Raw genomic sequence first — 111,869 nt, forward strand, 5'->3', positions numbered from 1 at the left:
CCTCGCGGACCGTCGCCTCCTCCTTGTCCTCGACAACTGCGAACACGTCCTCGGCCCCGTCGCCGAACTGACCGCCGAACTCCTTCGCCACGCGCCGCACCTGTGCGTCCTCGCCACCAGCCAGGAGCCGCTCGCCCTGACCGGCGAGACGCTGGAGGCCGTGGCCCCGCTCGGCGAGGAGGACGCGCTACGGCTCTTCGCCGCCCGTGCCGCCGCCGCCGCGCCCGGCTTCGCCCTGGACGAGGGCAACCGCGAGGCCGCCACCCTCATCTGCCGCCGCCTCGACGGCATCCCGCTCGCCGTGGAACTCGCCGCCACCCGCGTACGCGCCCTCGGCGTGCACGCCCTCGCCGACCGCCTGCACGACCGCTTCCGCCTCCTGAACCAGGTACGCCGCGACGCCCCGGCCCGCCAGCGCACCCTGCGCGCGATGATCGACTGGAGCTGGGAGCTCCTGACCGCATCGGAACAGCGTGCCCTGCGCCGACTCGCGGTCTTCGGCGGCGGTTTCACACTGGACGGCGCGGAAGCGGTACTGACCACGCCGGAAGCCGGATCCAGCGAAGACGACGACGTCCTCGACCTGGTGACGCGCCTCGTGGACCGCTCCCTCCTCGTACCGAACACGACCGGCGCGACCGGCGCGACCGGCGCGACCGGTACATCCGGGGCGACCGGCTCGACCGGTACGTCCGGCTCGATTGACACGACCGACACGACCGACACCTCTGAGCCGCGCTACCGCATGCTCGAATCCGTCACCGCGTACGGCCTCGAACGCCTCGACGACGCGGCCGAGACCACCGCGATACGCCGCCGCCACGCCCACCACTTCGCCACCCTCGCCGAAAGCGCGTCCGGGGCCCTGCGCGGCCCCGGACAACGGACCTGGCTGCGCCGCCTCGACCGCGACACGGCGAACCTCCGCGCCGCCCTCGACTGGTCGCTCACCGACTCCGACGCCCCCACCGCCCTACGCCTGGTCAACGCCCTGACCTGGTACTGGTTCCTCCGTGGCCGCCTCCGCGAAGCCATGCGCTCCCTGGACCGTGCCCTGAGCCTGCCCTCGTCGGACCCCGCCCGCACCGCCGCCGCCACGGCCCACGCCGCCTTCGCCCTGCTGACCGGCGAGCCCGCCTGCGCCCACGGCAGTACGTGCGAACGCGAGACCACGACCCCGGCCGACGCCAACTCCCGCTGGCTGCTCGCCTTCGCCCGCTGCGGGTTCGACCACACGCCGGGCGAGACCGCCCGGGTCGACGCGCTGCTCGCCGAGTTCCGCGCCGCGGGCGACCGCTGGGGCGAGGCCGCCACCCTCTCCACCCGGGCCACCCGCGCCCTCTACCGCGGCGACCTCGTGGCCTTGCGCGACAACGCCACCCGCAGCGCCGCCCTCTTCACCGAACTCGGCGACCGATGGGGCCAGTTGCAGTCATCCGAACAACTCGGCGTGCTCGCCGAGATCGCCGCCGACTACGACGAAGCGGCCCGCCTCCAACGCGACGGCATGCGCGGCGCCGAAGAACTCGAACTCTGGACCGACCTCTCCTTCCGTCTCTCCCGCCTCGGCAGGCTCGCCCTCCTCACCGGCGACGACCTCGCCGCCACCGACTACCACCAGCGCGCCGCCCGCTTGGCCGCCCAGCAGTCACACCGCCCCGCCCAGCAGTTCGCCGAGACGGGCCTCGCCATCGGCGCCCGCCACCGCGGCGAACTGGACGTGGCGGAGGAACTCCTGCTGCCCTGGCTGGAGTTCAACCGCCGCTTCGGCGTCGACTCCGGGATGGCCCTGATCCTCGCCCAGCTCGGCTACGTCGCCGAACAACGCGGTGACGCCCCACGAGCGGAGGAACTCCACCGCGAAAGCCTCGCCGTGGCCCGCGCCACGGGCGACGAACGCGCCGTGGCCCTTGCCCTGGAAGGCCTCGCGGGCGCCCGCTCCCTGGCCCACGACCACAGCCACGCCGCCGGACTCCTCGGCACCGCCACCGCCATCCGCGAAGCTGAGGGCGCACCGCTGCCACCCGCCGAACGTAAGGACGTCGACCGCGCCCTCCACCGCATCCGCGCGGCCCTCGGCCCCGAGGCCTTCGACGCCGCGTTCAGCTCTGCTGACGTGACTGAGGCTGAGTCCGAGGCCAGCCCCGACCCCCGTCAGCTGTCGTAGTACCCGGGCTTCATGATGATCCCGAACTCACGGCTGGGGTCCCCCTTGCCCTCACCCTTGTGCTTGAGGTCGATCGACAGGGGCTCGGACTCCCCCTTGAACCGGAGCTCGGCCGTCCAGGTGCTGATCGTGTCGTCGTCGAAGTCCACGACGACCGGCTGCTGTGCCGCGTCCCCCCACTCCTTCACCCAGGCCCGAGCGGTCTGCTTCGCCCCGTTGTCGTCCTCCGCCAGCTCGGCCAGCCCGTCGGCGTCCCGCTTCTTCAACCGCACCAGGGCCTTCTCGACGACGGCCAGTGTCTCGGGCATCGGCCGCCCGGTGACGCTCAGTTCAAGGTCGGAGGTGCCGTCCTTGACGTACCGGGGAGCCTTGTCCTCCTCGTCGAGTGCGAACTGGCAGGCCGCGAACAGCAGCAGCGCCGCCGCCACCAGTGCTCCCCAATGCCACGCCCGTACCCCCACAGAACCCACCCCGCACAGCTTCACCAATCCGGACAAAAGAGAAGCAAAGCTATGCGGAAACGGGAGCGACTTGCCAGGGGCTAACGTCCCGAAAGGGGCGATGGTGACTTAATGCCGGAAGTCGGCCTAGCTCAGCACCTCCCGCAGCTGATTGAGCCCCCAGTCCAGGTCCTCCTTACTGATCACCAGCGGGGGAGCGATCCGGATCGTCGAACCGTGGGTGTCCTTCACCAGCACCCCGCGCTCCATCAACTTCTCCGAGACCTCCCGCCCCGTGCCGTACGACGGGGCGATGTCGACGCCCGCCCACAGCCCGCGCCCGCGCACCTCCGTCACCTTGCCCGTGCCGGTGAGCAGCCCCAGTTCCGTGTGCAGATGTTCACCGAGCTCCGTCGCCCGCTGCTGGAACTCACCCGTCGACAGCAGGTCGATGACCTCCAGCGCCACCGCGCAGGCGAGCGGATTGCCGCCGAACGTCGACCCGTGCTCGCCCGGCTTGAACACCCCGAGCACATCGACGTCGGCGACCACCGCGGAGACCGGCACGACCCCGCCCCCGAGCGCCTTGCCGAGCACGTACACGTCCGGCACCACGCCCTCGTGCTCGCACGCGAACGTTCGCCCCGTCCTGCCGAGCCCCGACTGGATCTCGTCCGCCATGAACAGGACCTCGCGCTCCCGGGTCAACTCCCGTACGCCCGCCAGATATCCCGGCGGCGGCACGAGCACCCCGGCCTCGCCCTGGATCGGTTCGAGGAGCACCGCCACGGTGTTGTCGGTGACCGCGGCCCGCAACGCCTCCAGGTCGCCGTACGGCACGATCTCGAACCCCGGCGTGTAGGGACCGAAGTCCGCCCGCGCCTCCTCGTCGGTGGAGAAGCTGACGATCGTCGTGGTCCTGCCGTGGAAGTTGTCGGCCGCGACGACGATCTTCGCCTGGCCGTCCGGCACGCCCTTGACGCGGTACCCCCACTTCCGCGCGGTCTTCACGGCGGTCTCCACCGCCTCCGCGCCGGTGTTCATCGGCAGCACCATCTCCTTGCCGCAGAGCTCGGCGAGGCGCGTACAGAACTCCGCGAACCGGTCGTGGTGGAAGGCGCGCGAGGTGAGCGTCACCCGGTCCAGTTGGGCCTTGGCGGCATCGATCAGACGGCGGTTGCCGTGCCCGAAGTTGAGCGCCGAGTATCCGGCGAGCATGTCGAGGTAGCGGCGCCCCTCGACGTCGGTCATCCAGGCGCCCTCGGCCGAGGCGACCACGATGGGCAGCGGGTGGTAGTTGTGCGCGCTGTGCGATTCGGCCGAGGCGATCATCGCTTCGGTGGCCGATGACGACGGTGATGACGCAAAGGCAGCTGGCGTGGTCGACACGGGGTCTCCGTTCGTCGTGCGGCTGAGGCGGGTGTGGCGCCCCAATTTCTATCGTCGCTCGCATCGCGGACGAAGAAACATGCCGTATCGGCGCGCCAGCTAAGGTGGCCCCTACAGCACGGCGACTGGCGCGCGGGGAACGGACCCCGAGGAAGCCGTGCGAGGCAGAACCTTCGAGGTGCCGCCCGCCTGGGCACCCCGGGACCACGACCGGACACTCACCGCTCGCCCCGGAGGACGCCATGACTCTCCCTTCTTCTTCCTCTCGGCCCAGTTCTGGGCCCAGCTCTCGGTCGATCCATCCCGCACTGGCGGCCACCGACCCCGAACTCGCCGCCCTGGTCGGCGCCGAGGAGCAGCTCCAGGCCGACACCCTGCGGCTGATCCCCAGCGAGAACTACGTCTCCAGCGCGGTCCTGGAGGCCTCGGGCACCGTCCTGCAGAACAAGTACAGCGAGGGCTACCCGGGCCGCCGCTACTACGAGGGCCAGCAGAACATCGACCCCGTCGAGCGCCTGGCCATCGCCCGCGCCAAGGCCGTTTTCGGCGTCGAGCACGCCAACGTCCAGCCCTACTCCGGCTCCCCGGCCAACCTCGCCGTCTACCTCGCCTTCGCCGAGCCCGGCGACACCGTGATGGGCATGGCCCTGCCGATGGGCGGCCACCTCACCCACGGCTGGGGCGTCTCCGCCACCGGCAAGTGGTTCCGCGGTGTGCAGTACGGCGTGCGCCAGGACACCGGTCTCGTCGATCTCGACGAGGTCCGTGACCTCGCCCTCAAGGAACGCCCCAAGCTGATCTTCTGCGGTGGCACCGCCCTTCCTCGCACCATCGACTTCGCCGCCTTCGCCGAGATCGCCCGCGAGGCCGGCTCCGTCCTGGTCGCCGACATCGCGCACATCGCCGGACTCATCGCCGGCGGCGCGCACCCCTCACCCGTACCGCACGCCGACGTCATCTCCACGACCACCCACAAGACCCTGCGCGGCCCGCGCGGCGCGATGCTCATGTCCCGCGAGGAGCACGCCAAGGCCATCGACAAGGCGGTCTTCCCCGGTCTGCAGGGCGGCCCGCACAACCAGACCACCGCGGCCATCGCGGTCGCCCTGCACGAGGCGTCCCAGTCCTCCTTCCGTGACTACGCCCACGCGGTCGTCGCCAACGCCAAGGCCCTAGCCGAAGCCCTGCTCGCCCGCGGCTTCGACCTGGTCTCCGGCGGCACCGACAACCACCTGATCCTGATGGACCTCACCCCCAAGGACGTCCCCGGCAAGATCGCGGCCAAGGCCCTGGACCGGGCCGGGATCGTCGTGAACTACAACACCGTGCCCTTCGACCCGAGGAAGCCGTTCGACCCCTCGGGCGTCCGCATCGGCACGCCCTCCCTCACCTCGCGCGGACTGGGCCCCGAGCACATGGCGACCGTCGCCGACTGGATCGACCGCGGAGTCGCCGCCGCGGGCGCCGGTGACGAGGGCGCCCTGACGAAGATCAGGTCCGAGGTCGCCGACCTGATGGCCGCCCACCCGGCCCCGGGCCTGCCGACCGACTGACCCGCCGCAGGACCGTCCGCCGCCCCCGCCGCCTGCCCGGCCGGGGCGGCGGACGGCGGCTCACTGGTCCCGCAGCTCCTGGCGGGGGCCCGGCTCATGAGGCCGGCGCCGCCATGCCGTCGCCGCCGCCAAGCCCTCGGTCACCGGTCCGCGCAGCAGCAGCGCGGCGACCGCGCCGGCCCCGGCGCCCGGTATCGCCCACCACCACTCGGTGCCGGAATTGCCTCCGCCGCCGCCCGTCGTGGCAGCCGCCTGCTGGTCCGTCTCGGAGGCGGTCGGTGCCGGTGTCTCCTCCGAGTCCGGCGCGATCCCGGAATAGCCCTCGGCGGACGCCTTGCCCATCAGGCCCAGCTCCTTGAACAGGGACCTCAGGCGCTTGGGGTCCTTGGCCTTGTACCAGGTGCCGTTGAGCGATACGACGTCCGTCGAGCGGTGCACCCACACGTTCGCGTTCTTCTGGCCGGGCAGTGGTGGATAGACCCGGTCCACGCGCCACGTCTGCACGTCGTGGAGCATCCAGGTGATGTTGATCTGGCGGGTGCTCTTGCCGATCTCCAGGCCCGGCGGATTCTCGCCCGGCTTGTTCATCGCACTGGCCGGTTCGAGCGAGCGCTCCAACTGGCTGTACCTCGCGTCGTTGTTGTACAACGCCGCCGCCTTCGCGCTCTCCGGTGCGGCCAGCAGCACGCTCGTCGGTCCGCCGGCCACCGCCTGCGGCGCGTTCAGCACCACCAGCGCCGTCGCCGCCGCGAGGCCTACCGCTGATCCGCACACACCCCTTGTCGTCCCCATGTCCGATCCCCCAGCCGCCCGACGGCGCGGCCCCTCCGCGCCGGTTCACTTCTGGTACACCGGCCGAGCCGTTCAGGTTCCCGATTCCGGCGACCCGGATCGAACCGATTCGGCGATCTTCAGCGCCCGCTTCTTCGACTCCACCCCTTCGAGCCGCAGCGTCAGCCGCTCCCGGTCGCGCGTCCACAGCAGCGTCGGGCCCGCCGTGCGCTCGGTCCGCCGCCACTGGTCGCCGTCCTCGTCCGTCAGTCGCAGGGTGAGCCGATGCGGTCCGGCGAACCAGAGCGCCTCCGCCCCGCCCACGTCGAGCCACTCGGGCATGACCGGCACGGTCTTGCCGAAGCCCGGGTCCAGGCTTGCCGGGTACTCGTCTAGCCGTATCGTCCCGCCGTCCTGCCGCCAGCACAGGCTGAGCAGGGTCCGGCCGTCCGACCCCCGCGTCACCGACACCGCGTCCGGTGTGCCGAGCGTGTCCGGGACCGCGGGCGCGAACCCGGCCAGGCGCCGGGCCTCGCGCAGCGGCACCGGATCGGCGCAGGCGGGCACGCCGGCCTTGCCGGTCGGGGTGGGTGGGGCAGCCGATGGGTCGTACCGCACCTCGACACCGCCGAAGTCGAACCACTCGAAGACCGCGGCCCGCACCGGAGGCGTGAGCGCGAGCACCGTGAGTAGCCCGCACAGCGCAGCCGTCACCGCCCGCCAGCGTCTCCGCAGGGCGCGCCGCAGCCTGCGGAGCAGCCCGCGCAGCCGCTCCGCGGGGCCGGTCGGCTCGGCCACGGGAGGCGGGATCTTCTCCGCGAGTATCTGCGCGATGACCCGCTCGGCCATCGATTCGCCGCTCGCCCCGTGCGCGTCCAGCGACCGGCCGAGCGCCCGCAGCTCCTGGCGCAGCCGCTCCGGATCGGCCGCCTCGCCCCGGTGGTCCCCGCCGTGGTGCCGCTCACTCATGTCCCTCACCCCCCTCCTCGGGAAGCAGCCGTCCCAGCTTGTGCAGCGCGCGGTTCAGCCGGGACTTCACCGTGCCCCGCGGCCAGCCCAGCGCCTCGGCCGTCTCCGCCTCGTCCATCTCCAGGAGATAGCGGTAGGTGACGACCAGACGGTGATCATCACTGAGCCGGTCCAGGGCGGCGAGCAGCGCCGTCCTGCGCTCGTCCTCCAGGGCCGCCACGGCCGGGTCCGCCGATTCCGGTATCAGCGGCTCCGCCTCCGCGAGCGCCGCCTCGCGGCCGACGACCGACCGCTGCCGGACCGCCGAACGCACTGTGTTCCTCGTCTCATTGGCGACGATCGCGAGCAGCCACGGCTTGAACGCCGAGCCGTCCCTGAACCGCCCCAGTGAGCAGTACGCCTTGAAGAAGGCCTGCTGCACCACGTCTTCCGCGTCCGATCCCGCTCCGAGTGCCGTCGCCGCCCTGAGGGCGATGCCGGTGAACGCACGCACCAACTCCGCGTACGCCTCCGGCTCTCCGGCGCGCACACGGGCGATCACCGCACCCTCGTCGACGACGCGGCCCCCCTCCAGGACCTCCCCCTGTGTCCTCACACTCTTGATACACCGGCCGGACACGATCGGTTCCCACCCGTCACAGACCTGTTTCCGAGCTATGAGAGTCACCTGAGAGAATGGGGACCATGGCCTCTGAACGTCCCCGTGTGCTCTCCGGAATCCAGCCCACCGCCGGCTCGTTCCACCTCGGCAACTACCTCGGTGCCGTACGTCAGTGGGTGGCACTGCAGGAGTCCCACGACGCCTTCTACATGGTGGTGGACCTGCACGCGATCACGGTTCCGCAGGACCCCGCGGAGCTGCGCGCCAACACCCGGCTCGCCGCGGCTCAGCTGCTCGCCGCAGGTCTCGACCCGGAGCGCTGCACGCTCTTCGTCCAGAGCCACGTGCCCGAGCACGCGCAGCTCGCCTGGGTGATGAACTGCCTCACCGGCTTCGGCGAGGCCTCCCGCATGACGCAGTTCAAGGACAAGTCCGCCAAGCAGGGTGCCGACCGCGCCTCCGTCGGTCTCTTCACGTACCCGGTGCTCCAGGTCGCGGACATCCTGCTGTACCAGGCCAACGAGGTCCCGGTCGGCGAGGACCAGCGCCAGCACATCGAGCTCACGCGTGACCTCGCGGAGCGGTTCAACGGCCGCTTCGGCGAGACGTTCACCGTGCCGTCGCCGTACATCCTCAAGGAGACGGCGAAGATCTACGACCTTCAGGACCCGTCGATCAAGATGAGCAAGTCGGCGTCCACGCCGAAGGGCCTGATCAACCTCCTCGACGAGCCCAAGGCCACGGCCAAGAAGGTCAAGAGCGCCGTCACCGACACCGACACGGTGATCCGCTTCGACACGGCGGAGAAGCCGGGCGTCAGCAACCTGCTCTCCATCTACTCCACGCTCACCGGTACGGGTATCGCGGAACTGGAGCAGAAGTACGTCGGCAAGGGCTACGGTGCGCTGAAGACCGACCTCGCCGAGGTCATGGTCGAGTTCGTGACCCCGTTCCGGGACCGCACCCAGGCCTACCTGGACGACCCGGAGACGCTCGACTCGATCCTGGCCAAGGGCGCGGAGAAGGCACGTGCCGTCGCCGCGGAGACGCTCGCGCAGGCGTACGACAAGGTGGGCTTCCTGCCCGCCAAGCACTGAGTCCCGCAGGACCGAGCACCACAGCCGAACCCGCGCTGCCCGGCAGCGCCCCCTGCCCACCAACACGACGACAGGAGCACGACGTGGGGACCGTAACGATCGGTGTGTCGATCGCGGTCCCGGAGCCACACGGCAGCCTGCTCCAGGAGCGGCGCGCGGGCTTCGGGGACCCCGCGGCGCACGGCATCCCCACGCATGTGACGCTCCTCCCGCCCACTGAGGTGGACGCGTCCGGGCTGCCCGCGGTTGAGGCGCATCTCCTGTCGGTCGCGGCGGCCGGCCGGCCCTTCCCCATGCGGCTCTCGGGGACGGGCACCTTCCGGCCGCTCTCGCCCGTCGTCTTCGTGCAGGTCGTCTCGGGCGGCGCGGCCTGTTCCTGGCTCCAGGAGCGGGTGCGGGACGCGTCGGGACCGATGGCGCGCGAGCTCCAGTTCCCGTACCACCCGCACGTCACGGTGGCGCACGGCATCTCCGAAGAGGCGATGGACCGGGCGTACCACGAGCTCTCGGAGTACGAGGCCGAGTGGCCCTGCACCGGCTTCGCCCTCTACGAGCAGGGCTCGGACGGCGTCTGGCGCAAGCTACGCGAGTTCGTTTTCGGCGGCCCCGTAGTGCCCCCTCAGGCCCCGGCCCCGGCGGCCCGGGGTACGCTGCCCGCTCGCTGACGGGGGTCGCCCTCGGCGGACCGTGTCCGGGGGGATCCATGCGCACCATCGCGGCAGCCCGTGCCGTACCGAACGCCACGCGTGCGTGGCGTACCGCCGCGGTGCTCGCCGCGCTGGCCCTGGCCGCCGCGGGCTGCGGCTCCGCCCACGACGGCCCCAAGGACGGCTCCGGCGGCTCCTCGACCGGTGCCGCCGCGCCCGCCAAGGGCGAATCGTGGTCCCTGAAGTACGTGGACAAGGTGGCCGACGGCGAGCTGACCGCCGTCACCGCGACGTCCGCCGACGACATCTGGGCGGCGGGCTACGAGCGGCGCGACGGTGCCATGGACGACCCGGACGATCAGTATCTGTTGCACTACGAAGGCGGCGAATGGCAGCGGCAGCAGGCGCCCGCCGTACTCGACGGGAACATCTTCCAGCCGCGGCTCGACTCCTCGGGTCCGGACGACGTGTGGCTCTTCGCATCAGGCCACGACGCCGCCTCGGTGAGCGTGGCCCGCTGGGACGGCAGCGGCTGGCAGCGGGTGCCGAGCCCGCCCGGCGCGGTCGTCGACACCAAGGTCTTCGCCCCCGACGACGTATGGGCGCTGAGCGGTCAGCAGCAGGCTTACCACTGGGACGGCGGCCGCTGGAGCGTCCATGAGCTGCCCGCCGATGCCACGGCGCTGGGCGGTGCGGCGGGCGACGATCTGTGGGCGGTCGGCTTCCGCTCCAGCGGGCCCGGGGTGGGAGGCGAGGGCGGCGAGCTCAATCAGCCCGCCGCGATGCACTGGGACGGCTCCTCCTGGAAGATCACGCCGACGCCGACCTACCGCTTCCCCGACCCCGTTCCGCCCGAGGCGGGGGCCTCCCTGGACGGCGTGGAGGTGGTTTCTCCCAAGGAGGCGTGGGCGTACGGCTCGCACGACTTCAACCACGGAGAGGTCGAGCAGGAGCCCAAGATCGAGCACATCCTGCTGCGCTGGGACGGTTCCCGCTGGCACCAGGAGAAGCGCGCCGAACAGGATCCGTGCCTCTCCAGGGACATCTACACGCACGGTGCCGATGGAGGGCTCCTCTTCGGAGTGGGCCGTTACCGCTCGCCGCAGGGCCGCTGTACCAAGCTTTCCTGGCCGCGTCTGCCCGTGCAGGGCGAGATCACGGCCCAGAGCAGGCAACGGCTCTGGCTCGACCCGATCGTGCAGGTGCCGGGGACGCGGAAGTTCGTCGGCGCGGGCAAGGTCTATGTGACGCAGAGCGGCAACCCGCTGACCTTGCCCGCCGTCGCCACGTACGAACCCCGTCGGGGCGACTGACCGGCGACGCTCGCCTAGACCGGCAGCCGCCGGAACACCGGCCTCGGCACGTGCCGCAGCGCCGACATGACGACCCGCAGCGCCCCGGGCACCCACACCGTCTCCGAGCGCCGCCGCAGGCCCGTCTCGATGGCCTCGGCCACCGCCTCCGGAGTGGTCGCCATGGGCGCCTCCTCCAGGCCCGCCGTCATCTTCGACCGTACGAAGCCGGGGCGGACGACCATGACGTGCACGCCGGTGCCGTGCAGCGCGTCGCCGAGGCCCTGGGCGAAGGCGTCGAGGCCGGCCTTGCTGGAGCCGTAGATGAAGTTCGAACGGCGGGCCCGCTCGCCCGCCACCGAGGAGAGCACCACCAGGGAGCCGTGCCCCTGGGCCTGGAGCGACCGCGCGCAGACGAGCCCCGCAGAGACCGCCCCGGTGTAGTTGGTCTGCGCGACGCGCACCGCGGCGAGCGGCTCGTCCTCGTCGCGCGCCTGGTCGCCGAGGATGCCGAAGGCGAGCAGCACCATGTCCACGTCGCCCTCGGTGAAGATCTTGCCGAGGGACTCCTCGTGGGACTCGGAGTCGAGGGCGTCGAAGGCGACGGTGTGCACCTCCGCGCCCATGTCGCGCAGCCCGGCGGCGGCCTTCTCCAGGGCCGCCGACGGCCGTCCGGCCAGCCACACGGTGCGGGTGCGGCGCGCCACCAGGCGGCGCGCGGTGGCCAGGCCGATCTCGGAGGTGCCGCCGAGGACGAGCAGGGACTGGGGGGTGCCGAATGCGTCTTTCATGAGTACCGGTCTCCTAGAGGGCGAGGCGGCGGGAGAGGTCCGAGCGGAACACGCCGCGCGGGTCGAGATCGGCCCGCAGGGCGCGGAAGTCGTCGAGCCGCGGATACATCGCGGTGAGCATCTCGGGCCGCAGCCGCGAGTCCTTGGCGAGGTAGACGCGCCCGTCGGCGGCGGCCACCTCCTCGTCGAGTTCGTCGAGGAAGGAGCCGAGTCCCGGCAGGTTCGCCGGGATGTCGAGGGCGAGGGTCCAGCCGGGCATCGGGAAGGAGAGCCAGCCGGGATCGCCCTCTCCGAAGCGCTTGAGTACGGCCAGGAAGGAGGGGCAGCCGCGCTCCGAGATGCGGGCCACGATGCGGCGCAGGGCCTCCTCCTTGCCGTATCCGACGACGAATTGGTACTGCACGAAACCGCTGCGTCCGTAGATGCGGTTCCAGTGCGGGACGCCGTCCAGAGGGTGGAAGAAGGTGGAGATCTTCTGTAGCTCGCCGGTGCGGGAGCGGGGCGCCTTGCGGTACCAGAGCTCGTTGAACAGGCCCACCGACGCCTTGCCGAGGAGGCCCTCCGGTACGAACGGGGGGGCGGCGGGCAGCTGGCCGGGGCGGAACGCCAGGGGGGCTCTACGCGTGCGTGCCCGCGCCGGGAGCGCGTCCAGAGGGGCGTGGTCGCCGCGGGTCAGGACCGAGCGCCCCATGGCCGCGCCGCGCGCCAGGAGGTCGATCCAGGCCACCGAGTAGCGGTAGTGGTGATCGGTGGTGGTCAGACGGGTCATCAAGTCGTCGAGGTCCGTCGCACGTTCCGTGTCGACGCTCATCAAGGACGTCTCGACGGGCTGGAGTTGGATCGTCGCCGAAAGGATCATGCCGGTCAGGCCCATGCCGCCCGCCGTGGCGTCGAACAGGGGAGCGCCGGGCGTGACCCGGTGGACCGTGCCGTCGGCGGTGAGCAGGTCCATCGCGCGTACGTGCCGGGCGAAGGAGCCCGAGACGTGGTGGTTCTTGCCGTGGATGTCGGCGCCGATGGCCCCGCCGACCGTCACATAGCGGGTCCCCGGAGTCACCGGTACGAACCAGCCGAGGGGCAGCAGCACTTCCATCAGGCGGTGCAGCGAGACCCCCGCGTCGCACACGACCGTGCCGGCGTCGGCGTCGATGGCGTGCACCCGGTCGAGGCCCGTCATGTCGAAGACGGCGCCGCCCGCGTTCTGTGCCGCGTCTCCGTAGGCACGGCCCAGGCCTCGGGGGATGCCGCCGCGCTCCCCGCAGTCGCGCACCGCGGCGACGGCCTCCTCCTGTGTGCGCGGTCTGACGAGCCGGGCGGTGGTCGGGGCGGTGCGGCCCCAGCCGGAGACGGACACGACGTCGGACGTGGCCACGGGCGCCGCGGCGGGGGAGCTGGTCGAAGGGGCGGTGAGGGAGTCGGTGGGGGAGTCGGCAGCCATGCGGAAGACCGTATCGTCCGTACTAGGGTGCTTTGCTCCTAATCATCCATCTCCTCACCGAAATGGGTGATTGATGGTGTGTCAGCCAACATTGCCGTAAATATTGGCGCGTTGCCTAGAAGAGTCGAGACGCCCAGCTCTCGACATGTCTTCGAAAAAGAGGCCACATGCACGACATGGACCACCGGTTGCTGGCGGCCCTGCGCGACTGCGGCGCGAATCCGCGCGTGGCGGCCGCCGCGCGCGCCCTGTCCTGGAGCGGTGAGCATGGCGCGCTCTGGATCGCCGCCGGACTCACCGGCGCCTACGTCGACCGCGAGCGACGCGGCGTCTGGCTGCGCGGCACGGCGCTGACCGTCGCCGCCCACCTGGTCAGCATGGGCGTCAAGCAGGTCGTGCGCCGCCCGCGCCCCGGCAGCCGCGGTGTCGTGCCCCTCGTACGCACCTCGGGGCGGCACTCCTTCCCCAGCTCGCACGCCACGTCGGCGGCGGCCGCCGCGGTCGCGTACGGCGCCCTGGGGCCCGTCGGCGCCCATCTCGTGCCGCCGCTCGCCGCCGCCATGTGCGTCTCCCGGATGGTCGTCGGCGTGCACTACCCGACGGACGTGGCCGCGGGCGCGGCGCTCGGGGCACTGACCGCGCGGGCCGGAGCCGCCTGGATGAACGGAGGCCGTACCCATGCCTGAACGTTCCGCCACTCTGGAACGCGCCCGTCCGCCCCTGCCCTCCAAACCGGGGCCCGTCAGCCTGCCGCTCGGCCTCCTGAAGACCGCGCGGCCCCGCCAGTGGGTGAAGAACGTGCTGGTCGTCGCGGCTCCCGCGGCCGCCGGCGAGCTCTTCTCGCGCCATGCGCTCAGCCAACTCGCGATCGTCTTCGTCCTGTTCACGGCGGCCGCGTCCGCCGTCTACCTGATCAACGACGCGCGCGACGCCGAGGCCGACCGCGCCCACCCCACCAAGTGCCGCAGACCGGTCGCGGCAGGCCAGGTGCCGGTGTCCGTCGCGTACGCCGTCGGGGGCGTGCTCGCGGTCCTCGCGCCGGTGACCGCGGCGATCCTGTGCACCCCGCTGACGGCCGCGCTGCTCGCCGCGTACGTCGGCATGCAACTGGCCTACTGCGTCAGCCTCAAGCACGTCCTGGTCGTCGACCTGACGATCGTGACGACCGGCTTCCTGATGCGCGCCATGATCGGCGGACTCGCGCTCGGCATCCCGCTGTCGCGCTGGTTCCTGATCACCACCGGCTTCGGTGCGCTCTTCATGGTCTCCGCCAAGCGCTACTCCGAAGCCGTACAGATGGCGGGGAGCTCCGAGAAACTGGGCGCCACGCGCGCGTTGCTCACCGAGTACACCACCGGCTATCTGCGCTTCGTGTGGCAGCTGGCCGCCGGGGTCGCCGTCCTCGCGTACTGCCTGTGGGCCATGGAGAGCGGCGGCACCTCCAACGGCCTGCTGCCCTGGCGCCAGCTGTCCATGGCGGCGTTCATCCTCGCGATCCTGCGCTACGCCGTCTTCGCCGACCGGGGTACGGCGGGCGAGCCCGAGGACGTCGTGCTGCGCGACCGGGCGCTCGCCGTGATCGGTCTGGTGTGGCTCGCCATGTACGGCCTCGCCGTCGCGGACTGGTGAGGTTGAGAACCCGAGAGGAGTGCCTCCCGGCCGGTCCGGAGGCCCGGGAGGAGCGGCCCGGGGCAGGCCCCAGGCCCGTACGCGAACGGCTGCGGGCCCTCGGGCCCGAACTGCTCGGCTTCGCCGCCGCGGGGATCTGCGCGTACGCCGCCGATCTCGGCCTCTTCATCTGGCTGCGCGGACCCGTCGGCATGGACCCGCTGACCGCCAAGGCCCTGTCCTTCGTGGCGGGCTGCTCGGTGGCGTACGCGGGCAATGCGCTCGGCACCTACCGGCAGCAGGCGGCCGGCGTCTCGCGGCTGCGCCAGTACGCGGTCTTCTTCGCCGTCAACATCGCGGGAGCCCTGGTGCAACTCCTGTGCATCGCCGTGTCCCACTACGGCCTCGGCTTCACGTCGCGGCGCGCGGACACCGTCTCCGGAGCGGGGATCGGTATGGCATTCGCCACTGTTCTGCGGTTCTGGGGTACTCGGACGTTGGTCTTCCGGACATCGGGCAGGACTGCGAACAGGGAGGCTTCATGGACTGGCTGAAAAAACTGCCCGTGATCGGGCCGTTCGTCGAGCGCGCCATGCGCACGCACGCGTGGCACGCCTATGAGCGGCTCGACCGCGTGCACTGGGCCCGCCTCGCGGCGGCCATGACGTTCATCAGTTTCCTCGCGCTCTTCCCGCTGCTGACCGTCGCCGCCGCGATCGCCGCCGCGACGCTCTCCAAGAGCCAGCAGAACCGCCTCGAGGACAAGATCTCCGAGCAGGTCCCCGGCATCTCCGACCAGCTGGACCTGAACGCGCTCGTCGCCAACGCGGGCACCGTCGGGCTCGTCGCGGGCGCCCTGCTGCTCGTCACCGGCATCGGCTGGGTCGGCTCGATAAGGGAGTGCCTGCGGGCCGTGTGGGAGCTGGAGGACACCGAGGAGAACCCGATCCTGCGCAAGGTCAAGGACGGCGGGGTGCTCATCGGGCTCGGCGGCGCGGGCCTCGCGTCCGTCGTGGCGTCCGCCCTCGCGTCGACCGCCGTCGGCTGGACCGCCGACCGTCTCGGCATCGACGAACAGGGCTGGGGCGCCGTACTGCTCCAGGTCATCGCCTTCGCGATCGCCGTACTCGCGGACTTCCTGCTGCTGCTCTACGTCCTGACCCTGCTGCCCGGCGTACAGCCGCACCGGCGTGACCTGCTCGTCGCCGGGCTGATCGGCGCGGCCGGATTCGAGCTGCTCAAGCTGCTGCTCGGCGGCTATATGAAGGGCGTCGCGGCGAAGAGCATGTACGGCGCCTTCGGAGTGCCCGTCGCACTGCTCCTGTGGATCAACTTCACCGCGAAGCTGCTGCTGTTCTGCGCGGCCTGGACGGCGACGCACAGGGCGTCCCGCAAGGAGGCCGAAGAGACGGCCGAGGGAGCCGAGGGAACCGAAGAGGCCGCCTCCGTAGAGACGGCCTCTTCAGACGGAGCAGTGGATGTCAGTCGCGCGAAGCGCGGCGGCCGGCCTGGCCCGGCAGCGGCAGCCGACGCCTGATCACGAAGACACCGGCGGCGAGCACCGCGAGCACGCCGCCCGTGACGCCGAGCGCGATGCCCATGCCGCCCGACCCGTTGTCGGAGGCGTGCGCCACCTTCTCGGCCGCGTCGCCGCTGCCGGGAGCGCCCTTGCCGGAGCCGCCGGTGGCGGCGCCCTTCGGAGCGACGAGTTCACCCACCGGGTCGACCTTGCCCGCGGCCTTGAAGCCCCAGTCGAAGAGCCGCGTCGTCTCCTTGTAGACCGCGTGGGTCTCCGTGGAGGAGGGGTTCATGACGGTGACGAGGAGAACCTTGCCGTCGCGTTCGGCAACACCGGTGAACGTGTTTCCCGCGTTCGTGGTGTAGCCGTTCTTGACGCCGGCGATGCCCTTGTAGGGGCTGATGCCGGGGGCTCCGGTGAGCAGACGGTTGGTGTTCTGGATCTCGAAGGTGCCGCGCTTCGTCTTGCCCTTGTCCTTGCCCTTGGTGATCTTCTTGGTCGCGCCGGGGAACTTGGCGGTGGCGGTCGCGCAGTACTCGCGGAAGTCCTTCTTCTGCAGCCCGGAGCGGGCGAACAACGTCAGGTCGTACGCGGAGGAGACCTGGCCCTTGGCGTCGTAGCCGTCAGGGGAGACCACGTGCGTGTCGAGCGCCTGGAGGTCCTCGGCGTGCTTCTGCATGTCCTTGACGGTCTCCGGGACGCCGTCGTTCATCGCGGACAGGACGTGCACCGCGTCGTTGCCGGACTTCAGGAAGACGCCGAGCCACAGGTCGTGGACGGAGTACGTCTCGTTCTCCTTGATGCCCACCATGCTGCTGCCCGCGCCGATGCCGGCCATGTCGGAGAGCGCGACCTTGTGCTTCTGCGTCTTGGGGAACTTCGGCAGAACCGTATCTGCGAAGAGCATCTTGAGGGTGCTCGCCGGGGGGAGTCGCCAGTGCGCGTTGTGCGAGGCGAGCACCTCGCCGGACTCCGCGTCCGAGACCATCCAGGAGCGGCCCGTCAGGTCCTTGGGCAGCACCGGGGCGCCGGACTTGAGCCGCACCTGCGTACCCGGCTTGCCGAGCTGGGCACCGCCGACGGTGGACATCTTGCCGGGCGGCTTCGGCTGGTCCGCGTCCCCTCCGGGCTTACCGTCCGCGAGTGCGGGCGCCGCGGCCGACATGGACAACAATGCGGCGGAAGCGACCAAGAAGGTGGTCTTTTTCAAGGCAGGCACGGACGAGAACGTACATGGCGCCGCTGTGGAGGATGTCGCCGAGGTGCGCTGTGTCCCGTCCTCCCCACCCCGGCGGCGGTGCGGAGAGAGGCCTCGCGATACTGAACGTATGAAGCTCAGCCGCCCGGTCTCCTGGTTCCTGCTCGCCTTCGGGGTGTGGAGCTGGTTCATCTGGATCACTTTCGTCAAGAACCTGTGGAAGGACGGCAGTGGGCTGGCCTTCGATGACGCAGACAACCCGACCGGGTACTTCTGGGTGCACCTGACGCTCGCTGTTGTCTCCTTTGTCTTGGGGACGGTGGTTGGGGTCATCGGGTTCCGTGGAGTGCGTGCCTTGCGCAGAACGTCATAGTCGTGGTCGCCCTCCTGGTCCTCGCGGGCCTCGCCGTCCTCGCCGCCTTCGGCGGACTTCACTGGTACGTGTGGCGTCGCCTCGTGCGTGACACCACCACCCCCGCGTCCGTCGCGCGGCGCGTCGGGACGGTCGTCGTCGTGGCCGCCCCCGTCGTGATGTTCGCGGCGCTCGTGACCGAGCGCGCCGGTGCGCCCTTCTGGCTCCAGCGGGTCCTGGCCTGGCCGGGCTTCCTCTGGATGGCGCTCTTCCTGTACCTGGTGCTCGCACTGGTGGTGGGCGAGGCGGTACGGCCGCTGCTGCGGCGGTGGCTGGAGCGAGGCGGCGAGCCCGGCGTGGACGCGTCCACCGTCGCCGAGAGGGTGCCCTCGGAACAGGTGCCCTCCGGAACAGCCCGCTCCGTAGAGGTCGCTTCCGGAGAAGTCCCGTCTGGAGACGCGCCTTCCGGAGTAGCTCCTCCCGCGGACGCCCCTCCTGGAGATGCCCCTTCCGAAGGGCCCGTCTCCGTAGAAGCGCCCTCCGTAGAAGCCCCCTCCGGTAAGCCGCTCTCCGAAGGCGCGCCCGCCGAGAAGCCCGGCGCGCGTCCCGCGCCCTCGCGGCGGCTGTTCGTCTCCCGTGTCGTCGGCGGGACCGCCGCGGCCGTCGCGGCGGGGACCGTCGGCTACGGGGCGTACGGCGTGCTGCGCGGCCCCAAGGTGAAGCGGGTCACCGTGCCGCTGGCCAAACTGCCGCGCGCGGCGCACGGATTCCGGATCGCCGTGGTCAGCGACATCCACCTCGGGCCGATCCTCGGCAGGAACTTCACGCGGCGGGTGGTCGACACGATCAACGCCACGCAGCCTGATCTGATCGCCGTCGTGGGCGACCTGGTGGACGGCAGCGTCGAGGACCTCAGGCCGGCCGCCGCGCCGCTCGCCGGGCTGCGGGCACGGCACGGCGCGTTCTTCGTCACCGGCAACCACGAGTACTTCTCCGGGGCCGACCAGTGGGTCGAGCACGTGCGTGAGCTGGGGCTGCGGCCGCTGCGGAACGCCCGTACCGAACTGCCGGGATTCGACCTGGCGGGGGTCGACGACGTGGCGGGCGAGAGCGAGGGGGAGGGGCCCGACTTCGCCAAGGCGCTCGGCGACCGGGACCGTTCGCGGGCGTCCGTGCTCCTCGCCCACCAGCCCGTGGTCATCCACGACGCCGTCGAACACGGTGTCGACCTGCAGCTCTCGGGGCACACCCACGGCGGCCAGCTGTGGCCCGGCAATCTCGTCGCGGACCTGGCCAATCCGACGCTCGCGGGCCTGGAGCGGTACGGCGACACCCAGCTGTACGTGAGCCGGGGCGCGGGGGCGTGGGGGCCGCCGGTGCGGGTCGGGGCGCCGTCGGACATCACGGTCGTCGAACTGGCGGCACGCCGGGCCTGAACCCCTTCTGGGAGCGGGCCGCCCCCGCTCCCACCAGGCCGGATCCACGAAGTTCCGTCCCTGTAGGGGTGGTTGATTCGAACCTGGCCGGATCTGGCCGGATACCGGTGGGTCCGGGGGTGACGCAGTGACATCGCGCCGTCTCTCTGCGCAGCATGAGTGTCGGATGTGTGTGCGGTTCTTGGCGCATGCCGAGCCGGAGGGGGATCGGGGATTGTTGAGACGCGATGTCTTCCGGCTGCCACCGCACCCGGCGTCCGTGCCGCTGGCCCGGACCCGGGTGCGTGATCATTTGTCGGCCTGGGGGCACGCGTCGGGGCGGGCGACGCTCGACGACACCGTGCTCCTCGTGTCGGAGCTCGCGACGAACGCGATCCTGCACGGTCCCGTCGTCGAGCGGGACTTCGAGGTCGCGGTGACGGTGCTCGCCGACGGTTCGTGCTTCATCGAGGTGTCCGACGAGGGCCCGGCGGAGCCCGAGCCGCGGGTCACGGACGCCTGGGAGGACGAGGGCGGCCGCGGCCTGCGCCTGCTCGACACGCTCGCGGACGCGTGGGGCGTGTGGCGGCGCGGCAGCCACGGCAAGACGGTCTGGGCGCTGGTGCGGGGCTGAGGGCCCGTGGAGCGCCCGCCACCGACCGGGCCGACGGGCGGACGCGGTGAACTGACGGGTGTGCCGGGGGCGTTGTCAGTGGCGGGCTCTACCGTCGAGGCATGGGAATGGTGACGTTCGTCGACGAGACGACTGTGGGGGAGCGCCGGGGCGTCCGCGAGCTGGAGTTCGCGGAGGAGCGGCTCGCGCTGCGCGAGGTGATCAGGCGCCGGGTGGTCCGGGAGGCCGAGGAGTACAACGCCGGTGCCGGTGCCGGCGCCCGTGGCGGTGACGAGTTCCGCGGATGGCTCCTGCGGCCCGTGGAACTCGCCGCCGGGCGCGCCGGAGCGGTGCACGAACCCATAGATCCCGAGCGGCAGTTCCAGCGGGCGGTCGAGGCGTTCGGGCGCAACGGCTTCCTGGTGCTCGTCGGCGAGCGGCAGGTCGAGGACCTGGACGCGGAGGTCGAGCTGCCGCCCGGCACCGAGATCACCTTCCTCGAACTCGTGCCGCTGGTGGGTGGCTGATGGCCGGGCGCTACCCGCAGCGGGTCGAGGACGTCGCGTGCCTGGCGGCCGCCGGTGACATGGCTGGGCTCGCGGAGGAACTCCTCAAGACGGCGATCGCCAACGGAAACCGGTGGGACGGCGACGGCGAGCTGGTCCTGGCCACCGTCCGCGGCCTGCCCGCATCCGAGCGGACGGTGCTCGCCGAGGCCCTGTTGAAGCTGGGCAACCCGGAGTCCGGGCACCAGACGGTCGTCAACCACCTCACGCTCATCGGCGTCGTCGCCGAAGGGCTGCCGGGCGACCTGCTCTCCGTGGCGCGCGTCAGACGGCTTGAGGTGCTCGGCACGGCGTACTGCGTATGGGCGGGCCGCGAGGCGATGACCCTGGTCGACGCCGAGCTCGCGGCGGGCCACGCGGTGCCGCCCGCGACGGTCGCCGCGCTGCGCAGGACCGCGCTGGTCGACCACTACGCGCAGGAAGGCATGGCTGGCTTCGTCAAGAAGCTGACCGAGCCGGTGCTCAACCCCGGGGAGGCCTGGTCCGACCGAGCGCTCGCGGACCTCACCGACCTCACCGACCGCGCGAACCTCACCGACCGCGCGGACCTCGCCGACGGACCGGAGGGATCGGACGGACCGGGCGGGATCTGGCAGGAGCTGGTCCGGCACGCCGTCGGTGCCACCTCCGCCAAGCCCAGCGCCGCCTGGGAGAAGAAGGCCCGCGCGCTGCTCGACCGCCTCGCCACCGCCATCGCCGCCGCTACCACCGACGTCGAATCCACCCCCACCACCGACGTCGAATCCACCCCCGCCACCGCCGTCGAAACCGCCACGACTACGGTCACGGCCACCCCCACCGCCCCCATCCGCGACACCCTGACCGGATGGCTCGCCCTGGTGGGCCGCCCCCGCACCCAGCCCTTCGAAGGCTCCGCGTACGCCGTCGCGCCCAACGACGAGTACGACCCCTACAACGCCGATGCCCTGCGCGGACTCACCTGGCTCCTCGCGCTCCTGCCGCCGCACCCGGACACCGCCCGCGCGCTCGGCGCCCTGGTCGAGGTCTCCCTGCGCAAGATCCCGGGACTCGGACCGCGCAGCCCCAAGGTGGCCAACGCGGGCGTCACCGCGCTCGTCAGGACCGAGGGCGACGCGGCCCTCGCGGAACTGGCGCGCCTGGCCTCGCGGGTCACCTTCAAGACCACGCTCAAGATGATCAACGCCGGTCTTGAGGCGCGGGCCGATGCGCTCGGTCTGAGCCGCGAGGAGGTCGAGGAGCTGGCCGTTCCCGCGTACGGCCTCACGGACGTCGGCCGCGCGGTGCGCCGACTCGGCGACTGCGAGGCCGAGCTGACGGTCCATGGGCCCAAGGCCGCGCTCCGGTGGCGCAACGCCGCGGGCAAGCAGGTCAAGGCGCCGCCCGCCGAGGTCAAGCGCGACCATCCCGACGAGCTCAAGGAGCTCAAGGCCGCGGTCAAGGACATCGACAAGATGCTCTCGGCGCAGGCCGAGCGGCTCGACCGGCAGTTCCTCGCCCGCAGGGAGTGGCCGTACGCCGCGTGGCGCGAGCGCTGCCTCGACCACCCGTTGCTCGGCACGCTCGCCCGCCGCCTCCTGTGGACCGTCGACGGCACGCCCTGCGGGTTCGCGGACGGCGAGCTGCGCACGCTCACGGGCGCGCCGGTGACGGACGGCGCGACGGTCGGGCTCTGGCACCCGGTCGGCCGCGACACCGCCGAGATCACCGCCTGGCGCGACTGGCTGGAGCGGCACGGCGTCACCCAGCCGTTCAAGCAGGCCCACCGCGAGGTGTACGTGCTCACCGACGCCGAGCGGGCCACGGGGACGTACTCGAACCGGTTCGCCGCGCACATCCTGCGCCAGCACCAGTTCAACTCGCTGGCCGCGGTGCGTGGCTGGCGCAACGTGCTGCGGCTGAGCGTCGACGACGAGTACCCGCCCGCCGTCCGCGAGCTGCCCCGGTGGGGGCTGCGCGCCGAGTACTGGGTGGAGGGCGTCGGCGGCGAGCGCTGGGCCGAGGAGCTGACCGACGCGGGCAGCTATCTGCGGGTCCGCACCGACCAGGTCCGCTTCTACCCGATCGACGCCCCGCACAACACGGCGCACGCGGGCGGCGGCGACTACCGGATGCGGCTCGTCGACGGCAGTGCCCCGGTCGACGCGCTGCCGCTGACGGAGATACCCCCGCTCGTCCTGAGCGAGGTCCTGCGCGACGTGGACCTGTTCGTGGGCGTCGCCAGCGTGGGCAACGACCCCACCTGGCAAGACGGCGGCCCCGAGGGGCGCTTCAGGGAGTACTGGACGGCGTACGGCTTCGGCGAGCTCGGCCCGAGTGCCGCGACGCGGCGGGACCTGCTCGCCCGGCTCGTGCCCCGCCTCGCGATCGCGGACCGGTGCGCGATCGAGGGACGCTTCCTGCGGGTGCGCGGCGACCTGCACACGTACAAGATCCATCTGGGCTCGGGGAACATCCTGCGGACCCCATCGGATCACTACGTCTGCATCGTCCCTTCGAGTACGCGGGCGAGTGCCGCGGACGGTTCGGGGACGCCGGGGCACCTGCCCTTCGAGGGCGACAGGACGCTGACGGTCATCCTCAGCAAGGCGATGCTGCTGGCCAAGGACAAGGAGATCACCGACCCCACGATCCTCAGCCAGCTCTGAGGCTGGCCAGCTCCGTCGCCGGCCAGTTCCGTCACCGGCCAGCTCCGGCGCCCGCCAGCCCCGGCGCCGGCCAGGTGCGTCGCCGGTCACGCTCGGGCTCCCGCTACGCCCGAGCCAGCTCCGGCCGCTTGCGGTAGTCCGTGAAGCCCACGACGTTCCCCCACGGGTCGGCGATCTCCACGGTCCACCCCGTGGCGACGGAGAAGGGCCCGGTGATCGGCTCGATGCCCGCGGCCGTGAGGGCCCGGCCCTTCTCGCGGGCGTCCGGGACCTCCAGCCACACCCGCGGCGTGGGCCACGGCGGGGGCCGCTGCCCGATGCCGTCCTCGACGCGCAGCAGCACGCCGGGCGTCTCCTTGCCGACCTTCAGGATCGCGAGCCCGATCTCGTCGAGCCGGAACGCCACGGGAAACCCGGCGCGTTCGTAGAACCCGACGGCCTCGCCGAGCTCGCCGACGGGGAAGAGGACGTTGTCGAAGCCGAGGACCGCGGTCGCCTGCTCGGCGGACTGCTCGACGGGCTGCTCAACGGACAGGCCGACCGACTGGTTGTCTGACATTCCGTCAGCGTAGGGCGAAGGGCCCGGGGCGGGCGCAGGCGCGCATGCGAGAACCCCCGGACGGCCAGTTCTTCGGCCGTCCGGGGGTTCTCGGTGTCCTGCGGGAGGAGACCCGCGATCAGAAGCGACCCGCGATGCGGAAGCGACGCGTGGTCAGAAGCGACGCGTGATCAGCGCGCGCTTCACTTCCTGGATCGCCTTGGTGACCTCGATGCCACGCGGGCAGGCGTCCGTGCAGTTGAACGTCGTGCGGCAACGCCACACGCCGTCCTTGTCGTTGAGGATCTCCAGGCGCTGCTCGCCCGCCTCGTCACGCGAGTCGAAGATGAAGCGGTGCGCGTTGACGATCGCGGCCGGGCCGAAGTACTGGCCGTCGTTCCAGAACACCGGGCACGAGGACGTGCACGCGGCGCACAGGATGCACTTGGTCGTGTCGTCGAAGCGCTCGCGGTCCTCGGCGGACTGCAGACGCTCGCGCGTCGGCTCGTTGCCCTTGGTGACCAGGAACGGCATGACGTCGCGGTAGGCCTGGAAGAACGGGTCCATGTCGACGACCAGGTCCTTCAGGACCGTCAGACCCTTGATGGGCTCGACCGTGATCGGCTTGGCCGGGTTGACGTCCTTGATCAGGGTCTTGCAGGCAAGGCGGTTCTTGCCGTTGATGCGCATGGCGTCCGAGCCGCAGATGCCGTGCGCGCAGGAGCGGCGGAACGTCAGCGTGCCGTCCAGGTCCCACTTGATCTTGTGGAGACCGTCGAGGACGCGCTCCTTGGGGTCGATCTCCAGCTGGAAGTCTTCCCAGGTGGCGTCCGCCGAGACCTCAGGGTTGAAGCGGCGGATGCGGAACGTCACCGTGATCAGGTGCGTGCCGTTGTCCGCTTCGAGGGCCTCGAGCTTGTCCATGGTCGGGGTAGCCATCAGTACTTACGCTCCATCGGCTGGTAGCGGGTCTGGACGACCGGCTTGTAGTCGAGCCGGATCGAGTCCGTGCCGTCGTCGGCGACCTCGCGGTACGCCATGGTGTGGCGCATGAAGTTGACGTCGTCGCGGTTCGGGTAGTCCTCGCGGTAGTGACCGCCGCGGGACTCCTTGCGGGCCAGGGCCGACTGCGCCATGACCTCGGCCAGGTCGAGCAGGTTGCCCAGCTCGATGGCCTCCAGGAGGTCGGTGTTGAACCGCTTGCCCTTGTCCTGGATGGAGACGTTCTTGTAGCGGGCGCGGAGTTCCGCGATCTTCTCCACCGCGGTCTTGATCGTCTGCTCCGTGCGGAACACCATGACGTTGGCGTCCATGGTCTCCTGCAGCTCCTTGCGGAGCTCGGCGACCCGCTCGGTGCCCGTGGCGTCGCGCAGCTGCTCGACGAGTCCGACGACCAGGTCCTCGGGGTTCTCCGGAAGCTCGACGAAGTCGTTCTTGGCGGAGTACTCGGCGGCGGCGATGCCCGCGCGACGGCCGAAGACGTTGATGTCCAGGAGCGAGTTCGTGCCCAGGCGGTTGGCGCCGTGCACCGAGACGCAGGCGACCTCACCGGCGGCGTACAGACCGGGAACGACGGTCGAGTTGTCCGCGAGGACCTCGCCCTCGACGTTCGTCGGGATGCCGCCCATGGCGTAGTGCGCGGTCGGCTGGATCGGGATCGGGTCCGTGTAGGGCTCGATGCCGAGGTAGGTCCGCGCGAACTCCGTGATGTCGGGGAGCTTGGCGTCCAGCTGCTCCGGCGGGAGGTGCGTGAGGTCGAGGTAGACGTGGTCGCCCTCGGGACCGCAGCCGCGGCCCTCACGGATCTCCGTGTAGATGGAGCGGGACACGACGTCACGGGACGCGAGGTCCTTCATGACCGGCGCGTACTTCTCCATGAAGCGCTCGCCGTCCTTGTTGCGGAGGATGCCGCCCTCACCGCGGGCGCCCTCCGTGAGAAGGATGCCCATGCGCCAGATGCCGGTCGGGTGGAACTGGAAGAACTCCATGTCCTCCAGCGGCAGACCGCGCCGGTAACAGGCCGCCTGGCCGTCACCGGTGAGGGTGTGCGCGTTCGAGGTCACCTTGAAGAACTTGCCGGTGCCGCCGGACGCGTAGACCACGGCCTTCGCCTGGAAGATGTGGATCTCGCCGGTGGCCAGCTCGTAGGCGACGACGCCCGCGCTCTTCTTGACCCCGTCCTCCTCCACGATGATCTGGTCGAGGACGTAGAACTCGTTGAAGAACTCCACACCCTCCTTGACGCAGTTCTGGTAGAGGGTCTGGAGGATCATGTGGCCCGTGCGGTCCGCGGCGTAGCAGGACCGGCGGACCGGCGCCTCGCCGTGGTTGCGGGAGTGCCCGCCGAAGCGGCGCTGGTCGATGGTGCCGTCCGGCGTGCGGTTGAACGGCAGGCCCATCTTCTCCAGGTCGAGGACGGCGTCGATGGCCTCCTTCGCCAGGATCTCGGCGGCGTCCTGGTCGACCAGGTAGTCACCGCCCTTGATCGTGTCGAAGGTGTGCCACTCCCAGTTGTCCTCCTCCACGTTGGCGAGCGCGGCGGCCATGCCGCCCTGCGCGGCGCCCGTGTGGGAGCGGGTGGGGTACAGCTTCGTGAGCACGGCGGTGCGGCTGCGCTTCGTCGACTCGATGGCCGCGCGCATGCCGGCGCCGCCCGCGCCGACGATGACGGTGTCGTACTTGTGAATCTTCACGTGGGTCGCCTCGGCTTTAGCGGATGTTCGGGTCGAAGGTGAAGATCACCAGCGTGCCCAGAAGGATGGTGAACACCGTGGCGGTGTACAGCAGGCCCTTGAGCCACAGACGCGTGTTCGGGCGCTCGGCGTAGTCGTTGATGACCGTGCGCAGGCCGTTGGCGCCGTGCAGCATCGCGAGCCACAGCATCAGCAGGTCCCAGACCTGCCAGAACGGCGAGGCCCAGCGACCCGCGACGAACGCGAAGCCGATCTTCGAGACACCGCCGTCGAGCACCAGCTGGATCAGCAGGTGGCCGAGGACGAGGACGACCAGGACGACGCCGGAGAGACGCATGAAGAGCCATGCGGCCATCTCGAAGTTGCCGCGGGTCGAGCGCGGGGTCTTGGAGGTCCGCTTGCGCGGGGCCTCGATGACCGGGGCCGGGTTGTCGGCGTCGTAGAGCGACACGCCCTCGACGGGGCCGACGCCGGACGTACCGGACTTCTCAAGCGTGGTGTCGGACATGTCTGGCCTCAGCTCCCGAAGAGTTCACGGACGGCGTGGCCAAGGACGGGGTAGAGCGCCCCGACCATCAGGACGAGCCAGACACCGACGACGGACCAGAGCATCTGCTTCTGGTAGCGGGGACCCTTCGACCAGAAGTCCACGGCGATGACGCGAAGGCCGTTGAGCGCGTGGAAGAGGATGGCGGCGACCAGGCCGTACTCGAGGAGCGCGACGATCGGCGTCTTGTAGGTAGCCACGACATCGTCGTACGCCTCCGGAGAGACGCGGACGAGAGCGGTGTCGAGGACATGCACGAACAGGAAGAAGAAAATGAGGACACCGGTGACTCGGTGAGCCACCCATGACCACATGCCTTCCCGGCCGCGGTACAGCGTTCCAGCCGGCACGGAAGAACCCTCCGGGAGCGGGGATTGGGGCCGGCCGGCTTCTCTGTCGGACGAGCCCGGCCGGGTACGGTCCACCGGCCGCTCGTCATCGTATCGACGAGTTGTCGGTGGACCTGCCCCGGGTCCGCCGGTGTGATCAAACAGGCAATCAAACAGGCACGTACGGGCTATCGGGACGCGATTGCGGACGGGTTTCGCGGGCGGCGTGTCCGGGGCCGCGATCATGCGCGGGATCCGTGTCGTGGCTGGCCGGGGCCATCGTGAGGCGGGCCAGCCGGCCGCGGGCGAGGCGGCGCAGCTCGTCGGCCGCGATGGCGCGTTCCTCCTCCGGATCGTTGCCGAGGCGTGACCGGATGCCGGAGAGCAGCAGGTCGAGGGCCTCGTCCGGCGCGGCCTCGTCGAGGCAGATCACGAAGGAGTGCCCGAAGCGGCTCTCGTACGCGGCGTGGGCGGCGCTCAGCGCGGTGTGCACGGCCGTGTAGGTGCCCAGCGACCCGCTGACCTGGGAGGCGGCCGGGTGGGATCCCTGGTGGGGGACCGTGGGGTCGAGGGGCTCGCTGGCCAGGGCCTCGGCGAGGTCCGAGGGCGCCAGGTCGTACGACGCCTCGTCGCTCGCGGCGAGGAGCGCTTCCAGGTCGGGGTAGGGCCGGTGGAAGGCGACCTGGCGAGCCCAGTGGCCGCTGCCGCAGCAGGTGAGCAGGGCGGCCTCGGCCGCCTCCGGCGTCGCGGAATTCAGGTGGTGCGGGGCGGCGCGGCCGGTGGGACTAGGGGAACGGTGCGGGGGCAGCGTGCGCTCCTGGGCAGGGGACGGCAGAAGGGGGCGGTGCGGTGTGGGGGTGGTCGTAACGCTAGCGAGACGTGATGACGGGTGTCCGATGGCTGAGCGAATTTCACCCGTACGGGAGAGTTTGGCTTCGTGGTGTGGACGGGTGGCTCACGGGGGCGCGTCGTAGCGTGGATCTATGGGTCTGACATGTGGCTTGGTGTCGTACGGGGTGTTTTGTGCCGCTGCTTCGCGGCGGAATTCCCCCACCCGCCCGCTCTTTCTCCGTGGTGCGCGAGGTGTGCTGTGAAGCGCGGGGCCGTTGTGGCTGCGGGGGGTGCCGTTGTTGCCGGGGCCGTTGTGTTGGCCCTCGGTGTCTGGCCCGGCGGGGACGGGGCGGACCCCGCGGATCCGCCGCCCTCGGACGGGAAGTCCGCCTCGTCCCCTTCTCCCAGTCCCGCCAGGAGCTACGCCCTCTCCAAGGCCCCGGCCACCATCCCCGCGGTGCGCGAGCACGAGGCGGCGCGCGGTCCCGGCTGGCGCCCGGCGGACTCGGGCAGGGTCGTCGTACGCGACGAGGACCTGGCCGACGAGGGCAGGCTGCTCGCCGGTGAGCTGAAACTGACGTACGCGGGTGAGGGCGATGCCCGGCAGGGGGACGTGGAGCTGGCGCTCACGTCCGGGGCCGGCGGGGACGAGGGCGCGGGCCCGGAGTCGTACACGCTCTCCGTGAAGAACCGCCGGGTGCGGATCGAGGCCCCCACGGACACGGGCGTCTTCTACGGGACGCGGACCCTGAAGCAGGAGGTGCACGGGGACAAGACGGCTCCCGAGGGCGTCGTGCGGGACCGGCCCGCCAAGGAGCGGCGCGGTTTCATGCTGGACATCGCGCGCAAGCACTTCGACGTGGGGTGGATCGAGGACCGCATCCGCGAGCTGGGCGACCTCAAGTACAACCAGCTGGGGCTGCACTTCTCCGACGACCAGGCGTTCCGCATCGAGTCCGACTCGCACCCCGAGATCGTCTCCTCCGACCACCTGACGAAGAAGCAGGTCAGGGGCATCCTGAAGCTGGCGGAGAGCCGGCACATCGCCGTCGTGCCGGAGATCGACTCGCCCGGCCACCTCGGCGCGGTCATCCGCCAGCACCCCTCCCTCCAGCTCCGCGACGCCCGGGGCATCGCCACGCGCGGCGCGGTCGACATCTCGAAGCCGGGCGCGGCCGAGATCGTCGACGATCTGCTGGAGGAGTACGCGGAGCTGTTCCCCGGCGCGTACTGGCACCTGGGCGCCGACGAATACCGCGCCCTCACGGTCAAGAACCCCGAGTCCTCCTACCCGCAGCTGGCGGCCGCCGCCCGCGAGCGGTACGGCCCCGACGGGCGGGTGCAGGACCTGGCGACGGGCTGGCTCAACGACCGGGCCGACACCGTGCGCCCGTTCGACAAGAAGCTCAAGGCCTGGAACGACGGGTTCTTCCAGGGCGGCACCGAGCAGGCCGCCGACGACCTCGAAGTGGCGTACTGGACGGGCAAGGAGATCGGCGCGCGCGAGCCCGTGGAGTATCTGCGCGCGGGGCGGAAAGTCGTCAACTACAACGACGAGTACCTCTACTACGTGCTCGGCCAGCCCAACACCTTCCGCTATCCGACCGGGCAGCGGATCTACGAGAACTGGACCCCGCGGGTGCTCCGCGGCACGGCACCGGTGGGCAAGGAGTACGACGCCCAGATCCTCGGCGGCACCTTCGCCGTCTGGTGCGACCTGGCGGGTTCGCAGACCCAGGAGCAGGTGGCGCGGGGCATCCGGATGCCGCTGCGGGCCACGGTGCAGAAGCTGTGGGATCCGCGCGATCCGGGGCGCTCCTGGGCCGACTTCGTGAAGCTGGCCGATGAGACGGGCTGACGGGACGGGCTGACGAGACGGGCTGACCTGCGGGGAGAGCCGGGAGGCAGGGCGTCCGAGCTGGGGCGTTCTGTCCTGATGGGGTATGGTCTGTCGGCCGTCGTACGCGCCCTGGGGAGGGACGCGGGCGGTCTTCGAACACCGGACCGAGTCCGTGAATCCGTGGGGGGTGGCGCAGCCATGCTGTGCAAGGAATGTCAGCTGAACACGGCGACGACGTCGGAGGGGCTCTGCGACGTCTGCGTCACGGTGGCGGCCCACGCCGCGCCGCCGCCCGCGGCCGTGCCCGTGCCCGGCGGCGGTCCCGCCGTCTGGCTGCGCTCGCCGGTCGGGCTCGGCCGGGCGGTCATGGCGCTGCTCGCCGTCGTCATCGTCGTCGATCTGTACGCGCTGTGGGCGGACGCCGCGGTGCGCGGTGTGATGGACGACCTGATCTCGGGGGAGTACGACGAGGACATCGCACGGGACGCCGAGTTCGCCGACAACCTCTACACCGCCGCCGCCGGAGCGCAGCTGGTGGCGCTCGTCGCGACCTGCGTCGTCTTCCTCGTCTGGTTCCACCGCGTGCGCGTGAACGCGGAGGCGTTCGACCCGCACATCCACAGCAAGTCGCGCGGCTGGACGGTGGGCGGCTGGTTCGTGCCGGTGGTGAACCTGTGGTTCCCGCGCCGGATCGCCATCGACATCTGGGACGCGAGCGGTGACCGCTCCAGGAGCCTGGAGGCACCGGCCGACCGGGAGACTCCTGGGCTGATCAACGCCTGGTGGACGCTGTGGCTGCTGAGCATCATGGCGGGCCGCTACGCCGGGCGGCGCTACTCGGCGGCGGAGGAGCCCGAGGAGATCAACTCCGCGCTCACCGCGATCATGGTGTCGGACGCGCTCGACCTCGTGGCCGCGGTCCTCGCGATCGTCTTCGTGCACCGCCTCACGCGCATGCAGGACCAGAAGGCGCGCTCGGGCCCCGGGGCCGTGCCGGGAGGCGTTCCGGCGGGCGGCCGGTAACCGCTGACGAACGGTTCTGTTCGTTCTCTTCCTCTTTGGTCTCCCCTTCGTTTTCTCCTTTGGTTTCTCCTTTCCGGTGGCGAACTCGCCCACGCCTGTGGTGTATTCGCCCGAAGAAGGCGGAACGGGGCAGCGCGGAGCACAGCGGGGGTACGGCGATGGGCTACTGGGGGTACTACGTCGTGGGCAGGAGCGAGCGGCCGCTCGCGGAGCTCTCGGCGGTGGCGGGGGTCCGCGAGGACCTCAGCCTCCTGGTGCGGCGGGACGACGGCTGGCAGGTGTGGGAGGTCGCGGGCGGCGACGGCACGCGCGACGTCGGGAACATGAACACGCTGGCCCTGGAGACGGGTGCGCCCGCGCTCTTCGGATACGTCATGGACAGCGACTGCGTCGTCATCGAGGCGTCGGCGCCGGAGAGCGGGGCCTGGACCACCTGCCTGGCGCGCCGCGCGATGGCCGGCTACCTCGGCGACGGCGGACTCACCGTCGAGGACTACTTCCTGGAACCGCGCGACGCGGCCGAACGCGCGGTCGCCTGGGCGGCCGAGTCGGGCCGTACGGCGCGGACGGGGCCGCTGCTCGACGTGCTGAACGCGGAGGCCGAACCCTCGGCGGAGGAACTCTTCTTCCGCCTCCTCGACCGGCTCGGTGTCGTGCCGCAGTGACGGCAGTGACGTTCCCGGGGCAGCGCACGCAGTAAGGGGCAGTGCAGGGTCCGGGACGGGAGACGTACAGCATGAGCCTGGTGGAGCTGATCGCGCAGGCCGACGAGAGGGGCCTCGCGGCCAGCGGCCTCGCCTGCCTCGACCGGTGCGTGCCGGTGCTCGGCGGGGACGACGAACTGCTGCGCCCGCTGTGGGCGAGCCTCGCCGACGGCGGTGACTGGGGCGGGGCGCTGGCCGACGCGCGGCAGACGCTCGCTCCCGCGGCGCGGCCGCCGGGGGCGTCCGGCGAGGCCGTGGCGCTCGCCCGCCGCATGCTCGACGCCGCCCCCGACGCGCACTCCGGCGCCGAGGTGCGCGAGTGGGCCGACGGCTGCTCGGTCGCCGCGCTCCAGGTGCACAGGCTCCTGGACACCGCACCGGACGGCGCGGGCCGCTCGGTACGGGCACGCCGCGAGGGCCGCACGGACAGCATGTCCCCCCTGGTCGCGGCCGAACTCCGCCGCCAGATAAGGATCCTGGAACTCCTGACGAACCGCGGCGCGGGCCCGGCGGGCGGCCTGCGACAGGCCCTGGACGTGTCCATGGAGGGACGCAGGGTGCTGCGGGCGGTGGTGTCGCGGCGGGCTCGGGGGCGGGGGTGAGGGGGCCCGCTCCGGGGCGACTTCGGCTTGGCTCCGCCGGTGGGGCCGTGCCGTGGTGCGCCTGTGCCGCGGTGGGCGCCGTCGCGTGGGCGGGCGGTGCGCGCGTGACGTAGTCAGCTCCGCTTCCTCGCTGGTAGCTCCGCCGTGCAGGTCGCCCGACCGTAGGTGCCGAACGCGGTCGCGCGGCGCCGGTGTTCACCGCCTATCGCGAGCGCGCAGCTCGCCTCCCCGCCGTCCTTCCCGAGCCGGACGCTGACGGCCGGGTCCTCGCCGAGTGGTACGCGCACGGTCTTGCGCCAGGGCAGCTCGACACCGGCCCGCACCGTGGCGCCGCCCTTCGCGCCCCCGGCCACGTACGAGACCCCGGCCTCGCCCGTGCCCGTGACGCGGTAGGTCACCGACGCGGTGGGGACGGGGCGTTGCCGCTCCGGTTCGTCCTCGTCGAGGACGCCGTAGGCGACGAAGGCGGCGCAGAGGCCGATCAGCGCGGTGCCCACGGACAGGACGCGCCGGTTGGATATCTCGCTGACCGTCTTTCCCTCGATCTCGCTTTCCGGCACGACGGTCTCCCCGACTTCGTCCGCCGTGCCGAGATCCGTCTCCGCTTCGTGCGCGATCTCATTCTTCATTTCCCCACCCCAGGAGCTATAGGGGCCGGTGGCGGCCCCGGCAATTCGGCCCGGTTATACAACATCCCGACCGTCGTTCACCAGGGCGGGACGATAGCGGACCTAATGGGTGATTGTCCGTCATGTTCGGGTGGTTGACGTGCTGTTGACGGAGTGCGTAGAACTCTCGGCTGCTGCTTGATCCATGTTTCCCGCACTGCTCCAGGAATTCCTCGAGCGGTACTCGATCATGCCCTCTTTCCGTTCGCGGGTACTGGCTGCGCGAATTGACGGAAGAAGGTTGCGGAAGGGTAGTTGGCACGGTGAGAAATGGTTCCCGAAGGCTGCTTGTCGGCCTTGTCGCATCGGCGGTGGTGGGCGCTGCGCTGCCCCAGGCCGCATTCGCGGAGAATGACGAAGGACCGCCGACGGCGGGGGCGTCGGCTGCGGACGAGGCCGAGAGACCCGCCAAGCGGGTCGACGTCCCGCGGACCCCGGACCGGAAGTACCCCACCAACTCGCCGGATCCCCACGTCACTTACGGCGCGGCTGGCATCGCGCTAGACGCCCCCGACGTGGTCCACGGCACGGGGCCCGAGCTGTCCTGGCCCACGTACGCCCCGCCCAAGAACGCCTCGAAGGGCGATGAGCTGGTCGGCTATCAGCTGCACCGCTCCACCCGCGCCGGCTTCAAGGCGACCGGCGCCACCCTGGTGGCCCCGCTCAGCAAGGGTGCGACCTCCTACACGGACAGCACCGCCGTACCGACCCGTGCGAAGAGCGCGACGGAGATCGCGCGCCACTACTCGTACCGCCTCCTTGCGCTGACCAGGGACGGGAGGCTGCTTGCCTCGCCGGTACGCCGCATGGGGGTGCCCAAGGCCGGGCACACGCTGCGGATCCTGCGCGCCGGGCAGACGGACACCACGCTCTCCGCCGCGCGACCGGGCACGAACCTGGACGGGGAGTGGCTGAGCGTCGGCGCGGACGGCACCACTCGCGCAGCGCTGCGGTTCCCCGCCGACGGCCTGCCGAAGAAGGCGACCGTCCTCCAGGCCGAGCTGCGGTTGCGTTCGGCCGGTGGCGGCACCGGCACGGCGAAGACTCCGCTCGTCGAACTCAGCCCGCTCAAGCGGAAGTTCGACGAAAAGACCGCCACTTGGCGGAAGTCGGGCGCCAAGACGCCGTGGCGTGCGGCAGGCGGTGACGCCTCCGGTGCGGTCTCCGACACCACAGGCCAGGACGGGACGTACGCCTGGGACGTCACCTCGCTCGCCAGGCAGTGGGCGAAGCGCCCGAGCACCAACAAGGGCGTTCTTCTGGCGGCCGCGGGGAAGTCGGCGAAGCCGGGGGAGGCGGGGAAGTCCGGGAAGCCCGCCGAGTCCGTCGCGCCCGTCCGCTTCGCGTCGAGCGAGGCCCCCGAGCCCGCCCAGCGGCCCCAGCTGCACGTCGTCGCCGCCGAGCCCACCCCCTGGAACACGTACTACGCGCCCGGCACGCCCACCCGCATGTCCGAGAACAACACCTATCCGGTGGACGTCACGGTCACCAACACCACGACCGCGGCCTGGCCCGACGGCGAACGCGCGCTCTCGTACAAGTGGGCCCTGCCCGACGGCACGGACGCGACCACCGCCGAGAACCAGCTGAAGGCCGACATCCCGGCCCTCGCCCCCGGCGCCTCCGCCATCGTCAAGGCGACGGTCAAGTCGCCGTACACGGCCGACGGCAACCGGCGTTCGGGCTACACGCTCACCTGGGACGTCCTCAACAAGGCGGACGGCAGTTGGCTCTCGCAGAAGCCGGGCATCGGCGGTCTCGCGCAGACCACCGCCGTCGAGGACCCCACCGCGGACCGCGTCGGCATGGAGAAGCACCACGCGTTCACCGGCAAGAACACCGGCGCGGGCTCGACCCTGATGAGCAACATCGGCTCGGGCAACGCCGCGTGGTCGTACAACGCCTTCAGCAACCCCGGGCGCGGCATCAACACCTTCGCGCGCTTCACCTACAACGCGCAGGACACCTCCGACAGCCAGCTCGGCCACGGCTGGTCGGCGCAGGCCGCGGGCCCGATGCGGCTCGGTTCGACGCTCGACTTCCACCCGGACGCGGATCCCGGCGAGGCGTACGTCATCGACGGCGACGGCACGCAGCATCTCTTCCGCAAGCAGGGCGACGGGAGTTGGAAGCCGTCGGCGGGCTATCACTACCGGCTCACCGCCAAGCCGAACGTCACGTCGGTCTGCCGCACCGGCGACCCCGAGGTGCCGGACGCCTGGACCCTGACCCGCCCCGACGGCACCCGTTTCCTCGTCGGCTGCGACGGCTATCTGACGTCGATCGTCGACAAGAACGGCAACACGCAGACGTACGTCTACGAGCTGCGCGACTCGGGCAACCGCCGCGTCAAGTTCCTCACCGAGATCAAGGATCCGGCGGGGCGTTCCTCCCTGAAGCTCGACTACTACCGGGCGGGCGACGCGTCGTACGAGTACATCGACGACAAGGGCGCGAAGGCCACCGGCAAGGACCTGTGGAACCCGAAGATCTACGACCACGTGAAGTCCATGACGGACGTCTCGGGTCGCAAGGTCGCCTTCCGTTACACGGTGAAGGGCCTGCTCGGTCGCCTCACGGACGGTGAAGGGGCCGCACAGGCAAAGGAGTTCTCGTTCGGCTATGACGCCACGCAGGGCAACAAGAACACCAAGGACCAAGGTCACCGACCCCCGGGGCAACGCCACCGACGTCGAGTACGGCGACGGGCCCGAGTCCAGCTGGTCGACCAAGACGATCACGGACCGGCTGCGCGCCACGACGGGCTTCACGTACACGTCGGGGACCGACGGCGGCACCGAGACCAAGGTCACCGACGCCGAGAAGAACACGACGACGTACGCGACGGACAGCCAGGACCGCCCGGTCAAGGTCACCAACGCCAAGTCCGAGCAGACGCGGATGACGTGGGACGCCGAGCACAACGTCACCCTCCTCGAAGAGGAGAACGGTCCGAAGACGGCGAGGACGGCGTACTGCTTCGACGAGCGGACCGGCTACCCGCTCTGGGAGCGTTCGGCGGAGGAGAACAAGGAGGGCCTGCCCTCCGCCGCGGACTGCGCTCCCGGCAAGTCCCCGCCGCACTCCGTCCGTTACGAGTACAAGACGCGTGCGGACGGCTACGCGGCCGACCTGGTCAAGAAGACCTCCGCGGAGAACCGGGTCTGGCAGTTCGGCCATGACGCCAAGGGCAATCTGAAGACGGTGACCGACCCCAAGGGCGTCGCCTCGGCCACGGAGGGCGACTACACGACGAAGTACGAGTACGACGGTTACGGGCAGTTGACGCGGGCGACGGACGCCAACGGCAACCCGACCGCCTACAAGGACTTCGTCGCGGCGGGCTACCCGCGCACCACGACGGACGCCCTCGCGAAGAACACGACGACCGAGTACGACACGCGCGGCCAGGTCACCGAGGTCGTCGACGCCCTGGGCAAGAAGACGACCCAGACGTACGACGCGTTCGGCCGCCCGCTGGTGTCGAAGGCACCCAAGGACCAGACGGCGGGCGTGTACATCACGACCCCGGCGCCCGACTACGACGCCAACGACAACGTCACCACGTCGACGGCGCCCAACGGCGCGGTCTCCAAGGCGACGTACGACCACGCGGACCAGGTCCTGACGGCCACGGCGCCGAAGGACACGGCCACCTCGGGTGAGCGGAAGACGGCGTACACGTACGACAGTGTCGGCAACCTCAAGACGACGACGGAGCCCAAGGGCACGGCGACCCCCGCCGATCCCGACGACTACGTCACGACCAACAACTACGACGAGATCTACCAGCTCACGTCGGTGGTCAACGCCAAGAAGGACAAGGTCAGTTACGTCTACGACGGCGTGGGCAACGCGGTCCGAGTCATCGACCCCAAGAAGAACGCGACCGCGGACCCGGACGACTACACCACGAAGACCGACTACGACATGAACCACCGCGTCGTCGCCGTCACGGACGCGGCAGGGCGCACCGTCACCCAGTCGTACGACAAGGACTCCCTGGTCGTCTCGACGACCGACGCCGAGAAGAACACGACCGTCAACCACTACGACGAGCGCGGCAAGCTGGCCGTGGTGGACGTCCCGCACGAGGGGGCGACGCTCCGGACCACGAAGTTCGGGTACGACGAGGTCGGCAACCAGATCAAGGTCTTCACGCCGCGCGGCGTGAACACGGGGGCCGAGCCCGACGACTTCGTGGCGGAGACCACGTACGACGCCCTGAACCGACCCTCGCGGCAGATCCAGCCGTACGACCCGAAGGACCCGCGCTACAACAGGAAGGTCTGGACGGAGACGACGTACGACGCCGTGGGCCGGGTGGAGAAGGTGTCGGCGCCGCCCTCGGAGGGCGAGGTGACCCGCAACGACACGACGTACGGGTACTACGACAACGGCTGGGTCAAGACCTCGCAGGACGTGTGGGACATCCGCACCACCTACGACTACAACGACCTCGGCCAGCAGAACGCGCGCCAGCTGACGTCGGCGGGCGGCTCGACGAGCCGGACCATGCGCTGGGGCCACTACCCCGACGGCAAGCTCAAGTCCCGTGACGACGACGGCATTCCGGTCGGCGCCAGCGAACTGCTCGCCTCCGAGGCGCAGGCGCGTTCGGGCAAGGGTACGGACGCGTCCCCGCACGTCTGGAAGCTGAACGTCGCGAAGGCGGGCAGGTACACGGCGTACGCCTCGGACACCGGGGGGAAGTGGACCAAGCTCGGCACCGACACCTACAAGAAGGGTGAGAACGCCGAGCTGACGGCGGCGGCGGACACGGTCAAGCTGGTCCGCGACCACTCGGCCGACGCGGACACCGAGCGCAAGCGCTTCGCGTACGCGTACGACGTCAACGGCAACCTCACCTCGATCGACGACACCTCGACCGGCACGAAGGTCGACGCGTACACGATGTCGTACACGGGCCTTAACCAGGTCGAGAAGGTCGTCGAGGCGCTGGCGGGCCAGGAGAAGAAGGCCACGTCTTACACGTACGACGCGAACGGGCAGCCGGAGACGCTCAAGCACCCCGATCAGTTCACCAAGTACACGTACGACCTGCGGGAGTTGGTCAAGACGGTCTCGGTGGGCAAGTCGGCCACCGACGCCTCGCCGAAGGTCACCTCATACGACTACACCTACCGGGGCGAGCGGAAGACGGAGACCAAGGCCAACAAGAACACCGTCGCCTACGACTACTACCTGGACGGCGCCCTCAAGTCCCAGACCGAGAAGAAGCCGGACGCCGGCACGCTCGTCTCCTCGCACGCCTACGCCTACGACGCCAACGGCAACAAGGCGCAGGACGCCGCGAAGAAGATGAACGCCGACGACCACGCGAAGTACGTGTCGTCGACGACGAAGTACACCTACGACCCCGCCGACCGCCTCGCCACGTCCGTCCGCACCGGGGACGGCGCGGGCACCGAGACGTACGTTCACGACGACAACGCGAACGTCATCTCGCAGACGGTCAAGGGCAAGAAGACGACGTTCGGCTACGACCGGAACCGGCTGCTGAAGACGACGGTGGGCGGGGCCTCGGCGTCGTACACCTATGACGCCTTCGGCCGCCAGGACTCGGTGACGGCCGGTGGCAAGGTCATCGAACGCAGCTCCTACGACGGCTTCGACCGGGTCAAGCAGCACGAGAAGGCCGACGGGGCGGGCGGCGCCCTGAAGACGACGAAGTACGCCTACGACCCGCTGGACCGCACGTCCACCCGGACGGACGCGTCCGGCAAGTCGACGGACTACACCTACCTCGGCATGTCGGGCGAGGTCCTCGGCGAGGAGGTCGCGGGCAAGCTCACGAAGTCCTACCAGTACGGGCCCTGGGGCGAACGCCTCTCCCAGGTCAAGCACGCCGCCGACGGCTCCGCCGGGGAGTCCTCCTTCTACGGCTACAACAGCCATACGGACGTCGAGACTCTGACGGACAAGGACGGCAACACGAAGGCGACGTACGGGTATTCGGCGTACGGGTCGGATGATGCTGCTGACTTCACGGGCATCGACAAGCCGAGCGCGACCGATCCGACGAAGGAGTCGTACAACTCCTATCGGTTCAACTCCAAGCGCTGGGAAGCCGGTTCGAGCACCTATGACATGGGATTCCGTGACTACAGCCCAGGTCTGAACCGGTTCACCACCCGAGACATGTACAACGGGGCCCTGTCCGACATGGCGCTCGGGATCGACCCGCTCAATGGGAACCGGTACGCCTTCGCTGGAGGAAATCCCATCACCAATGTGGAGATCGACGGCCACATTTCGTGGGGTGATATCGGGGATGGCCTCAAGAAGGCCGGAAAGATCGTCGTGAAGGGCGGAGTCAAGCTGGCGGGGAAGCGCAACCCCGTCGGCACTGCGCTCACTGTCCTGGACGCGATCGGGGTCATCGACAATCCGTTGGACCGCGTGGTCGACGATGCCGCGGATGCGGTTGCTGACAGCATCTTCGGGGCGGATTCCGATGAAGGGAACTCGCGAGGACTCACCCGGAACAACGACAAACGCTGCGATGACGACCCCCGAGAACAGCGCTACAAGTACCAGGCGCTGGACGGGAACGGCAGGTCCCAGGGGGCCAATGCACTTATCTGCCCGAGCGACGTGAAACCGACCGGAGCGAGCCGGGATGACGGAGCATCCGTGGACGTTCACGGGTTTCCGGACGCGGCGGACAACATCGGCTCCGACGGAAAGCCGATCTACCACCGCTCCCACATTCTCGGTGACAAGTTCAACGGTGAATGGAGCAGTCGAAATCTCTTCACCGGTCATGGGCGGATGAACACGAGTGGGATGAAGCGCTGCGAGAACAAGATGGTGAAGCAGCTCAAGGGGGGCAGCTGGGTGGAGTATTCCGGCAAACTGAACTACTCGGACGAGGATGGAATTCCGGACAGTATTACGATGACGGCGCACACCAGCCAGGGTCTGTTGTTCAGGAAGACCATAGAGAACAAGCCGGGATGGCAGGAATCATGCTGATCATCGAGGAACTCGAGCGCACTGTGCCTTCGCTGACGCGGTGGCGGTCCACCGGCGGGCGAGACGTGGACTGGCGGCTCATCGAGAACGAGTTGGGCACCCCGCTGCCGACCGACTACCGGGCTCTCGCCGAGTCCTACCCCACGCTGCTGATCGATGACTTCATGGTCGTGACGCTGCCCGCTCCCGCGAGGGAACGCGACTTCGTCTCCGGTGTCCGCGAGACCGCGGAGACCCTCCAGGATCTGGCGGAGGTCGACGAGAGTCACGGTCATGTCCCCTTCCCGGAAGCGGGCGGGCTGCTCGGCTGGGGCTCCTCCCTCTCCGGGGATCAGTTCTACTGGCAGGTCAACTCATCGGAACCGGAATCCTGGCGGATCGTCGTCAGCGGCCGGAACGACGACTGGTGGACGTTCGACGGCGGCGTCGTCGAATTCCTGGTGTCGGCCCTGGGGAGGCGCATCGACCTTCCCGGACTGCCGGCGGCATTCCCGAGCGAGTCGCCTGAAGTGAGAGGCATCGAACCGCAGTGACACCTGGGCCGCCGCACCGCAGGACGTCCAGTGGTCTCCTGCGGTGCGGCGTTCCCCGACGCGTGAGCCTCATCAACAGTTGTACCGGCCAGGGTATTTGACCGCGTGAGAAGGGCCACGCCCGGGATCCGTCACGGAAGTGCCAGGTCTTCCGCTCGGTAGGGGGAGGGTGCGTCGCGCGCTCTCCCGATCACCGAGCCGAAGGGGTGGGAATCATGGACGGGGACGGAAGCGGCGGGGGAAGACAGGTGCCGATAGCCGCGGAGATGCGAGGGCGGGCGCGGGGGTTTGTCGCTCACGTGACCACACGGAATCGGCTGCCCCTCGATTTCTCCGTAGCCAGCCTCCGCGTGGTCGACTTCCTCATTGACGGGCTTCGCAAGGGCGGGCGTGAGCGGAGCGAGATCGCAGGGGCTCTGTTCGGGCTCGGGGCCTATGTCGGGGAAGTCCTCGTACGCCGCGCAGGAGCCGTCTGGGTCGACTTCGACGACGGGCAGCGGGAATTCTTCGGGCAGGCCGTGGGTGTCCGAATGCCGGACGGTCGGGTTTGGAACCCCTTGGGGAAGGTCGTCAATTGTCTTGAACGGGGCGGAACAGAAGGTTCCGAAGCCTCGTTGCAGACCTTCTATCTCACGCTGCCGGGACGTGTGCGGCACGCGGCGTGAATTGGCCGCCGTTGAATTATTGAGTCTTCTTTTGTTTTGGGTGACTGCGGCAGAGTGAGCCGCGGAGCGGGAACCGCGGGCGCGGGCAGGGCACGGGCACGGTGGGCGGTGTCAGCGGGGTTAAGAGGAGAGCGTGGGGCAGGGTGGGGTACATCGCCGTTCGGCGGCTCATGACGAGGAGTTGACGCGGGCGCTGGAGGATGCGGGTGCGGGGGACGAGGCCGCTTTCGCTCTTGTCTACCGGAGCGTCCATCCGGGGCTCCTGCGGTATCTGCGCGGACTCGTGCGTGCGGACGCGGAGGACGTGGCGTCCGAGACGTGGCTCCAGATCGTCCGTGACCTGGACGGATTCCGGGGCGGAGGACCGGAGTTCCGCCGCTGGACCGCGACCGTCGCGCGCCATCGTGCCATCGACCATCTGCGCCGGCAGAAGAGCAGACCGCGCCCTTCCCTCCTCTCCCAGGACGCCCTCGACCTGCCCGGCGCGGAGGACACCGCGGGTCAGGTCCTGGAGTCGATCGCCACCGCCCGCGTACTGCGACTCGTGGCCCAACTCCCGCCGGACCAGGGCGAGGCGGTCCTGCTGCGCGTCGTGGTGGGTCTGGACGCCCCCGCGGCCGGTCGTGTCCTCGGCAAGCGCCCCGCGGCGGTGCGGGCGGCGGCGTTCCGTGGACTGCGCCGCCTGGCAGGGGAGTTGGACCCCGAGGTCCCGTCGCGACGGCGCGCCGCCGGGGGCGAGTACGCGGTGCGCAGGGAGAGACGGGCGGCCTGCTGAGAGCGTTTCCGGCCTGATCTCACCGGCTGAGTGAATCTCTCCCCAGAGATGGGGCCTCTTCGTTAGCCTGACGAGCCATCATTCGGCGATCTGGCCGCTCACGGCCGCGGAGAGGGCCCGTGCCTGACGAACTCGGATTCGATGAGCTGCTGGACGACGGCGGCCTGGTCGCCCGGTTGCTCGGCAGGACCGCGGCGGGGCGCAAGAGGGAACTGCTCTACGGGGACGATCTGCCCGTGGTGGTCCTCGTCGGCGGGCCCGGCACGGGCAAGGGGCGGCTGCTGCGGTGCGTGCGCGGGCGGTTCGGGCCGCGCGTGCCCACCGCGTACGTCGACTGCGCGCTGACCGACTGCCGGGAACAGGCCGAGGAACGGCCGGGGAGCCGGTCGGAGGTCACCGAGGTGCTGCGCAAGATCGCCTCGCAGTACGGCGACTGGGGCGGCGACGGCGGCGGGATCGCCGTGCCGCGGCTGTACGCGGGGCTCGCGGCCGTGGCCGCCAGCGACCGGCTCGCCGGGGCCGCGCCCCTGGTGGACGAGGTGGGCAGGCTCGAAGGGATCCTGCCGCCCGGCTCCTTCTGGCGGGGCGTGCTGAAGGGGACGGCCAAGAACTATCTGGGGTATCTGACGGGGCTCGTCACCAGCGCGCTGGTCGGCCCCTTCCTCAACGCGCTGCTCGACGGACTCTTCGCCCGCGCCTCCGCCGAGGGCAGGGCCGCACTCGCCGACTGCTACGGCGAGTACCCCGGCGCGGGCGGCCAGCCGCTCGCCGGGCTGCGGGCGCTGGGCGACGACTTCCAGCAGGGCGGCGAGGCGCGGCGGATCGCGGAGGGGTTCCTCTTCCGCGCGCTGCGCCAGGACGTCGACGCGGCCTACCGCTCCGTACGCGGGCGCATGTCGCGGGTGGGGCGGCCCGCGCTGCTCCTCGACCACGCGGACGGCGCGCTCGGCAGGCGCCTGCTGAAGCCCGCCCTGGAGGACAGGGAGCGAGGGCACCACGACCGCCTGGTGATCTTCGCGACCGCCCGGCGCGAGGACGGCGGCCGCTATCTGCACCGGGCGGGCGGCACCGACGCGTCCATGGCGACCTGGCGGCCGTTCATGGGGACGCTGCCCGAGTGGCGGCGCCCGCCGGACGGCGTGCCCGACCACGCGCCGCTGTGGCGCGGCGTACTGCGCGTCCGGATGCCCGTGCTCACGCGCGACCAGCAGAAGGACGAACTCAGCAGGCTCAGGGGCGGCCGCGAGCAGCCCGACAACGCCGTACGGCTGCGCGTGCACAGCGGGGTGCACCGGCTGAGCGGCGGCCGCCCGCTGTTCGTGACGCGGCTCGGCGAGGCGATCGCGGCGGCGTCCTTCCCCACGCCCGAGGAGTGCACCGACTGGGCGATCCTGGGCGCCCGGGTGCCCGCGGGCGAGGACGAGCAGGGGCGGCCCGTCGCCGACCGGCCGGTGGCCGACGTGCTCGTCGACGAACTCGTGGGCCGCGAGCGTCCCGAGGAACTGCCGCCGGAACACCGGGGCCACTGGCTCGACCTGCTCACCCACCTGTCGGTGGCGCACGACGTGGAGTGCGCCCAGACGCTGGTGCGCGCCGTGCAGGAGGGCCGCACCGAGCGCCTCAACGCCTACCGCATAGCCGAACTCCTGGAGGACACCGGCTGGCCCCGCTGCCCCCGGCACTTCATCGGCGACCTCGGCCTGCGCCGGCTGCTCACCCGGCGGCTGCACCGGCTGCGCGGCCTGGCACGCCGACCACGCGCTGTTGCAGGGCCACTATCGCGACCTGGGCGACCGGCACCCCGACGCGCTGTTCGTCACCGCGGGCGCGCACCGCATGCACCACCTCCTCGCCTCCGACGGCGCGGACCTCGTCACGCGCTATCTGGCGGACACGTTCCTGACCCGCCCCGCCGCCGAGTGGTGCGAGGAACTCCTCGCCGTCGCGGACGCCGCACTGATCGGCGCCGACGACGAGCGCTACGCGCGTGCACTCGGCGAGACACAGGTGCGCGGCGACACCCTGCGGCGCCGCGTCGACCGGCTGCTGCACGCGGTGTGGCTCACCGAGGACCGGACGCAGCCGCTGGACGAGACCGTGCCGACGGTGCTGCGCGGGCCGCTGCGCGAGCTCAGCGAGGAACTGTCGAAGATCGCCGACGAGGCGGTCCGCGACCAGGGCCCCGAGGGCGCCGACGTGGCACGGGCCGCGGACGGGGCCGCGCTGCTGATCCGCGTGGCCCGCGACTGGGGCGACCGTGCCGAGGACAAACAGCCGCTCCAGCGGTGCGTGTGCACGGAGCACATCGGGTTCGGCTGACCGGCACGACAAGGCTTCACGAAGGCGTCACGGCAGAGGGAGGGCAGCGTTGAGGCAGTTCGGGAACTGGCTGTACAACACGTTCTGGGCCAACTGGATGCGCAGGGTCCTCACGCTGTGCGGCCTCCTGGCCGCGGGCGTACTCCTGTGGGTGTTCCTGCCGCCCTTCGGCGCACCCGAGAGCTGCGCGTCCGGCGTCGAGAAGCACGGCGGCGAGTGCATCGGCGTCAACGGCTCCGGCTACGACTTCGGTACGCGGGAGATCGCCGACGTCACCCGGGCGATCGCGAAGGAGAACAAGGACTTCGTCGGGGACAAGCCGCATGTCACCGTGGCCCTGATGCTGCCGTTGCAACCCGACATCGCGGCGGAGCGGGTGCAGTTGCGCAGTGAGATCCAGGGGGCGTATCTGGCGCAGTACCGGTCCAACCGCAACGAGAGCACCCCGCTGATGCGCCTCGTGCTCGCCAACCCGGGCGACGCGTACGCCGAACAGGCCCGCGTGGTCGACCAGTTGGCGGACATGTCGGCCGACAAGGACGACAACCTCCGCGCCGTCACGGGATTCAACCTCAGCCTGGACGCCACGGAGAAGGCCATGGCGCGCCTGAGCGAGCTGCACATCCCGGTCCTCGCCAGCCGCGTCAGCGCCGACGAGCTCGCCAACCCGGAGAAGGGCGGCGGCAAGGAACCGTTCCCCGGCCTCGCCCGCATCATCCCGACCAACCGCCAGCAGGCCGACGCGCTGGCCAGCTTCCACGGCAGGCTGCGGGACGAGCAGACCGTGCTGGTCAGGGACGAGCGGCCGCACGACATCTACAACAACTCGCTGGCCAAGGCGTTCAGCCGCAAGGAACCGGGCCCGCCGGGACCCAAGGACCAGACGTTCGAGTCCCCCTCGATCACGGATCCGGGGGACACGGGCAACGACTTCACCCTCATCGCCCAGAACATCTGCCAGTCCTCGGCGCGCTACGTCTACTTCGCGGGCCGCCCGGTGCACCTGCGGCTCTTCGCCCTGAAGCTCGCCGAGGCGCAGTGCGAGGGGAAGAAGTACACGATCGTCAGCGGCTCGGGATCGGCCACGCTCAACCGCTACATGAAGGACGACGACTGGGCGAAGCTGCGCGGCGGCGACGGCAAGGAGCCCGCCATCACCGTGCAGTACGCGGCTCCCGCACATCCCGACGCGTGGGACACGGAACTCCGTGGCAAGGACGGCGCGAAGGAGCGCCCCGCCTACTTCACCGAGCCCCAGAAGGAGGTGCGGGAGCTGCGCCTGCTGATCGGCAGGGGGAGCGCGGGCGACATCGGGGACGTCCGCCTGGAGGACTCCCGCACCATGCTGGTGCACGACGGCGTACGGACCATCGCCAAGGCGGTGCTGCTCGCCAACGCCAAGACCGAGGGCTCGGTACCGCCGCTGAAGCGCGTCTCCGCCATGTGGCAGCGCCTGGAGGCGGCCAACCGGGTGGCGGGGACCAGCGGCTGGATCTGTCTGACCAACGCGGGCAACGCCTACGACAAGCCGGTGGCGGTGGTCGAGCTGAACCCGACCACGAAGAAGCTGGAGTTCGTGGGCATCGGCTGGCCCAAGGGCAAGCCGCAGCCGGACGACTGCCGGGTGCCCAGCGACACGGACTGAGCGGGCCGCGAGGAGCGCCGTGCCGTACGGGGTGCGGCACGGCGCTCCGGTGCGGTCCGGTCCGCTACGGCGTCAGCGCCTGCCCCAGCCGCGCCCCCGCAGGCGTGCCGAGCGCCGTACGTCCGTAGTAGACGCCGCTCGAACCGGGCACGCCCGAACTTCCGCTGTCCAGCTGGAGGATCGTGCCGTCGCCCGCGTCCTCGCCCTCCACGCCGACGGCGAGATCCGCGCGGCCGGAGCCGTCGAAGTCGGCCAGGGTCACCGCGGAGCCGAGGCGGTCGCCCGTCTCGGTGGCGCCGGGGACGCCGGGCTCGTCCTGCGAGAAGGCCTTCGCGCCCGTGCCGGTGAGGCCGGACGACGAGCCATTCAGGAGGAGGGAAGTGCCCGCGTCCGCGCGGCCGGTGGAGCGGGTGATGTCCTCGCCTGGTGCGCCCGCGAGGACGTCCGCGTAGCCGTCCGCGTTGTAGTCGCCCGCCGCGACCGACCAGCCCATCGCGTCGCCCGCCTCCGCGGCGCCCGGAACTCCGGACGTGGCCTGGTGGACGGTCTTGACGCCGGTCGTCGTGAGGCCGGTCGGGGAGCCCGGGACCACCGTCACCTGGCCGCCCGCGTGCGCGCCGGACTCGGCGGTGTACGGCTGGCCGATGACCAGGTCGTCGTAGCCGTTGCCGTTCACGTCGCCCACGGCGACCGAGCGGCCGCCGGGCACGGCGAGCGTGCCGACCCGGCTCAGGCCCGAGCGGCCGCCCCTGAACCAGGCGGCCCTGCCCTTGCCCGCCTGGTCGCGGTAGGTGAGCGCCACGTCCGCGTAGCCGTCGCGGTTGAAGTCGCCGGACGCCGCGTCGGGGTACGCGATGGCCGTGTCGCCCGAGGTGAGGCTGCCGCCCGACTCGTGCTCGGGGCCGACGCGCGCGGCCCACGAGCCGCCCGTGCCGGTCGACGCGGCGAAGACGTCCGCCTTGCCGTCGGCGTTGAAGTCGCCGGCGGCGACCGCGGAGCCGAACCTGGCACCCTTGTAGTGGAAGTCGTCCGCCAGCTGCATGTCCGTGCCGGAGGTGAACTCCGGGCCGTAGAGCATGGTGACCGCGCCGCGGTCGGTGTTGCCCGAGGAGTCGTCCTCGCCGGGGGCGCCGATGACGAGGTCGGCGTGGCCGTCGCCGTTCAGGTCGCCCCACGCGGTCGCCGCGCCCCAGTCGTCGCCGGCCTCCGAGGCGCCCGGCACGCCCTCGCTCGCCTGCGTGAGGGAGATCTTCGACGCGGCCACCGGCCCGTCGGGGCCGCCGGGCACGACGGTGACGCGGCCGCGGTTCGACGAGGCCTTCGGGGTGGCCGCGACCAGGTCGGTGCTGCCGTCGCGGGCGAAGTCCCCGGTGGGGATCGCGGGGTTGCTGCCCGCGCCGGCCGCGTAGCGGCGTATCTCGCCGAGCGGCCGGGTGACCGTGGAGGATGGCGGGGTCGGCCGGGTCGGGGTGGGGTCGGGGGCGGTGCCCGTCCGCTCGGCCGTCGCGTCGGTGCCCCCGTCGAGTGCCGGGTCGCGCGCCTCCTTCGACGTCACGCCCGGGTCGACGAGGCTGACCTCAAGTCCCTTGGGTGGCAAGGTATGTGACGTATCGTCCGCCGCGACGACCCGTACCTCCACGCCGTCCGAGGGCCCGACCCGGGGCGGCCGCAGCGCGGTGCCGTCGGACGTGAGCGCGAGAGCGTGCACGCTCACCGGCCGCTCGGCGCGCGGATCGACGTCAGGGCGGCCCGCCGGGCCGGGATCGGCCACCGTGTACGACGCCGTGCCCGCGCCCCCGAGCACGACGGCGCCGATCGTCAGCCATGCCCTGCGCCGGAGGCCCAGAGGTCTGTACGCAGGTATGGAACGTGCTCTTTCCCGTGGATTGCGCGGGCCCAATTGCCCCACCCCTCAGCGGATTTCCGGTGAACCAAACGAGTCCGTACGACTGACCTAGGGGAGAAAGGGTTGTAGCCGCGCGGGCGATTTGTGACGTGATGTATCCCGCACGCCGCAGGTGTGACAGCGGGGCGGACGAGTGCGCTGGGTCATGTGAGAGTTGTGCCGGGCGGACGTCCCGGCGGCTGACGGGGTGGGGAAGAGAAGTGCGGGAACGGGTGGGGAGTCACGTGGACGTACGCAGGGCGGCAGCGGGCGGACGATGGACGCGGGTGGCCGCGCTGTCGCTCGCGGCGGCCGCGACGGCGGGCGCGCTGACGTCCTGCGGTGTGGAGGACCGCGGCGCGAGCTACTCGGGCGGCAAGCTGGAGAAGGTCGTGCCCGAGGACGAGCGGCGCGGCAGGGACCTCTCGGTCCGCGCCATGGGGCTCATCAAGGGTGCGGAGTCGATGCGCGTCGGCGTCGAGATGGCCGCGCCCAAGGGCCGCCAGAAGATCTCGCTGCACATGGACCGCGACGGCAACTGCACCGGCACCTTCGACGGGGGCCCGATGCGGAGCGGCGAGCTCATCGTGATCGAGGGCGAGGCGACGTACGTGCGGCTGAGCGACGAGTCCCTCGACGAGATGACGAAGGTGGCGCGGCTGCGGGGCCCGGAGGGCGCGGCGCGGGCCCAGGAGCGGGTGGCGCTCGCCCGGGGCAAGTACCTGAAGGTCGCGGCGGGCAAGTCCTTCGGCGGCTCGTCGGCGCCGGTGGACAGCTGCGACCTGGACACGTTCCTCAGCGCGATGCCGGGCGCCCCGTCACCGGACAACGTCGTCAAGGCCCTTCCGCGGACCAGGCGTTACGGCCAGGACGTCATCCCGCTCGTCGAGCACGAGGGCGGCGAGGGAGGGGACGAGACGTCGGTCTACGTGGCCGCGCACGGCAAGCCGTACGTCCTCGGCCTGGAGACCCAGGAGGACGGCGGGACCATGAAGATGCGGCTGTCCGACTACGACGAGCCGGTCGGGGCGGTGGCGCCGGACCCCGCGCGCACGCTCGACATCGCGAAGCTGGGCGGCGGCAGCGGCGGAGGCTCGCTCTTCGAAGTGTGACGCCGCGGTCCCACGGGGGTGTGTAAGGCGCCCGCGCCGGGGGACCCGCGCACCTGACCGTGCGGCCCGCGCATACGGCCGTACCCTCCCGCGCTGTGACATTTCCGTGCCGGGGGACGCTGGTGACCGTAGGGGCACGGGCACGGTGAACTGTGCCGCGTCGGCCGGATGGGAAAGCGTTGGGCCAGGGTGGGAAACCCCGTCGTACGCAGGCGCACGACGAGGAGCTGGGCAGAGCGGTCACGGCGGCGCAGCGGGGCGACGAGGCCGCCTTCGCCATCGCGTACCGGCTCGTCCAGCCCGGCCTCGTCGGCTACCTGCGCGGCCTCGTCGGCACCGAGGGGGAGACCGCGGAGGACGTCGCGGCCGAGACCTGGCTGGAGATAGCGCGGGACCTGGGGCGCTTTCGCGGGGACGGGGCGGGCTTCCGCGGCTGGACCGCGACGATCGCCAGGCACCGGGCCTTCGACCACCTGCGCAGACAGAAGACCCGGCCGCGCCCCGCCGCTCTCGAACAGGACGTGCTCGAACTGCCGGGCCCGCACGACACCCCCGAACAGGCCCTGGAGGAGATCTCCACCCGGCGGGTGCTCGACCTGATCGCCGAACTGCCCCGCGACCAGGCGGAGGCCGTCCTGCTGCGGGTGGTCGTCGGCCTCGACGGCCCCGCGACGGCCCGCGTCCTCGGCAAGCGCCCCGGCGCGGTCCGCACCGCCGCCCACCGCGGACTGCGCAGGCTCGGCGAGCGGCTCGGCGTCGACGGTGTGACGGATGAAGGCCCCGGCACGCTGGGGGAGTCGAGATGAACGCAGCCGAACCCTCGGGCCCCGGAGGTACGCGGGGCCGGCCTTCCCCCACCACCCTCGACGCGCTGCTGTCGTCGGCCGTGCGGTCCGACGCGGTGGACACGGACGCGCAGCGCCAGGCGGTCGCGGCGTTCCGCGCGGCCCGCGACGAGGGCGCACACCGCGCCCGAACCCGCCGCCGCGACGACTGGCGCCCGGCACCGCCGCGGGCTCTCAGCGGCTCCGCGGAGGCGTGAGCTCGTCGAGGCCGAGGGAGATGTCGAAGGGCACCGGCCGCCGCAGGACGCCTCGGAAGATGCCGGCGGGGGCGTACGCACCGGTGCGCCCGTCGAGCTCGCGATTTGCCCACCCTCTACAGCAGTTGACGACAAGAGCAGCCAGCTTTTGCAGCAAGCGTGTAGAGGGCGGCCGGTGGCAGCCGGTACGGGACCAGGCTGTGGTGCGTCACTTCGAGCGGTGCAGGTGCTAGCGGTAATGAGGATCTCGACTGTGGCTCAGGTGCAGAAAGTGCGCCTTCAGCCCTCAGGTCCGATCGGCGTCCTGGTTGTCACCCAACTGTTCGGCTGCGGCGTGGCAGATGGTGTGAGCGCAACGGGCAGCGCCGACTCTGGCTTGTCCCGTAGCGCGCGGTGTGCGCGCCGACGCCGTGGGGTTCAGCTTGCGCTCCTCTTACCTGCAGAACGGGCAGGCGCCATCAGACACTCGTCAGGCTGCATCCCGTGAATGCGTTGGCCGCGCGCCCAACTGTCCGGTCATACAGGCACTTCTGATTAGGCAGATTGCTCACGGAACTCTGGCACTCGGGCATAGGCACGTGCCGTGGCGAGGGCTCCAGCGATGTTCCTGTGGGCCTCGGTGTCGACGTCGTCGGATGCGGCGGCCAATAGGCGGTCGAGGGTCGGAACCGTGTCTGCCGCGTTGGGCCAGAGCGCGGCCAGCAGGTCCACTGCCGTTGTCCGGACATCCTTGTCCGTGTCCTCCAGCGCGGAGAGCAGGTATGTCGGTGCGGCCGGATCCGTGTCCCGCCAGGCGCGGTCTTTGAGCCGGGCGATGTGGACGGCCCGGCGCACGTCTGGAGCGGCAGCCGGGTCGTCGAGAGCATCACCGGTGGCGGGGTGCCCTGACCAATGGGTCAGGAGCTTGTCGACGGCATGCAGACGCACGCGCTCGGCGGGGTCCGTGAGCGCGTGCTGCAGGAGCAGGTCGCGGATGGTGGTGTCATCCGGGGACTTGGCGGTGATCGTCCACAGACACCTGCGCCTGACCTCAGCGTCGGGGTCGTCCACGGCGGCCCGCAGAATCGCCGCGCGCACGGTCCCCTCAGTGATCCGCCCGAGCACATCCCACCCCGCGATCCTGACTTCCGGACTCGCGTCCTCCTCGATTCGACGGCGGACGAACTCCGTGGCTTGTGCGCTTTGGCGGTCGGCGACGAAGTACGCCTGCAGCGCCGCACCTCGGGCCTGACCGTCAGGGTCCTCAATAGCGCGTTCGCGCAGCAGGGGCACGGTCGGGTCATCGACGGCAGTCCCTGGGAGCCAGTTCAGCGCGGAGGCGCGCACGAGGCCGTCCGGGTCGTGGACGGCACGGTCGCGCAGGAACGCCGTACGGTCGTCCCCGACCGGGCCAGCCAGGGCGAGGCCGAGCACCGCAGCGCGCCGAATCTGCTCTGACGCGTCCTCCGTCGCGAGGCGGCGCAAGTACCGTTTCACGTCCGGGTCTTCGGGCCACTGCCTGCCGATCCTGGACAGGACAACCGAGCGAGTGCCGAGCTCCGGATCTTCCTCGCCCCGGCGCAGGACCAGGCTGCGCACCGCCGGATCGTCGGGGTGCCTGGCGGCGAGGGCCGTGAGGATCTCGGCACGGTCGAGGTGACCGGGTGCCTCAGTGGCCAGGCAGAGAAGTCGGCGCCCGTCGGCGGAGTCGAGCTGTGTGCACCGGACCAGGGCGGCGGCGGCGCGCAGGTTCTCATAGCGTCCGTGGGCGCTGACCGCCAGCAGCCAGGGACGACTCGGGCTTAGTGAGGCGACCAGGTACGGCATCCAAGGACGGGACCAGTCGATCTGGGTTGCGCGGAGTAGGAGGGGCCGCCCCGACCAGTCCTCGCCCAGGCTTCGCAGCGCGCTCGTCAGGTCACCGTCGAGGGAATCGTTCCAGTAGTGCCGGTCCAGCCACACGTGTGCGGCGGCCGTCGCCACCCGTCGGTTGACGTCGCCCAATGTGCTCGTCCTGCGGACCTGGCCCAGGGCGCGCAGGGCCAGGGACGCGGGCGGGTGTTCGTCGAAGGATCGGGTGTCGGTGGGGCCGCGGTCCCGGTCGAGGATCGCCTCTACGAGCGCCCGTGCCGTGCGGGTTCCGTTCTGCGAAACGAGAGCGGTGACGAGGAGGATCACCTCATGCCACGACGGGTCGCCCATCCGGGCGTCGACCAGGTCACGGATCAGCTCCTCAGTGGTCAACTCGCGGGCATCGAAGCGGTGGACGATGTCGCGCGCGCTCAGATACTCCAGGAAGGTTCGGTGGACGAAGCCGTAGACCTCGCTGCCGTAGTGGCACAGGATGAAGTTCCGCTCGCGAAACTGTTGGATCATGGCGCGCGCTGTCCGTCGGGCGTCGCCTGTTGAAAGGTCCTGCTCGTCGCGCAGGTAGTCGGCGAAGACCTCCTCGATGTCGTCGCCGAGGATATGGTTCCCGGCGAGCCCGCCCGTACCTTCCTGCATGCGACGAGCCAAGTGTTCAAGCATCTCCAGGCGGTCGCGGTCGTCGAGCCGGATGACAGCACGGACGTCCTCGGGCAGGTCGAGGTGCTTGGACTCTTCGTCCCAACGGGCAACGAGGACGTCAACGGCCTGCTGGTAGACGTCCACGCGTTCACGGGGCAGGGCGCGGCGGCGCCCGATGATGGCCAGAATCGTCAGCAGGAGCGGATTTCCTGCCAGTTCGCGCACCTGCCGGGAGTGGTCAATGGCATCCAGGAGCCGGTCCCCGAGCCGCTCCGCGTGCTCGGCTTCGTGCGGGAGGGCCGCTGAGAACCAGCGACGCACGAAGTCGGTTGTCTGTTGCGGTGTGAGGGGCTGCAGCATGTGGTGGCGGAAGCCGGCGGCGTCGAGTGTGTGCCGGTCGTAGCCGACGCTGCGCGAGGTCACGATGATGCGTGCCTGCGGGTAGTGGGCAGCGAACCCTTGGATGCGGCGGGCCACCTCTGCCCGCGTCCTGGCAGTGAAGAGCTCGTCCAAGCCGTCGAAGACGACGAGGGCCCGGCCTTGTGCGAGACGGCGACTCAGCAACTCCGGATGCGGGGCGCGGCGTTCGTGCTCCCACACATGTGTGAGGAAGTCCTCGAAGGTGCGCTCTCGCCAGGTCGCGTCGGCGTAGCGGCGCAGTTCCACCACGACCGGCAGCAGGCCGGAGAGCGGGTGCAACGGTGCGACGGGCTGTGGTGTGGTGAGGTTGAGCAGCAAGTAGCGGGCAAGGGTGGATTTTCCTGAGCCCGGGTCGCCGAGCAGGACAAGGCGGGTGGCGCCGGGGGCGGCGAGTGTCGCCAGTAGGTCGGCAGTCGGCCCGCTCAGCGCGTCCCGGGCGCTCGCCCAGGTGCTGTCATCCACACCCAGGTCCGGCAACTCGCCTTGTTCGACCAGGCGTTGGCGCGGCTCCACGGGCAGGTCGAGGAGGGGTGGGTCGGCGCGCACGGTTGGGGGGACGAACACATCCCCGAGGCGGACGTGCGGATGCTCACCTTCGCCGGCCGGTATGAGAACCTCCAGGTCCAGACGGCCGTAGCAGTCCCGAAGCTGCCGCGCGTAGGCTGTTTCTGCCTCCTCTTCCTGGGCGGGCGTGAGCGAAGACCGGCCTGAGCGCGGTGACAGTGCGACGTAGGTGTGATGGATGCTGTAGGTCCTGCCGTCGTGGACCGAGCTGTATTTCCCGGCTGCGTTGTACGAGGCGTCGCGACCTGCGCCGACGGCACCTTGTCCGCGTGCTGCCACAGGAGGCGAGGGCTCGGGCCGGCCGATGCCGTCGGACTCTCCGGTCATGACTCCTCCGTAGGCGGCAGTTGGACGCGACTGCCCTCGCCTGTGGCGTTCCCCACGGCATCACGGCCGGCGGCGACAGCCCCCCGGCCGCGCGCACGGACTGCGCCACGGCGGGTGGACGGCTCCGAACTGTCCGTTGTGGGAACGGAGTCGGGCGGGCGCAGGGAGACGACCAACGCCACCACGCCGGCCACCGCCCCGACGAGGCTGGCCACCTGGTCCCCGATGTCGAGGCCTGCGAACAGGGCGGTACCTCCTAGTGCCAGAACGCACGCTCCGCACACGGCAGCCACGATCGATCTGAACAGGCTCCGTTCCCCGCGCCCCCGCACCCTTGCCCCCTCCGGCGATGCGACCGTGAGGCCACCACTATTCCACCGTGTCTGTTCCGCGACCAGAATTCCGCGCCGGTTACCCGCTTGTCAGCGGTCGGCGGTTCCCGGGGCTGCGACCCATTGGGCGGGTTGGCCGGTGAGGGAGGCGATCATGTCGAAGTCGCCGTCGTAGTGGAGGACAGTCAGCCCGTTGAGTTCAGCGGTGGCGGCGATGAGGAGGTCGGGGAGGGAGAGGGCGCGGTGGAAGCCTGCGTTGAGGGCGTGGCGTTGGGTTTCCAGGGCGCGGGTGAAGGCCCTGTCGTCGCAGGGGATGTAATCGAAGGCGTGCAGCCAAGTGCTGATCCGAGTGGCCTCGTGCGTGTCCCGCGCAGAGTGGATCATTTCGTACTCGGTGGGGGTGCACACGGCGAGGAGGTAGCGCTCGTGGAGGGGCTTGAGGACACCGCGGACGGTTGGCTTGGTCCAGCGGGCCAGAGCCGACTTGTCGATGAGATAGCGGTCTTGCATCAGGCGGCCTGAGTGTCTTCGTTCCGCGCGAGGGAGCCGTCCGCGTTGCGAGGGCCGGTGGTGTCGATGATGTCGCTGAAGTCGAACTCGCCGGCGTCCATGGCGTCGAAGCCTTCTTGGCGGAGATGGCGTTTGACCGCGTCCTCCATGGCCATGCGTACGGCCTTGGCTTTGGTCTTCGTGCCGTAGATACGCATGGCGGCGGCGACCATGTCGTCGTCGAGATCGATGACGGTACGTGCCATAGGGGCTCCTCGGGTCGCACGGTAGGTGACAGCAGAAATGATACCCCCGTAGCGTTGTCAGCGATATCATTTCGTCGGTAGTCATGGGCTCTGGTGTGCCCCGTCGACGTTTGCTGGACCTGCCCCAGGCCTTGTCCCGCTCAGGGGGTTCTCGCGAGTAGCACTACGCCCTCGCAGGCAAGCGTGTGGTGAGGCGGCTGGCTGGTACAGGCGGCGATTTGGAGGGAGGCGGGGGTATGGGCGCTGGAGGGGGATGGCGGGCTGCCGCCGCAGGCCAAACCGCCTGGTTGAGCGTGTCGACCGCAGCGCTCCGGCCGGTTGGCCATGCGTTGGCCATGTTGGTCATTCGACTCGTGCGTCGTACCAGGTCAGACTGGGTGGACCGAGCGACCGACCGGGGCCGCCACCCCCCACAGGAGAGGCCCCGGCCGGCACGCGGCACGAACCGCGTGCGGTCCGTACTTCCTTCAGCGCCGCGCGTGCGTTTTCTGTCACACCGCGCTGTGTCACCCGCTAGTTGCACGTTGTACAAACATGGACGTGGGCCCTGACGAGGCCGTAGCGTGCTGCTTCGCGCCGGGGCCGGGCGCAGATCTCCGAGTGGCAGGATTGAGAGAGTGCTGGGGGACGACGCGGAGCTGACCGCCGCGGTGCTTGCGGCGCAGGACGGGGACGAGACCGCGTTCCGGACTGTGTACCGCGCCGTGCACCCGCGGCTGTTGGGATACGTACGCACGCTGGTCGCCGAGCCGGACGCCGAGGACGTCGCCTCCGAGGCCTGGCTCCAGATAGCGCGCGACCTGGAGCGTTTCAGCGGTGACGCGGACCGGTTCAGGGGCTGGGCCGCGCGCATCGCGCGCAACCGCGCGCTCGATCACATACGCATGCGGGGCCGGCGCCCCGCGATAGGCGGCGACGAGTCCGAGCTGACCGGCAAGCCGGGCGAGGCGGACACCGCGGGGGAGGCGATGGAGTCCCTCGCCACCGGCGAGGCGCTCGCCCTGATAGCCAAGCTCCCGCAGGACCAGGCCGAGGCCGTCGTGCTCCGGGTCGTCGTCGGCCTCGACGCGAAGAGCGCGGCCCAGACCCTCGGCAAGCGCCCGGGAGCCGTCCGTACGGCGGCGCACCGCGGTCTGAAACGGCTCGCGGAACTGCTCGGCGCGGACGGCGCGGAGCCGACGGAGGCGCTGGGCGCCGTACCCCCTCAGAGAGAGCCGCGCGGGCGCGCGGTGACGTCCGCCGGTGTGACGCATTCGCGTACGCGGACGCAGAAGGACATGTGATGGCCGACGAGCAGTACCAGTGGCTGGACCGCGACGCGGCGGAGCGTCTGCTGCGCGGTGAGCCCCTCGAAGGCGTCGACCCTCACGTACGCGCACAGGCCGACAGGATCGCCCAGGCACTCGGCGCGCTGGCCGCCGACGACCGCGCGGCCGTTCCCGGAGCGGACGGTTCCACCGCCGCGTCCCAGGGTGCCGCCGCGCACCGGGCGCCGGACCAGACGCAGGACGAACTCCCGGGCGAGGCAGCCGCGTTGGCCGCTTTCCGCGCGGCGGGCCCCGGTTCGGCGCGGGCCGCCGCCACCCGCTCCGGCGCCTACGCGACGCCCGCCCACGAGGCCGCCGCGGGCGAGACCGTGCGTCTGGGGCGCGCGGGCGAGCGGCCGCGGCCCTCCCGCTGGGGCAGACCGGTGCGGTTCGGGCTGGCCGCCGCGCTCGCGGCGTGCATGGTCGGCGGTGTCGCCGTGGCGGCGGGCACGGGCGTGCTGCCCTCGCCGTTCGGCAGGCACGGCGACCCGGGCCCGGCCGCTTCCGCGTCGCCGGTCGCCACCCCCGAGGAGTCCCTGCCCACCCCGTCGGACGCCGCGGACAGTCCCTCCGAGGACCTCAACCCGGACGCCAGCAGCACGCCGGACGAGGAGCCGACCCGCCGGCGGGACAGCAGCCCGCCCCCCGAGGCCGAGGCCGGCGGCGACACCACGGGCAGCACGCGCAGGCCCGGCGGCGGCGAGACGCCGCGGGGTGACGACACCAGGAACTGGTACCGCAAGGCCGTGGCCGCCTGCCGCGCCTACCGCAGCGGCGAGCTCCAGGGCGAGAAGCGGCGCCGTCTCGAAGAGGCCGCCAAGGGACGCGCCCGCGTGGAGGAGTTCTGCGGCCGGGTGCTCGGCGGGCCCGGCGGCGGCAACGGCCACGGCGGCGGTGGCAACGGCGGCGGCAACGCGGGCGTCGGCAACGGCGGCGGTGACAACGGCGGCAGCGACGGCGGTGACGACGGAGACGGCGGCGGCGACGGCGGCGACGGCGGCGGTTCGAGCGGCGGCGGTGGCGAGGACGGCGGCGGTGAGGACGGCGGATCATCGGGCGGTGACACCGGCGGCGCCCCAGGCCCGCCCCCGGCGACCCCGTCCGTCCCGGGCACGGCCCCCACGCCCGCGTACAGCGCTCTGCCGCACCTGCCGTAGCCCCCGCGTGGCGCGATTCAGAGACCGGGTGTGACGTTTTTCGGCACGGTGGCGCAGTAAGTAGTGAGCCGACTGGTCATCGGCCCGCGCACGAGCCGGGGGTTCCCCCCGTACCTTCGGCTCCGTGCCACCAGCGTGGGCGGGATACGTTCCCCCGATCCCGCCCACGCTGATTTTCCGGCCACGTCGCGCAGCGCCGCACGCGCGGACCCGCGGAGCGCCTCACTTGTAGACGACGACCTTGTCGCCCTTGCGCACCTCGCCGAACAGCTTCGCGATCTTCTTCTCGTCCCGTACGTTCACGCAGCCGTGCGAGGCCCCGTTGTAGCCCCGCGCCGCGAAGTCCGACGAGTAGTGCACGGCCTGGCCGCCGCTGAAGAACATCGCGTACGGCATGGCGGTGTGGAACAGCGTCGAGACGTGGTGCCGCGACTTCCAGTAGACGCTGAAGGTGCCCTCGCGGGTCGGCGTGTATTGCGCGCCGAAGCGCACGTCCATCGTCGAGACGGCCTTGCCGTCGACCATCCAGGTCAGTGTGCGGCTGCTCTTGGCGATGCACAGGACGCGCCCGGTCAGACAGCGCGGATCCGGCTTCGCGGGCGGGATGCCGCCGCCCGCGTACAGCTCCAGGCGCGTCGGCTCGCGCGTCATGGCCCGCAGCCGCTGCCAGGTGACGGTGTCCACCGTGCCGGTGCGGGGCAGTCCGCGCTTGCCCTGGAAGCCCTTGACCGCGCCGGCGGTCGCCGGGCCGTACGTCCCCGTGGGGTTCTGCTGGAACCAGGCGACCTGGCGCAGCCTGGCCTGCAGCTCCCGCACCTGGCCGCCCCGCGCGCCCCGCGCCAGCAGCGTCTTCGGCGGCACGGTCGGTGTGGCCGGCCCGGTCCGTTCGGCGGGCCGCGAAGGCCCGGGTGTCCGGGACGGCTCCGTGCGGCCGGGTGTCGGGTCCGGCGCGGGCGTCACCGGGGCGGACGCGCCCGGCTTGTCGTCCGCGCCGCCCTCGCCCGACGCACTCGGCCGCCCGCCGTCCGTGTCGATCGCGGCGGCCTTGCACCCCGCGGCCAGCATCAGCACCGCCACGGCTCCCGCCGATATCGCGCCCTTGCCCATCACGCCCCCCGTGCTCCTGGACATCACTCCTGGAAGTGTTTCCCGGTTTGCCGCGAGTGACGCGTGCCGGTCGCGGGCGCAAGCTGGAGACATGACATACGAGTCGGAGTCCGGACTGCCCGTCGAGCCCGTCTACGGACCCGAGGCGCTGGCCGGCTGGGACCCCGCCGAGCGGCTCGGCGTGCCCGGCGCCTACCCGTACACGCGCGGCGTCTACCCCTCGATGTACACGGGCAGGCCCTGGACGATGCGCCAGTACGCGGGCTTCGGCACGGCCGCGGAGTCCAACGCCCGCTACCGGCGGCTGATCGAACAGGGCACGACGGGCCTGTCCGTCGCCTTCGACCTGCCGACCCAGATGGGCCACGACTCCGACGCCCCGCTCGCGCACGGCGAGGTCGGCAAGGTGGGCGTGGCCGTCGACTCGGTGGAGGACATGCGGGTCCTCTTCGACGGCATCCCGCTGGGCGAGGTCTCCACCTCGATGACGATCAACGCGCCCGCCGCGCTGCTGCTCCTCATGTACCAGCTGGTCGCCGAGGAACAGGGCGTCGACGCCGCGCGGTTGACGGGCACGATCCAGAACGACGTGCTCAAGGAGTACATCGCGCGCGGCACGTACATCTTCCCGCCGGGCCCCTCGCTGCGCCTGGTCGCGGACACCTTCCGCTACTGCGGGAGCGAGATCCCGAAGTGGAACACCATCTCGATCTCCGGCTACCACATGGCGGAGGCGGGCGCCTCGCCCGTGCAGGAGATCGCCTTCACCCTCGCCGACGGCATCGAGTACGTCCGTACGGCCGTCGCGGCGGGCATGGACGTGGACGACTTCGCCCCGCGGCTCTCCTTCTTCTTCGTCGCCCGTACGACGATCCTGGAGGAGGTCGCCAAGTTCCGTGCGGCCAGGCGCATCTGGGCCCGGGTGATGCGCGAGGAGTTCGGCGCGCGGAACCCCAAGTCGCTGATGCTGCGCTTCCACACGCAGACCGCGGGCGTCCAGCTCACCGCGCAGCAGCCCGAGGTGAACCTGGTCAGGGTCGCCGTCCAGGGCCTCGGCGCGGTCCTCGGCGGCACCCAGTCGCTGCACACCAACTCCTTCGACGAGGCCATCGCGCTGCCCACCGACAAGTCCGCGCGGCTGGCCCTGCGCACCCAGCAGATCCTCGCGTACGAGACGGACGTGACCGCCACGGTGGACCCGTTCGCCGGGTCGTACGTGGTGGAGAGCATGACGGACGACGTGGAGGACGCGGCCCGTGAACTGATGCGCCGCGTCGAGGACTTGGGCGGCGCGGTGCACGCCATCGAGCAGGGCTTCCAGAAGGGCGAGATCGAGCGCAACGCCTACCGGATCGCGCAGGAGACCGACTCCGGCGAGCGCGTCGTCGTCGGCGTCAACCGGTTCAGGTCCGCCGAGGAGGAGCCCTACGAGCCGCTCCGCGTCGACCCGGCCATCGAGGAACGGCAGGCGGCCCGCCTCGCCCGGCTGCGCGCGGAACGCGACCGGCGGGCGGTGGACACCGCACTCGCCGCGCTCCAGGAGGCGGCGAAGGGCGAGGCGAACGTCCTGCCCCCGATGAAGGACGCGCTGCGGGCGCGGGCGACGGTGGGGGAGGTGTGCGGGGCGCTGCGGGAGGTGTGGGGCGCCTACGTGCCCGCCGACACGTTCTGAGGGGGGGGCACCCCGCTGCCCTCAGGGCTGCGGCTGGAAGAAGTCCTTGATGATCTGGGCGAGTTCCTGGAGGTAGCCGGCCGTCGGCGGCTGCTGGGAGAGCTCGAACTCGACCTCGTTGGCGCCGTCCTTGCGGTGGAAGCGGAAGTCGACCTTGAGTCGCAGCCAGGCGATGACCGCGCCGATCACCACGATGTGGTCGGCGGACTCCGCGAGCCCCATCTGGTCGTCGGCCGGCGGATCGGCGAGCACGGGCGCGCTCACCGCGGCGCTGTCCTCGTCCGTGGCGAGCCGGGCGAGCACCGCGCGGGCGGCGCCCGCGTCCGCGGTGCCGAGCCGGGGCGGTTGAAGGCGCGCGGCCGCGAACAGCGCGTCGATGACGTCGGCGGCCTCCGCGGCGCTCGCCACCGGCAGCGGTGTCGGCGCCGCCCCGGTCAGGGTGTGGGTGATCTCCTCCAGGGCCAGGACGACGGTGCGGTCCGGCAGGCGGGCGAGGTCGGCGGTGCTCATGGTCTGCTCTCTCCAGGGCTGGTGGGGGCCGGTCGGTGGAGCCGGTCGGGGGTTCACCGCCAGTCGCCGAGCGGGATGAAGCCCGCCCAGTGGTAGGGGTGCGCGAGCCAGGGCCGTTCGGCGTCGGTCATCAGCCGCCGCTGGGCGTCCCGCAGCGCGCGCCACAGCGGCACGCCGGCCATCCGCTCGCGCGCGATGCCGTCGAGCAGCTCGGCCGAACTGTGCTGGTTCACCCGCCAGACGGGGGCAACCACGGTCTTCGTGCCCTCGCGGAACAGCGCCTGCGTCAGGCCCGTGAAGTCCTCGCCGAGGTGCGCGGGATCGTGCCAGCCCGCCGAACAGGCGCGCAGGACGACCGTGTCCGGGGTGGTGGACGTGGTGCCGATGTCCCCGGCGCGGAGCAGGAACGGCAGCGCGTCGGGCAGTGCGGCGCTCGTGTGCATGCTGGCGTGCGCGTGGCCGTCGGTCAGGATCAGCGCGGCGTCGCCGGGCTCGCCGTCGCCCGAGTGGCCGTGGCAGGCGATGTACGCGAGGTCGTGCTCGCCCAGGGCCTTCAGGACGCTGCGCGGGGTCGCCGCGGTGCCGGTCAGGACGGTCGTGCGGGGCCCTTCGAGCGCCTCGGGCACGGAGTCGTCGAAGCCCTGGACGGTGTCCGTGGCCGCCAGGTCCTCCAGCGAGGCGACGTCGACGCGCAGGACGCGTTCGGGACGTGCGGGCCGGTCCAGGAGCAGGTACTCCAGGGTGGACACGCTCGGCGTGTAGACGAGGGCGGCCCGCTCGGCGAGGTGGCTGCCGTCGGCCAGGCGCACCGCGTGCAGGGGCAGTACGGAGAGCGGCCCGTGCGGCGCGACGCACAGCAACTCCCGGCCCGCCAGGACGTCCTGGAATGGCAGCAGGTCGCGGAGCCCGTCCAGCGGGAGCGGCACCGGGCGGCGCGGATGGATCTTCGGGCGGGGCGGGAAGACCGTCGGATCGCCGTCGACGGTGCGCCGGATCGTGTCGGCCGCGCCGTGCAGGGCGCTGCGGGTGGTGGGCACGGGGTAGACGCGCAGACGGCGCTCGCCGGAGGCGATCACGAAGCAGAAGCTGTGCCGCTCCCCGATGAAGTACGAGGCGAGGACGAGCCCTTCGGCGGGCGCGTGCGCCTCGACGAGATCGAACGCGCCGTCCAGGCCGATGCCCTCGGCGAGCCGCAGCCGCGCGTGGCGGGGCACGGCCCGGCCGATCTCGGCGGCCTTCTCGGCCAGCGACCGCCGCATGCCGTCCAGTAGCGCGGTGCCCCGCGCCTGCCCGCGTCCCGGCTCGGCGCGGTCCGCCTCGCGCAGCAGCCTGCGGATGCCGGGCAGCAACCCGGCCTCGGACGCGAGGAGTTCGGGATCGACGTACACGGAGGCGGGCCGGGGTAACGGCAGCCGCGACCGGTCCTCCACGATGCCCCGGGACTTGACCTCCTCGTGCAGTTCGAAGGCGAGCCACGGGGCGGCGCGGTGGTCGGGCAGTCGCAGCTGCTCCGCGTCCTCGCCGAGCAGCAGGGCGAGCAGTTCCTCGTGGACGGGCAGGGTCTGGCCCGCCCACTCCTGCCAGGAGTACGCGCCGTGGTCGTTCGCGCGCTGCCCGAGCAGCAGCCCGCGGCACTCCCACAACTGGTCGAAGGCCTCCTGGCGCCGGGCGGGCCGGGCGGCGAGCAGACGGGCGAGGGCCAGGCGCATGCCGACGGTGTCGCCGGACCTGTCGTGGCGTTCGGCGGCGGCGAGCGTGGCGCGCAGATGGCGCTCGGCGGCGGCGGGGCCGTGCGCGGCGGCGAGGAGGTCGGCGACGGGCAGACAGAGATCGCGTACGACGTACCAGGCGTCTTCCGCCAGGGCGGCTGTGTACAGCTCGGTCAACTCGGCCTCGTACAGCCCGCGTTCGCGGTCGGTGGGGGCGATCCTGGCCAGCCGCTGCAGGGCCAGCAGGCGTACGCGGGTCAGGGCGACCCGCACCTGGGGGATGGTCGCGTTGGAGACCCGCACCCGGTGGCAGACGAAGGCGAGGGACTCTCCCAGGTCGTTCCCCCGCGCGCCCAGGACCCCTTCGGCCGCGGCCCGTTCGAAGGGGGCGAGGGCGCGGGGCGGCAGCCGGAGCGGGTGGGGCTCGTCGTCATCGGCGGCGCCGGTCGTCATGACCAGCGCGTCCCGCAGGCAGTCGACGGCGTTCGCCGGATCGCCGTCGAGCACGGCCAGGTCCGCCAAGCTGAGGAAGGCCTCGCCCACGCTGCCCCACAGATGCCTGCCCGCCGAGTCGAACAGGCACAGCACGAGCCAGTGGGCCGCCTCGCCGAGCCGTGCCTCACGCTCGTGGCCGCCCTCGGGGGCCTCGGCGGCCTCGCGCAGCAGGGACTTGGCGACCAGGTGGCGGATCTGGGGGAGCTGCGGGGCCGCCTCGGCGTCGGTCCTCGCGGTCTCGGCGAGCAGGATCTGCCGGGACTCGCGGTGACGGCCGCGCGCCGCCGTGCAGCGGGCGAGCCACAGGGTGAGCTGGCGCCGCCGGTCCCCGGTGCCGTCCCCGGCGGCTTCGGCGAGCAGCTGCCGGAACGTGCGCACCGCCGCGCCGTACGCCCCGACGCCCTCCCACGCGCGGGCCTGGAGCTCCCGCAGTTCGGGCTCCGACAGCGGGGGCCTGGCCCCGCGCTCCCGCAAGGTCTGTACGGCGTCCAGGTGGTCGAGCGCCTCCTGGTACCGCACGTCCTGATAGACGCAGAGCGCGGCGAGCTGGGTGTGGGCGTTCGCCGCGTCGTGCGGGGACGCGGCGGGGCGGCCGTGGGCCCGGACGAGCGCGTGGTTGAGCACACGGCGCACCTCGGCGCGGTCGCCGAGGTCGGCCATGGCGGCGGCCAGCGCGAGGTAGGCGGGCAGCAGGGACCGGTCGTCGCCGGCCGCCTCCTGGAGCGCGACGGCGCGCGAGGCGTGGAACAGGGCGCGGCGGGCCTGCTTCCGCTCGACCAGCGCGCGGGCCCAGTTGCACAGTCCCGTGAGCCGGTCCGGCGGGCTCTCGCTCAGCGGGGTGAGCGCGGCGAGCAGGTCCTGCTTGACCGTGAACTCCCGCTCCACGAGGCAGGGTTCGTCCATGAGCGCGAGGGCTTCCCGTACGGGCTCGTCGGGCAGCAGGGCGCGGTGCGCGCGCAGCGTCCGGTGGGCGGCGAGCATGCCGGGGGCCCGGGCGGCCAGGGTGAGGAGGGCGAGGAAGTCGGCTGGCGGCGCGGGGAGTTGAGGGGTTCGGGGTGGTACGGGTGGGGCTGCGCTTCCGGGTGGGGCTGCCGTGTCCGAGGAGCGCGTCCGGTACGGCGGAGCCGGAACCGTCGTGCTCGGCGGGGCGTCCACCGCGTCGGCCGTCTCGGCCGTCTCCGCCGTGAGCCCGGACAGGCAGAGCTGGGCCAGGAACTCGTGCAGCTCCGCCATGCGGGGCAGGTATCCGCTGCCTTCCGACTCGTCCGCGCCCGGGTCCGAGTCCGTGCCTGAGTCCGCGCCCGCGCCCGCGCCCGCGTCCGAGTCCGCGCCCGCGCTCTCCTTCAGGGCGTCCATCCACCGCAACAGCCCCGCCGCCGCATCCCGTTCGGCCGGGGGGATGCGGTCCAGGAGCGTCAGCACCTCGTCGAACGTCGCGGCCGACATCAGCCGGACGACGGCCGACGCGGCCGTCTCACCGAGCTGTGCCATCGAGAGCCTCCATGAGCGCCGCGGCGCGGGCCGCCGCCTCCGGATCGTCGGTCTGTCCGGCGCAGCGCCGCGCGTGGCCCAGCGCCTCGTCCCGCAGTCCGCTCCGCGCGAGCGACTCGGCGACGGAGCACAGGTCGAGGGGGTCCATGTCCGGTTCGCGCGCCACCTCGTCGCTCAGTTCCCGTACCGCGTCCAGCTCTTCCGTATGCGCGTTGTACGAGATCCAGCTGGCGAGGAACGGCGAGCGGTAGTCGCCGCACATGGCCCGCCGCTGGATCCGGTCGAGGGCACGGTGCAGCGTCTCCTCGTCGCCGTGCGCGATGTCGTCGGAGATGACGTACCACTCGGACTCGGCCTCGCGGCGGCGCAGCACGCGTTCCTCCAGCGTGGCGGCGCGGGCCTCCCTGAGCGCGGGCGAGCCGGGATCCTCCGCGCGCAGTGCGGCGAGCGCGTCGCGCCGCAGTGGCGCGGGCAGGCTGGAGCGGGCGATCCGGACGAACATCTCCAGGGCCGAGATCCGGCCGGGTGCCGCCGCCATCACCCGGGTCATGATCTTCGCGGCCTCCCAGAACGGCGGGATGGCGTCGTCCAGTTCACCGAGGGCGCACAGCGTCCGCGCGTGCAGGAGCAGGGTCTCGGAGGGCACCGCCGCCTCGGGCGGAGCCGTGGCCGTGGCCTCGGCCCAGGCGGCCGCGCGCAGCACCAGGAACTTCCGTTCCAGGGCGTGCAGTTCGAGGGCCCGGTCCACCCAGGCGACGCGCCGCTCGATCCGTCGCAGCCAGCGGGTGCTGAGCCCGTCGCCCCGCTCCGCCAGGATTCCGGCGGCCCGCGCGAGCACCGTGCGCGCCGTCCCCGGCCGTCCCGCGTGGACGAGCGCGGTGGCGAGGTCGGCGCGGACCGGCACGTGCTCGGGCCGCTCCTCGACCAGCCGGGACAGGATGAGCAGCGCGCCGAAGGGCATGCCGCACTGGAGGTGGGCGAGGCCGAGGAGGTACGTCCCCTCCCGGTGCTCGTCGGCGTGCTCCTCGAAGTACTCCAGGAAGCGGACCCGGTCCGTCATGCCCGAGCCGACGGCCATGAGGAGCGTCAGGTGTTCCCTGGGCAGCGACTCCGCCGCGAACGGCACTTCCCAGGAAGGCAGTGATCGCCCCATCGCACCCCCGTGCGCGTCGCCCGGCGTACCGGACGCACCCCTTTTGGCCCGGTTCCGTAGACCGCATGGTCCGCGCTCCTGGTACCCGGCGCAAGGGTGCGTCGGGTACCGGCAGGGGTGCGGTGTCCGGACGTCGGACAGGCGTGCCCGATGTCGTATGCGCGTGCGAGACTCCGGCCATGCTGGGTGTCATCGATCTACCGACCTATCTCGCGGGCCTCGTCCTGATCGTCCTGTTGCCGGGACCGAACTCGCTGTACGTGCTCTCCGTCGCCGCGCGCCGGGGCATACGCACCGGGTACACCGCGGCCGCGGGCGTCTGGTGCGGTGACACCGTGCTGATGACGCTGTCCGCGGCCGGTGTGGCCTCGCTGCTCCAGGCCAACGCGGTGCTCTTCGGGATCGTGAAGTACGTGGGCGCCGGGTATCTGACCTGGCTCGCGGTGGGCATGCTGCGGGCCGCCCTCGGGATGTGGCGCTCCCGGCGCGAGCGGCTCGCGGACGTGGATCCGGCGGACGGCGGGGCCGAGGGCGCGGCCGAGCGCCCGTTCCGCAGGGCGCTGGTGATCAGCCTGCTCAACCCGAAGGCGATCCTGTTCTTCATCGCCTTCTTCGTGCAGTTCGTCGATCCCGGCTACGCCTACCCGGCGCTCTCCTTCGTGGTGCTCGGGGCCCTCGCGCAGATCGCGAGCTTCCTCTACCTCACGGCGCTGATCTTCAGCGGCACCAAGCTGGCCGCCGCCTTCCGCCGCCGCAGGCGGCTCTCGGCGGGTGCCACCTCGGCGGCGGGCGCGCTGTTCCTCGGCTTCGCGGTGAAGCTGTCGCTCAGCAGCGTCTGAGCGCGGGCCGCCGCGGCGGCTCAGTGGTGCCAGGCCGTTCCGCCCACGTTGTGGATCATGCGTTGCAGGGTCTTGAGCGTCCGGACGTACTCCTCGTCCGAGACGCCCTCCCTGATCTCCGCGAGGATCTGCCGCTGCCGCTCGGCCGCGCGTTCGCGCACCGCCCGTCCCTCGTCGGTCAGGGCGATGCGGCCCGCGGTGTCCTCGGTGATCAGGCCCCGGTCGTGCAGGGCTGCGATGTCGTGCAGCAGGGGGCCGTCGCCGGTGTCCAGGTAGCCGCGCAGGATCGCGACGACCTCGTCGCGGCCGCGGCCGCCGTCGGGTGCGCCGTGCAGCTGCCCCATCACCCACCACTGGGGCTGGGTGAGGCCGAGCTCGGCCAGGTTGGTGCGGATGTGGTGGACCACGGCGCCGCCAGCGGCCGAACTCCAGTATCCGATGGGCTGGTTGAGGAGTTCCGCGTCACTGTGTGAGTACGTGAAGGTCGTCATGGCCACGAAGGTAGGACCTCAAGTCGACTTGAGGTCAACCTCCGAGCCGGGCGTCCAGATACTCCCGCGGTCCCGTCGCGTCCGCGCCCGCCCAGCCCACGTACCCGTCGGGCCTGACCAGGAAGAGGCCCTTGCCGTAGGGCTCGTACGCGGGGACGCGGTGGGTGTGGACCGGCGCGGCGTCCAGGGGCGGGAGTTCCGCGTCCGTGCCCACCGCGAGGAGCGTCCAGTGCGGGCCGCGGAACGCGTCGAAGAGCCGTCCGCCCGCCGCGCCGTCGCAGGGTCCGTCGGGTGCCCGGTCGCCCGCCCGCAGCGCGTCGTCGGCCAGGCCCGTGCGGGTCTCCGCCGCGAGCGAGGACTCGCGGTAGCCGATGCCGAGCTGCTGGGTGGCCGCCCCGCGCCTGGTCTCGCCCCGGTGGATGCTGGTGGAGAGGCCCAGCATCCGCGCGGCGTTGGGCAGCCGCTCCTCCTCGTAGGTGTCGAGCAGGGCGTCGGGGGCGCCGTCGCGCAGGACCGCGCCCAGCTTCCAGCCGAGGTTGTAGGCGTCCTGGACGCTGGTGTTCAGGCCCTGTCCGCCGGCCGGTGAGTGCACGTGCGCCGCGTCACCCGCCAGGAAGACCCGCCCCGAGCGGAAGCGGTCGGCGAGCGCGGCGCGCGGGCGGAAGTCCGAGGCCCAGCGGACCTCGGTGACGTCGTCGGCGGACAGGTGCGTACGGGCGGCGACGACCTCGCGCACGCCCTGGAGGGAGAGGTCGGGCGTCGTCCCCACGGGGAACCGGGCGATCAGCTGGAAGTCCGGGATGCCGGGCAGCGGGCAGAGCGCCAGGTGGCCGCCGTCGTCGACGGGCGGGAACATGTGCCAGTTGTCGCGGTCGAGCCCTCGGACGAGGACGTCCGCGACCAGGACCGGCTGCGGGTCCACGGTCTCGCCCGTCATGGCGATGCCGAGCGCCCTGCGCAGGGTGGAGCGGCCGCCGTCCGCCGCCACCGCGTACGCCGCGCGCACCGACGTGCCCGTCGAGAGGCCGACGGTGACGCCGTCCCCGTCCTGCGTCAGGTCCGTCACCGCCGTGCCGAACGCGACGTCGCCGCCCAGCTCCCGAAGCCGCGCGAACAGGATCTCCTGGGTGCGCCACTGGGGGAGCATCCACGGTCCCGCGTACGGTGCGTCCCCGGTCGGCTCCGCCACGTCGAACATCCGTTGCTCGCCCTGCCGTTCGCCGTCGCGCCACACCATGCCGACCGGGTAGGGGCCGCCCGCCGCGAGCACCGCGGCGCTCACCCCGAGGTCGTCGAAGACCTCCATGGTGCGGGGCTGGATGCCCTTGCCCCGCGAGCCGGGGAAGAGGGCGGGCGCCTTCTCGACGACGAGGGCGGGCACGCCGCGCCGCGCCAGGTCGCAGGCGAGGGCGAGTCCGCTGGGTCCGGCGCCCGCGATGAGGACACCGGTTTCCTTAACGTTGTTAAGTTCCATGGGTCAGAGCGTGCGCTTAACGGTGTTAAGTTGTCAAGGTGGCTACGACGAAGCTGGACCGCGCCCTGGTGGCGCGCACCGCGCTGGACCTGCTGAACGAGACCGGACTCGAAGGGCTGACCCTGCGCGCCATCGCCCAGCGTCTGGACGTCAAGGCGCCCGCGCTCTACTGGCACTTCAAGGACAAGCAGGCGCTGCTGGACGAGATGGCGACCGAGCTGATGCGGCGCATGAGCGAGGAGTTCCTCGCCGACCCCGACCCCGACTGGCGGGTGGCGCTCACCGGCTCGATGGGCGGCTTGCGTGCGTACCTGCTGCGTTACCGCGACGGCGCCAAGGTCTACAGCGGCACGCACTTCACCGACACGTCGTACGGCGCGCCCATGGAGGCCCATCTGCGGGTGCTCACCGAGGGGGGCTTCACCCCGGCCGCGGCCGCGCGGGCCTGGTTCACCGTGTACAGCTACACCATCGGGTACGTCATCGAGGAGCAGGCCACGGGCCCGGATCCGGCCCGTGGCGACGAGGGGTACGACCTCGTGGCCCGCGCCGCGCGCCTGGCCGCGTACCCGCTGGCCGCGGCCGCGGGCGAGGAGGTGTTCCGCGACCACGACCGCGGCTTCGAGGCGGGACTCGCCGCGGTCGTGGCGGGGATCGGCGTGACGCTCGGGGCTACCGGCTCCGGCTGAGCGCCGTGCGGATGAGCGGGGTCAGCCGCTGCTCCACGAGGCGGTGCAGGAGCCAGGCGAGGAGCAGCATCGCGGCGATCGTCAGGGCGAACGTCGCGTACGAGGGCAGGCCCAGCTTGCGGTGCAGCGCGGCCACCGTCACCCAGCCCAGGTGCTCGTGCACCAGGTAGAACGGGTACGTCAGCGCGCCCGCCACGGTCAGCCAGCGCCAGTCGGCGCGGTGCAGGTACCCGAGGGCGACCAGGAGCACCGCGACGAAGCCCGCCGTGACGATCGCGATGATCACGGACGACGAGCGGTAGGAGAAGAAGTCCGGGTTCGGCGCGTGCCAGAGCCCGGCGACCGCGTAGTGCTGGCCGATCAGCCAGCTCACCCCGACGATGCCCCACGCGGTGGCGTCGCGGCGGTCGCGGTGCAGCAGGTAGATGCCGATGCCGCCGATGAAGAACGGCGCGTACTCCGGCATCAGGACCAGGTCCAGGAGCGGCTGGTTCGCCGCCTCGGCGATCGCCGCCGCCAGGGTCCAGCCCGCGCAGAACAGCACCACGCGGGCGCGCGTCGCGCCCGGCATGACGACGCAGAGCGCGAACAGGGCGTAGAAGCGCAGCTCGGCCCAGAGGGTCCAGCAGACGCCGAGGACCCGGTCGGCGCCCAGCGGCTGCTGGAGCATGGTGAGGTTCACCAGCGCGTCGCTGGGCGAGACCGCGGCGTAGGTGACCACCGGCAGCGCGAAGACCGCCGTCACCAGGACGATCGCCGCCCAGTAGGCGGGCAGCAGGCGCGAGGTGCGGGAGGCGAAGAAGGAGCGCAGCGGGCGGCCCCAGCCGCTCATGCAGATGACGAACCCGCTGATCACGAAGAAGATCTGGACGCCGAGGCAGCCGTAGGCGAACCAGCCGCTCGCGGTCGGGAACTGGTCGGCGGGGGAGCTGCCCCAGGCCCGGGAGATCTCACCGTCCCGGCCGCCGTAGTGGTAGGCGGCGACCATCAGGGCCGCCACCAGCCGCAGTCCGTCCAGGGCGCGCAGCCGCGGGCGGGCCCGGACGGGCGGCGGGGCGGCCGGAGGTGCGCCGGACGTGCTGTCCGCTCCCGGTGAGACCTTCGGGAGCGTGGGTGCCGGAGTGGTCATCCGAGCGCGGTCCTCTTGATGGTGCGCTGCACCGAGCGGGCCCGGCGGGCGACCCGGCGTACCGTCGCGTTGCGCGGGATGAAGGCGAGCTGGGAGGGGAGCGCGCCGGGCAGGGCGAGCGCGGTGAGGCGGCGCCGCTTGAAGTAGCGCCAGGTGTGCGCGTCGAGGCGGGTGGCGAGGTGCCGCTCGGCGTCGGGGCGCAGGCCCGGGTAGATCTGCGGCTGCATCGCGAAGCCGACGGCCTTCAGGAGCTGGGTCAGCTCGGCGACCCCCATGCCGGTGCGCTGCTCGGTGACCGCGGTGCGGTCGGTGAGCTCGGGCAGCAGCGCGTCGACGATGGTCACCGGGACGCGGTTGCTGTTCTGGTAGGGCGCGAGGCGCTCCAGGAGCAGGTCGGTGCCGGTGCGCGCGGCGGGCAGGCCGTAGAGCGCGGACGCGGTGAGCAGGGCGGTGGAGAAGCAGCCGACGACGAGCGCGGGCCGCATCCGCTGGTAGAGCACCTCGGCGAGCACCGGCGTGTCCAGGACGGTGAGTTCGACGCCCATCGTCCGCGCCGCCTTCTCCAGGGAGCGCGACCAGCGGGCCGGGGCCGTGGGGTGCGGCTTGAACACCACGCGGGTGTGGCCGAGGTCGGCGGCGCCGCGCACCATGCGGATGTGCAGCTCCTCCTCTTCCTCGGCGGTCAGGATGGAGAGCGCGGAGAGGTACTGGCCGAGGACCAGCGCGGGCGCCTCGATCTCGGACAACTCCCGCTCGTCCTCTGCGAGTTCGCCGAGCACCTTGAGGAACGTCTCGGTCGGTACGACCTCGGGGGCGACGTCGAACTCGGTGAGCAGGAGCGGGGTGAGTCCCGGCACCAGGTCCAGGTGGAGCAGGCGCCGCACGCGGGTGCCGACCAGCGGGTCGATCTTGTTGCGGGTGGGGCCGTAGCTCATCAGGCCGTCCGCGTACACGTCCACGGGCGCGCCGGTGAAGATCTGCGCGAGGGCCAGGGCCGGGTTGACCTGGATCGACTCCACGGCCAGTTCGACGTCGTCGTCACCGAGGTCCCAGAGCAGCCGGACGTAGCGCTCCCACAGCACGACGTCGTCGCCGCGCGGGGCCCAGCCGCCGGGATGGAAAGGGGAGATGGCCTCGTTCCAGGAGCGCACCTCGTCGAACCGGCCGCGCAGCCGCTCGAACCCCGGCATCTCGTCCAGCGGCGTCGTCGTCTCGGGCGTCGCCGCGTTGTTGCTGACGAGCAGGACGCGCCGGTGGGCCGGGCCGAAGCGCTCGGCGTCCAGGGCGGCGGCCAGCGTCGCGACGCCGTACAGGGTCGACGCGAGGAAGATCTGCGTCGTACGGGGCTTCGCCATTACGCGGCCACCTCCGCCGACACCGGGCGCCTGCGCAGCCTGCGAAGGCGGGTGGCCCGTTGTATGTCCATGGAGTCGAGCGCGTCGTCGAGGACGCCCTGCGGCATCCGCTTCAGCGCGGCCGCACTCATTGACTTCAATTTGCGCGCCACGGATGGCTCGAACCTTTCGATGGATCCCAAATGGTGGGAGATGATCGCACAGTAAGTCCGCACGGCCTTCGGCAGCAGTTCGTCCGCGTCACGGTCCGCCGCGGTTTCCCGAACCACCTGGTCGAATGCCTTGATGAAATCGAGCTGTCGTACGTCGCCGATCTGCGTGAGCGAAGAGGCGACGCCGCGCCGGTAGAACACCCCGAGAAGTCCCACCACGGCGAACGACCGTGCCTCGCGGTGCAGCCGCCAGATCCAGGGCCGGTCCTCGGCGGTGCGCAGCCCGTCGGTGAAGTGCAACAGGCCGGCGTCGGCGAGCCTGCGGTGGTAGACGCCGGCCCAGGCGTAGGCGTAGTCGACGGACGTCGAGCGGTCGGCGGGCAGGATCACGTCGCGCGGATCGAGCACCTCGTTGCGCCTGCCGTGCGGCACGCGGTGGACGGTGCGGGCCCGGCCGGTGCACTGCACATGGTCGGTGCGCACGAAATCGCAGCCCAACTCCTCGATGGCGCCCACCAGTTGGGTGAAGTAGCCGGGAGCGAGCCAGTCGTCACCGTCCAGGAAGGTGAGGTACTCGCCGCGCGCCGCGTCGAGACCCGTGTTGCGGGCGGTCGCCAGGCCGCCGTTCGTCTCATGTCTGAGATGGACGGCGCCGGGGAGTTCGCGCGCGGCACGCTCCAGGATGTCCGGTGTCTCGTCGCGCGAACAGTCGTCGACGAGAATGAATTCGAAGTCGTCACGTGCGTTCGCACGCAGACTCCTCAAGGTGTCGGGCGCGTATTGCTGCACGTTGTAGAACGGCACGATGACGGAGAGCTTAACCACGTGGGTGACGTTAGGTGTCGGCCCGTCATTCGGGTCGACCCGCAGTGGGATGTCAGGTGAACGACGTGTGGCGGAATGGTTAACCAGCCTTCCGGGACGGCATTTCCCGGGCTGATTCGCCATTCGTCGGCTCGCTGTTAACCGTTTGTTGCACCTGAGTTGGGCCGCCAATCGAAATGCCTTCCTAGCGTCTGGGACGTGCAAGGAAGTCATCGAAACCCGCTGCGGGTCGCCGTGCTCGCCGATTCCGATACGCGATGGAAATGGGGCGCTCTCACCGCGAACCGCATCGTATCGGACAATCGGCCCGACGAGCATGGGCCGGAGAACCACCGGCTGAACGGCTACCTCCTCCGCGGCCGGGCCACCCCGACCCCCCGCCAGCTCGAAGAAGTGGGGGTGCGCGCGGACTCGCTGCGCGAGGTCACCGCCGTCGAGTTCCTGCGGGAGATGGGGCGCGAGGCGCCCGACGTGATCGTGCTCGCCCTGGTGGGCGGCGCGGTCCAGGCGGTTCTGCACGGCCTCGCCCGCGTCGTCGAGGACGCCCGCCTGACCGGCGGGCGCGGCAAGCGGCCCGTCGTCGTCACCGGCTACGTCGGCGTCGTCTACGAGAAGCTCGCCGACGGCCTCCTGCTGCGGCACGGCGCCGACGTCGTACTCGCCAACTCCCGCCAGGACGCGGAGCGTTTCCGCGCCGTGTACGAGGGAGTGGGCGCCGACGCCACCGCGGTGACGGAGGCCGCGCTGCCCTTCCTCGGCGGCGCGCCCTACGAGAAGCACGACCCCTACACCGTCGTCTTCGCCGCCCAGCCCTCCGTGCCCGACAGCGCGGCCCAGCGCACCTACCTGCTGCGCCGCCTGGTCGAACACGCCAGGCTGCACCCCGACCGCGAGGTGCTGCTCAAGCTGCGCAGCAAGCCCGGCGAGCACACCACGCACATCGAGGAGCTGCCCTACCAGAAGCTGGCGCAGCGCATCGAGGGCGGACCGCCCGCCAACTTCCAGCTCGTCTACGGCCACATGGGCGAGGTCCTCGACCGCACCGACCTGCTCGTCACCGTCTCCTCGACGGCGGCCCTTGAGTCCCTGCACCGGCGCATCCCCACCGCGGTCCTCACCGACCTCGGGGTGCGCGAGGCGCTCGGCAACCACCACTTCACCGGCTCGGGCTGCCTCACCTCCTGGGACAGGATCGACGCGGGCGACCTGCCCGAGCCCGACGAGCGGTGGCTGGCCCGGCAGGGCGTCGCCGCCGACGGCGGCTACGAGCGGGCCTTCGACGGCGCGCGCGAGCGGGTCACCGCCCTGCTCGCCGACGCGGCCGACGGTCAACTCCCGCCCCTGAAGCCGTACTACAGCCTCGTCACCGCCCGCGGCTACCTGCCCGGCATCCTCGCCCGTCACCACCTCGGGCCCGACGGGACGCCGCTGCCCGGCGCGCCCGCGGCCGACAAGGACCCGGGTCCCGTACGGCAGATCGTGCGCCGCGCGGCCCGCGGCGCCTACCGCCACGGCGTGCAGCGCGTGGCGCCCGTCATCCGGCGGATGGGCGAGCTGTGACGCCCGGACGTGCCGCGCGGACGAGCCCCGCCGTGCCTCCGGCACCCGCCGCGGACGCGGTGACCACCCCCCACCCCTCCTCAGCCGACCTCTCAGGAGCCCCCATGTCCCACCCCGACCCAGCGGGCACGCAGGTACGCCGCGTCCTCGCCGTCATCCCCGCCCGCGGCGGGTCCAAGGGCGTGCCCGCCAAGAACCTCGCCCCGGTCGGCGGTGTGCCCCTGGTGGCCAGAGCCATCCGTGAATGCCTGGCGTCCCGCCTGGTCACCGACGTCGTCGTCTCCACCGACGACCACGTGATCGCCGAGGCCGCCCGCGCCGCGGGCGCCGAAGTGGTGCTCCGCCCCGCCGCGATCGCCGGTGACACCGCGACCAGCGAGGCCGCCGTCCTGCACGCCATGGACGCCCACGAGGCCCTGCACGGCGCCGCCGTGGACGTCGTCCTGCTCGTGCAGTGCACCAGCCCCTTCCTCACCCGCGAGGACATCGACGGGGTGGCCGGCGCGGTCGTCGAGAACGGCGCGGACACCGCCGTCACCGTCGCCCCCTTCCACGGCTTCATCTGGCGCGACGCGGCGGACGACGCCACGGACGGCGCGGCCGACGTCGCCGAGCGGCGCACGGACGCCGTCGGCGGCACCGCCACCCTCGCCAACTCCACGCGTACGCGCGGCGGTTACGGCGTCAACCACGACAAGTCCTTCCGGCCGCGCCGTCAGGACCGCCCCCAGGACCTCCTGGAGACCGGCGCCGCCTACGCGATGGACGCGGCGGGCTTCCGCACCGAGAAGCACCGCTTCTTCGGCCACACCGAGCCGGTGCGCACCGACCCCGCCCGCGTCCTGGAGGTCGACGACCCGCACGACCTCGCCCGCGCCCGCGCGCTCTCCCCGCTCTTCGACGCGGATCGCCCCGACGGCGACGCCGCCCTCCCGACCGCCGCGGACATCGACGCGGTCGTCCTCGACTTCGACGGCACCCAGACCGACGACAGGGTGCTGATCGACTCCGATGGAAGGGAGTTCGTCTCCGTGCACCGCGGGGACGGCCTCGGCATCGCGGCCCTCCGCAGGAGCGGCCTGGACATGCTGATCCTCTCCACGGAACAGAACCCGGTCGTCGCCGCGCGGGCCAGGAAGCTCAAGCTTCCCGTCCTGCACGGCATCGACCGCAAGGACCTCGCACTGAAGCAGTGGTGCGAGGAGCAGGGCATCGCTCCCGAGCGCGTGCTCTACGTCGGCAACGACGTCAACGACCTCCCGTGCTTCGCCCTCGTGGGCTGGCCCGTGGCGGTCGCGAGCGCCCACGACGTCGTGCGCGGCGCGGCCCGCGCGGTCACCACCGTCCCCGGCGGTGAAGGCGCGATCCGAGAGATCGCCACCTGGATCCTCGGCCCCTCTCTCGACTCCCTCCACAGTTAAGGACTGTTCTGTCATGAGCTCCATCACCCCCATCGGCGCCAACTCCCGTCTCCGCCAGTTCGGTTCGAAGACGGCGGGTCCCGGTCAGCCCGTGTACATCACCGGTGAGATCGGCATCAACCACAACGGTGACCTGGAGAACGCCTTCGCGCTCATCGACGTGGCCGCCGAGGCCGGCTGCGACGCGGTCAAGTTCCAGAAGCGCACGCCGGAGATCTGCACCCCGCGCGACCAGTGGGACATCGAGCGCGACACCCCCTGGGGCCGCATGACCTACATCGACTACCGCCACCGCGTGGAGTTCGGTGAGGCCGAGTACCAGGCGATCAGCGAGCACTGCGCCAAGCGCGGCATCGACTGGTTCGCCTCGCCGTGGGACACCGAGGCCGTCGCCTTCCTGGAGAAGTTCGACCTGCCCGCCCACAAGGTGGCCTCCGCCTCGCTCACCGACGACGAGCTGCTGCGCGCCCTGCGCGCCACCGGCCGCACGGTCATCCTCTCCACCGGCATGTCGACGCCGAAGCAGATCCGTCACGCGGTCGAGGTCCTCGGCTCGGACAACATCCTGATGTGCCACGCCACCTCGACGTACCCGGCGCAGGCCGAGGAGCTCAACCTCCGCGTCATCAACACCCTCCAGGCCGAGTACCCGAACGTCCCGATCGGCTACTCCGGCCACGAGACCGGCCTGCAGACCACGCTGGCCGCGGTCGCCCTCGGCGCCGCCTTCGTCGAGCGCCACATCACCCTGGACCGCGCCATGTGGGGCTCCGACCAGGCCGCCTCCGTCGAGCCGCAGGGTCTGACCCGCCTGGTCCGCGACATCCGCACCATCGAGGCCTCCCTCGGCGACGGCGTCAAGAAGGTCTACGAGTCGGAGCTCGGCCCGATGAAGAAGCTGCGCCGCGTCGCGGGCGTCGTCGCCGAGAGCGAGTCCACGTCGGACACCGAGCCGGTCGCCGTCTGAGCACGCGGCCCGCTTTACCGGGATACGGACACACGGGATACGGATCTACGACGATGAGCCCCAGAGTCGGCCGAGCCGCCGACCACACCGGCACCACCGCTCCCTCCACGCTCGCCTTCGTGGAGAGCCCCGTTCAGCTTCTGAACGTCCTGGAGTGGGCGCACGCCGCGGCGGCGACCGGGCCGACCGGGGGCCTCACCGTCGTCGTCCTCTCCCCGAACGACCCGATGACGCGCGGGCAGCTGCGCCGCATGGCACAGCTGGCCCGCGACGAGGGCGTCGAAGTCCGCTGGGAGGAGGCGCGCGGCGGCACCGCGGCCCCCTTCCACACCATCGGCGGCCTCGCGGGCGCGCTGCGCAGGGCCGACCGGATAGTGATCGGCGACCCGTTCTCCCGCTACGTGCAGCTGCTGCTCACCATCACCAAGGCCCGGTCCCTGGTGGTGGTGGACGACGGCACGGCCACGATGGAGTTCATCGCCCAGCTCGCGCGCGGTGAACGCCTGGTGCGCTGGCACCGCAAGGGCGGCCGTCCCGGCCCGCGCGACCTGGTCTTCGCGCCGGTCTCCGCGTCCGCGCGGCGCAGGCTCACGCCCGGCGGCACGCGCGCGGTGGAGGTCTTCTCCGCCATGCCCATCGAGCAGGCGCCGGACGGGGTGACCGTCACCGTCAACGCGTTCGCCTGGACCAGGGAACGGTTCGGGCCGCCCCGCATCACGCGCGGCGCCGACCTGGTCGGCACCTCGCTGGTGGAGACGGGCGTGGTCGACCCGGACCGCTACCTCGACGCCGTGCGCGCGCTCTCGCACACGCACGGCGCCAACCGCTACTTCGCCCACCGCAGGGAGAGCGCCGAGAAGCTCCACCGCCTCGCGGTCGAGACGGGCCTCCAGGTCGTACGCCCCGATCTGCCCCTGGAGCTGATCGCACGGCGCGGACCGATCGGCCGTACGATCCTCAGCTTCCCCTCGACGGTCGTGCACACCCTGCCGCTCGCCCTCGCGGGCACCGACGTGAAGGTCGCGGTCTGCGACATCGACCCGGCCTGGCTGACCGAGACGGCCTCCCCGCGCGCCCAGGGCTTCCTGTCCGGGGTCACCGGCACGGCGCGCGACGTGCACCGCCTGACGTCGGTCGTCGCGTCACCGGCCGGCTGATCCGGGCGAAGGGCGGTCGAAGGGACGGTCGAGGGGCCCTCGCTCAGACGCTGGTCCGCAGCCAGGTCCAGGTGTTGGGGCCGACGATGCCGTCGTCCGGGAGCCGGACGCTCCGCTGGAACGCCCGCACCGCGGAGCGGGTGTCCTTGCCGAACTGGCCGTCGATCCCCGACGAGCCGATGTCTTTGCCGTGGAAGCGCAGGAGGGCCTGGATCTCCTTGACCTTCTTGCCGCTGTCGCCGTAGTCGGCGTAGGTGTTGTGGGTGTCGTAGCCGCAGTAGAAGCCGAGGCCGGTCCGCCACGAGCAGCCCGCCAGGGCGGTGGCGGCGGACGGCTCGGCGGAGGGGGCGGCGGCCGATGCCGTGGCGGCCGCTCCGGTCACGGCGGTGGCGGCGAGCAGGCCGGCGGTCAGGACGGCCGCGGCCACGCGGTTGACGGGCATGTGGGCTCCAGTGGGTCGGGCGGCGCGGACGGCCGCCTCGGATGGGAAACTTGCCGCCCGGGCGAGGCCCACGCTAGGACGGCGGCCACGGGCCGCGCGTCCCACGGTGGTGTGACTCCCGACTGCACCGACGGTTGCAGCACCGTCAACCAGTGACGTAGCGGCCGCCTGGCGTCCACCCCACGGGGTAGTGCGCCGCGGGCGTCAGCGGGCCGCCGACAGCGCGGCGGCGAACGGCACCCACAGCGCGGCGCGGTAACCCTCCAGCAGCGCGGCGGGCGCGTCCGACGCCGTGGCCGCGACGTTGACCGCGGAGACGGCGGCGAGGCCGAGCGCGGCACCGAACTGGAACGACGTGTAGAGCAGCGCGCCCGCGAGCCGCCCCGGCATCACCTACGTCCCCGTCACCGACGCGGCCCCGACGGGTACGGCGTGGTGTGGCGCATCGGCCACGACACGGCGGCGGTGGCGGCGTTCGCGCGGACGGCGGGCGAGGCGGCGCGTGGGGTGTGAGCGGGCCTGGGGTCTTTCGTGAGCGAGTGGTGGAGCGTGTACCGCCGCACGCCGGGTGCGTCCGTGGTGGCCTTCACGTGGGCCGAGGCGTCGGTCCACTCCGAGACGACGATCGCGCGGGCGCCGTCCGTCGTCATCGTGATCGCGAAGACGCCGGGGGAGTGCCCGGCGTCGTGCACCACGCTGCGGTGCAGCCGGGTCCTGTTGAGGCCGGGCCGTTCGATGCCGGGGACCAGCGTGTCGACGCGGTTGATCACGGTGGTGCGGTAGGCGCGGGCCCACGCGAGGTGGTCCTCGCGCTCGTCCACTGCGCGTAGTGGAGGAGGCCGGTGCCGTCCGTCGCGACGAAGAGGTGCTGCGCGAGCCGCGCGGGAGGTGCCTCGGCGGCGGCCCACTCCTCGATGACGGCGTCGGCGGCCGCCCGGGTGCGCTCCGGGGTGCCGGTGCGCCACTCGCTGATCAGGACGGTCCCCGCGTCGGGATGGAGGAGATCCAGGAAAGGTGTCATGCCACCCGACGCTCCTCCCTCGACCACGGTTGAGGTCAACCGCGCGGAAAACTTGAGGAACCGGGCGTACGGCCACGGCTACCCTCCCCGGATGACGATCACCTACGAGTGGCGAGGCCCCTTCGAGGACACGGAGGTCAACGTCCTGCACGCCGAGGGGTTCGGGCACCCGGTCCTCGACATCGGCTGGCGGGCGCAACTGGCACGGCACAGCCTCGGCTGGGTCTGCGCGCGGGACGACACCCACGGCGACCTCGTCGGCTTCGTCAACGTCGCCTGGGACGGCGGGGTGCACGCCTTCGTCCTCGACACCGTCGTGACGGGGCCGCACCGGAGCCGGGGCACCGGGGCCGGACTCGTCGCGCGCGCCGTCGAAGGCGCGCGCGAGCAGGGCTGCGAGTGGCTGCACGTCGACTTCGACGACGAACTGCGCGGCTTCTACTTCGACGCCTGCGGGTTCCGGCCGACGGCGGCGGGGCTCATCGCGCTCTGAGCACGGGGGCGGACGCCGTCGCACGCCGTCGCCGGGGCGCCGCGGAACAGGACGTCAGCGGAACGTCAGCGAAGTGACGGCGAAGCGTGAGCGGCAGGGCGCAGACTCATGGATGTCCGCAGGTCAGGCGCGGCTTTCCGGTAAGACCGGGCGGCTGCCGTGCCGCGCCTCGGGCGCACGACCACGCTCATCACCACCTCGGGGGATCTCCCATGCGTACGTTCCGCAACCGCACCACCGTCCTCGCCGCATCGGCCACCGCCGCCCTCGCCCTGACCCTCACCGCCTGCGGCGGCGGGGACGGGGCCGCCGACGCGAAGTCCGCGGGCTCCGCCGCCGAAAGCTCCGCGTCGGCGGCCTCGCACGGCGGCTCGGGCAAGAACGATGCCAAGGGCGACTCGGGCAAGAACGATTCCAAGAGCGGCTCCAAGGGCGGCGACGCGGGCACCGGCGGCGCATCGGCGCACGGCGGCTCCGGCAAGGGCGCGACCGGCGGTGACAGCGCCGTCAAGGCGTCCACCGGCGGCGGCTCCCAGGCCGCGCAGGTGTGCACCACCAAGGACGTCCGCATCAGCGCCGCGTACCGGGGCGGCGCGCCCTACACCCACATCGTCCTGACCGCGAAGAACACCTCGGGCCACAGCTGCACGATGCGGGGCTTCCCGCGGGTCCAGTTCCTGGAGAGCCACAAGCAGGACGTCCCCGCGGTCGCCAAGAGCAAGCCCGCCGCCCCCGTCGTGCTGCCCGCGGGCGCCCCCGCGTACGCCCTGGTCAAGCTGTCGGACGGCGGCAAGGACGAGTACACCGAGCCCGTCACCGCCTTCTCCGTGATGCTCCAGGGCGGCAACGGCCAGGCCGCGGTGCGGGCCCCGGGCAGCGGCATCGCCGTCGACCCCGCGAAGTGGGCGACGGGCTACTGGACGCCCGAACTCCGCAACGGCGCCGACGACTTCTGAGCCGGCCGGGCCGACCCCTTCGGCCCGGTCAACGCGGCGGCCGGGACCCCCGACCCGGCCGCCGACCCGGCGGGGCCCCTCACCGGGCCCCGCCACCGTCTTCCCCGGCGGCTCATCGAGGCCGGGCGATCACGTGGAAGGTGGTCCCCAGCGGATCGGTGACCTGCGCCATCCGCCCGTACAGCGTCGCCGAGGGGGCCTGGGCTGCGCCGCCCGCCGCCGTCGCGCGGGCCACCGTCACGTCCGCGTCCGCCACTTCGAACGTCGTCTCCCAGCGGGAGACCGGCGCCTCCGGCGTCCCGAGGACGCCGCCGATCTCGTGCCCGTCCGGCCGCCGCAGGAACGTGAAGTCAAAGTCCGGCAGGTCCTTGTTCCCGTCCAGGGTGTAGGAGAAGACCGCCGCGTAGAACGCCCTCGCGCGCTCCGCCTCCGGCGTCGACAGGTCGTTGCGCACCAGCGTGTCCGGCTCGTTCACCCGCTCGCAGCCGAGCAGGTCACGCCCCTGCCAGAGCCCGAACTCGGCGCCCACCGGGTCGACGGCCACCGCCGCCCGCGCCAGCCCGCCGAGCTCCGCGGGCGCCCGCCGCAGCTCCCCGCCCGCCGCCACGACACGCCCGGCGACCGCGTCGCAGTCGTCCGCGGCGAAGTACGTCCGCCAGGCGCCGAGCCGCTCCGCGCCCGCGGGCACCGTACGCAGCCCCGCGACCGGGCGGCCGCGCAGCAGGAAGGTGACCCCGTGCCCCCGCTCGGCGCGCGGCTCCCAGCCGAACAGCGCCCCGTAGAACTCCACCGCGCGCCCGGCCCCGTCCCCTTCGGTGACGTCGAGGTCGGTCCACGTGGGCGTGGACTCGGGCTGGTTCCTGGTGACTAGGCTCATCGGGTCCACCGTTCGCGTTCCTCGGGGTGCGGTCAGGTGTCTCCGACGCTAGAGCCCATATAGGTCGGATCCTGTCCCAGTTGGCGGCGGACCGGACGTCCCGCCCCGCTCACGGCCGGGGCACCGGCCCCCTACAGGCGCCGAACGGCATCCGCATCCTTCGAGGCGACCCAAAAGTTTACCCATCGCGACCAACGCCCATGCGCCACGCGGCCACGAATTCTTCCCCTAACGGGCTGAACTTTTGTTGATCGTGGGTCAGTTGGACCCCGCGTCGCCTTACCCTTCACAGGGTGAACCAATTGATGTCCCGCGAGTCCGAAGCCGAGCCGGGATCCGAGTCCGCTCCCGCGGAAGCACTCCCCGGCGCGCTGCCCGAAGCGCTGCGCGCCGAACTCGTCGCCTTCCGGCGCGACTTGCACATGCACCCCGAGCTCGGCAACCAGGAGTTCCGTACCACCGCGGCCCTCAAGGCCCGGCTTGAGGAGGCGGGCCTTGAGCCCCGTGTGCTCGCCATCGGTACGGGTCTGACCTGTGACATCGGCGAATGGGACGGCGTAAGGCCCATGCTCGCGCTGCGTGCCGACATCGACGCGCTGCCCATCCCCGACACCAAGCTGGGCGTGCCGTACCGCTCGACCGTGCCCGACCGCGCCCACGCCTGCGGACATGACGTGCACACCACCGTCGTGCTCGGCGCGGGTCTGGTCCTCGCCGCGCTCGCCGAGCGCGGCCAACTGCCCTGCCCGGTCCGGCTGATCTTCCAGCCCGCCGAGGAGGTCCTGCCGGGCGGCGCGTCCGACGCGATCGAGTCGGGCGTCCTCGACGGCGTCGGCCGGATCATCGGAGTGCACTGCGACCCGCGCGTCGACGCGGGCCGCATCGGCCTGCGGCACGGCCCCATCACCTCGGCCTGCGACCGCCTGGAGGTCGCGCTCGACGGTCCGGGCGGACACACCGCGCGCCCGCATCTCACCACCGACCTGGTGACCGCGGCCGCCAAGGTCGTCACCGAGGTCCCCGCCCTGGTCGCCCGGCGCATCGACGCCCGCTCGGGCCTCTCGGTGACCTGGGGCCGCATCGAGTCCGGGCACGCCTGCAACGTGATCCCGCAGCACGCCGAACTCTCCGGTACGGTCCGCTGCCTCGACCTCAAGGCCTGGCGGCAGGCGCCCGACCTGGTGCACGGCGCGATCCAGGAGGTCGCCGAGCTCTACCGCGCCAAGTCCGAGATCAACTACATCCGCGGCGTGCCCCCGGTGGTCAACGACCCGGTGGTCACCGACCTGTTGCGTGAGTCGATGACCGAGCGCCGCGGCCCGCTCTCCGTCGAGGACACCGAACAGAGCCTCGGCGGCGAGGACTTCTCCTGGTACCTGGAGCACGTGCCGGGCGCCATGGCCCGCCTCGGCGTCCGCAAGCCGGGCGAGCGCACGGTCCGCGACCTCCACCAGGGCGACTTCGACGCGGACGAGTCGGCCATCACGGTCGGCGTGGAACTCTTCACCGCCGCCGCGCTGCTGGATGCCGCCCGGGTCTGACGGGGCGGAAAGGGCCGGTTGCGCACGACCCGTGCACCCGGACGTAACCGGCCCTCGGCACGAATAGGTAACGGCAGTGCGAAACCCCGTTCCCCTCCCTTTCTACGCGCGTTACTGTGCGCCGAAATCAGCGTCGTACGCGGCGCGTTGGGGATCAAGGGGTGCTTCCTGTGCGTCGTCTCTCTCGGAAATCTCAGGGCCGTAAATCTCCGGGCCGCACGTCCCGGGCCACTCACGTCGCGGCCGCCGTCGCCGTGCTCGCCCTCGCCGCCGCGGGCTGCGGCAAGACCAGCGACGAGGCATCGAAGGACGACGGCAAGGACAAGGGTTCCGCCGGTTCGTCGAAGTACGACGGCAAGGGCATCGGCCTGGCCTACGACATCGGCGGCAAGGGCGACCAGTCCTTCAACGACGCCGCGTACGCGGGCTACGCGAAGGCCCGCAAGGAGTTCAAGATCGGCGGTGTGGACATGGAGCCGGGCGACGGCGAGTCCAGCGCCGACAAGGTCCAGCGGCTCGAACAGCTCGCCAGGCAGGGCTACGACCCGGTGGTCGGCGTCGGCTTCGTCTACGCGCCCGCCGTGCAGGCCGCGGCGAAGAAGTACCCCGACACCACCTTCGGGATCATCGACGACAACACCGTGAAGGCGGACAACGTCGTCGACCTGGTCTTCCACGAGGAGCAGGGCTCCTATCTCGCGGGCGTCGCCGCGGCCGAGGTCACCAAGGCCAAGCACGTCGGCTTCGTGGGCGGCGTGGACATCCCGCTCATCCACAAGTTCGAGGCGGGCTTCGTCCAGGGCGTGAAGTCCGTGGACCCGAAGATCGAGATCGAGAAGCGCTATCTGACCGAGAAGCCCGAGGAGGGCGGCTTCTCCAGCCCCGACAAGGGCCAGAACGCCGCCAGCGGGCAGATCGAGGCCGGCGCCGACGTGATCTACCACGCCGCCGGGCTCTCCGGGCAGGGCGTCATCCAGGAGGCGGGCTCGCAGAAGGTGTGGGCGATCGGCGTCGACTCCGACCAGTACAAGCAGAAGGCGCTCGCCAAGTACAAGGACTACATCCTCGGCTCGGCGTTCAAGGACGTCGGCGGCGCGGTCTACGACCTGACGAAGTCCGTCGTCCAGGGCAAGCCGATGCAGGGCGAGCAGCGCTACGACCTGAAGTCGGGCCGCGTCGGATTCTCCGACTCGAATCCGAAGTACACCGCGATGAAGGACGTCGTCGCCGCGGTGGAGAAGGCCAAGAAGGACATCATCAGCGGAAAGGTCAAGGTCAAGATCGCGCCATAGCGCGCGGACCGAGAGACGTTTTACGTAGTACGTACTGCGGCGTCTGGGCGTCCCCACGAAGGGGGCGCCCACCCGGCGTTCGGGCGCCGGACATCTGGTGGCCACAGCTCGATAACGGACCGGACAGAAGGGTTCTTATGTCAGGTCTACGCGCGTTACGCTGCGGCGAAATCAGCGCCAGGTGAGGCGCTCGTACGTGCTTGTGCTTGCTTGTACTAAGGAGTTCGTCTCTATGCGCCGGGTGTCTCGAATAGCTGTCGCGGGCGCCGCGACCGCAGCCCTCGCCGTCTCCGTCTCTGCCTGCGGTGGCACGTCAAGCGACGCCGCCGCCAGCAAGGACGACAAGAACAAGGGCGTCGCCATCGCCTACGACGTCGGCGGCGCCGGCGACCAGTCGTTCAACGACGCCGCGACCGAGGGCATGAAGAAGGCCGCCGCCGAGTTCAAGACCGGCGAGAAGGCCGTCGAGCCGGTCGACGGCGAGTCGGACGCCGACAAGGCGCAGCGCCTGACGCAGCTCGCGAAGCAGGGCTACAACCCGGTCATCGGTGTCGGCTACGCCTACGCCCCGGCGATCAAGGAAGTCTCCGCGAAGTTCCCGAAGGTCTCCTTCGGCATCGTCGACGACGAGACCGTCAAGGCCAAGAACGTCTCCGACCTGGTCTTCAGCGAGCAGGAGGCGTCCTACCTCGCGGGCGTCACCGCCGCCAAGGTCACCAAGTCCAACACCGTCGGCTTCGTGGGTGGCGTGGACGTGCCGCTCATCCACAAGTTCGAGGCGGGCTTCGTCCAGGGCGTCAAGGACACGAACCCCAAGGTCAAGGTCGTCAAGCAGTACCTGACCGAGAAGGCGGAGGACGGCGGGTTCACCAGCCCCGACAAGGGCAAGACCGCCACCCAGGGCCACATCGAGAAGGGCGCCGACGTGGTCTACCACGCCGCGGGCCTCTCCGGTCAGGGCGTCATCGAGGCCGCCGCCGCCAAGAAGGTCTGGGCGATCGGCGTCGACTCCGACCAGTACAAGCAGGACGCGCTCGCCAAGTACAAGAAGTACATCCTGACCTCGGCGACCAAGGACGTCGCGGGCTCGGTCTACAACCTGGCGAAGGCAGTCGAGGACGGCAACGCCAAGGGCGGCGTCGTCCGCGCGGACCTCGCCTCCGGCGGTGTCGCGCTGACCGACTCGAACCCCGCGTTCAAGAAGATGACCGATGTCCAGGCCGCCGTGAAGAAGGCCGAAGAGGGCATCAAGAGCGGCAAGATCAAGGTCAAGGCCAAGCCGTAACGGCGTGACCGCGTAACGGTGTGACGGCCGCACCGACCGCCCTCGCGGCGGCCGGTCCGGCCGTACCGACGGCCGTAACAGCAGCGTGATTCTCGTGCGACGGGGTGTGGGGGACGATGGTTCACCCGCGCCCCTTTCGCGCGGAGCACACCCCAACTTCCCCCCACACCAGGGAAGTTCCCTAGAAGCAGGGGCACTGCGCGCGTAGGCGGCCCCTTTCCCTCAGGCCCTTCAAGGCCTTTCGGCCTCCGAGGAGAGTGCGCCATCGACGCGTCCACCAGCCCTCCGCCCACCGGAAGGGCATCAACCCCCGCCAGTGGCACCGCCGTTGAACTCAGCGGCATCACCAAGCGCTTCCCGGGCGTCGTGGCCAACCACGACATCCACCTGACCGTCCGCAAGGGCACCGTGCACGCCCTCGTCGGCGAGAACGGCGCGGGCAAGTCGACCCTGATGAAGATCCTCTACGGCATGCAGAAGCCGGACGAGGGCACCATCACCGTCGACGGCGAGCAGGTCTCCTTCGCCAGCCCCGCCGACGCGATCGTCCGCGGCATCGGCATGGTCCACCAGCACTTCATGCTCGCGGACCAGCTCACCGTCCTGGAGAACATCGTCCTGGGCAGCGAGAAGCTGCACGGCATCGGCGGCGCGGCCCGCCGCGCGATCGTCGAGATATCCGAGCGGTACGGCCTCGGGGTGCGCCCCGACGCGTACGTCGAGGACCTCGGCGTCGCCGACCGTCAGCGCGTGGAGATCCTCAAGGTCCTCTACCGCGGCGCCACCACGCTGATCCTCGACGAGCCGACGGCCGTGCTCGTGCCGCAGGAGGTCGACGCGCTCTTCGACAACCTGCGCGAGCTCAAGTCCGAGGGCCTGTCCGTCATCTTCATCTCGCACAAGCTCGGTGAAGTCCTCTCGGTGGCCGACGACATCACGGTCATCCGGCGCGGTACGACGGTCGGCACGGCGATCCCGTCCGAGACGACGCCCCGCCAGCTCGCCGAGCTGATGGTCGGCAGCGAGCTGCCGACGCCGGAGACGGCGGAGTCGACGGTCACGGACCGTCCCGTGATCGAGGTCGCCGACCTCACCGTGTACGACAAGGGCACGGTCTCGACCGGCCAGTCGTCGGCGAGCCTGCTCATGGACGAGGTCCAGCGCGGCGACGCGCGGCGCGTCCTCGACGACGTGTCGTTCACCATCCACGCGGGTGAGGTGATGGGCATCGCCGGTGTCGAGGGCAACGGCCAGACCGAGCTCATCGACGCGCTCATCGGCCTCAAGCACGCCGACATCGGCACCATCCGCTTCCTGGGCGAGGACATCACCGGCAAGCCCACCCGCAAGCGCCGCGAGACCGGCATCGGCTACATCCCCGAGGACCGCCACCGCCACGGCCTCCTCCTGGAGTCGCCGCTGTGGGAGAACCGCATCCTCGGCCACGTCACCGAGAAGCCCAACACGCGCGGCAAGCCGGGCTTCTGGCTCGACCCCAAGGGCGCCCAGGACGACACCCGCCGCATCGTCGAGGAGTACGACGTCCGTACGCCCGGCATCGACGTCACCGCGGCCTCGCTGTCCGGCGGCAACCAGCAGAAGCTGATCGTCGGCCGCGAGATGAGCCACAAGCCGCGCTTCCTGATCGCCGCCCACCCCACGCGCGGTGTGGACGTCGGCGCGCAGGCGCAGATCTGGGACCAGATCCGCGAGGCGCGCCGCGAGGGCCTCGCCGTCCTGCTGATCTCCGCCGACCTGGACGAGCTGATCGGCCTCTCCGACACCCTCCGCGTGATCTACCGCGGCCGGTTCGTGGCCGACGCCGACCCGGCCACCATCACGCCGGAGGAGCTGGGTTCGGCGATGACGGGCGCGGCCTCAGGCCACCTCGAACACGTAGAAGAAGACCCCGAAGAGGGCTCCGCAGGCACTTCGGAGGACGAGGCCCGATGAAGAAGTTCGACAAGGAGCGCGTGCTCCTCGCGGTGGCAGGACCGGTCATCGCGCTGATCGCGGCCGTGGCGCTGACCTCGGTCGTGCTGCTCGCCTCGGGCAAGAGCCCGATCGAGCCGTACAGCCTGATGTTCGAGCAGGCAACCTTCTCCGACATCCAGGTCCTGATCATCAACCAGGCCGGGATGTACTACCTGGCCGCCCTCGCGGTGGCCGTGGGCTTCCGGATGAACCTGTTCAACATCGGCGTGGACGGCCAGTACCGGCTCGCCGCGATGGCCACCGCGGTCGTCGGCGCGCACGTGGCGCTGCCCGCCCCGCTGCAGATCCCGCTCCTGATCCTGGTCGCCATGCTCACCGGCGCCTTCTGGGCCGGCATCGCGGGCATCCTGAAGACCACCCGCGGCGTCAGCGAGGTGGTCGCGACGATCATGCTCAACGCCATCGCGACGAGCGTCATCGGCTACCTCACCCTCACCGAGAACTTCGGCGTCCCGGTCGGCAACAACCAGACCACGGGCGTCATGGAGAAGTCCGGCTGGTTCCCCGGCATCGGCATGGGCGCCTCCGGCGAGATCTACGGCTTCGTGTTCGTCGCGATCCTCGCGGGCGTCCTGTACTGGCTGATCCTCAACCGCACCCGCTTCGGCTTCGACCTGCGCGCCACCGGCGCCTCCCCGTCGGCCGCCGCGGCCTCCGGCGTCAACGCCAAGCGCATGGTGCTCAGCGCGATGCTGATCTCCGGCGCGGTCGCGGGCCTCGCGGGCATGCCGATCCTGCTCGGCGACGTCCACACCTACAGCCTCAGCTTCCCCACGGGCCTCGGCTTCACCGGCATCACCATCGCCCTGCTGGGCCGGAACAACCCGGTCGGCATCGCCTTCGCCGCCCTGCTCATCGCCTTCCTCGACAAGGCGTCGCCCGCCCTCGACTACGCCACCCCGGTCGCGTACGACAAGGAGATCGCGGTGATCATGCAGGGCCTCATCGTGATCGCGGTCGTCGTCTCCTACGAGGCCGTACGCCGCTGGGGCCTGCGCCGCCAGCAGCAGCGCGTGGGTGAGGAACTGGCCGCCGCCGCACGGGCGAACGGCAACAACGACACCGTGAAGGAGGTGGCTGCCCGATGAGTACGGCATCCGTGGCCAAGCCCCCGGCCAAGCAGTCCGCGCCGGGCCGCCGCCGCATCTCGCTGCCCGTCCTGATGCTGGTCATCGCGGGCGTCCTGGTGCTGACCTCGGTGGTCCGCATCATCACCGGCGCCGACGGCATCACGTCCACCGGACAGATGTCGACGGCCCTCCAGCTCGCCGTGCCGATCGGCCTCGCGGGCCTCGGCGGCCTGTGGGCCGAGCGGGCCGGCGTGGTCAACATCGGACTTGAGGGCATGCTCATCCTCGGCACCTGGTTCGGTGCCTGGGCGGGCTTCCAGTGGGGCCCCTGGGCGGGCGTCCTGTTCGGGATCATCGGCGGCGCGCTCGGCGGTCTGCTGCACGCGATCGTGACGGTCACCTTCAACGTCAACCACATCGTCTCCGGTGTGGCCCTCAACATCCTGGCCCTCGGCGCCACCCGCTACCTCGCCACCTTCGCCTTCGAGGGCGAGGAGGGCGGCACCTCCAAGCAGTCGCCGCCCGTCGACTCGCTCGGCAGCTTCTCCGTGCCGGGGCTCTCCGACTGGCTCGCCGATCTCAACGGCAAGCACTGGTTCCTGGTCTCCGACCTCGCGGGGCTGCTCGGCGGACTGATCACCAACCTGTCGCCGCTCACCCTGGTGGCCGTCGCGATGGTCCCGCTGAGCTGGTGGGTCCTGTGGCGCACCTCGTTCGGCCTGCGCCTGCGCTCCTGCGGCGAGAACCCGATCGCGGCCGAGTCGCTCGGCGTGAACGTCTACAAGTACAAGTACCTGGCCGTGGTCATCTCCGGCGGCCTCGCCGGACTCGGCGGTGCCTTCCTCTCCCTGGTCGCCTCCAACATCTACCTGGAGGGCCAGACCGGCGGCCGCGGCTACATCGGCCTCGCCGCGATGATCTTCGGCAACTGGATGCCGGGCGGACTCGCCCTCGGCGCGGGCCTGTTCGGTTACACCGACAGCCTGAAGCTCCGGGGTGGCGGCACGAACGTGCACGCGCTGCTGCTGCTCATCGCGATCCTGCTGGTCATCGGCGCGATCTACCTCGCATGGCGCAAGCGCTACGTGCCCGCGGTGATCACCGCGGCCATCTCCGCGCTGATGTTCCTGTGGTACGGCTTGACCGACGAGGTCCCCAACCAGGTCGTCACGGCCACCCCGTACGTCGTGACCCTGCTGGTCCTCTCGCTCTCCGCCCAGCGCCTGCGGATGCCGAAGGCCGACGGAATGCCCTACCGAAGGGGACAAGGCAAGTGACGACCACCGCTGTCGACGCCGACTGGGACGCCCTGCGAGAGGCCGCGCGCGAGGCCATGTCCCGCGCGTACGCGCCCTACTCGGGCTTCCCGGTCGGCGCGGCGGCCCTGGCAGACGACGGCCGCACGGTCTCCGGCTGCAACGTCGAGAACGCCTCGTACGGGCTCGGCCTGTGCGCCGAGTGCGGCCTGATCTCCCAGCTCCAGCTGACCGGCGGCGGCCGTCTGACGCACTTCACCTGCGTGGACGGCAAGGGCGAGATCCTGATGCCGTGCGGCCGCTGCCGTCAGCTCCTGTACGAGTTCGGGGGCGCGGGGCTCCTCCTGGAGACGTCGTCGGGGGTGCGCACGCTCGGCGATCTGCTGCCGGATGCGTTCGGCCCCGAGCACCTCAACTGAACGCCGGCCCCCGCCTGTTGGCGGGGGCCTCTGTGCGACACGACTCTATGCGCGTAGAGTCACGACGGTACCTATGTATGCAGGTATGTACGCACGCCGTTGTACTGCTGGAAGGACATGCCATGGACGTCATTTCCGTCATCCGCACCAAGCGCGACCGGGGCGAGCTCAGTGACGAGCAGATCGACTGGGTCATCGACGCGTACACGCGCGGCGCGGTCGCCGACGAACAGATGTCGTCCCTCGCGATGGCCATCCTCCTCAACGGCATGAACCGCAAGGAGATCGCCCGCTGGACCGCCGCGATGATCGCGTCCGGCGAGCGCATGGACTTCTCCTCGCTCTCCCGCCCCACCGCCGACAAGCACTCCACGGGCGGCGTCGGCGACAAGATCACGCTGCCGCTCGCCCCGCTGGTCGCCGCGTGCGGCGCGGCCGTGCCGCAGCTGTCCGGTCGCGGCCTCGGCCACACCGGCGGCACCCTCGACAAGCTGGAGGCCATCCCCGGCTGGCGCGCGCTGCTCTCCAACGAGGAGATGCTGAACGTGCTCGAAGGCGTCGGCTCGGTGATCTGCGCGGCGGGCGACGGCCTGGCCCCCGCCGACAAGAAGCTCTACGCGCTGCGCGACGTGACCGGCACGGTGGAGGCGATCCCCCTGATCGCCTCCTCCATCATGTCCAAGAAGATCGCCGAGGGCACGGGCTCCCTGGTCCTCGACGTGAAGGTCGGCACCGGCGCCTTCATGAAGAACCTCGACGACGCCCGTGAACTGGCGTCCACCATGGTCGAGTTGGGCACGGACAGCGGCGTACGCACGGTCGCCCTGCTCACGGACATGTCGACCCCGCTCGGCCTGACCGCGGGCAACGCCCTCGAAGTCCGAGAGTCGGTGGAGGTCCTCGCGGGCGGCGGCCCGGCGGACGTCGTCGAACTCACCCTCGCCCTTGCCCGCGAGATGCTGGACGCGGCGGGCCTCAAGGACGCCGACCCGGCGAAGGCCCTCGCGGACGGCTCCGCGATGGACGTCTGGCGTCGCATGATCGCGGCGCAGGGCGGCGACCCCGACGCGGAGCTGCCGGTGGCACGCGAGCGGCACGTGGTGACGGCCCCCTCGTCCGGGGTCCTCACCCGCCTCGACGCGTACGACATCGGCGTCGCCGCGTGGCGCCTGGGCGCGGGGCGTGCGCGCAAGGAGGACGTGGTGCAGGCGGGCGCGGGCGTGGAACTCCACGTGAAGCCGGGAGCGACGGTCGTGTCGGGCCAGCCCCTCCTGACCCTCCACACGGACACGCCCGACCGCTTCGCGTACGCGCTCCAGTCGGTGGAGGGGGCGTTCGACATCGCTCCCGCCGGAACGGGTTTCTCGCCGGGGGCGATTGTGCTGGGTCGGATCGGTTGAGTTCTCGTGTGCGGGCGCGTGGTGGCTGGCCGCGCAGTTCCTCGCGCCCCTGAACGACTGCGTCGTTCTCGGCGCCCCCCCCAAAGGGTCGCGTGGTTCCCGGCGTCCCCTGAACGACTGCGTCGTTCCCGGCGCCCCGTGCACGACTGCGTCGTTCTCCGCGCCTCCTAAAGGATCGCGCCGTTCCTCGCGCTCCTAAAGACTGCGCAGTTCCCCGCGCCCCTAAAGCCGCCGCCGCCCCGCTCCTCGCGCCCCGGGGGGGAAAATTTCAGCCCCTCCGGCGTTTGAGGAGCGGGGTCTGGGGCGGAGCCCCAGGGGCCCGCGGGGGCTGGGGGATTCGGGTGCGGGCGCGTCGTGGCTGGCCGCGCAGTTCCCCGCGCCCCTAAAGAACGACCCGCGCCCCCCGGGGGGGAAAATTTCAGCCCCTCCGGCGTTTGAGGAGCGGGGTCCGGGGCGGAGCCCCGTGGGGTGCGGGCCGCACGCGGGGTTGCGTGGATGCCGACCGCAGGTCCGCGGACGGTGTACCGATGAGTTCCGGGGCTCCCCGCGGTCAACCCTGCGTGGCTGATTCCGAAGAGAACCTCATCCGTATCGCGGGGCCCCTGCGTCCGGGCGACGTCCCGCCGCTGTGCGAACAGGTCGCGGCCGCCCGGCACGGCCCCGGCGACGTCATCTGCGACGTCGCCGCCGTCACCACCGCCGACCTGTCGACCGTCGACGCCATCGCCCGGCTGCAGCTCGCGGCCCGCAGGGCAGGGGGCCGGATCCGGCTCAGGAACCCCGCCCCCGCCCTGCTCGCCCTGCTCGGGCTCGTCGGACTCGTCGAACTGCTCGGGCTAGTCGTCGAGATGGAGGGGCATCCCGAACAGCGGGAACCACCGCGGGGTGTCCAGGAAGCAGTGGAAGCCGGCGATACGGCCCTCTGAGATCTCGATGACCTGGATCGCCCAGGGCGAGAAGCCTCCGTTGTCCGGGTCGGGCTTGTAGTGGGCGAAGCCCGGGGTGCCGTTCACGTTCACCGGGACCAGGCGGCTGTTGGCGCAGGAGGCGCCGATCGTGGTCATGAAGCCCGTGATGTCCTCGGTGCCGCGCAGCCAGAGGTCGAACGGCGGCATCGTCATGATGGCGTCCTCGGCGAGCAGCGCGGTGAGCGCCGCCATGTCGTACCCCTCGAAGGCGGCGACGTAGCGGTCGAGGAGCTTCCGCTGCTCCTCGTCCAGCGGGTCGGAGACGGCCGTGTCGTCCTCCGGCCGCTCGGCGAGCGTGGCGCGGGCCCGCTGCAACGCGCTGTTCACCGAGGCGACCGAGGTGTCGATCAGCTCGGCGACCTCACTGGCCTTCCACGCCAGGACCTCGCGCAGGATCAGCACCGCACGCTGCTTGGGCGGCAGGTTCTGCAGGGCGGCGACGAAGGCGAGCCGCACCGACTCCTTGGCGACGGCGGCCTCGGCCGGGTCGTGCGGGGTGGGCAGCACGCGGGCGTCCGGGATCGGCTCAAGCCACGTGTTGTCCGGCCGGGGCGTGAGGGCCGCCTGGGCCAGCGGCGCGGCGGCGGTCAGGTCCATGGGACGGGCCCGGCGGTTGCCCGCGTTCAGCATGTCCAGGCAGACGTTCGTCGCGATGCGGTAGAGCCACGAGCGCACGCTGGAGCGGCCCTCGAACTTCTCGAAGCTGCGCCAGGCGCGCACCATCGTGTCCTGCACGGCGTCCTCGGCCTCGAAGGCCGAGCCCAGCATGCGATAGCAGTACCCGGTCAGTTCGACCCGGTGCTTCTCGAGTGTGACGTCCAGTTCGGTCGTCGTCCCTGCGGCGTCGCTCATCCCAACCCACCCCTGCGGCTTCCGTGAAAGGCCCAGCACTTCGGAAGCTACCGCAGCCCACTGACAACGGCCCCCTGAGTGGGAAAAACAGCAGGTCGAAATCAGTGCGCGGCGGCCATGCCCCCGTGCCGCCGCTCGACCCGCGCGGCGTGCGAGCCCCACACCGTCACCGATACGACGCCGAGCACCGCGAGAATCCCGAGGCCCACCGTCCCGGCCCAGCCGCCCGCGTGGAAGGCGACGGCGCCGAGCGTGCCGCCCGCGCTGGAGCCCAGGTAGTACGCGGACTGGTAGAGCGCGGAGGCCTGCGCGCGCCCGGTCGTGGCCGTGCGGCTCACCGACGAGGACGCGACCGCGTGGCCGGCGAAGAAGCCCGCCGTGATCAGTACCAGCCCGAGCAGGACCATGACCAGCGCGGAGGACAGCGAGAGCAGCAGGCCGCCCGCCGTCGTGCTCACCGCGAGGTACAGCGCGCCGCGCCGCCCGAGCCTGGCCACCAGCTTGCCCGCCGCAGCGGAGGAGACCGTGCCGACCAGGTAGACGAGGAAGATCGAGCCGATGACGCCCTGCGGGAGCGAGAAGGGCGCCTCGGTGAGGCGGTAGCCGATCACCGTGTAGACCGCGCCGAAGACGGTCATGAAGAGCGCCCCGATCGCGTACAGCCTGCACAGGAGCGGGTCCGACAGATGCGTACGCACCGTGCGCGCGAGGGGCTTGGGGCTCAGCGTGCCCGGCGTGAAGTGCCGGGGCGCGGGCAGCAGCGCGCGGAAGGCGAGGGCGCAGAGCACCGCGATGACGCCCACCACGCCGACCGCCGTGCGCCAGCCCCAGGCCTGCGCGACCCACCCGGTGATGACGCGCCCGCTCATCCCGCCGATGGAGTTGCCCGCCACGAACATGCCGATCGCGGCGACCAGCGCCTTGGGCCGTACTTCCTCGGCGAGGAACGCCATCGCGGACGCGGGCAGCCCCGCGAGCGCCGCGCCCTGCACGGCGCGCAGTGCGACGAGCACCTCCACCGAGGGGGCGAAGGGCACCAGCAGCCCCACCGTGACCGCGACGGTCAGCGACGCCGTCATCATGGCGCGCCGCCCGAACCGCTCGCTGAGCGCGCTCAGCGGCAGCACGAAGAGGGCCAGTGCGCCGGTCGCCGCCGACACCGTCCAGCTCGCCGTGCTCGCGCTCACGCCGAAGTCGGCGGAGACCAGGGGCAGGAGGGCCTGCGTGGAGTAGAGGAGCGCGAAGGTGGCGACGCCCGCCAGGAAGAGCGCGAAGCTCATGCGGCGGTAGCCGGGCCCGCCGGGGGTCAGGCGCGTGTCGGCGGCGGGGGACGACGGAGTGAGGGCGGCCGCGTGGGTGGTGGCGGACGCCCCGCGACTGGCAGGAGGCATACCGCAGAACGTACGGCCGCCTTTTTGATGCGTCCAATGCATGGAATCGCCATAATCGTTCCCATGCAGCATCAGCACAGTTCAGGGCCGCACCTGTCACGGAACAGTGACGCGCAGGACATCGTGACGCTCCTCGCGCCGCGCCTCGCGTACTTCGCGGGGGTCGCCCGCACCGAGCACGTGACGCGCGCCGCGCAGGAGATGCAGATCCCCCAGTCGACGCTCTCCCGCGCCCTCGTACGCCTGGAGAAGGACCTCGGCGTCGACCTGTTCGCGCGCCGCGGCCGCACGGTCTCGCTGACCCCCTCGGGCCGCACCTTCCTCGCCTCGGTCGAGCGGGCGCTCGGCGAGGTGGAGCGGGCCGCCGAGTCGGTCAGGGCGGACGCCGACCCGGCGTCCGGCAAGGTCGCCTTCGGCTTCCTGCACACCATGGGCTCGGAGACGGTCCCCGGACTGATCCGCGCCTTCCGCGCCGGCCATCCGCGCGTCCGCTTCAGCCTCGTCCAGAACTACGGCGAGGCGATGATCGAGCGGCTGCGCGCGGGCGAGCTCGACCTCTGTCTGACCTCGCCGGTGCCCGACGCCCCCGACCTGGTCGCCCGCCGCCTCGACGAGCAGCGCCTGCGCCTGGTGGTCCCCGACGACCACCGCCTCGCCGCCCGCAAGCGGGTCCGCCTGGCCGAGGCCGCCGACGAGGCGTTCGTGACCCTGGAGCCCGGCTACGGCCTGCGCAGGATCACCGACGACCTCTGCCAGGAGGCGGGCTTCAAACCCCGGATCGCCTTCGAGGGCGAGGAGGCGGAGACACTGCGCGGGCTGGTGGCTGCGGGCCTCGGCGTGGCCCTGCTGCCCCCGCCGGCCGTACCCCGCCCGGGAGTTGTGGAACTGACGGTGACGGGCCAGCGGGCGGTACGCGAGATCGGCGTGGCCTGGCTGGACGGCCACCCGGACACTCCTCCGGTGGCGGCGTTCAAGCAGTTCCTGCTGAGCAGAAAGGGGAGGCTGCTGCCACAGCTGGGATCAGGCCCGCAGGCGGAACTCGGTCCGCACGCAGGTCACAGCCCGTCCGGCGATTGAGGACGAACGCGGCGAAGCCGGTGATGGCACAAGCCCCGTCGCAGACCTACCGCCGAAGGGACTGCCCAAAGCCGGAGGCAAGCGGCATCCGCAACCCCAACGGCGGCGGAGCCGCCAACGCGTCCTCCAGCGGCCGCGCGAAATCCGCCCCGAACAGCACACCCATCACGAAGTCCGAAGCCAGCGCCAGCACTTCGGACTGGTGTTGGTGCAACCGGTGCCCGTCGGAGTGGACTTCGAACCGGCACACGTCCCGGTTCACCTTCTTCGCCCGCTCCGCCAGCCGGAACGACAGCTCGGGATCGGTCCGCTCGTCGTTCGTGCCGTGTACGACGAGGACCCGGCGCCCCACCAGCTGCTTCACCGGCTCGGGCGGCGCGGCCACGTCGTCCTCGGGCAGCCAGGGGGCCAGCGCGAGCACGGAGTTGACCGCATCGTGGCCACCCGCGCGCAACGCCGCACGGCCGCCCATGTCCACTCCGGCCAGACAGACGGGGACGTCGCCGTAGAGCCGTACGATCTCGTCCGCCGCCCAGTTCGCGTCCCGCGCGAGCTGCGCCTGCGCCCCGTTCCAGCCCCGGCAGCCGTAGTGCACGACATGGGTGGCGAGCCCCGCTGCACGGCCGTCCTGGGCGAGTCTTCGCCCGAGCGCGCGCACCCCGCCCGCGGCGAGCGGGGACGGTCTGCGGGTGGACGTCTCGGTGCCGCCGGGCAGCAGGAGCACCACCCCGCTCACGGCCGATGGTCCGGTCCCGATCACGCGCCCGAGCCTCGCCGTGCCCGCAGGGCCTGTCGTCCCTTGCTGTGCCATGACAGAACAGTGTCAGAAGCGATGGTGTACGCCACCCGTCCGCAGGGTCACTGTTACGTATCGACCAGTGAGTTCTACGCGCGTAGGCGCTACAGTGCCGAAATGACGAGCCAGACTCACGCAGCCGGTCACACGGACCGCGAAACGCCCAGTGCCGAACAGATCCGCCGCGCCCCGAAGGTGCTTCTGCACGATCACCTCGACGGCGGCCTGCGCCCCGGCACGATCGTCGACCTCGCCCGGGACAACGGGTACGAGGGACTGCCCGAGACCGACCCCGACAAGCTCGGGATCTGGTTCCGCGAGGCGGCCGACTCCGGCTCCCTGGAGCGGTATCTGGAGACCTTCGCGCACACCTGCGCCGTGATGCAGACGAAGGACGCCCTCAAGCGCGTGGCCGCCGAGTGCGCCGAGGACCTCGCCGAGGACGGCGTCGTCTACGCCGAGATCCGGTACGCCCCCGAGCAGCACCTGGAGAGCGGCCTCACCCTCGAAGAGGTCGTCGAGGCGGTCAACGAGGGCTTCCGCGAGGGCGAGCGCCGCGCGAAGGCCAACGGCCACCGCATCCGCGTGGGCGCGCTGCTCACCGCCATGCGGCACGCGGCCCGCGCCCTGGAGATCGCCGAACTCGCCAACCGCTACCGCGATCTGGGCGTCGTCGGCTTCGACATCGCGGGCGCCGAGGCCGGGTTCCCGCCCACCCGTCACCTCGACGCCTTCGAGTTCCTCAAGCGCGAGAACAACCACTTCACCATCCACGCGGGCGAGGCCTTCGGCCTGCCGTCGATCTGGCAGGCCCTCCAGTGGTGCGGCGCCGACCGCCTCGGCCACGGCGTGCGCATCATCGACGACATCGAGATCGCGGCGGACGGCTCGGTCCAACTCGGCCGTCTCGCCTCGTACGTGCGCGACAAGCGCGTTCCGCTGGAGCTCTGCCCGACCTCCAACCTCCAGACGGGCGCGGCCACTTCGTACGCCGAGCACCCGATCGGTCTGCTGCGCAAGCTGCATTTCCGCGCGACGGTGAACACCGACAACCGCCTGATGTCCGGCACCAGCATGAGCCGCGAATTCGAGCACCTGGTCGGCACATTCGGCTACACGCTCGACGACATGCAGTGGTTCACTGTCAATGCGATGAAATCAGCATTCATTCCTTTCGACGAACGACTCGCCATGATCAACGACGTGATCAAGCCCGGCTATGCCGAGCTGAAGTCCGAATGGCTGTTCCGTCAGACCGTCTCGACCAGCGCTTCTGTCGAGAAGTAGCCGGAATTCGCACGTATTTGCGTGGCACGTCAGCGGCCGGGAGTCATAATCCCCCGGCCGCTTTCCGTCGTCCTGGGGCCGTGATCGCGGCTGAAGACGGTCGTTGGACCGCTCGAAGCCCCGTTCACCAAAGACACAAGGACGCATTGAAGATGAAGCAGTCAGCCGTCAAGACCCTCGGTGTCGCCGCTCTCGGTGCCGCTTTCGCCGCCGCAGGCGCGGGTGCCGCCACCGCCGCCCCCGCCCTCCCCGACGCCACCGGCGCGCTGGGCACGGTCTCCTCCGTGCTGCCCCTGGACCAGGCCGCGAAGACCCTCCCCGCCGGCGCCCCCGAGTCCCTGACCGCCGGACAGAACGCGCTCTCCGGCGGCCTCGCCGGCGTCGAGAAGCCCGGCCCCGGCGACCCCGTCTCCGGCCTGCTCGGCGGCCTGCCCGTCGCCGGTGCGACCGGCGCCCTGCCGCTCGGCTGAGGCAGACGCCTCCCCGTACGTAACGCCGATGGGGCGCCCCTCCTCGTGAGGGGCGCCCCATCGCGTCGTTCCCGCCCGGCCGGTACGCGTCCGGCCGGTGTCTCACCAGGCCTGGCGGGCGGCCTTGTCCTCGGAGGGCAGCAGGACCCACAGCGCGATGTAGAGCAGGAACTGCGGGCCCGGCAGCAGGCAGGAGAGCACGAAGATCACGCGCATCGTCGCGGCGGACGTGCCGAAGCGCTTGGCAAGGGCTGCGCACACTCCGCCGATCATCCGGCCGTGGGTGGGGCGGGCAAGGGCGGTCATGTCGGGCTCCTTCGTGAACCGTGGGTGTGAGGCTTCGTCGTCTGCCTCGATGTTTCAAAGGTACGGTCGCGAAGACGGCAAAGCGTCGCTCTACGGTGCGATGCCGACCCTGGGAATCGTCGGGGTCGGACCCTGAGACAGCTCCTCCCGGGGGAGGGCCGCGAACCGCTCCGGGTCCTCATGGCGACGGAGCCTGGCCCTGACCGCGGGCACCACGGCGACATGCGCGAGAGCCACCCCGAAGGTGTTCAGGAGCAGCGAGTCGATGTCGACGACCTGACCGGGGACACCGGTCTGCAGGAGTTCGATGCCCAGCGAGAGCAGCGCTCCCGCGGCGACCGTTCGCACCAGGGAACCCCACGGTGACACCACGAGCCGCCCGCCGGCCAGCGGCAGGAGTATGCCGAGCGGGGCGAGCAGCAGCAGGGCCTCGCCGATCCGGCGGGCCGCCTGGACGCCGCCGAGGGCGAGGTCCGCCTTGATCCCGGCGAGCGGCTGCAGGTTCGCGGCGCTCACCCAGGGCACGTCCAGCGGACGCAACGTGATCCACCCGACGAGCAGAAGGTGTACGGCGAGGAGGAATCCCCCCGCCGCACGGAAGCGGATGGCGGCAATGCGGCCGCCCGAGCCTTGACGCACGCCCCCCAAGACGCCCGGAACGGCAGGATCGGTTCCGCGTCAGGAGTCCACGCTCTGTGTGGGCGGCGCCACGGTGCCGGGCCGGGAGCGGACCTCCTGCGTGCACTCGTAGCGCAGCAGCGGCGTCCCCACGGGCCCGCCCATGATCACCGAGTGGTCGTCGGCCGCCGCGCTGTCCGCGAGCGTGCACACGATCTGGGCCAGCGCGAACGCCGACAGATCCGCCGGCGGAGTACTGAAGCGGAGGGTGCCCTCGGGGTCGTCATCGCCCGGACCCGCCACGGTGGTGCCCGCCCGCACGTCCGTGACGAAGCCCGCCTGCTTCTCCTGGTCCGCGGGCGGGGTGGCCAGCTCGTCCAGGAGGGTCTGCGCGATGCGCACCCGGTCGGCGGTCCCCTTGTCCGTACGGATCTGCACGCTGCGGTCCACCGTCACCAGCTGCGACGCGCACACCAGGAAGACCTGCACGGGCACGCCGTCGCCCGACTGCGGGGACAGCGCGGAGTTCGACATCACACACGGCATCCGCGACGGCGCGGGCCCGAAGTCGGTGGGCACCTCCGTCGAGCGGATCCCGCACCCCGCGAGCGCGGCGGCGAGCACCAGGCCGGTCACCGCACCACGGATCCTTCGCCCGTTCATGCCTGGCCCCCTTCGGCCCGCTCGTCCTCGTCCTCGGCCTCGGAGCTGTCGCGCGGCAGCCACAGCGTGAACACCGCGCCGCCTTCCGGCGAGTTGGCGGCCGTGATCTCGCCGCCGTGGATGTGCGCGTTCTCCAGCGCGATGGAGAGCCCGAGCCCGCTGCCCTCCGAACGCGGCCGGGACGCGCTCGCCTTGTAGAAGCGGTCGAAGACGTGTGGCAGCACGTCCTCGGGGATGCCGGGACCCCCGTCCCGTACGGCGATGACGAGCTTGTCGCCGTCCAGCCGCACCGACACCTTCACCGGGGAACCGCCGTGCTTGAGCGCGTTGCCGATGAGGTTGGCGAGGATCACGTCGAGGCGGCGTGGGTCGAGGCGCACCATGATGCCGCGCTCCGCGTCGAGCTCGACCGCGTCGAGCCAGGCGCGCGCGTCGATGCACGCGGTGATCTGGTCGGCGATGTCCACGTCGTCCAGGACGAGCCGCGCGGTGCCCGCGTCGAACCGGGTGACCTCCATGAGGTTCTCCACCAGGTCGTTCAGCCGCCGCGTCTCGCTCACCACCAGGCGTACGGCGGGTTCGATCATCGGGTCCACGGAACCGGTCTCCGCGTCGAGCTCCTCCTCCAGGACCTCGGTCACCGCGGTGATCGCGGTCAGCGGGGTGCGCAGCTCGTGCGACATGTCGGCGACGAAGCGGCGCGACGCCTCGTCGCGGGCGCTCATGTCGTCGACCTTCTTCTCCAGACTCTCCGCGGTGCGGTTGAACGTCCTGGAGAGATCGGCGAGTTCGTCCGTGCCCGAGACCCTGAGCCGGGTGTCGAGCTTGCCCTCGCCGAGCCGCCGCGCCGCGACCCCGAGCCGGTGCACGGGTTTCAGCACGGTCGTCGCCGCGGCCTGCGCGAGCAGCGCGGAGCCGATCAGCGCGAGCCCGGTGGCGATCGCCAGCGACCAGCCGAGCGAACTCAGGTCCTTCGCCTCCGGCTCCAGGGACTTGAGCATGTACCCGGTCGGGCCGCCGCCGTTAACCTTGGCGCCGCCCACCAGGTAGGGCGTGCCGTGGTCGACGGTGCGCTGCCAGTACAGGTGGTACGTGCTCTTGTTGCCCGAGGTGACCGGCTGCTCCTTGTTGACCGCCTTCTGCAGCGACCCCGGCACCTTGGTGAGCGTGAACTCGTCCAGGTCGGAGTAGCCGACGATCTTCCCGCCGCCCTTCTTGTCCGCGACCAGGAGCACGCTGTAGCGCTGGCTGCTGGTCGCCATCTGCCCGGCGGCGGACTGCAGTTCCTCCTGCGAGGGGTGCGCCTGGAGCGCGCCCGCGCGCGTCTGCATCTGCTGGCGGAAGTCCTTGAGCGCCGCGTCCTGCGCGCGCGTGAGCACCGCCTCGCGGTTGAGCCAGTACGCGATGCCGGACGCGGACACGGCGGCGGTGAGCGCCACCAGGCCGAACACCACGACCAGTCGCAGCCGCAGGCTGGTGAAGCGCAGCCCCGCCAGTATCGCCTTGCGCGCCGCGGCCCAGCCGCGGAGCTTGTCGTGCGGTTTGGTCACTGAGGTGTGTCCAGCCGATAACCGACGCCGCGCACCGTACGGATCAGGGTCGGCGAGGACGGCACGTCCTCCACCTTCGCGCGCAGCCGCTGCACACAGGCGTCGACGAGCCGCGAGTCACCGAGGTAGTCGTGCTCCCACACCAGGCGCAGCAACTGCTGCCGGGACAGGGCCTGTCCCGGCCTGCGGCTCAGTTCCAGGAGCAGCCGCAGCTCGGTCGGCGTGAGCTGGAGGTCCTCGCCGTTCTTCGTCACGGTCATCGCGGCGCGGTCGATGACGAGCGAACCGAACGTCGCCGCGTCGTTGGCCTCGCGCTCGCCGCGCCGCAGCACGGCACGGATCCGGGCGTCAAGCACCCGTCCCTGCACGGGTTTGACCACGTAGTCGTCGGCGCCGGACTCCAGCCCGACCACCACGTCGATGTCGTCATTGCGCGCGGTCAGCAGGATGATCGGCAACTGGTCGGTGCGCCGGATGCGACGGCACACCTCGAACCCGTCGATGCCCGGCAGCATCACATCCAGCACGATCAGGTCAGGACGCTGCTCACTGAGCAGCTTCAGACCGTCCTCGCCGGTGGCAGCAGTGGCCACCCGATGCCCCTGGCGCGTCAGCGAAAGCTCCAGGGCCGTCCGGATGGCGTCGTCGTCCTCGATCAGCAACAGGGAAGGCACGGACGTCATTCTGTCCCATGCCACGGCCCCAGTTCGACTGCTGGAGCGCTCCCACACCTGACCCTCACGCCAGGAACGGGGTCGGGAACCGCTGTGACAGGCCTGTGACAGTCGGCGGACACCGTCATGAAGTGGCTCGGGCAGAGTTCTGGTCACAAGCAAGAAGCACCGAAGCACGACGGATCAAGCCGGACTCCACCGACGGGGGGCGCGAGATGAATACGCTGCACAGCACCAGCTCAAGCGCAGTTGTCACGCGTCTCCACGACGTCGGGCGGGGCTCTGAGAAGTCCGGTGCCGTGAGCGGGCGGGGGTGCGCTCGCGGCACCGGGCGTCAGCACACCACGTACATGACGGTGGTTGACGCCTGCCAGGGGGGACACGGGGGACACGTCGTTCCTGCGGGAACCGACGGGGGAGCCGCGTACAGGGGGGACACGGGGGAACGGACGTCCCTGTCGGAGGCGGAGTTCACCGCCTACGTCCAGGAGCGCCGGGCCTCCCTGTACGCCACCGCCTATCACTTGACCGGTGACCGCTTCGAGGCGGAGGACCTGCTCCAGAGCGCCCTCTTCTCGACGTACCGGGCCTGGGACAGGATCAGTGACAAGGCCGCGGTCGGCGGTTACCTCCGCCGCACCATGACGAATCTGCACATCAGCGCGTGGCGCCGCCGCAAGCTGAACGAATACCCGACCGAGGAACTGCCGGAGACGGTGGGCGACACGGACGCGATGCGCGGCACCGAGCTGCGCGCCGTGCTGTGGCAGGCCCTGGCCCGGCTGCCCGAACTCCAGCGCACGATGCTGGTCCTCCGGTACTACGAGGGCCGCACCGACCCGGAGATCGCGGACATCCTCGACATCAGCGTGGGCACGGTGAAGTCCAGCATCTGGCGCTCCCTGCGCCGGCTGCGCGAGGACGACGTCCTCAGCTTCGGCCGTGACCAGGAGGAGTCCTTCGGCGAGTTGGTCGCCTGAGGATCGGGGCCCGCGGCGTCAGCCGCGCGAGGGTCCGAGGGGTAGGGGAAAACGGGGGAGAGTACGGGGGCCGCCGCACCGGGGGGCGCGGCGGGAGCACGGGGGAAACGCACGGGGGAAACAAGGGGCGGGACCGGAAGGCCGGGGGGTCTTTCCGGTCCTCGCCGCTTTCCCGCGTTCTGTCGTACGGCGCACGCCCGTCGGGTCCTGACCCGGCGGGCGCCGTCGTGTCTCAGGCGGCGTCGGCGCGGGCCTTGACGCAGCGTCCCGCCGCCGCGGCGGCGACCCGGCCGAGGGCCTCGTCCTTGCCGCAGGGGTGCGCGCCGAGCGCGCTCTGGCGGGCCACGATGGCGCGTTCGGCGCGCATCAGGCGCCAGCCGCGCCGCAGCAGGAACGGCACGGACTTCCTGCCCTCCCGCAGATCCCGCAGCAGGCGCCTGCGGAAGGTGGTGGAGGGGCGGCCGCGCAGACAGATCGCGTCGGCGAGCACATCGATCTCCCTGCACCGCGTCACGATGTCCGCCGCGAAGATCCCCTCGGCGACGAACAGCGGCGTGCGCTCGATGTCGAGGGACTCCTGGCCGACCCGGGAGCTGGTGGCGATGTCGTACACGGGTACGCGCGTACGTCCCGTGCGGCACAGCTCCTCGATGGCGGCGACCGCGACGTCCGCGTCCCAGGAGAGCGGGGAGTCCCAGTCGATGTCCGAACTGCCGGGGACCTGCGGCAGCGTGGGGTCGTCGCCCTCCTTGTAGAAGTCGTCCAGGCACAGGACGGGCAGCCCGGAGCGGGCGGCGAAGGAGGACTTGCCCGAGCCGGAGGGGCCGGTGAGCAGCACGACACGCGTGGGTATCGGCGGGTGGGAGCTCAAAACGGTGACTCTTCTCCGCTGGGAGTTGTCCGGAACGTCGACCATTATCAACCGACGCGCAAGGGTGCGGGGCCACAGGGGCGTTCGGGACCCCGTCGGGAGACCGAGGACCGGGGACCGAGGACCAAGGGCCGAGGCCCCTCGCGGAATAGCGTCGCGGGGGAGATCGCTGGCGATGTCGTACGCATTTCGGCAGGTGACGCGATGATCCAGATGACCCAGGGGGCATTCCGCATGTGGCACGGCGACGCACTCGACCTCGACGCCTACCTCGCCCGGCTCGGGTACGAGGGGGACCGCTCTCCCACGGAGGAGACGCTGCGCGCGCTGCACCGGGCGCACGTGCTCTCGGTGCGCTGGGAGAACCTGGAGGCGGTGCTGCGCAAGAAGCGGCCGCTCGATCTTGAATCGGTGCAGGCCAAGCTGGTCGGCAGCCCGCGCGGCGGCACCTGTTACGAGCATATCACCCTGTACGCGGCGGCCCTGGAGCGGCTCGGGTTCCGGTTCTTCGTCGTACAGGGCCGGGTGCAGATGGGCGAGACGGTCAAGATCAGGCCCGAGTCGCACGCCATGGTCGTGGTGGAGCTCGGGGGCAGGCGCCTGCTGAGCGACGTCGGGTTCGGGTCGAGCCCGCTTGAGCCCATCGAGCTGGCCGACGACACGGAGGTGTCGGACGGCACCTGGGCGTACCGGCTGCGGCGCCAGGAGGTCACGCCGGGTGCCGAGGGCTGGGCGCTGTACCAGCCCGTGCGCGAGGGTGACGGGCAGCCCGACACCACCGGTGACGGGTGGATGGTCCGGCACACCTTCACACTCCACCCGCAGTACCCCGCCGATCTGCGCGTGAGCAACCACTTCGGCTCGTCGAGCCCGAACTCGCCCTTCAGTGACCGGGTCTTCGTGCAGCGCGTGCACGAGGACCGGCTGCACGTCCTCGACAACCGGCGGTTCACCACGGTCACGCCGGGGGTTCCCGGGCCGCCGCGGAGCCGGGAGCTGGCCGCGGACGAGGTGCCGAAGGTGCTGGCCGACGTCTTCGGGATCGAGCTGTCGGAGCGGGACGCCGAGCTGCTGCTGCCCAAGCTGGTCTGAGGGGACCCACCCGTCCGTGACGCGGGTCGGCTTTGGGCGCCGACGCCCGCCTCAACTACGCTACGTGTGCGCTCGATCACCCACCACGTACGGATATGGGCGGTACCCATGGCACGAAACACAGCATCCAACTCCCCGCGTCCCGGCTCCCGCGCCCTGCTGCGGCTGGGTCTGACCCTCACCGCGGCGGGCGCCGCGCTCGGCGCGGGAGGCGCGGCGAGCGCGAGCGCGGTGGAGCCGGCGCCGGCGCCGCAGGGGCCCGGCTTCGCCACGCCCGTGGGCGACGTCGACGCGGGGGCGCCGGGGCAGGCGGTCCTCCAGGCGGTGCAGCGTTCGACGGCGGGCGGCCTCGGCCCCGCCAAGGCCCTGCGGCTCAACCCGCTGGCCGGTACCGGCGTCGACCCGCTCGACAACTCGCTCGGCACCCAGGTCGCCGACTTCAAGCCGGTCAGCACGGCGCCCGTCACCGCGCCGCTCACCGAGGGCGCCGCCCTCCAGGACCTGCCGGTGGTCGGTCCCGCGACGGGGCTGCTGCCCGGTTAGTCGGCCGTCCGCAGCGGCACCTCGCGGATCAGCCAGGCCGCCGCGAAGGTCACGGCGCACAGCGCCGCCGTACCGATCATGACGCCGTGCAGCCCGCCCGTGACACCGGCGCGGAAGGCGTCCCGCACCGGCTCGGGCAGGGCGTCGAGGGCCGTGGGCGTCATCCGGTGGCCGTCGGCGACGCGCCCGCCGTCCGGGCCGAGCCGGTCGGTGAGGGTGCCGGTCAGGCGGCCGGTGTACACCGAGCCGAGCACGGCGACGCCCAGTGAACCGCCGACGGTGCGCAGCAGCGTGCTGGTGCCGCTCGCCGCGCCCATGTCGCGCGGCTCGGCGCTGTTCATGGTGATCAGCAGGGCCGGCTGCGTCAGGCAGCCGAGACCCGCGCCGAGCGCGAAGGTCAGTGCGGAGGTGACCGCCGTGGCGGTGTCCACGCCGACCGTGAGCAGGGCGAGGGCGCCCGCCGACGCGAGTGCGCCGCCGACGATCGGATACGCGCGGTAGGTACCCCCGTTGCCGACCGCGCGTCCTATGTACAGCTGGGCGCCCATCATGCCCAGCATCAGCGGGAGCAGCAGCAGGCCGCTCCCGGTGGAGGTCATGCCGCGCACGAACTGCATGTACTGCGGCAGATAGCTCGCCGCCCCCAGCATCGCCGCGCCCGCGAGGAAGGTCAGCACCTGGGCGAGCGTGAAGTTGCGGTCGCGGAACAGCCGTGGCGGGACGATCGGTTCGGGCGCGCGCAGCTCCACGCGGACGAAGGCGGCGAGCGCGCCGACGGTGACCAGGGCGAGGCCCAGGATCTGCGGGGAGAGCCAGTCGTACGTCGTGCCGCCCCAGGTCCCGAGCAGCGTGAGCGCCAGGGTGGCCGCGGTCAGGAGCGCGGTGCCCGCGTAGTCGATGCGGGCGGTGCTGCGCGTGCCGGGCAGCCGGACGAGCAGGCCGACGATCAGGAGGGCCGCCGCGCCGACGGGCACGTTGACGTAGAAGACCCAGCGCCAGTCCAGCTGGTCGGTGAGGAAGCCGCCGAGCAGCGGGCCGCCGATCATGGCGGCGGGCAGCAGTACGCCGATCATGGACTGTGAGCGGCCGGCCTGCGCGGGCGGCAGGAGCGTCCCGATGAGGGAGAGCGCGCCGACGAACAGGCCGCCCGCGCCGAGCCCCTGGAGCGCCCGGAACGCGATCAACTGGCCGATGTCCTGGGCGAGTCCGCAGAGCACGGACCCGATGAGGAAGGCCGCGATCGAGGCCAGATAGCCGCCCTTGCGGCCGTAGAGGTCACCGGCCTTGCCCCAGATGGGGGTGGAGACGGCGGCGGTGAGCAGATAGGCCGTCACCACCCAGGAGAAGTGGTCGAGGCCGCCGAGGTCACCGACGATCGTCGGGAGCGCGGTGCCGACGATCGTGCCGTCGAGCGTCGCCAGGATGATGCCGAGCAGCAGCCCCAGGATGACGAGGCGGGACGGCGGCGGCGCCTGCGCGGGGGCCGTCGCCTCGGCCGAGCGGGGCGGGGGTGCTTCCTCCGTGCGCTGATTCATGGCTTCCCCGAGGTGTATGACGTGACGTCAGGCGGCGTACGGGCGGGCGTTCCTGGCGCTACGCAGGGCCTCGGCCCACCAGGCGAGCTGGCCGAGCATCGACTTGGCCGCGGCGTCGCTCTCCGGGTCCTTCATCGCCCCGTCCTCGTCGAACAGGCCCCAGACGTGGTGCAGGCTGACCGTGTTGCGGATGGTCGTCGCGTTCAACTCGGCCATGACCGGGCGGAGTTGCTCGACGGCGCGCAGGCCGCCCGAGAGGCCGCCGTAGGAGACGAAGCCGATCGGCTTGGCGTGCCACTGCTCGTTGTGCCAGTCGACGGCGTTCTTCAGGGACGCCGGGAAGCTGTGGTTGTACTCCGGGGTGACGAACACGAACGCGTCGGCCGCCGCGAGGCGCGGTGAGACCAGGGCGAGGGCCTCGGTGGTGGCGGCGGGCGGCGCCTGGCCGAAGTCGGGCAGGACCGTGGGCAGCGGGGTCTCCGTGAGGTCGACGACGTCGACGCTCATGTCGGCGCGCTGGCCGGCGTGGCCCCTGATCCACTCGGCGACGACGGGTGCGAAGCGGCCCTCGCGGGTGGAGCCGACGAGGACGGCGACGCGGAGCGCGGCCGGGGCCGTGGTGGTTGCGGACATGGGTGTCCCCCTGGAATGTGTACGGCGTATCGAACGCGTACAACGTACACATCGATGTGTACGGCGTCCACAGGGGATACGGTGTACGCATGGCCACACAGAAGAAGGGCGAGCCCGAGGTCTCGCTCTGGGAACGTCTGGACCGCCCCGCGGCCACGCAGCGTGCCGCGCTGACGCCGCAGAAGATCGCGGCGGTCGCGGTGAAGGTCGCCGACGCCGAGGGCTTCGCGGCCGTCACCATGCGCCGCCTCGCCACCGAGCTGGGCGTCGCGCCCATGGCGGCGTACCGCCACGTCTCGGGCAAGGACGACCTGTGGGCGCTGATGGTCGACCGGGTCACGGCCGAGACCGTCGTCCCCGAGGACCTGACCGGCTGGCGCGAGGTGCTGCGCGCGTACGCCGTCGGCAGCCGTCAGCTGATGCTGGCGCACCCCTGGCTCGCCCAGCTCCCCACGCCGCACTTCGCCCTGACGCCGAACCGGATGGCCGTGGCCGAACGGCAGTTGGCGGCCCTGGAGCGGCGCGGCCTCGACGCCGACACGGCCATGACGGCCTTCCGCACCGTGGGCGCCTATGTGCACGGCGTCAGCCAGTCGGAGGTGGCGCTGCGCCAGTACATGGAGCACAACGGCTGGACCAGCGGCGACGAGACGCGCCAAGGACTCGCGCCGCAGATGATGTACCTGATGAACACCGGGCGTTACCCGGCCTACCAGCGCTACGCCCTCGCGGCGGGCCGCAAGGACGACGCCGCCTGGCAGTTCGAGACGGGGCTCGACTGCGTCCTGGACGGCATCGCGGTGCGGCTCGGCATCGAAGAGCAGGAATGACCGGAGCCCCGGCCTCCTGGACGGCGGAAGCCGGGGCTCCGATGCGGGGGAGCGGCTAGTAGGCCGAGCCCGACGCGCCCAGCGACCCCGTCGGGTGCCAGACCGTCTTCGTCTCCAGGAAGGCCGTCAGGCGGTGCGTACCCGGATCGGCCGAGAAGTCCACAGGCTGTGGACGCAGCACGCGCTTGAGGTTGTCCGCGGCCGCGATCTCCAGATCGCGGGCCAGCTCCGCGCCCGCCCCCGTGAGGTCGATGGCGTTGACGTCCTGGTGCGCGGCGAGCGGCGCCGCGATCTCGGCGGTCCTGCCGGTGAGGATGTTGACCACACCGCCCGGCACGTCCGAGGTCGCGAGGACCTCACCCAGCGAGAGCGCGGGCAGCGGCGCCTCCTCCGAGGCGATCACGACGGCCGTGTTGCCCGTCGCGATCACCGGGGCGATCACCGAGACCAGGCCCAGGAACGAGGACTCCTGCGGGGCGAGCACCGCGACCACACCGGTCGGCTCCGGCGTCGACAGGTTGAAGAACGGGCCCGCGACCGGGTTGGCGCCGCCCACGACCTGGGCGATCTTGTCCGTCCAGCCCGCGTACCAGACCCAGCGGTCGATCGCCGCGTCCACGACGGCCGCCGCCTTGGACTTGGACAGGCCCTCCGCGTCGGCCACCTCGCGCACGAACTGCTCGCGGCGGCCCTCCAGCATCTCGGCGACGCGGTAGAGCACCTGGCCGCGGTTGTACGCGGTCGCGCCGGCCCAGCCGCCCTGCGCCTTGCGGGCGGCCACGACCGCGTCACGCGCGTCCTTGCGGGACGACAGCGGTGCGTTGGCCAGCCACTTGCCCTTGCTGTCCTGCACTTCGTACACCCGGCCGCTCTCGGAACGCGGGAACTTCCCGCCGACGTACAGCTTGTAGGTCTTGAAGACACTGAGTCGGTCAACTGCCATCTTTATCGCTCGCCCTTCGGGCTCGACGGGGCGAGGTACGCCTCCAGGCCGTGGCGGCCGCCCTCGCGGCCGAAGCCCGACTCCTTGTAGCCGCCGAACGGCGAGGTCGGGTCGAACTTGTTGAATGTGTTGGCCCAGACGACGCCCGCGCGCAGCTTGTTCGCGACCGCGAGGATGCGCGAGCCCTTCTCCGTCCAGATGCCCGCCGAGAGGCCGTACTGCGTGTTGTTGGCCTTGGCGACGGCCTCGTCCGGCGTACGGAAGGAGAGCACCGAGAGGACCGGGCCGAAGATCTCGTCGCGGGCGACGGTGTGCGCCTGCGTCACGTTCGTGAACAGCGTCGGCGCGAACCAGTAGCCTGCGGACGGCAGTTCGCACGGCGCCGACCAGCGCTCGGCGCCCTCCGCCTCACCGGTCTCGGCGAGCGCGGTGATGCGGGCGAGCTGCTCGGCGGAGTTGATCGCGCCGATGTCGGTGTTCTTGTCGAGCGGGTCGCCCAGGCGGAGGGTGGAGAGCCGCCGCTTCAGGGAATCCAGCAGCTCGTCCTGGATCGACTCCTGTACGAGCAGGCGCGAACCGGCGCAGCAGACCTGGCCCTGGTTGAAGAAGATGCCGGTGACGATGCCCTCGACCGCCTGGTCGATGGGGGCGTCGTCGAAGACGATGTTCGCGCCCTTGCCGCCCAGTTCGAGCGTGACCTTCTTGTCGGTGCCCGCGACGGTGCGGGCGATCTGCTTGCCGACGGCGGTGGAGCCGGTGAAGGCCACCTTGTTCACGTCCGGGTGGGCCGTGAGGGCCGCGCCCGCGTCGCCGTACCCGGGAAGGATGTTGACGACACCCTTGGGCAGACCGGCCTGGCGGCAGATGTCCGCGAAGAACAGGGCGCTCAGGGGGGTGGTCTCGGCGGGCTTCAGGACGACCGTGTTGCCGGTGGCGAGCGCCGGGGCGATCTTCCAGGCCAGCATCAGGAGCGGGAAGTTCCACGGGATGACCTGGCCCGCGACGCCGAGCGGCGCCGGGTTCGGGCCGTACCCCGCGTGGTCGAGCTTGTCGGCCCAGCCCGCGTAGTAGAAGAAGTGCGCGGCGACCAGCGGGAGGTCCGCGTCGCGGGTCTCCTTGATGGGCTTTCCGTTGTCGAGGGTCTCCAGGACGGCCAGTTCGCGGCTGCGCTCCTGGATGATCCTGGCGATCCGGAAGAGGTACTTGGCGCGCTCGGCGCCCGGCAGGGCCGACCACTTCTCGAACGCCTTGCGGGCGGCCTTCACCGCGCGGTCGACGTCTTCGGAGGAGGCCCGCGCGACTTCGGAGAGGACCTCTTCGGTCGACGGGGAGACCGTCTTGAAGACCTTGCCGTCGGCGGCCTCGGTGAACTCGCCGTCGATGAACAGGCCGTACGACGGGGCGATGTCGACGACCGAGCGGGACTCGGGTGCGGGTGCGTACTCGAAAGTCATGGGTCAGTCCACCGTGACGTAGTCGGGGCCGGAGTAGCGGCCGGTGGCCAGCTTCTGACGCTGCATCAGCAGGTCGTTGAGGAGCGAGGAGGCGCCGAAGCGGAACCAGTGGTTGTCCAGCCAGTCGGGCCCCGCCGTCTCGTTCACCAGGACGAGGAACTTCACCGCGTCCTTGGTCGAACGGATGCCGCCCGCGGGCTTCACCCCGATCTGGACGCCCGTCTGCGCGCGGAAGTCGCGGACGGCCTCCAGCATCAGGAGCGTGTTGGCCGGGGTGGCGTTGACGCCGACCTTGCCGGTCGAGGTCTTGATGAAGTCGGCGCCGGCGATCATGCCGATCCAGCTGGCGCGCTTGATGTTGTCGTACGTCGAGAGCTCGCCGGTCTCGAAGATGACCTTCAGGCGGGCGGTGCCGCAGGCCTCCTTCACGGCGCGGATCTGCTCGAACACCGTCATGTAGTCGCCGGAGAGGAACGCGCCCCTGTCGATGACCATGTCGATCTCGTCGGCGCCGGCCGCGACGGCCTCGCGCACGTCGCCGAGCTTCACGTCGATGGCGGCGCGGCCCGCGGGGAAGGCGGTCGCGACGGACGCGACAAGGACCCCGCTGCCCGCTACGGCCTCCTTGGCGGTGGCCACCATGTCCGGATAGACGCAGACGGCGGCGGTGCGCGGGGTGCCGCGGTCGGTCGGGTCCGGGTGGACGGCCTTGGCGCCGAGCGCCCGGACCTTGCCCGGGGTGTCCGCACCCTCCAGGGTGGTCAGGTCGATCATCGAGATGGCCAGGTCGATGGCGTACGCCTTGGCCGTGGTCTTGATCGAACGGGTACCGAGCGAGGCGGCACGCGCCTCCAGGCCGACCGCGTCGACGCCGGGCAGCCCGTGGAGGAAGCGGCGGAGCGTGCTGTCGGACGCGGTCACGTCAGCGAATGCAGTGGGCA

The 111,869-nt window shown here is 71.4% G+C and carries 101 protein-coding genes, 3 pseudogenes and 1 riboswitch (2 of these 105 only partly in view); of the genes and pseudogenes, 55 read left to right on the forward strand and 49 right to left on the reverse strand.

Annotated features, from left to right (window positions below):
• Nucleotides 1-2,167 carry the 3' portion of an AfsR/SARP family transcriptional regulator gene (locus ACIO9J_RS06095; RefSeq protein ID WP_401993327.1) on the forward strand. The gene continues 1,214 nt to the left of window position 1, outside the view, so 2,167 of the gene's 3,381 nt are visible here — the last part of the coding sequence; its start codon lies off the left edge, out of view; it ends in the stop codon at nt 2,165-2,167.
• On the opposite strand, the gene ACIO9J_RS06100 is transcribed toward ACIO9J_RS06095, so the two are convergent.
• Nucleotides 2,155-2,595 (reverse strand): hypothetical protein, encoded by a 441-nt coding sequence (locus ACIO9J_RS06100; protein WP_401993330.1) that lies wholly within the window; start codon nt 2,593-2,595, stop codon nt 2,155-2,157. The two genes, ACIO9J_RS06095 and ACIO9J_RS06100, sit on opposite strands and share 13 nt — an antisense overlap.
• A 159-nt stretch (nt 2,596-2,754) precedes the next feature.
• Complete coding sequence (rocD, locus tag ACIO9J_RS06105; protein WP_401995836.1) at nt 2,755-3,939, reverse strand: ornithine--oxo-acid transaminase; 1,185 nt, start codon at nt 3,937-3,939, stop codon at nt 2,755-2,757.
• Between the two features lie 168 nt (nt 3,940-4,107).
• A riboswitch (ZMP/ZTP riboswitch) is annotated at nt 4,108-4,198 on the forward strand.
• A 40-nt stretch (nt 4,199-4,238) separates the two neighbouring features.
• Between rocD and glyA the strand changes: the two genes are divergently transcribed.
• Nucleotides 4,239-5,549 carry a serine hydroxymethyltransferase gene (gene glyA / locus ACIO9J_RS06110; protein WP_401993333.1) on the forward strand — a complete coding sequence of 437 codons (1,311 nt, stop codon included), beginning with the start codon at nt 4,239-4,241 and terminating at the stop codon, nt 5,547-5,549.
• A 60-nt stretch (nt 5,550-5,609) separates the two neighbouring features.
• On the opposite strand, the gene ACIO9J_RS06115 is transcribed toward glyA, so the two are convergent.
• The 3 genes from ACIO9J_RS06115 to ACIO9J_RS06125 all read right to left on the reverse strand — a co-directional run bounded on the left by ACIO9J_RS06115 (nt 5,610) and on the right by ACIO9J_RS06125 (nt 7,884).
• Complete coding sequence (locus tag ACIO9J_RS06115) at nt 5,610-6,341, reverse strand: hypothetical protein (RefSeq protein WP_401993336.1); 732 nt, start codon at nt 6,339-6,341, stop codon at nt 5,610-5,612.
• A gap of 72 nt (nt 6,342-6,413) precedes the next feature.
• Entirely contained in the window at nt 6,414-7,289 is an 876-nt protein-coding gene (locus ACIO9J_RS06120; protein WP_401993338.1) for a hypothetical protein, read from the reverse strand.
• Nucleotides 7,282-7,884, reverse strand: coding sequence for an RNA polymerase sigma factor (locus ACIO9J_RS06125; RefSeq protein WP_401993341.1), 603 nt, complete (start codon nt 7,882-7,884; stop codon nt 7,282-7,284). Before ACIO9J_RS06125 ends, ACIO9J_RS06120 begins: the two co-directional genes overlap by 8 nt.
• Before the next feature lie 89 nt (nt 7,885-7,973).
• Between ACIO9J_RS06125 and trpS the strand changes: the two genes are divergently transcribed.
• From trpS to ACIO9J_RS06140, 3 genes are all read left to right on the forward strand, one after another.
• Nucleotides 7,974-8,987 carry a tryptophan--tRNA ligase gene (gene trpS, locus ACIO9J_RS06130; protein WP_401993344.1) on the forward strand — a complete coding sequence of 338 codons (1,014 nt, stop codon included), beginning with the start codon at nt 7,974-7,976 and terminating at the stop codon, nt 8,985-8,987.
• A gap of 83 nt (nt 8,988-9,070) precedes the next feature.
• Nucleotides 9,071-9,652, forward strand: a complete 582-nt coding sequence (locus ACIO9J_RS06135; protein ID WP_401993346.1) for a 2'-5' RNA ligase family protein — start codon at nt 9,071-9,073, stop codon at nt 9,650-9,652.
• 38 nt (nt 9,653-9,690) lie between these two features.
• Nucleotides 9,691-10,947: a hypothetical protein gene (locus ACIO9J_RS06140; protein WP_401993349.1), complete on the forward strand. Its 1,257-nt coding sequence runs from the start codon at nt 9,691-9,693 to the stop codon at nt 10,945-10,947.
• 14 nt (nt 10,948-10,961) lie between these two features.
• On the opposite strand, the gene ACIO9J_RS06145 is transcribed toward ACIO9J_RS06140, so the two are convergent.
• Together ACIO9J_RS06145 and ACIO9J_RS06150 are read right to left on the reverse strand one after the other, a co-directional pair.
• Nucleotides 10,962-11,717, reverse strand: a complete 756-nt coding sequence (locus ACIO9J_RS06145) for a decaprenylphospho-beta-D-erythro-pentofuranosid-2-ulose 2-reductase (protein WP_401993352.1) — start codon at nt 11,715-11,717, stop codon at nt 10,962-10,964.
• 13 nt (nt 11,718-11,730) lie between these two features.
• Nucleotides 11,731-13,155, reverse strand: a complete 1,425-nt coding sequence (locus ACIO9J_RS06150; RefSeq protein WP_401993354.1) for an FAD-binding protein — start codon at nt 13,153-13,155, stop codon at nt 11,731-11,733.
• Nucleotides 13,156-13,322: 167 nt separating this feature from the next.
• On the opposite strand from ACIO9J_RS06150, the gene ACIO9J_RS06155 reads away from it, so the two are divergent.
• The 4 genes from ACIO9J_RS06155 (at nt 13,323) to ACIO9J_RS06170 (ending at nt 16,300) form a co-directional block, all read left to right on the forward strand.
• Nucleotides 13,323-13,841, forward strand: a complete 519-nt coding sequence (locus tag ACIO9J_RS06155; protein WP_401993357.1) for a phosphatase PAP2 family protein — start codon at nt 13,323-13,325, stop codon at nt 13,839-13,841.
• Nucleotides 13,834-14,784, forward strand: coding sequence for a decaprenyl-phosphate phosphoribosyltransferase (locus ACIO9J_RS06160; protein WP_401993360.1), 951 nt, complete (start codon nt 13,834-13,836; stop codon nt 14,782-14,784). Before ACIO9J_RS06155 ends, ACIO9J_RS06160 begins: the two co-directional genes overlap by 8 nt.
• An 89-nt stretch (nt 14,785-14,873) precedes the next feature.
• Entirely contained in the window at nt 14,874-15,317 is a 444-nt protein-coding gene (locus tag ACIO9J_RS06165) for a GtrA family protein (protein WP_401995839.1), read from the forward strand.
• Nucleotides 15,305-16,300, forward strand: coding sequence for a YihY/virulence factor BrkB family protein (locus ACIO9J_RS06170; RefSeq protein ID WP_401993362.1), 996 nt, complete (start codon nt 15,305-15,307; stop codon nt 16,298-16,300). Before ACIO9J_RS06165 ends, ACIO9J_RS06170 begins: the two co-directional genes overlap by 13 nt.
• Here the strand turns inward: ACIO9J_RS06170 and ACIO9J_RS06175 are convergent.
• Nucleotides 16,245-17,501: a D-alanyl-D-alanine carboxypeptidase gene (locus tag ACIO9J_RS06175; protein WP_401993365.1), complete on the reverse strand. Its 1,257-nt coding sequence runs from the start codon at nt 17,499-17,501 to the stop codon at nt 16,245-16,247. The two genes, ACIO9J_RS06170 and ACIO9J_RS06175, sit on opposite strands and share 56 nt — an antisense overlap.
• Nucleotides 17,502-17,610: 109 nt before the next feature.
• Here ACIO9J_RS06175 and ACIO9J_RS06180 point away from each other — a divergent pair, with 109 nt between their 5' ends.
• From ACIO9J_RS06180 to ACIO9J_RS06200, 5 genes are all read left to right on the forward strand, one after another.
• Nucleotides 17,611-17,853 carry an SCO4848 family membrane protein gene (locus tag ACIO9J_RS06180; RefSeq protein WP_062778448.1) on the forward strand — a complete coding sequence of 81 codons (243 nt, stop codon included), beginning with the start codon at nt 17,611-17,613 and terminating at the stop codon, nt 17,851-17,853.
• Between the two features lie 2 nt (nt 17,854-17,855).
• A complete protein-coding gene (locus ACIO9J_RS06185; protein WP_401993368.1) occupies nt 17,856-19,268 on the forward strand; it encodes a metallophosphoesterase in 1,413 nt (470 codons plus the stop codon).
• Nucleotides 19,269-19,482: 214 nt separating this feature from the next.
• Nucleotides 19,483-19,881 carry an ATP-binding protein gene (locus ACIO9J_RS06190; protein ID WP_401993371.1) on the forward strand — a complete coding sequence of 133 codons (399 nt, stop codon included), beginning with the start codon at nt 19,483-19,485 and terminating at the stop codon, nt 19,879-19,881.
• A 101-nt stretch (nt 19,882-19,982) separates the two neighbouring features.
• Nucleotides 19,983-20,387: a hypothetical protein gene (locus ACIO9J_RS06195; protein WP_401993373.1), complete on the forward strand. Its 405-nt coding sequence runs from the start codon at nt 19,983-19,985 to the stop codon at nt 20,385-20,387.
• On the forward strand, nt 20,387-23,053 hold the full coding sequence (locus ACIO9J_RS06200; protein WP_401993376.1) for a DUF4132 domain-containing protein: 2,667 nt from the start codon (nt 20,387-20,389) through the stop codon (nt 23,051-23,053). The genes ACIO9J_RS06195 and ACIO9J_RS06200 overlap by 1 nt, the downstream gene beginning before the upstream one ends.
• A gap of 103 nt (nt 23,054-23,156) precedes the next feature.
• Here ACIO9J_RS06200 and ACIO9J_RS06205 read toward each other — a convergent pair whose 3' ends face one another.
• The 6 genes from ACIO9J_RS06205 to ACIO9J_RS06230 form a co-directional block, all read right to left on the reverse strand.
• Nucleotides 23,157-23,612: a VOC family protein gene (locus ACIO9J_RS06205; RefSeq protein ID WP_401993379.1), complete on the reverse strand. Its 456-nt coding sequence runs from the start codon at nt 23,610-23,612 to the stop codon at nt 23,157-23,159.
• A 153-nt stretch (nt 23,613-23,765) separates the two neighbouring features.
• Complete coding sequence (locus ACIO9J_RS06210; RefSeq protein WP_401993382.1) at nt 23,766-24,530, reverse strand: succinate dehydrogenase iron-sulfur subunit; 765 nt, start codon at nt 24,528-24,530, stop codon at nt 23,766-23,768.
• Nucleotides 24,530-26,284 carry a succinate dehydrogenase flavoprotein subunit gene (gene sdhA, locus ACIO9J_RS06215; protein WP_401993385.1) on the reverse strand — a complete coding sequence of 585 codons (1,755 nt, stop codon included), beginning with the start codon at nt 26,282-26,284 and terminating at the stop codon, nt 24,530-24,532. Before sdhA ends, ACIO9J_RS06210 begins: the two co-directional genes overlap by 1 nt.
• A 16-nt stretch (nt 26,285-26,300) precedes the next feature.
• On the reverse strand, nt 26,301-26,792 hold the full coding sequence (locus tag ACIO9J_RS06220; RefSeq protein WP_384544333.1) for a succinate dehydrogenase hydrophobic membrane anchor subunit: 492 nt from the start codon (nt 26,790-26,792) through the stop codon (nt 26,301-26,303).
• Nucleotides 26,793-26,800: 8 nt separating this feature from the next.
• Nucleotides 26,801-27,181 carry a succinate dehydrogenase, cytochrome b556 subunit gene (gene sdhC, locus ACIO9J_RS06225; protein ID WP_401993388.1) on the reverse strand — a complete coding sequence of 127 codons (381 nt, stop codon included), beginning with the start codon at nt 27,179-27,181 and terminating at the stop codon, nt 26,801-26,803.
• Between the two features lie 148 nt (nt 27,182-27,329).
• Nucleotides 27,330-27,968 carry a 2-oxo-4-hydroxy-4-carboxy-5-ureidoimidazoline decarboxylase gene (locus ACIO9J_RS06230; protein WP_401995842.1) on the reverse strand — a complete coding sequence of 213 codons (639 nt, stop codon included), beginning with the start codon at nt 27,966-27,968 and terminating at the stop codon, nt 27,330-27,332.
• A gap of 300 nt (nt 27,969-28,268) precedes the next feature.
• On the opposite strand from ACIO9J_RS06230, the gene ACIO9J_RS06235 reads away from it, so the two are divergent.
• The 4 genes from ACIO9J_RS06235 (at nt 28,269) to ACIO9J_RS06250 (ending at nt 32,160) form a co-directional block, all read left to right on the forward strand.
• Entirely contained in the window at nt 28,269-29,849 is a 1,581-nt protein-coding gene (locus tag ACIO9J_RS06235) for a glycoside hydrolase family 20 protein (protein ID WP_401993391.1), read from the forward strand.
• 180 nt (nt 29,850-30,029) lie between these two features.
• Nucleotides 30,030-30,854 (forward strand): DUF4328 domain-containing protein, encoded by an 825-nt coding sequence (locus ACIO9J_RS06240; RefSeq protein ID WP_401993394.1) that lies wholly within the window; start codon nt 30,030-30,032, stop codon nt 30,852-30,854.
• 158 nt (nt 30,855-31,012) lie between these two features.
• Nucleotides 31,013-31,519 carry a hypothetical protein gene (locus tag ACIO9J_RS06245; protein WP_401993397.1) on the forward strand — a complete coding sequence of 169 codons (507 nt, stop codon included), beginning with the start codon at nt 31,013-31,015 and terminating at the stop codon, nt 31,517-31,519.
• A gap of 71 nt (nt 31,520-31,590) precedes the next feature.
• Complete coding sequence (locus ACIO9J_RS06250) at nt 31,591-32,160, forward strand: hypothetical protein (RefSeq protein ID WP_401993399.1); 570 nt, start codon at nt 31,591-31,593, stop codon at nt 32,158-32,160.
• A 113-nt stretch (nt 32,161-32,273) separates the two neighbouring features.
• On the opposite strand, the gene ACIO9J_RS06255 is transcribed toward ACIO9J_RS06250, so the two are convergent.
• A complete protein-coding gene (locus tag ACIO9J_RS06255) occupies nt 32,274-32,789 on the reverse strand; it encodes a hypothetical protein (protein WP_401993402.1) in 516 nt (171 codons plus the stop codon).
• Between the two features lie 845 nt (nt 32,790-33,634).
• Here ACIO9J_RS06255 and ACIO9J_RS06260 point away from each other — a divergent pair.
• From ACIO9J_RS06260 to ACIO9J_RS06280, 5 genes and pseudogenes are all read left to right on the forward strand, one after another.
• Nucleotides 33,635-34,159 (forward strand): annotated as a pseudogene (locus ACIO9J_RS06260) (DNRLRE domain-containing protein); the annotation flags it as partial.
• 1,291 nt (nt 34,160-35,450) lie between these two features.
• On the forward strand, nt 35,451-39,827 hold the full coding sequence (locus ACIO9J_RS06265; protein WP_401993405.1) for a DNA/RNA non-specific endonuclease: 4,377 nt from the start codon (nt 35,451-35,453) through the stop codon (nt 39,825-39,827).
• Entirely contained in the window at nt 39,809-40,360 is a 552-nt protein-coding gene (locus ACIO9J_RS06270; RefSeq protein WP_401993408.1) for a hypothetical protein, read from the forward strand. The genes ACIO9J_RS06265 and ACIO9J_RS06270 overlap by 19 nt, the downstream gene beginning before the upstream one ends.
• 266 nt (nt 40,361-40,626) lie before the next feature.
• Entirely contained in the window at nt 40,627-41,025 is a 399-nt protein-coding gene (locus ACIO9J_RS06275; RefSeq protein WP_401995845.1) for a hypothetical protein, read from the forward strand.
• 133 nt (nt 41,026-41,158) lie between these two features.
• Entirely contained in the window at nt 41,159-41,800 is a 642-nt protein-coding gene (locus tag ACIO9J_RS06280) for an RNA polymerase sigma factor (protein ID WP_401993418.1), read from the forward strand.
• A gap of 98 nt (nt 41,801-41,898) precedes the next feature.
• Here the strand turns inward: ACIO9J_RS06280 and ACIO9J_RS06285 are convergent, their stop codons facing one another.
• On the reverse strand, nt 41,899-43,530 hold the full coding sequence (locus ACIO9J_RS06285; protein ID WP_401993421.1) for a hypothetical protein: 1,632 nt from the start codon (nt 43,528-43,530) through the stop codon (nt 41,899-41,901).
• 34 nt (nt 43,531-43,564) lie between these two features.
• On the opposite strand from ACIO9J_RS06285, the gene ACIO9J_RS06290 reads away from it, so the two are divergent.
• Together ACIO9J_RS06290 and ACIO9J_RS06295 are read left to right on the forward strand one after the other, a co-directional pair.
• Nucleotides 43,565-44,119 carry a hypothetical protein gene (locus ACIO9J_RS06290; protein WP_401993424.1) on the forward strand — a complete coding sequence of 185 codons (555 nt, stop codon included), beginning with the start codon at nt 43,565-43,567 and terminating at the stop codon, nt 44,117-44,119.
• Nucleotides 44,120-44,168: 49 nt separating this feature from the next.
• The gene (locus ACIO9J_RS06295; protein ID WP_401993426.1) at nt 44,169-45,764 is read left to right on the forward strand and encodes an amino acid ABC transporter substrate-binding protein; all 1,596 of its coding nucleotides are present in this window, start codon (nt 44,169-44,171) and stop codon (nt 45,762-45,764) included.
• Nucleotides 45,765-45,828: 64 nt separating this feature from the next.
• On the opposite strand, the gene ACIO9J_RS06300 is transcribed toward ACIO9J_RS06295, so the two are convergent.
• A complete protein-coding gene (locus ACIO9J_RS06300) occupies nt 45,829-47,568 on the reverse strand; it encodes an FG-GAP-like repeat-containing protein (protein WP_401993429.1) in 1,740 nt (579 codons plus the stop codon).
• Between the two features lie 326 nt (nt 47,569-47,894).
• Here ACIO9J_RS06300 and ACIO9J_RS06305 point away from each other — a divergent pair, with 326 nt between their 5' ends.
• The 3 genes from ACIO9J_RS06305 to ACIO9J_RS06315 all read left to right on the forward strand — a co-directional run bounded on the left by ACIO9J_RS06305 (nt 47,895) and on the right by ACIO9J_RS06315 (nt 49,803).
• Complete coding sequence (locus tag ACIO9J_RS06305; protein WP_401993432.1) at nt 47,895-48,761, forward strand: hypothetical protein; 867 nt, start codon at nt 47,895-47,897, stop codon at nt 48,759-48,761.
• Between the two features lie 179 nt (nt 48,762-48,940).
• Complete coding sequence (locus ACIO9J_RS06310) at nt 48,941-49,567, forward strand: RNA polymerase sigma factor (RefSeq protein WP_401993434.1); 627 nt, start codon at nt 48,941-48,943, stop codon at nt 49,565-49,567.
• Complete coding sequence (locus ACIO9J_RS06315; RefSeq protein WP_401993437.1) at nt 49,564-49,803, forward strand: hypothetical protein; 240 nt, start codon at nt 49,564-49,566, stop codon at nt 49,801-49,803. Before ACIO9J_RS06310 ends, ACIO9J_RS06315 begins: the two co-directional genes overlap by 4 nt.
• Here ACIO9J_RS06315 and ACIO9J_RS06320 read toward each other — a convergent pair.
• The 4 genes and pseudogenes from ACIO9J_RS06320 to ACIO9J_RS06335 form a co-directional block, all read right to left on the reverse strand.
• A pseudogene (locus ACIO9J_RS06320) lies at nt 49,781-49,903 on the reverse strand (Uma2 family endonuclease); the annotation flags it as partial. The gene ACIO9J_RS06315 and the pseudogene ACIO9J_RS06320 sit on opposite strands and share 23 nt — an antisense overlap.
• Nucleotides 49,904-50,337: 434 nt before the next feature.
• Nucleotides 50,338-53,601: an NACHT domain-containing protein gene (locus tag ACIO9J_RS06325; RefSeq protein ID WP_401993440.1), complete on the reverse strand. Its 3,264-nt coding sequence runs from the start codon at nt 53,599-53,601 to the stop codon at nt 50,338-50,340.
• 422 nt (nt 53,602-54,023) lie between these two features.
• Nucleotides 54,024-54,443 (reverse strand): PIN domain nuclease, encoded by a 420-nt coding sequence (locus tag ACIO9J_RS06330; RefSeq protein ID WP_401993443.1) that lies wholly within the window; start codon nt 54,441-54,443, stop codon nt 54,024-54,026.
• Nucleotides 54,443-54,688: a type II toxin-antitoxin system VapB family antitoxin gene (locus ACIO9J_RS06335; RefSeq protein WP_401993446.1), complete on the reverse strand. Its 246-nt coding sequence runs from the start codon at nt 54,686-54,688 to the stop codon at nt 54,443-54,445. Before ACIO9J_RS06335 ends, ACIO9J_RS06330 begins: the two co-directional genes overlap by 1 nt.
• Nucleotides 54,689-55,305: 617 nt before the next feature.
• Here ACIO9J_RS06335 and ACIO9J_RS06340 point away from each other — a divergent pair.
• Entirely contained in the window at nt 55,306-55,971 is a 666-nt protein-coding gene (locus ACIO9J_RS06340; protein ID WP_401993449.1) for an RNA polymerase sigma factor, read from the forward strand.
• Entirely contained in the window at nt 55,971-57,152 is a 1,182-nt protein-coding gene (locus ACIO9J_RS06345) for a hypothetical protein (protein ID WP_401993452.1), read from the forward strand. Before ACIO9J_RS06340 ends, ACIO9J_RS06345 begins: the two co-directional genes overlap by 1 nt.
• 222 nt (nt 57,153-57,374) lie before the next feature.
• Here the strand turns inward: ACIO9J_RS06345 and ACIO9J_RS06350 are convergent, their stop codons facing one another.
• The gene (locus tag ACIO9J_RS06350; RefSeq protein WP_401993455.1) at nt 57,375-58,283 is read right to left on the reverse strand and encodes a L,D-transpeptidase family protein; all 909 of its coding nucleotides are present in this window, start codon (nt 58,281-58,283) and stop codon (nt 57,375-57,377) included.
• 67 nt (nt 58,284-58,350) lie between these two features.
• Between ACIO9J_RS06350 and ACIO9J_RS06355 the strand changes: the two genes are divergently transcribed.
• Nucleotides 58,351-59,931 (forward strand): methylmalonyl-CoA mutase, encoded by a 1,581-nt coding sequence (locus ACIO9J_RS06355; RefSeq protein WP_401993458.1) that lies wholly within the window; start codon nt 58,351-58,353, stop codon nt 59,929-59,931.
• Nucleotides 59,932-59,952: 21 nt separating this feature from the next.
• Here the strand turns inward: ACIO9J_RS06355 and ACIO9J_RS06360 are convergent, their stop codons facing one another.
• From ACIO9J_RS06360 to ACIO9J_RS06370, 3 genes are read right to left on the reverse strand one after another with little or no spacing between them, the layout of a single operon-like run.
• Nucleotides 59,953-60,441, reverse strand: a complete 489-nt coding sequence (locus ACIO9J_RS06360) for a hypothetical protein (protein WP_401993461.1) — start codon at nt 60,439-60,441, stop codon at nt 59,953-59,955.
• 53 nt (nt 60,442-60,494) lie between these two features.
• A complete protein-coding gene (locus ACIO9J_RS06365; protein ID WP_401993464.1) occupies nt 60,495-64,136 on the reverse strand; it encodes a CHAT domain-containing protein in 3,642 nt (1,213 codons plus the stop codon).
• Nucleotides 64,120-65,289 carry a hypothetical protein gene (locus ACIO9J_RS06370; RefSeq protein WP_401993467.1) on the reverse strand — a complete coding sequence of 390 codons (1,170 nt, stop codon included), beginning with the start codon at nt 65,287-65,289 and terminating at the stop codon, nt 64,120-64,122. Before ACIO9J_RS06370 ends, ACIO9J_RS06365 begins: the two co-directional genes overlap by 17 nt.
• Before the next feature lie 179 nt (nt 65,290-65,468).
• Between ACIO9J_RS06370 and leuE the strand changes: the two genes are divergently transcribed.
• Nucleotides 65,469-66,128, forward strand: a complete 660-nt coding sequence (leuE, locus tag ACIO9J_RS06375; RefSeq protein WP_401993470.1) for a leucine efflux protein LeuE — start codon at nt 65,469-65,471, stop codon at nt 66,126-66,128.
• Nucleotides 66,129-66,148: 20 nt separating this feature from the next.
• Here leuE and ACIO9J_RS06380 read toward each other — a convergent pair whose 3' ends face one another.
• Complete coding sequence (locus ACIO9J_RS06380; protein WP_401993473.1) at nt 66,149-66,619, reverse strand: MarR family winged helix-turn-helix transcriptional regulator; 471 nt, start codon at nt 66,617-66,619, stop codon at nt 66,149-66,151.
• A gap of 34 nt (nt 66,620-66,653) precedes the next feature.
• On the reverse strand, nt 66,654-68,093 hold the full coding sequence (locus ACIO9J_RS06385; protein WP_401993476.1) for an FAD-dependent oxidoreductase: 1,440 nt from the start codon (nt 68,091-68,093) through the stop codon (nt 66,654-66,656).
• 38 nt (nt 68,094-68,131) lie between these two features.
• On the opposite strand from ACIO9J_RS06385, the gene ACIO9J_RS06390 reads away from it, so the two are divergent.
• Nucleotides 68,132-68,782 carry a TetR/AcrR family transcriptional regulator C-terminal domain-containing protein gene (locus ACIO9J_RS06390; protein ID WP_401993479.1) on the forward strand — a complete coding sequence of 217 codons (651 nt, stop codon included), beginning with the start codon at nt 68,132-68,134 and terminating at the stop codon, nt 68,780-68,782.
• Here ACIO9J_RS06390 and ACIO9J_RS06395 read toward each other — a convergent pair.
• Genes ACIO9J_RS06395 through ACIO9J_RS06405 form a run of 3 tightly spaced genes read right to left on the reverse strand, consistent with a single transcriptional unit; the run spans nt 68,766 to nt 72,243 of the window.
• Complete coding sequence (locus ACIO9J_RS06395) at nt 68,766-69,911, reverse strand: acyltransferase family protein (protein WP_401993481.1); 1,146 nt, start codon at nt 69,909-69,911, stop codon at nt 68,766-68,768. The genes ACIO9J_RS06390 and ACIO9J_RS06395 overlap by 17 nt on opposite strands.
• Entirely contained in the window at nt 69,908-71,266 is a 1,359-nt protein-coding gene (locus ACIO9J_RS06400; protein WP_401993484.1) for an alpha-2,8-polysialyltransferase family protein, read from the reverse strand. Before ACIO9J_RS06400 ends, ACIO9J_RS06395 begins: the two co-directional genes overlap by 4 nt.
• Nucleotides 71,266-72,243 (reverse strand): glycosyltransferase family 2 protein, encoded by a 978-nt coding sequence (locus tag ACIO9J_RS06405; protein WP_401993487.1) that lies wholly within the window; start codon nt 72,241-72,243, stop codon nt 71,266-71,268. Before ACIO9J_RS06405 ends, ACIO9J_RS06400 begins: the two co-directional genes overlap by 1 nt.
• A gap of 222 nt (nt 72,244-72,465) precedes the next feature.
• Here ACIO9J_RS06405 and ACIO9J_RS06410 point away from each other — a divergent pair, with 222 nt between their 5' ends.
• From ACIO9J_RS06410 to ACIO9J_RS06425, 4 genes are all read left to right on the forward strand, one after another.
• Nucleotides 72,466-73,803 (forward strand): DUF6716 putative glycosyltransferase, encoded by a 1,338-nt coding sequence (locus ACIO9J_RS06410; protein ID WP_401995847.1) that lies wholly within the window; start codon nt 72,466-72,468, stop codon nt 73,801-73,803.
• Between the two features lie 104 nt (nt 73,804-73,907).
• Nucleotides 73,908-75,224: a cytidylyltransferase domain-containing protein gene (locus tag ACIO9J_RS06415; RefSeq protein WP_401993489.1), complete on the forward strand. Its 1,317-nt coding sequence runs from the start codon at nt 73,908-73,910 to the stop codon at nt 75,222-75,224.
• Nucleotides 75,225-75,237: 13 nt separating this feature from the next.
• Nucleotides 75,238-76,191 carry an N-acetylneuraminate synthase family protein gene (locus tag ACIO9J_RS06420; protein ID WP_401993492.1) on the forward strand — a complete coding sequence of 318 codons (954 nt, stop codon included), beginning with the start codon at nt 75,238-75,240 and terminating at the stop codon, nt 76,189-76,191.
• Nucleotides 76,192-76,244: 53 nt separating this feature from the next.
• Complete coding sequence (locus tag ACIO9J_RS06425) at nt 76,245-77,348, forward strand: hypothetical protein (protein ID WP_401993495.1); 1,104 nt, start codon at nt 76,245-76,247, stop codon at nt 77,346-77,348.
• A 43-nt stretch (nt 77,349-77,391) separates the two neighbouring features.
• Here the strand turns inward: ACIO9J_RS06425 and ACIO9J_RS06430 are convergent, their stop codons facing one another.
• The 4 genes and pseudogenes from ACIO9J_RS06430 to ACIO9J_RS06445 all read right to left on the reverse strand — a co-directional run bounded on the left by ACIO9J_RS06430 (nt 77,392) and on the right by ACIO9J_RS06445 (nt 78,811).
• Nucleotides 77,392-77,790: a peptidoglycan-binding protein gene (locus ACIO9J_RS06430; protein ID WP_401993498.1), complete on the reverse strand. Its 399-nt coding sequence runs from the start codon at nt 77,788-77,790 to the stop codon at nt 77,392-77,394.
• 210 nt (nt 77,791-78,000) lie between these two features.
• Nucleotides 78,001-78,168 (reverse strand): annotated as a pseudogene (locus tag ACIO9J_RS06435) (MFS transporter); the annotation flags it as partial.
• A gap of 26 nt (nt 78,169-78,194) precedes the next feature.
• Nucleotides 78,195-78,611 carry a hypothetical protein gene (locus ACIO9J_RS06440; protein WP_401993501.1) on the reverse strand — a complete coding sequence of 139 codons (417 nt, stop codon included), beginning with the start codon at nt 78,609-78,611 and terminating at the stop codon, nt 78,195-78,197.
• Entirely contained in the window at nt 78,557-78,811 is a 255-nt protein-coding gene (locus tag ACIO9J_RS06445) for a hypothetical protein (RefSeq protein ID WP_401993504.1), read from the reverse strand. The genes ACIO9J_RS06440 and ACIO9J_RS06445 overlap by 55 nt, the downstream gene beginning before the upstream one ends.
• Nucleotides 78,812-78,902: 91 nt before the next feature.
• Between ACIO9J_RS06445 and ACIO9J_RS06450 the strand changes: the two genes are divergently transcribed.
• Entirely contained in the window at nt 78,903-79,304 is a 402-nt protein-coding gene (locus tag ACIO9J_RS06450; RefSeq protein WP_401993507.1) for a GNAT family N-acetyltransferase, read from the forward strand.
• A 212-nt stretch (nt 79,305-79,516) separates the two neighbouring features.
• Nucleotides 79,517-80,260, forward strand: a complete 744-nt coding sequence (locus ACIO9J_RS06455) for a DUF4232 domain-containing protein (RefSeq protein WP_401993510.1) — start codon at nt 79,517-79,519, stop codon at nt 80,258-80,260.
• 112 nt (nt 80,261-80,372) lie between these two features.
• Here the strand turns inward: ACIO9J_RS06455 and ACIO9J_RS06460 are convergent, their stop codons facing one another.
• Nucleotides 80,373-81,137, reverse strand: coding sequence for a VOC family protein (locus ACIO9J_RS06460; RefSeq protein WP_401993513.1), 765 nt, complete (start codon nt 81,135-81,137; stop codon nt 80,373-80,375).
• A gap of 305 nt (nt 81,138-81,442) precedes the next feature.
• Between ACIO9J_RS06460 and ACIO9J_RS06465 the strand changes: the two genes are divergently transcribed.
• The 9 genes from ACIO9J_RS06465 to ACIO9J_RS06505 all read left to right on the forward strand — a co-directional run bounded on the left by ACIO9J_RS06465 (nt 81,443) and on the right by ACIO9J_RS06505 (nt 92,321).
• Entirely contained in the window at nt 81,443-82,678 is a 1,236-nt protein-coding gene (locus tag ACIO9J_RS06465; protein WP_401995850.1) for an amidohydrolase, read from the forward strand.
• A 170-nt stretch (nt 82,679-82,848) separates the two neighbouring features.
• A complete protein-coding gene (locus ACIO9J_RS06470) occupies nt 82,849-83,970 on the forward strand; it encodes a BMP family protein (protein WP_401993516.1) in 1,122 nt (373 codons plus the stop codon).
• Nucleotides 83,971-84,202: 232 nt separating this feature from the next.
• Nucleotides 84,203-85,255 carry a BMP family protein gene (locus ACIO9J_RS06475; protein ID WP_401993519.1) on the forward strand — a complete coding sequence of 351 codons (1,053 nt, stop codon included), beginning with the start codon at nt 84,203-84,205 and terminating at the stop codon, nt 85,253-85,255.
• Between the two features lie 264 nt (nt 85,256-85,519).
• Nucleotides 85,520-87,208, forward strand: a complete 1,689-nt coding sequence (locus ACIO9J_RS06480) for an ABC transporter ATP-binding protein (protein ID WP_401995853.1) — start codon at nt 85,520-85,522, stop codon at nt 87,206-87,208.
• On the forward strand, nt 87,205-88,338 hold the full coding sequence (locus ACIO9J_RS06485; RefSeq protein WP_401993522.1) for an ABC transporter permease: 1,134 nt from the start codon (nt 87,205-87,207) through the stop codon (nt 88,336-88,338). Before ACIO9J_RS06480 ends, ACIO9J_RS06485 begins: the two co-directional genes overlap by 4 nt.
• Nucleotides 88,335-89,597: an ABC transporter permease gene (locus ACIO9J_RS06490; protein ID WP_401993525.1), complete on the forward strand. Its 1,263-nt coding sequence runs from the start codon at nt 88,335-88,337 to the stop codon at nt 89,595-89,597. Before ACIO9J_RS06485 ends, ACIO9J_RS06490 begins: the two co-directional genes overlap by 4 nt.
• On the forward strand, nt 89,594-89,995 hold the full coding sequence (locus tag ACIO9J_RS06495) for a cytidine deaminase (RefSeq protein ID WP_401993528.1): 402 nt from the start codon (nt 89,594-89,596) through the stop codon (nt 89,993-89,995). The genes ACIO9J_RS06490 and ACIO9J_RS06495 overlap by 4 nt, the downstream gene beginning before the upstream one ends.
• Nucleotides 89,996-90,117: 122 nt before the next feature.
• Nucleotides 90,118-91,395 (forward strand): thymidine phosphorylase, encoded by a 1,278-nt coding sequence (locus ACIO9J_RS06500; RefSeq protein WP_401993531.1) that lies wholly within the window; start codon nt 90,118-90,120, stop codon nt 91,393-91,395.
• A gap of 560 nt (nt 91,396-91,955) precedes the next feature.
• Nucleotides 91,956-92,321, forward strand: coding sequence for an STAS domain-containing protein (locus tag ACIO9J_RS06505; protein ID WP_401993534.1), 366 nt, complete (start codon nt 91,956-91,958; stop codon nt 92,319-92,321).
• On the opposite strand, the gene ACIO9J_RS06510 is transcribed toward ACIO9J_RS06505, so the two are convergent.
• The gene (locus ACIO9J_RS06510) at nt 92,232-93,215 is read right to left on the reverse strand and encodes a sigma-70 family RNA polymerase sigma factor (protein ID WP_401993537.1); all 984 of its coding nucleotides are present in this window, start codon (nt 93,213-93,215) and stop codon (nt 92,232-92,234) included. The genes ACIO9J_RS06505 and ACIO9J_RS06510 overlap by 90 nt on opposite strands.
• Before the next feature lie 101 nt (nt 93,216-93,316).
• Nucleotides 93,317-94,606 carry an MFS transporter gene (locus tag ACIO9J_RS06515; RefSeq protein WP_401993540.1) on the reverse strand — a complete coding sequence of 430 codons (1,290 nt, stop codon included), beginning with the start codon at nt 94,604-94,606 and terminating at the stop codon, nt 93,317-93,319.
• A gap of 63 nt (nt 94,607-94,669) precedes the next feature.
• Between ACIO9J_RS06515 and ACIO9J_RS06520 the strand changes: the two genes are divergently transcribed.
• On the forward strand, nt 94,670-95,683 hold the full coding sequence (locus tag ACIO9J_RS06520; RefSeq protein ID WP_401993543.1) for a LysR family transcriptional regulator: 1,014 nt from the start codon (nt 94,670-94,672) through the stop codon (nt 95,681-95,683).
• A 46-nt stretch (nt 95,684-95,729) separates the two neighbouring features.
• On the opposite strand, the gene ACIO9J_RS06525 is transcribed toward ACIO9J_RS06520, so the two are convergent.
• Complete coding sequence (locus tag ACIO9J_RS06525) at nt 95,730-96,494, reverse strand: alpha/beta hydrolase (RefSeq protein WP_401993546.1); 765 nt, start codon at nt 96,492-96,494, stop codon at nt 95,730-95,732.
• A 102-nt stretch (nt 96,495-96,596) separates the two neighbouring features.
• On the opposite strand from ACIO9J_RS06525, the gene ACIO9J_RS06530 reads away from it, so the two are divergent.
• Together ACIO9J_RS06530 and ACIO9J_RS06535 are read left to right on the forward strand one after the other, a co-directional pair.
• Nucleotides 96,597-97,766, forward strand: a complete 1,170-nt coding sequence (locus ACIO9J_RS06530; protein ID WP_401993549.1) for an adenosine deaminase — start codon at nt 96,597-96,599, stop codon at nt 97,764-97,766.
• Between the two features lie 152 nt (nt 97,767-97,918).
• Complete coding sequence (locus tag ACIO9J_RS06535; protein ID WP_401993552.1) at nt 97,919-98,236, forward strand: ATP-binding protein; 318 nt, start codon at nt 97,919-97,921, stop codon at nt 98,234-98,236.
• Between the two features lie 102 nt (nt 98,237-98,338).
• Here ACIO9J_RS06535 and ACIO9J_RS06540 read toward each other — a convergent pair whose 3' ends face one another.
• From ACIO9J_RS06540 to afsQ1, 5 genes are all read right to left on the reverse strand, one after another.
• A complete protein-coding gene (locus ACIO9J_RS06540) occupies nt 98,339-98,542 on the reverse strand; it encodes a PspC domain-containing protein (protein WP_401993555.1) in 204 nt (67 codons plus the stop codon).
• A 90-nt stretch (nt 98,543-98,632) separates the two neighbouring features.
• A complete protein-coding gene (locus ACIO9J_RS06545) occupies nt 98,633-99,181 on the reverse strand; it encodes a VanZ family protein (protein ID WP_401993558.1) in 549 nt (182 codons plus the stop codon).
• Nucleotides 99,182-99,220: 39 nt separating this feature from the next.
• Nucleotides 99,221-99,823: a hypothetical protein gene (locus tag ACIO9J_RS06550; RefSeq protein ID WP_401993560.1), complete on the reverse strand. Its 603-nt coding sequence runs from the start codon at nt 99,821-99,823 to the stop codon at nt 99,221-99,223.
• Nucleotides 99,820-101,373 carry an ATP-binding protein gene (locus ACIO9J_RS06555; RefSeq protein WP_401993563.1) on the reverse strand — a complete coding sequence of 518 codons (1,554 nt, stop codon included), beginning with the start codon at nt 101,371-101,373 and terminating at the stop codon, nt 99,820-99,822. Before ACIO9J_RS06555 ends, ACIO9J_RS06550 begins: the two co-directional genes overlap by 4 nt.
• Complete coding sequence (gene afsQ1, locus ACIO9J_RS06560) at nt 101,370-102,047, reverse strand: two-component system response regulator AfsQ1 (RefSeq protein ID WP_037659607.1); 678 nt, start codon at nt 102,045-102,047, stop codon at nt 101,370-101,372. The genes ACIO9J_RS06555 and afsQ1 overlap by 4 nt, the downstream gene beginning before the upstream one ends.
• 215 nt (nt 102,048-102,262) lie before the next feature.
• Between afsQ1 and ACIO9J_RS06565 the strand changes: the two genes are divergently transcribed.
• Entirely contained in the window at nt 102,263-103,027 is a 765-nt protein-coding gene (locus ACIO9J_RS06565; protein WP_401993567.1) for a SigE family RNA polymerase sigma factor, read from the forward strand.
• Between the two features lie 232 nt (nt 103,028-103,259).
• On the opposite strand, the gene ACIO9J_RS06570 is transcribed toward ACIO9J_RS06565, so the two are convergent.
• The gene (locus tag ACIO9J_RS06570) at nt 103,260-103,943 is read right to left on the reverse strand and encodes a uridine kinase (protein ID WP_401993570.1); all 684 of its coding nucleotides are present in this window, start codon (nt 103,941-103,943) and stop codon (nt 103,260-103,262) included.
• Between the two features lie 159 nt (nt 103,944-104,102).
• Here ACIO9J_RS06570 and ACIO9J_RS06575 point away from each other — a divergent pair, with 159 nt between their 5' ends.
• Together ACIO9J_RS06575 and ACIO9J_RS06580 are read left to right on the forward strand one after the other, a co-directional pair.
• Complete coding sequence (locus tag ACIO9J_RS06575) at nt 104,103-104,990, forward strand: arylamine N-acetyltransferase (RefSeq protein ID WP_401993573.1); 888 nt, start codon at nt 104,103-104,105, stop codon at nt 104,988-104,990.
• 108 nt (nt 104,991-105,098) lie between these two features.
• Nucleotides 105,099-105,533, forward strand: a complete 435-nt coding sequence (locus tag ACIO9J_RS06580) for a hypothetical protein (RefSeq protein WP_401993576.1) — start codon at nt 105,099-105,101, stop codon at nt 105,531-105,533.
• On the opposite strand, the gene ACIO9J_RS06585 is transcribed toward ACIO9J_RS06580, so the two are convergent.
• Entirely contained in the window at nt 105,530-107,068 is a 1,539-nt protein-coding gene (locus ACIO9J_RS06585) for a DHA2 family efflux MFS transporter permease subunit (protein ID WP_401993579.1), read from the reverse strand. The two genes, ACIO9J_RS06580 and ACIO9J_RS06585, sit on opposite strands and share 4 nt — an antisense overlap.
• A gap of 27 nt (nt 107,069-107,095) precedes the next feature.
• Nucleotides 107,096-107,701, reverse strand: coding sequence for an NADPH-dependent FMN reductase (locus tag ACIO9J_RS06590; RefSeq protein ID WP_401993582.1), 606 nt, complete (start codon nt 107,699-107,701; stop codon nt 107,096-107,098).
• Nucleotides 107,702-107,790: 89 nt separating this feature from the next.
• Here ACIO9J_RS06590 and ACIO9J_RS06595 point away from each other — a divergent pair, with 89 nt between their 5' ends.
• Nucleotides 107,791-108,531, forward strand: a complete 741-nt coding sequence (locus ACIO9J_RS06595) for a TetR/AcrR family transcriptional regulator (RefSeq protein WP_401993585.1) — start codon at nt 107,791-107,793, stop codon at nt 108,529-108,531.
• Between the two features lie 55 nt (nt 108,532-108,586).
• Here ACIO9J_RS06595 and ACIO9J_RS06600 read toward each other — a convergent pair whose 3' ends face one another.
• The 3 genes in view from ACIO9J_RS06600 to deoC are tightly spaced (at most 3 nt apart) and all read right to left on the reverse strand, a layout consistent with a single transcriptional unit that may run on beyond the window.
• Nucleotides 108,587-109,474, reverse strand: coding sequence for an aldehyde dehydrogenase family protein (locus tag ACIO9J_RS06600; protein WP_401993588.1), 888 nt, complete (start codon nt 109,472-109,474; stop codon nt 108,587-108,589).
• Between the two features lie 2 nt (nt 109,475-109,476).
• Nucleotides 109,477-110,928 (reverse strand): aldehyde dehydrogenase family protein, encoded by a 1,452-nt coding sequence (locus ACIO9J_RS06605; RefSeq protein ID WP_401993591.1) that lies wholly within the window; start codon nt 110,926-110,928, stop codon nt 109,477-109,479.
• Between the two features lie 3 nt (nt 110,929-110,931).
• Nucleotides 110,932-111,869, reverse strand: partial view of a deoxyribose-phosphate aldolase gene (deoC, locus tag ACIO9J_RS06610; RefSeq protein WP_401993594.1) — the 3' portion only. It continues 1 nt past the right edge of the window; the window shows 938 of its 939 coding nt (coding positions 2-939); the start codon is cut by the window's right edge — 2 of its three bases fall inside, at nt 111,868-111,869; its stop codon occupies nt 110,932-110,934.

This window comes from Streptomyces sp. NPDC087300 (assembly GCF_044744425.1).
Taxonomy (GTDB): domain Bacteria; phylum Actinomycetota; class Actinomycetes; order Streptomycetales; family Streptomycetaceae; genus Streptomyces.

What these genes read in the sequence shown, in the direction of transcription:
- rocD (WP_401995836.1), bottom strand. Translation starts at nt 3,939, where the DNA reads ATGATCGCCTCGGCCGAATCGCACAGCGCGCACAACTACCACCCGCTG.
- glyA (WP_401993333.1), top strand. Translation starts at nt 4,239, where the DNA reads ATGACTCTCCCTTCTTCTTCCTCTCGGCCCAGTTCTGGGCCCAGCTCT.
- ACIO9J_RS06115 (WP_401993336.1), bottom strand. Translation starts at nt 6,341, where the DNA reads ATGGGGACGACAAGGGGTGTGTGCGGATCAGCGGTAGGCCTCGCGGCG.
- ACIO9J_RS06120 (WP_401993338.1), bottom strand. Translation starts at nt 7,289, where the DNA reads ATGAGTGAGCGGCACCACGGCGGGGACCACCGGGGCGAGGCGGCCGAT.
- trpS (WP_401993344.1), top strand. Translation starts at nt 7,974, where the DNA reads ATGGCCTCTGAACGTCCCCGTGTGCTCTCCGGAATCCAGCCCACCGCC.
- ACIO9J_RS06140 (WP_401993349.1), top strand. Translation starts at nt 9,691, where the DNA reads ATGCGCACCATCGCGGCAGCCCGTGCCGTACCGAACGCCACGCGTGCG.
- ACIO9J_RS06145 (WP_401993352.1), bottom strand. Translation starts at nt 11,717, where the DNA reads ATGAAAGACGCATTCGGCACCCCCCAGTCCCTGCTCGTCCTCGGCGGC.
- ACIO9J_RS06150 (WP_401993354.1), bottom strand. Translation starts at nt 13,155, where the DNA reads ATGGCTGCCGACTCCCCCACCGACTCCCTCACCGCCCCTTCGACCAGC.
- ACIO9J_RS06155 (WP_401993357.1), top strand. Translation starts at nt 13,323, where the DNA reads ATGCACGACATGGACCACCGGTTGCTGGCGGCCCTGCGCGACTGCGGC.
- ACIO9J_RS06160 (WP_401993360.1), top strand. Translation starts at nt 13,834, where the DNA reads ATGCCTGAACGTTCCGCCACTCTGGAACGCGCCCGTCCGCCCCTGCCC.
- ACIO9J_RS06170 (WP_401993362.1), top strand. Translation starts at nt 15,305, where the DNA reads ATGGACTGGCTGAAAAAACTGCCCGTGATCGGGCCGTTCGTCGAGCGC.
- ACIO9J_RS06180 (WP_062778448.1), top strand. Translation starts at nt 17,611, where the DNA reads ATGAAGCTCAGCCGCCCGGTCTCCTGGTTCCTGCTCGCCTTCGGGGTG.
- ACIO9J_RS06195 (WP_401993373.1), top strand. Translation starts at nt 19,983, where the DNA reads ATGGGAATGGTGACGTTCGTCGACGAGACGACTGTGGGGGAGCGCCGG.
- ACIO9J_RS06200 (WP_401993376.1), top strand. Translation starts at nt 20,387, where the DNA reads ATGGCCGGGCGCTACCCGCAGCGGGTCGAGGACGTCGCGTGCCTGGCG.
- ACIO9J_RS06205 (WP_401993379.1), bottom strand. Translation starts at nt 23,612, where the DNA reads ATGTCAGACAACCAGTCGGTCGGCCTGTCCGTTGAGCAGCCCGTCGAG.
- ACIO9J_RS06210 (WP_401993382.1), bottom strand. Translation starts at nt 24,530, where the DNA reads ATGGCTACCCCGACCATGGACAAGCTCGAGGCCCTCGAAGCGGACAAC.
- ACIO9J_RS06220 (WP_384544333.1), bottom strand. Translation starts at nt 26,792, where the DNA reads ATGTCCGACACCACGCTTGAGAAGTCCGGTACGTCCGGCGTCGGCCCC.
- ACIO9J_RS06240 (WP_401993394.1), top strand. Translation starts at nt 30,030, where the DNA reads ATGCTGTGCAAGGAATGTCAGCTGAACACGGCGACGACGTCGGAGGGG.
- ACIO9J_RS06245 (WP_401993397.1), top strand. Translation starts at nt 31,013, where the DNA reads ATGGGCTACTGGGGGTACTACGTCGTGGGCAGGAGCGAGCGGCCGCTC.
- ACIO9J_RS06250 (WP_401993399.1), top strand. Translation starts at nt 31,591, where the DNA reads ATGAGCCTGGTGGAGCTGATCGCGCAGGCCGACGAGAGGGGCCTCGCG.
- ACIO9J_RS06255 (WP_401993402.1), bottom strand. Translation starts at nt 32,789, where the DNA reads ATGAAGAATGAGATCGCGCACGAAGCGGAGACGGATCTCGGCACGGCG.
- ACIO9J_RS06265 (WP_401993405.1), top strand. Translation starts at nt 35,451, where the DNA reads ATGACGCCACGCAGGGCAACAAGAACACCAAGGACCAAGGTCACCGAC.
- ACIO9J_RS06270 (WP_401993408.1), top strand. Translation starts at nt 39,809, where the DNA reads ATGGCAGGAATCATGCTGATCATCGAGGAACTCGAGCGCACTGTGCCT.
- ACIO9J_RS06275 (WP_401995845.1), top strand. Translation starts at nt 40,627, where the DNA reads ATGCGAGGGCGGGCGCGGGGGTTTGTCGCTCACGTGACCACACGGAAT.
- ACIO9J_RS06315 (WP_401993437.1), top strand. Translation starts at nt 49,564, where the DNA reads ATGAACGCAGCCGAACCCTCGGGCCCCGGAGGTACGCGGGGCCGGCCT.
- ACIO9J_RS06325 (WP_401993440.1), bottom strand. Translation starts at nt 53,601, where the DNA reads ATGACCGGAGAGTCCGACGGCATCGGCCGGCCCGAGCCCTCGCCTCCT.
- ACIO9J_RS06330 (WP_401993443.1), bottom strand. Translation starts at nt 54,443, where the DNA reads ATGCAAGACCGCTATCTCATCGACAAGTCGGCTCTGGCCCGCTGGACC.
- ACIO9J_RS06335 (WP_401993446.1), bottom strand. Translation starts at nt 54,688, where the DNA reads ATGGCACGTACCGTCATCGATCTCGACGACGACATGGTCGCCGCCGCC.
- ACIO9J_RS06345 (WP_401993452.1), top strand. Translation starts at nt 55,971, where the DNA reads ATGGCCGACGAGCAGTACCAGTGGCTGGACCGCGACGCGGCGGAGCGT.
- ACIO9J_RS06350 (WP_401993455.1), bottom strand. Translation starts at nt 58,283, where the DNA reads ATGTCCAGGAGCACGGGGGGCGTGATGGGCAAGGGCGCGATATCGGCG.
- ACIO9J_RS06355 (WP_401993458.1), top strand. Translation starts at nt 58,351, where the DNA reads ATGACATACGAGTCGGAGTCCGGACTGCCCGTCGAGCCCGTCTACGGA.
- ACIO9J_RS06360 (WP_401993461.1), bottom strand. Translation starts at nt 60,441, where the DNA reads ATGAGCACCGCCGACCTCGCCCGCCTGCCGGACCGCACCGTCGTCCTG.
- ACIO9J_RS06365 (WP_401993464.1), bottom strand. Translation starts at nt 64,136, where the DNA reads ATGGCACAGCTCGGTGAGACGGCCGCGTCGGCCGTCGTCCGGCTGATG.
- ACIO9J_RS06370 (WP_401993467.1), bottom strand. Translation starts at nt 65,289, where the DNA reads ATGGGGCGATCACTGCCTTCCTGGGAAGTGCCGTTCGCGGCGGAGTCG.
- leuE (WP_401993470.1), top strand. Translation starts at nt 65,469, where the DNA reads ATGCTGGGTGTCATCGATCTACCGACCTATCTCGCGGGCCTCGTCCTG.
- ACIO9J_RS06380 (WP_401993473.1), bottom strand. Translation starts at nt 66,619, where the DNA reads ATGACGACCTTCACGTACTCACACAGTGACGCGGAACTCCTCAACCAG.
- ACIO9J_RS06385 (WP_401993476.1), bottom strand. Translation starts at nt 68,093, where the DNA reads ATGGAACTTAACAACGTTAAGGAAACCGGTGTCCTCATCGCGGGCGCC.
- ACIO9J_RS06395 (WP_401993481.1), bottom strand. Translation starts at nt 69,911, where the DNA reads ATGACCACTCCGGCACCCACGCTCCCGAAGGTCTCACCGGGAGCGGAC.
- ACIO9J_RS06400 (WP_401993484.1), bottom strand. Translation starts at nt 71,266, where the DNA reads ATGGCGAAGCCCCGTACGACGCAGATCTTCCTCGCGTCGACCCTGTAC.
- ACIO9J_RS06415 (WP_401993489.1), top strand. Translation starts at nt 73,908, where the DNA reads ATGTCCCACCCCGACCCAGCGGGCACGCAGGTACGCCGCGTCCTCGCC.
- ACIO9J_RS06420 (WP_401993492.1), top strand. Translation starts at nt 75,238, where the DNA reads ATGAGCTCCATCACCCCCATCGGCGCCAACTCCCGTCTCCGCCAGTTC.
- ACIO9J_RS06425 (WP_401993495.1), top strand. Translation starts at nt 76,245, where the DNA reads ATGAGCCCCAGAGTCGGCCGAGCCGCCGACCACACCGGCACCACCGCT.
- ACIO9J_RS06430 (WP_401993498.1), bottom strand. Translation starts at nt 77,790, where the DNA reads ATGCCCGTCAACCGCGTGGCCGCGGCCGTCCTGACCGCCGGCCTGCTC.
- ACIO9J_RS06445 (WP_401993504.1), bottom strand. Translation starts at nt 78,811, where the DNA reads ATGACACCTTTCCTGGATCTCCTCCATCCCGACGCGGGGACCGTCCTG.
- ACIO9J_RS06450 (WP_401993507.1), top strand. Translation starts at nt 78,903, where the DNA reads ATGACGATCACCTACGAGTGGCGAGGCCCCTTCGAGGACACGGAGGTC.
- ACIO9J_RS06455 (WP_401993510.1), top strand. Translation starts at nt 79,517, where the DNA reads ATGCGTACGTTCCGCAACCGCACCACCGTCCTCGCCGCATCGGCCACC.
- ACIO9J_RS06460 (WP_401993513.1), bottom strand. Translation starts at nt 81,137, where the DNA reads ATGAGCCTAGTCACCAGGAACCAGCCCGAGTCCACGCCCACGTGGACC.
- ACIO9J_RS06465 (WP_401995850.1), top strand. Translation starts at nt 81,443, where the DNA reads ATGTCCCGCGAGTCCGAAGCCGAGCCGGGATCCGAGTCCGCTCCCGCG.
- ACIO9J_RS06475 (WP_401993519.1), top strand. Translation starts at nt 84,203, where the DNA reads ATGCGCCGGGTGTCTCGAATAGCTGTCGCGGGCGCCGCGACCGCAGCC.
- ACIO9J_RS06485 (WP_401993522.1), top strand. Translation starts at nt 87,205, where the DNA reads ATGAAGAAGTTCGACAAGGAGCGCGTGCTCCTCGCGGTGGCAGGACCG.
- ACIO9J_RS06490 (WP_401993525.1), top strand. Translation starts at nt 88,335, where the DNA reads ATGAGTACGGCATCCGTGGCCAAGCCCCCGGCCAAGCAGTCCGCGCCG.
- ACIO9J_RS06500 (WP_401993531.1), top strand. Translation starts at nt 90,118, where the DNA reads ATGGACGTCATTTCCGTCATCCGCACCAAGCGCGACCGGGGCGAGCTC.
- ACIO9J_RS06510 (WP_401993537.1), bottom strand. Translation starts at nt 93,215, where the DNA reads ATGAGCGACGCCGCAGGGACGACGACCGAACTGGACGTCACACTCGAG.
- ACIO9J_RS06515 (WP_401993540.1), bottom strand. Translation starts at nt 94,606, where the DNA reads ATGCCTCCTGCCAGTCGCGGGGCGTCCGCCACCACCCACGCGGCCGCC.
- ACIO9J_RS06520 (WP_401993543.1), top strand. Translation starts at nt 94,670, where the DNA reads ATGCAGCATCAGCACAGTTCAGGGCCGCACCTGTCACGGAACAGTGAC.
- ACIO9J_RS06525 (WP_401993546.1), bottom strand. Translation starts at nt 96,494, where the DNA reads ATGGCACAGCAAGGGACGACAGGCCCTGCGGGCACGGCGAGGCTCGGG.
- ACIO9J_RS06530 (WP_401993549.1), top strand. Translation starts at nt 96,597, where the DNA reads ATGACGAGCCAGACTCACGCAGCCGGTCACACGGACCGCGAAACGCCC.
- ACIO9J_RS06535 (WP_401993552.1), top strand. Translation starts at nt 97,919, where the DNA reads ATGAAGCAGTCAGCCGTCAAGACCCTCGGTGTCGCCGCTCTCGGTGCC.
- ACIO9J_RS06540 (WP_401993555.1), bottom strand. Translation starts at nt 98,542, where the DNA reads ATGACCGCCCTTGCCCGCCCCACCCACGGCCGGATGATCGGCGGAGTG.
- ACIO9J_RS06550 (WP_401993560.1), bottom strand. Translation starts at nt 99,823, where the DNA reads ATGAACGGGCGAAGGATCCGTGGTGCGGTGACCGGCCTGGTGCTCGCC.
- ACIO9J_RS06565 (WP_401993567.1), top strand. Translation starts at nt 102,263, where the DNA reads ATGAATACGCTGCACAGCACCAGCTCAAGCGCAGTTGTCACGCGTCTC.
- ACIO9J_RS06570 (WP_401993570.1), bottom strand. Translation starts at nt 103,943, where the DNA reads ATGGTCGACGTTCCGGACAACTCCCAGCGGAGAAGAGTCACCGTTTTG.
- ACIO9J_RS06575 (WP_401993573.1), top strand. Translation starts at nt 104,103, where the DNA reads ATGATCCAGATGACCCAGGGGGCATTCCGCATGTGGCACGGCGACGCA.
- ACIO9J_RS06580 (WP_401993576.1), top strand. Translation starts at nt 105,099, where the DNA reads ATGGCACGAAACACAGCATCCAACTCCCCGCGTCCCGGCTCCCGCGCC.
- ACIO9J_RS06585 (WP_401993579.1), bottom strand. Translation starts at nt 107,068, where the DNA reads ATGAATCAGCGCACGGAGGAAGCACCCCCGCCCCGCTCGGCCGAGGCG.
- ACIO9J_RS06590 (WP_401993582.1), bottom strand. Translation starts at nt 107,701, where the DNA reads ATGTCCGCAACCACCACGGCCCCGGCCGCGCTCCGCGTCGCCGTCCTC.
- ACIO9J_RS06595 (WP_401993585.1), top strand. Translation starts at nt 107,791, where the DNA reads ATGGCCACACAGAAGAAGGGCGAGCCCGAGGTCTCGCTCTGGGAACGT.
- ACIO9J_RS06600 (WP_401993588.1), bottom strand. Translation starts at nt 109,474, where the DNA reads ATGGCAGTTGACCGACTCAGTGTCTTCAAGACCTACAAGCTGTACGTC.
- ACIO9J_RS06605 (WP_401993591.1), bottom strand. Translation starts at nt 110,928, where the DNA reads ATGACTTTCGAGTACGCACCCGCACCCGAGTCCCGCTCGGTCGTCGAC.